Origin of the sequence: Allobosea sp. AAP35 (assembly GCF_001295925.1) — a bacterium.
GTDB lineage: Bacteria > Pseudomonadota > Alphaproteobacteria > Rhizobiales > Beijerinckiaceae > Allobosea.
The window spans coordinates 1-109,325 of the sequence record NZ_LJHQ01000011.1 but is presented as its reverse complement, the minus strand read 5'-3'; the positions used below and the strand labels follow the sequence as shown (position 1 = coordinate 109,325).

Below are 109,325 nucleotides of genomic sequence, written 5' to 3'. Positions count from 1 at the left end.
CGTGCCTTTCTGGAGGAAGCCCGCGCCCGGCCGCGCCGGCCGCGCCTGATCGTGCGCATCAATGCACTGACGACGGGTCTGATCGAAGCCGATCTCGACGCGATCATGCCCGGCGCGCCCGACGCGATCATGCTGCCCAAGGCCGAAGGCGGCATCGATGTCAGCCATCTCGCCGCCAAGATCGCCGTTCGCGAAGCCGAATGTGACCTGCCCGATGGCACCACCATCATCCCGATCGCGACCGAGACCGGCAAGGGCATCTTCGGCCTGGGGACCTATGCCGGTGCGACGCATCGGCTCTCCGCCCTGACCTGGGGCGCGGAAGACCTCTCCACCGATCTCGGCGCCGAGACCAACCGGCTGGAAACCGGTGCCTATACCGATCCCTACCGCCTCGCCCGTTCGCTCGCCTTGTTTGCCGCCGCAGCCGCCCAGGTCGATGCGATCGACACGGTCTTCACGGCATTTCGCGATGCCGAAGGCTTCCGCGCGGAGTGCCTCGCGGCCCGGCGCGATGGCTTCGCCGGCAAGATGGCGATCCACCCCGACCAGGTCGCGCCCATCAACGAGATCTTCTCGCCCTCGCCGCAAGCGTTGGCGCGGGCCGAGGCGATCATCGCGCTCTTCGACGCCAATCCAGGGGTCGGCGTCATCGGGCTGGATGGCGAAATGCTCGATCGTCCCCATCTGATCAGGGCGCTGCGCCTCAAGGCGCGCGCTGTGAAGTTGGCTGAATGAACCGCTGGAGACGCTTCCAATGACTCAGATTTTCGAGGTTTCGGGCATGCATTGCGGCGGCTGCCTGTCGCGCGTGCAGCAAGCCGCCGAGAAGCTCGCACCGGGCACGACCGTGACGCTGGAGCCGCCGCGCCTGACCCTGCCCGCAGGCGCAACGATGGACGCGGCCGCGATCAACGCCGCGCTGACCCCGCTCGGCGACTACCGCGTGAAGGCCGTAAGCGTCTGACGAAACGCGACCGTCATCCTGGACAAGCCGCGCAGCGGCGCAGGCCGGGATCCATCATAAGGCGACGGCGTGCCCGATAATGGATCCCGGCCGACCTGCGGTCGTCCAGGATGACGGTTGAGCTTACAGTGGAAAGCGAAACGCTCCCAGGGGCAGCTTTCCTCACCCGCCAGCCGGACGCTCGATCGCAAACAGGTGGTCGACCTCGGCATAGTCGGCATAGCCGCAACGCGCGATCGGATGGGCGGCAGCGGTGTCGAAGCGGCCGTCGCGGATGAAGGCATCGTCCATGAAGATGCCGACGACCTGGCCCAGCACCATCCAGCGTTCAACCGCCTGTCCGTCGAGATCGACCAGCTGCTGCACCGAGATAAGCTTGCATTCGAGTGCAGCCGGGCTTGCCGCCACGCGCGGCGGCTTGACGAAGTGCGAGGGCGCCATCTCGAGCCCGGCATGGCCATATTCGCTCGTGCCGCGCGCCAGCGGTGCCGAGGTCAGGTTCATCGGATGGGCCAGCGCCTTGGTCACCATCGAGCAGGTGAACTCGCCCGTCTCCTCGACGAAGGCAACCGCATCCTTCTTGCCCTCGGAGGAGAACATCACGATGTGGGGCCGGGTCGAGACCGCGTTGAAATAGCTGTAGGGCGAGAGATTGATCTCGCCCTGGGCGCTCATCGCCGTGATCCAGCCGATCGGGCGCGGCGTCACGATCGCCTTGAATGGGTCGTGGCCGAGGCCGTGATCCTGCAGGGCGGGCGAATAGATCATGACGCAGAGGCTCCGTAATGGCTGACGATGGCGGCGAGCACCGGCCGCTCGCGATCGGCGGGAACCGCTGTCGCGGTGCCGAGATGGATGAAGCCGGCGATCCGTTCCTCAGCTGCAAGCCCGAACGAGGCCAACACGCTGCGGTCGAAAGAGAACCAGTTGGTCAGCCAGCAGCCGGAAAAACCCATCGCCTGCGCGGCGACCAGCATCGTCATGCAGACCGCACCGGCAGAGAGCTCCTGCTCCCATTGCGGAATCTTCACATGCGGAGCCGCGCGCGACACGACGGCCACGATCACCGGCGCCTGCAGCAGGCGGTTGCGCTCGAATTCGATCTGCTCGGGCTTGGCGTCGGGTTTGCTGTTCCGGAAGGCCTGCGCCACCACATCGGCGGCCTTCGCCCGCCCCTCGCCGGCAAACACGATGAAGCGCCAGGGCACCAGCTTGCCATGGTCGGGAACGCGGGAGGCGATCGTCAGCAACTCCTCAAGCTGCCCGGCATCGGGGCCGGGCGCAGCCAGGGATTGGGGCGGGACGGAGCGGCGCTGCTTGAGCAGGGAGAGCGTATCGGTCATGAAGCATCCGGATGCGAGGAACAGGTCCAGACCTAGTGTCTTGCCATGATCAGGACAAGCGAGCCTGCTGTGACGGAGCAGCAGGGCGACCAGGGGCTGTGAGCATGTTTGAATTCGATGGTTTCGCGGGACGGCGCCGGCAGGCGATCGCGGTGCTGGTCTGCGCTCTGTCCCTGACGTCCGGCCTCGCCACCGCGCAGGCTCCGGCCACCCCGGCGCCTGCCGCCGTCCCCGACGAGCCCCGCCCGGACACCAATGCCGTCCTCGCGCCGCTGACGCTGTCGGCGCAGTTCGCCAGCGATCGCAAGCCGATCCGCTCGGGGCTGGCCTGGCGCATTCTCAGCGAAACCGCCGATGGCTCGCCCCCGCGGATCGTGGCACGCTCGGGTGACGCCGAACCGGTTTTCTCGCTGGAGCCCGGGACCTATCTGCTCCATGCCGCCTATGGTTTCGCCAGCGGCACCAAGCGCGTCACGCTCGGCTCGCAAGGCCTGCGCGACCAGATCGCCATCAGCGCCGGCGGGCTGTCGCTGGCCGGTTCGATCGGCGATGCGCCGATCGCCCCCGCCCAGCTGAGCTTCCAGGTCTTCGTGCCGCTGCAGGGGAATTCCGAAGGCCGCCTGGTCACCAGCGCACGCGGGAGCGAACTGATCCGCCTGCCGGAGGGAACCTACCATGTCGTCTCGACCTATGGCGATTCCAACGCGATCCAGCGCGCCGATGTGAAGGTCGAATCGGGCAAGGTGACCGATGCCACGCTGCACCACCGAGCCGCCCGCGTGACGCTCAAGCTGGTCGCCGCGCCCGGCGGCGAGGCTTTTGCGGGCACCGCCTTCAGCGTGTTGACACCGGGCGGCGACGTCATTCGCGAGGCCATCGGCGCCTTCCCGCAGGTCATCCTGGCCGAGGGCGACTATGTCCTGATCGCCCGGCAAGAGGGGCAGGTCCATTCGCGCGACTTCAAGGTCGAATCCGGCCTCGATCGCGACATCGAGGTGCTGGCGCGGTAAAGCCTCAGCGCGACGCGGCGGGTTCCGCGCGCGGTGCCGAGACGGCAGCCGCGACCCCGTCGGCAATGCGGATGGCAAGGCAGCGATAGCCGGCCTCGACCAATTCCGTTCCGTTCATGCCGATCAGTTCCTCCGGCGTGAAGCGCTGCGAGCGCGCCCACTCCTTCATCATCCCATAGCGCGGAAAGACAGGCACGTTGGAGGCTGCAGCGGCGCGCTGGAGCACAGCCCGGTAGTCCTCGTAATGCGGATAGCGGTCTTCGCGCTGGAGCCAGGGCAGATCCATCATCACGAGATCGATGCCCGCGGCCTGAATCTTCCCGATCCCCTTCTTGAGAATCTTGGCAAGCTTCTCCTCGCCGACATGATTGACGACATCGGCAGCCACCGTCTGCCAGATCACCAGGGCCGGTTCCTGCTCGATGACGTCGGTCTCCATGCGCGTCAGCATGTCATAGGCCGATTGCCCGCCCACGCCGCGATTGACGACGCGGATCTCGGACTGAGGCAAACGGCGCCGCAATTCGTCCTGCAGCACGGTGGGATAGCTTTTGTCCTCGCCGCTCGCGCCGGCGCCTGCCGTCGTCGACGAGCCGATCGCGACGATGGTCAGCTTGCCTGTGTCGCGCAGGGTCTGCGTCGTGACCGGCAGGGTCGGCCGGAAGCCATGGACGGCCGCACCAGCCCGGCAGCGCAGATCCGCTGAATCGGCAAGCGTCATCGGCCCGGCCCATGCCGGCAAAGTCGCCGCGCAAAGGATTACTGCGGCTGAGACGAAGCCGGCTGCGAAGGCGCGGCGGAGCGGCCGCCGGAAAGCGTGAGCGACTGGTACCACGTCAGGAACATCCCCAACCCGATCAGGATGCTAACCCCCACCAGGCAAACGAGCAACTGCGGCCCCAGCGCGAAGCCGGTTTCGGCCATGACGATCTGGCCGACGATCGACAACACCGTTCCCGCACAGAAGACGTCGAGCGAATGCTTGCCGACGACTGCGAGCGTGCGCCCGACCGCATGCGTCAGGAGGCCCGCCCCAGCCGGCAGCCACCGCATGGCCAGCCAAGCGAGCGCAACCACATGCAGCAGCCGGCTCCAGGCCAGATTCGTCTTGTCCGAGCCGAGTTGCACCGAGTCGAACCAGTCGTTGAACAGCGCGATGCCGGTTGGATTGCCCGACGCGGTCTTGGCGAGATAGGCGCCAACGACGACCGCAAGCGCGACCGCGTCGAGCCAGCGGGCCCGGGGCGCGGAGATTCCGCGCTGCATCGCCAGCCCGACGACGATGCCGAGCGTGAACACAACCTGCCAGGCGAAGGGATTGAAAAACCAGCCTGCCGCATGGACATTTGGAAAATTAAGGCCCAGCGCCACAGCCCCCTGCCAGATTCCGAGCGAAACCAGCACCGTCGCGAGCGGGCTGCGGCGGACACCGAGATAGAGCAGCGGAAAAAGGCCCAGCAGCACGATGTAGAGCGGCAAGATGTCGAGATAGGATGGCTGATAGCGCAGCAGCAGCACATCGACCAGCGCCGCCAGCGTGTCGCTGAAGAAGGGCTGGATGTTGATCGCTTCGATGTAGAGCGGGTTTTGCGTCCGCGTCACCGCCGCCGCGACGACGCCGCAGACCAGGATGAACATCGCCAGATGCGCGATGTAGAGCGTCCAGAGTCGCGCCCCGATCTTCAGGCCGCTGACGACGAGCCCGCGACGCTCGATCAGGCTACCATAGGCGAGCGTCGCCGAGACGCCGGCCAGCAGCACGAAGGCATCCGCGCCGTCGGAGAACCCGAAATTATGGGGCATATAGGCCGCGACAATGTTGCCGGGCATGTGATTGATGAAGATGATCAGCAGAGCCAAGCCGCGGATCACATCGATCCGCGCATCGCGCGCCACGGCTGCGGCACCCTCTGCAGGGCCCTGGCCCAGGAGCACGAAGCGCGACAAGGTGAGGGCCTGCGTCACGGGCGACATCCGGCTGGCGAAAACACGAGATCGCTGAAACCTCGGGTCGGCGCGTCAGGTTCCCGATCTGAACGCCAGCACCCGCTTGTTCATGTGGCGTTCATAATGCCGAGGCGGTTAACGGTCACTGAACTTCGCTTCACAACCCTGTGTGGCGTCCGTGACAAGGGCCAGTCTGTCCAAGGCAACTGGTGACGCTGCAGCCGGTCGCGCCGTTCCCTCAATAGGGCGGTTCGGCATAGACGAGCTTGCCGTCGATCAGCAGGCGCTTGATCGCGGCCTCACCGGTGGCAGAGACGGCCGCCACCACATCGAGGGCCGCCTTCGGTGTCGTCTCGATCCGGCGACCCTGGCCTTGCGGCACGAAATAGCTCTCCAGCCCATAGGCAACGCGCAGGCGCCGACGGCCCGTGGCACAATCCGCCTCGCCGGCCGCGTTCAGCCCGCAGGCCCCGGTCGACTGGACACGGCCAGCGATGACGAGATCGCCCCCGCTCGTAACGGGCCGCGTCCGAGACGCCCCCGTCGCCTGGGCAAAGCCTTCCGCATCGCGCGTCAGCGTGACGAACACGGCATCGCCCCGGCGAAAGGCGCCCTCGCCCGCCGCCGGCTCCACCGTGCTGATCGGATAGGCCAGCACAACATAGTCGCCGCGAAACAGGTTGCGCGGATCGACCGGCACCGTCTTCAGGCGGATTTCTGTGCCATTGCGCAGGATGCCGGCGCGGCTCTCGACCAGCGCGAGCAGGCCCCCGCACAGGATCAGCATCGCCGCGAGCACGCGCCCGAGCAGCGGCACGCGCCCCAGCAGCGCGTCGGCGCTCGGCACTCGCAAGGCTGGCATCGCCATCAGGCCGCCTCCCCCGCCGGGCGAGACAGACGCGCCAGGAGCCGCCGCGTCGCGCCGGCCAGCCCGAGCAGGGCGGCCCCTGCCACGAGAAAGAACAGCGACTGGTCGAGCAGCGTGCCGATCGTCTGCCAGAGCAGGATCAGGATCGCGAGCCCGAACATGCCCGACCCGGCGAGCGTCAGACGCCGCACCCCGCCCGTGACGCCGGCGACGACGAGTGCGATCGCGACCGCCAGGATCAGGCTGGCGACGACGGCCTTGCCGAGCAGGCCGACGGCAAGGCCGCTCCAGAACACCGCTGGCACCAGCAACCCCAGGATCAGCGCCGCCGCCAGCGGCCAGGCGAACCGCGTCTCGCGCGCCGAAGTGGCAAAACCGGCGATGGTCGCGAGCGCAACCGCATAGGCGATGTAGTTCAGTCCCGCCGCCATGCCGCCGCGCGACTGGCGTGTGTCGAGGATGCGGATCAGCTCGACATCGAGAATGAGGACGAAGCCGACAAGTCCCCAGGGCAGGCAGCAGGTCAGCAGGGCCGGCCCGCCCCGATCGAGCGCCCAGCCGCCGAGCGCGACAAAAGTCGCCGACACCGCAAGCCCATAGGCGAGCAGACCGTAATCGAAGCGCCCGCCGATCCAGTCGCCCGGCAACAGCACGAGCCACAGCGCCAGCGCCAGCACCGCCAGATGATGCACCAGACGGTTGTCGCGCGAGAACGCCAGCCACAGCGCCGGCAGATAGACCAGGAAGAACGCGGCCTGGAGCGCCCCCTGGCTCTCCTGCCAGCGCCCGCCGCTCCAGGCGCAGAGCGCCACGAAGGCGATCGCCAGCGCGCCATTGGAGCGCAGCAGCGCCGCCACGACGAGCCCGCCCAGCGCCACCAGCAGAGCGCCCGCCGGCCAATCCGCCGGCAGATGATACATCTGGCCAATCAGCGCGATGCCGACTCCAAAGATCAGGACCCCGCAGGTCGCCGCCCCATCCGCCGCCGCGCGCGAGCCCCGGCTGTCGAGACGCGCGGCCATACCAAGCGAAGCGATGAGCGCCACCAGGATCGTCGCCAGCTTCATGAGGCGCGGGATCACCTCCCAATTTGCCGCCACGAAGGCCGCCAGGCTCGAGGCGATCAAGAGCCCGCCAAACAGCCCGAGCAGCCCCGGAAGTCTGAATCCACCCTCAGCCGCGACCGAACGCCGGATCGCGCCGGCGGCCTCAGCCGTGACCAGCCCCTGCCCGACCCAGCGAATGAGATCGGCATCGAGCCGCTTGCGATAGGACCCCGTCAGCATAGGCGGCAATCTGGCATGTGGGTGTGGCGGTTGGCGAGGGGTGTCAGATACACGTCATGCTCGGGCTCGACCCGAGCATCTCGCTCAAGGTTTGCTCACCGGCAGAAGGGCTCATTGGCAAGAGATTCTCGGGTCTGCGCTTCGCTTCGCCCGAGAATGACGCACCATCAGCCTGCCGCCTTCGCCGCCCTTGCCGCCTTGACCCGCTTCAGATCCGGCGGCATCGCCTCGTCGGTCATTGCCGCGACCATCTCGTCGAGCGACATCACCGTCTGCGCCTGGCTGCCGAGACGGCGCACGGTCACCGTGCGCTCCTCCGCCTCGCGCTTGCCCACCGCCAGGATCACCGGGACCTTAGCCAGCGAATGCTCGCGCACCTTGTAGGAGATCTTCTCGTTGCGCAGATCCGCTCGCGCCCGCAGGCCGGCATTCATGCAGGCGATCGTGACGTCCTCGGCATAGGAATCCGCCTCCGACGTGATCGGGCAGACCAGGATCTGCTCGGGCGCGAGCCAAAGCGGGAAATGCCCGGCGAAGTTCTCGATCAGGATGCCGGTGAAGCGCTCCAGCGAACCGCAGATCGCGCGGTGCACCATGCTCGGCGTCTTCTTCTCGCCATCAGAGCCGATATAGAACGCCCCGAAGCGCTCGGGCAGGTTGAAATCGACCTGCGTCGTGCCGCACTGCCAGTCGCGGCCGATGGCGTCGCGCAGCACATATTCGAACTTCGGCCCGTAGAAGGCGCCCTCGCCCGGGTTGATCTCGGTCTTGATCCTGTTGCCCGACTGCGCCGCGATCTCGATCAGGACGCGGTTCATCACATCCTCGGCATGGTCCCACATCGCATCCGTGCCGACGCGCTTGTCGGGCCGTGTCGAGAGCTTGATGACGAGATCCTCGGTGAAGCCGAAATCGGCGTAGACCGAGAGGATCAGCTCGTTGATCTTCAGGCACTCGGCCGCCAGATCGTCCTCGGCGCAGAAGATATGCGCGTCGTCCTGGGTGAAGCCGCGCACGCGCATCAGCCCATGCAGCGCGCCCGAGGGCTCATAGCGATGCACCGCGCCGAACTCGGCAAGCCGGATCGGCAGGTCGCGATAGCTTTTCAGCCCATGCTTGAAGATCTGGACATGGCCGGGGCAGTTCATCGGCTTGAGCGCGAAGACCTTCTGGTCGCGCGTCGGGTCGTTGGGGTTCTCGAACGCGCTCGCCGACTTCACCGCGAACATATTGTCCTGGTACCAGCCCCAGTGGCCCGAGGTCTCCCAGAGCGACTTGTCGAGGATCTGCGGCGCGTTGACCTCTTCATAATCGGCGGCCAGCCGCCGGCGCATATAGGTCAGGATCTCCTGGAACAGCCGCCAGCCCTTGGAGTGCCAGAACACGACGCCCGGCCCCTCCTCCTGGAAGTGGAACAGGTTCATCTCGCGGCCGATCTTGCGGTGGTCGCGCTTCTCGGCCTCCTCGATCTGGTGAAGATGCGCGTCGAGATCCTCCTGCTTGGCGAAGGCCGTGCCATAGATGCGCGTCAGCATGGCGTTGTTGCTGTCGCCGCGCCAATAGGCGCCGGCCACCTTCATCAGCTTGAAGGCGGTGCCGACCTTGCCGACCGAGGTCATATGCGGGCCGCGGCAGAGATCGATCCACTCACCCTGCGCATACATCTTCAGCGTCTGGTCTTCCGGAATCGCATCGACGAGCTCGACCTTGTAGGCCTCGCCCTTCTCGGCGAAGAAGGCCTTGGCCTTGTCGCGGCTCCACTCGTCCTTGGTGAAGGGCGCGTCCCTGGCGATGATCTCGCGCATCTTCTTCTCGATGACCGGCAGGTCCTCGGGCGTGAAAGGCTCGTTGCGGGCGAAATCATAGAAGAACCCGCCCTCGATCACCGGGCCGATCGTCACCTGCGTGCCGGGCCAGAGCGCCTGCACAGCCTCGGCGAGGACATGGGCGCAATCGTGCCGGATGAGTTCGAGCGCGCGCGGATCGTCCCGCGTCAGGAACTCGATCTTGGAATCCTTCGCGATCTCATCGGCGAGATCGACGACCACGCCGTCGATCGCCATCGCGACGGTACGCTTCAGAAGGGAGGGCGAGATGCCGCCAGCGATCGCCTTTCCGGTGATGCCGGAGGGGAATTCGCGCGTCGCGCCATCGGGAAATGTCAGGGAGATCGTCATCGATCGTCGCTCCTGCTCACTCGGGGATACGAACCCCGTAAGTCAAGGCCGGATACTGGAGGGGCTGAGACCGAGGCCTCGCGCGGCGATGTCCGTATCCGGTTGAGGACACAGCCGAGACGCCCGCCTATACGAGCCGCATCCGACAGGCAATCGCCGGGCGACCGCGCGGAACCGAACCTGTCGGTTTGGTCAGGTTTTCCTCATCATCCGGCAAGCTCTCGTCTGCAGAATGCGTCGTGCCATCACGACATCCGCCTTGGGAGCGCTCCGCATGAACCGCCTGTTTGCCGCCAACTGCGCTGCCGCGCTCCTGTTCGCTGCCTCCCAGCCGGCCTTGGCCCAGGATAACGCTGCGGCGCTGCGCAACGCCTGCGCCAAGGACATCGCCACCCATTGCCCCGGCGTCCAGCCCGGCGGCGGCCGCATCGCAGCCTGCTTCAAGCAAAACGTGGCCAAGCTTTCCGAGGGCTGCCGCACCGCGCTGAAGGCGAACGCGGCAAACTAGCGTCAGATACGGTAGGCGTTGCGACGCAGTCGAGACGAGGGTGGAGCGCCGAAATGCTCCCCATATGCGCGAGAAAATGCCGCCTGGCTGGTGTACCCGCATGCGGCGGCGGTTTCGGCAACTGATCGCCGGCCGTCCTCGAGTTGCTGGCTTGCCCATTCGAGCCTGACCCGACGCGAGAAACTAGCCGGCGTTTCGCGGAAACGCTCGCGAAAGCCGTCCGTCAACGAGGTGCGGTTCAGTCCGACACGGCGTGCCAGAGCGTCGATAGAGGGCGGCGCCGAAATGTTCCGCCGATAGATCAGGGCGGCCATCTCCAGCGCCTCCGACAAGCGATCGCCGCCACGCGAGCCAAACAGCGTATGAGGCTGAAACCGGTCGTTGAGCCTCGACACGGCCAGACAGATCAGTTCCATGGCCTTGGCGTTGAGATAGGCAGTTCGCAAGGGACCAACGAAACGACAGGCCGCCATATCCTCGACCGCCATGCGCGACGCGGCGCACATCGGCAGTTCGAGGGTCTGGCGCGTGTGCACCGTGGGCAGGAACATCGGCCTTATGTGCTCCGGTATCAAATCGATCTGAAGGCCGAACTTGTCTGTCAGGAGCGCCTTGTCGACGAACATGCCCAGTCCCACGAGCCGGTCGCCGGTCGGCTTAACATCGGTTGACGACAGCGGATCGGCTGTGATGCGCAGCGAGCCATGGCCGGATGCGAACCGGTGGCCGCCTATGAGGTATTGCAGGCGGCCTCTGAGGCGGAACTGAAACGTCAGATAGTTCCGCCTCGCAAGGCGATACTGGTATCGGTGCGTGACGGCGAAATCCTGCGTATGAATGTAGAAGCCGGTCTCCACGATCCGGTACTCATGGTGACTGCTCCCGAGCATGTCCTCGCCGTTGCCGAGGACATCAAGGCCGCTGAGGACGCCGCTGCCGACAGCCGCGCTTTCCAGATCGCGAATATCGAGTTCGAGGCGCGGAACCATGATGTCCACTCCGGCGCGGTCGGGTTGCCATGGCTGCCGTCGGACGCGGTCGCAAACCACGCATCGGGTCGCCGAGGGGCTCCAGAACGGAGCCGCTTTCATCCCATATTGCAGTTCTTCAGCATGACGATGCAATCCTTCAGGCCCTGACGGGCGGGGCTGGCGTTGGCTTAACCAGCGCGATTAATGACGGCGACACAGCGCGATCATCGGTCTGGCGTCGTGGGCGGCCGATTTTCAGAAAGCGGGATCCATGGCTCGTTGCGTTTATTCCAGGCCGGACGTCGAGGCGAGGCTCGCGACCGCGAGGGTCAGCAGCCTTTACCGGGGGCATCCTCGGAGAGCCGGACTTGCGATGACCGTCATCGCGGCCCTCTGGCTGACCGGCTGCGTCTCACGCAAGGAACAGCGCGCAGCCGATGAAAGGCAATGTGCCAGCTATGGGTTCGCGGCCGGAACCGATGCCTTCGCAAACTGCATGATGACGGCAGAAAACCAGCGCGAAGCCCAGCGCATTGCGGATCGCGAGGCCGATGCGCGGCGGGCGGCTCAGGCCAGCGCAGCCGCGCCGATTGTTTCGCCTCCCACTGCGACAACTCCTGACACCAGTAACATGAAATGCCGCACGATCGAAAACACCGTCAATTTACCTGACGGATCGACCCAGACGAGTTCGAGCGAGAAATGCTCGTCCAGTTCGTTTTCGTTCTGATCGGACCATCCAGCGCCCCTCTTGGAGAGGACCGTTAGCAATGCTTCGATGTGCCCTTTGCATAATGCTGGTCCTGCCGCTGGCCGCTTGCATCTCACCTGAAGAGCAGCGCGCAGCCGATACGCAGGCGTGTTCGGGCTATGGCTTCGCTCAGGGCACGGATGCCTTCGCCAACTGCATGATGACGGCAAGCAACCAGCGCAACGATGCGGAGGCGGCCGATCGGCGTATACAGGCAGATCAGGACGCTGCGGCGCGGGCAGCCCGTGAGGCGAAGGATGCGCGCGATCGGGATGCATGGGATCGCCGTACGGGCCAGGGCATCTATGCCTCGCCGCCGGGCCCGACACAGGCGCAGTCAGGCCCGATGCCGGCGCTGTTCGACCGCAACGGCAACCGGAACTACGACTCCAGCGGCACTTACATCGGCGGCCATGGCATCGGCACCCTGGTCGACAGCCCCGACAAGCCGAGCCCGATAGGCATGACACCGACAGACACCGTGCGGCAGGACATGAATTCCATCGACGATTCGATCTGCCGCTCCCGCAAGGCAATGGACCCGACGGCAATCTGCTGACGGCCAGCTAATTGTCCGGCGGCCCGTTCACCCCGCGCCAGCGCCCGTATCGCCATGGCTTGTACCAGCGCGCCTCCGCAGGAAGTTCCTCGCAGACGAGGTCGATGCCGCTCGTGCCCAGCGGGGTGCAGCGGCAGATTCGCGCCACGCCGACCCAGCCGCCGCGCCACAACCCAAAACGCTGGATTGCCTCGTCGGTATAGGCCGAACAGCTTGGCCAGTGCCGGCAGTGGCGCCCAACCAGCAGCGACAGGCTGAGCTGGTAGCCGCGGATCGCGATATGGGCGCTGCGCCGCGGCACCTGCTTTATGAGCGCCGCCTGCGCGAAAAGACGTGACAAGCCACGCTGGGATGCCATTTCATCGCGCTCGTCACCCGAATCGAGATTTGCCATGTCGCGCCCTGTTCGCCAGCCGTTCCCGTTTCGCCATGCGGCCCTCGCGCTTTGCCTGGCAGGCGGCCTGATCGTGGCCGGCGCCCCGTCAAGCGCCCAGCAGCGTGCCAACCTGCTCTGGCTCGAACCCGGCCGAATCGACATCGCCACGCTGATCGGCCTGCCTCCGGCCATGAACTCGCCCGAACAGAAGCGCGAATTCGACGAGGTGCTGCAGATCACCCTCAACCGCACTCCCGAACGCGAGAAGGCCGCCATCGCCGACCAGTACCAGACCCTCGCCCGTTTCCTGGAAGGGGCCGACATTCCCTTCGCCGGCAACGAGCATCGCGAGGTCCGGCTGTTGTTTCGCGAGGCACAGGTCGAACTCAGCATCGTCCTGCTCGGCGTACGCCGTCTCACCAGCCGTCAGCGCCCCTTCACCATCTGGAACCGGGTTCGCGTCAAGCCCTGCCCGGGCGGACGCCCGGAAGGCACATCCTTCCCGGCCGGCCATGCCGCGACGGCGGCACTCTATGCCGAACTTCTCGCCCAGGCCGCGCCCGAACTCGCAGCCAAACTGGAGACACGGGTCGCCGACTATGGCGAAAGCCGGCTGATCTGCGGCTTCCATTATCGCAGCGATCTTGCCGCCGGCGATAAGGCCGGCCGGGCCGTCGCCAAGGCCCTGCTCGCCGATCGCGCCTTCAAGGCCCGCTTCGACGAAACCAGGGCGGAAACCCGCTTGGCGCTCGGCCTCAAATAAGGCGAGCCGCCACGTCTCACGCCACGGCCTGCCCGCGCTGCTGCTCGATCTGGCCGATCGCATCCACAACCGCATCGAAGGTCAGAAGCGTCGAGGCGTGCCGCGCCTTGTAGTCGCGCACCGGCACCAGCACGCAGAGGTCGGCCCATTTGCCCTGCGGCGGCTCGGCATTGTCCTTGAGGATGGCGCGCGCCTGCTCGCGCACATCACGAAGCTCGTCGGCGGTCGAGCCGACGACATGGCGCGCCATGATCGAGGCGGAAGCCTGACCGAGCGCGCAGGCTTTCACGTCATGGCCGAAGCCGGTGACGACGTCGCCCTCCATCGTCAGGTCCACCGTCACCGTCGAGCCGCACAGCCGCGAATGGGCTTTCGCCGTGGCGCCGGGTGCCGGCAGCCGCTCCAGCAGCGGGATATTGGCCGCGAGTTCGAGAATGCGCTTGTTGTAGACATCGCTCAGCATGTTGGTCTCTCCGGCCGGCCTTGGCGTGACCGGCGCTCGCCACCCATATAGGATGACAGGCCCCGCTGCGGGAGAGCAACCGCGCTCCCGGCATGCGCGAGAACAAACTGTCGCAGTGTCGACGCCGCATGGTCCAACCGGGCTTGGGCTGCGTATCACGCGCTACCGTAACGGGAGGCACCACATGAACCCTGTGGTTAAGTCCTTGTCGGTCGAGCGGACCCTGGGTCCCTCCGCAGACAAGTTTCTGATCAAGCAGCCGACGCAGGAAGCGGCCGAGGAGGCCGTTCGCACCCTGATCCTGTGGGCCGGCGACGACCCTTCGCGAGAGGGGCTGCTGGAAACGCCTCGCCGCGTCGCCAAGGCTTATCGCGAGTTCTACAAGGGCTATGACGAGGATCCCGATGTCATCCTCGATCGCGTCTTCGAGGAGGTCGAGGGTTATCAGGACATGGTCCTGGTCCGCGACATCCCGTTCTATTCGCATTGCGAGCACCACATGGTGCCCTTCGTTGGCCGCGCGCATATCGGCTATTATCCCGCGAAGGGCGTGGTCGGGCTCTCCAAGCTCGCGCGTATCGTCGATGTCTATGCCCGCCGCCTGCAGACGCAGGAAACGATGACCGCCCAGATCGCCAAGGTCATCGAACGGGCGCTAAAGCCGCGCGGCGTCGCCGTGCTGATCGAGGCCGAGCATATGTGCATGTCGATGCGCGGCGTGCAGAAACAGGGTGCCTCGACCATGACCACGCAATATACCGGCATCTTCCGGGAGCCGGCTGAGCAGGTCCGGTTCTTCACGATGGTCAAGTCGCCGGGGCTGTAACCTCAACGGCCGCACGGTCGGCCCGGCGCGATTGGCGGTTGGCCGGGTCGGCTCGCGGTCCTACAAAGGGCCGGTGTCCTCGACCGTTCCGGAGCCCCTGATGTCGCCCTTCCCGATCGCCGCGGACAAGCAGACCCTCGAGGAAGGCATGACGCTCAGCCCGCGCTTCGACGCGCACGGCCTCGTCACCGCTGTCGCGACCGATGCGCAGAGCGGCGAACTGCTCATGGTCGCGCACATGAACGCCGAGAGCCTCAAGCTTAGCATCGAGACCGGGGAGGCCTGGTACTGGTCGCGCTCACGCGGCGAACTCTGGCACAAGGGCGCCACCTCCGGTCAGATCCAGACCATCGTCGAGATGCGGGTCGACTGCGATCAGGATGCGCTCTGGCTGAAGGTGAATGTCGCGGGCGATCGCGGCTGCTGCCACACCGGGCGGCGCTCCTGCTTCTACCGGGTCAAGCCGTTGCGCGAGGCTGCAGCCGAGCCGCTCACGCTCGCTTGACCGGCGCGCGATCGTTGCCGTCATGAGAGCGTCGTCAGGCGCTTTCATCGTCGGCGGGAATGTCGAGACGGTTTGCGGCGAATCGAGCGGTTGACGGTTTGCTCATGCTTGTCTGCGACGCTCCGGAATCGCAGGATCCCTTTCGATGAGGCGAAGCGGTAGCGGCAACCAAAACCGGCCTGCCTGGCTGCGCTCTTGCGTCGAAGGCCAGTCCTGCAATCCACAGAGGTGATGCACCGATGAACGACGCCAGCCCGGTGGGGCCCCTGCCGAACGGTCGGCCCAAGCTCGGCCTGGCGCTCGGCGGCGGCGCGGCCCGGGGCTGGGCTCATATCGGCGTGCTCGAGGTGCTGACGCAGGCGGGCTACATCCCCGATGTGATCGCCGGCACCTCGATCGGCGCCGTCGTCGGCGGCTGCTACACAGCCGGCAAGCTGCCGCAACTCGCTGAATTCGCCACCAGCCTCACCAAGCGCCGCGTCGTCGGCCTGATGGATTTCCATATCGGCGGTGCCGGGCTGATCGGCGGCGGGCGCCTGAAGCGGCTCCTCGAGCGCGATCTCGCCGGTGAGCGCATCGAGGCGCTGCCCAAGCGTTTCGTGGCCATCGCCACCGAACTCGGCACCGGTCACGAAATCTGGCTGACCCACGGCCCGCTGGTCGATGCGCTGAGCGCCTCCTACGCGTTGCCTGGCGTATTCGACCCGGTCAAGCTCGGCGGCCGCTGGCTGATGGACGGAGCGCTGGTCAATCCCGTCCCGGTCACGGCGGCTCGCGCGCTCGGCGCCGATGTCGTGATCTGCGTCAATCTGAACAGCGATCTCGCCGGCCGCGGCACGACGATCCAGCATCACGCCTCCGATCCCGACCCGGAAATCGTTCCCGAACTCGATGTGCGTCCGACCTCGCGCTGGCTCGGTGGCATCACCGGCGCGGCGCGGCGCATGCGGGGGCTGGTCGGCCGGCCAAGCGAGGACCGGCCCGGCCTCGCCGGCGTCATGATCGACGCCTTCAATATCACACAGGACCGGATTTCGCGCTCGCGCCTCGCCGGCGATCCCCCCGATGTCATGATTGGCCCCAAGCTCGGGCGGATGGGGCTGTTTGATTTCCACCGCGCCGAGGAGACGATCGAACTCGGCCGCCAGGCGACGCGCCGCTGCCTCGACGATATCGAGGCTGCCATTGCCGGCAGCCGCATCTGCGCCTGAGGTAACCGCGCCTCAGGCCATGCGCCTCAGGCCATGGCGATGTAATCGCGCATCGCGCGGCTCTCGGCCTCGATCGCCGCCACGCGATGCTTCACCACGTCGCCGATCGAGATGATGCCGATGACGAGGCCGCCCTCGACCACGGGCACGTGCCGGAACCGGCCCGAGGTCATGGTTTCCATCAGGGCGTCGATGCTGGTCTGGGACTGGCAGGTCACGACCCTGGCCGTCATCACCTCCCCAACCGGGGTTTCGAGCGCGGCTGCACCGCTCTCGCCCAGGGCCCGGATGATGTCGCGTTCGGACAGGATGCCGACCAGCGCGCCATCCGTTCCCAGCACGACCACGGCGCCGATCCGCTTTTCGCTGAGCGTGCGCACGGCCTCGCCGAGCGTGCGATGCGGCTGGACAGAGAACACCTCGCGGCCCTTGTCTCCCAGCAACCGTTCGACATTCATGGCTTTTCCTCCTTGGCGAGTGGCGCCGTTGCCCGGCGCGCGGATCGCCTGCGTCCCTGACGCCCCCGGCAAGATGACGGGCTGGGGCGTGGAGAACGCAGCGAATGGCGCGAGTGTGGGCGAAGACACCAGCGCAGGCAAGGAGAGCGGCCAGATGCCTGCCGGCTCGCGGGCCAACCCCGTCAGCGCCGAACGGGGCCCCGGTCGATCAGCGGAAACAGCAACAGCCCGACCATGAAGCCGCCGATATGCGCCTCCCAGGCGATGCTGGTCTCATCGCCCAGGATCGGCACCAACCCGGCGCCGAAAATGATGTTGGTCGCAAACCAGATCCCGATGAACATCAGCGAGCGCGAATTGCGCCAGAGCTGGCCCATCGGCTCGGCGGGGATCGCGCGCACGACGGCGTCGTCTGCCAGCGAGCCGAAGCGCAGGCCCGGCGCGAAGACGAAGCGGATCGCCGCCGCCGTCGCGCCCGAAACCGCAGCGGAAGCCCCCACCAGCGGCAGCACGTCAAGCTCGCGCGAGAACCAGTGCAGCAAGGCCCCGCCGATCGTCGACAGACCCAGCAAGGTCAGAAAACGCCCGGGGCCGAGACGGCGCGCTACCGGGCTGCCGAAGGCGGCGAGCCAGACGACGTTTGTCACCAGATGCAGCCAGGAGCCGTGCAGCAGCCCATAGGTCAGCAGGGTCCAAAGTCGGGGCCCGCCATCGGCCAGAAGGATTCGCACCAGTTGCAGCCGGTCGGCAAGATCCTGCCCCGCTGCTGAATTTGCCAGGGCGCCGACCATCTCCTCCAGCCGCTCGGGCGCGAGCCACAGGCTCAGACGCGCCGGCACGAAGGCGAACCACGACATCAAGACATAGTCGTCATAGGCCGACAGAAGCGCGCGCCCGCCCTGGATCGCCGCCAGAGCCACCGTCAGCCAGACGATCACGGTGGGCAGGTTGAGGATCGGCTCGCGAGGCGGCGCCGCAGGGTGGCTGTGAGGGGGATACGACATGCTGCGACAACCCTTGCCGAAGCCACAGCCTGTGGCAAGCGACGCGATCTGAGGATCGATGACCTGCAAGCCCCTCTTTGCCGCCCCCGGCGGAAGGTCCCGAAGGCCGCCTCGATGGCGCAACGACGGCACCCGACGGGACCCATGGGAAGGCCCCGGACCTTCCGTAATTTAAAATTTTACAACCATTATAATGGGTTATCCACAATCTGAAGGTCTTATTAACCTTACCACACCGTTCACCCGGCCAGAGAGCGCGCGCCATGGCAAGACGGCATGGCAGCTGCTTCGTTCGCAGATCATGAGGTCCATCCGTGCCGCCCGCTGACGTTTCTGCGTCATCATGGGACTCGACGATGGACCGGCACGACGGCCGGCAGAACTGGATACCGGAATGAAGAATACTAGCACGCGCCTCGTCTTCGAGTACTGGGACGCGCTCCGTGGCGAGCGCGCGGCACCCGAGCGTGGCGAGATCGAGCCGGGCGCCCTGCGGCACGCTCTGGCCGACACCTTCGTTCTGGAGAACGAGCTCATCGGACCTGTCTTCAGACTGGCGGGTACGCGGCTTTGTGCGCTGCTCGGCCAGGAACTGCGCGGGCGGGCCTTCACGGCGCTCTGGCCCGATATCGAATCGCAAGGAGAGATTCGCCGGCTGACGCAAACCGTGATGGACGAAACGGCCGGGGCGGTCGCGGGCTTGTCGGCCGAGACCACCGGCGGCGCCACCGTCTACCTCGAGCTGCTGCTGCTTCCGCTGCGCTATCGCGGCCGCACCCATGCCCGCATGCTCGGCGCGATGTCGGCCGCCATCACGCCGGAATGGCTCGGGCTGGATAAGCTCGAATCCATGCGGATGATTTCGCTGCGCATGCTCTGGCCCGGAGCCGGAGTTCGGCCGCAATCGCAGCCGCAAATCCGATCGCAGCCGCCAAAATTCATGGTTTTACCGGGCGGGCGGGCCTGAGGATTGAACCAAGCGTTAACCAGATCGCTTATAGGGTCAGGCTGAAATCAGGCTGACCCTCGATGTTGAGCGCGCTGCACACGCCCCGGACGGCCCCACGCACTGCCGAGCGCAGGCGCCATCATCGCATGAAGGTTGTGCTGCTGGGCCGCTACATGCTGCCCAACCGCATGGAATATCCCTGCCAGACCATCGACATTTCACCAGGCGGGGTTCACCTCGCCGCTCCGGCCCGCGCCAATCCCGGTGATCGCGTCATCGTCTATCTCGAGCATCTCGGCCGCATCGAAGGCACCTGCGCGCGCACGACGATGGAGGGGTTTGCGATGACGATCACCGCGACCAGCCGCAAGCGCGAGAAATTCACAGCCCAGCTGACCTGGCTTGCCAACCGCGACGAGCTCGGCCTGCCCGAGGATCGCCGTCACGAGCGGGTGGTCCCGCGCAATCCCCGGGCCATCGTCTCGCTGGACGACGGCACCGACCACATCGTGCGGCTGGTCGATATCTCATTGTCGGGCACCGCCTTCACCACTGATCTCGACCTGCCGATGAACACGCCGCTCAAGGTCGGCTCGACGCCGGGCAAGATCGTGCGCCGTTTCGACGGTGGCTACGCCGTCGAGTTTCGCTTCCCGCTTTCGGCCGATCTTCTCGACGAAAATCTGGAACTTTAGGCGCCGTCGTACTGCTTCCCCGTGCATGCCGGACACCGGCAAGGCTTGCGCCGGCTAACCGCACCGGCCATAGCCTGCAGGGTCTTCTTAACGCTGCACCCCGCCGGGCATGCCATACAAACTGATCATCTTCGATTTCGACGGGACTTTGGCTGACACCTTCCCATGGTTCACCGCCGTCCTGAACGATGTTGCCGCGCGCTATCGCTTCCGCCGGATCGAGGCCCAAGAGGTCGAGGCCCTGCGCGGATATAGTGCACGCCAGTTGATCGCCCATCTCGGCATCCAGCCCTGGAAGCTGCCCTTCATCGCCCGCCATATGCGACGCCTGGCGACCGATGACGGCGATCCGGTCCCCCTGTTTCCCGGTACCGACGCCATGCTCGCTCAACTGCGCGAGGCTGACCTGACGCTTGCCCTGGTAAGCTCTAACACCGAAAGCAACATCCGCCGGGCGCTCGGTCCGGAGCTGACGGCGCTGTTCAGCGCCTTCGCCTGTGGCGCCGGTCTGTTCGGCAAGGCGACGAAATTCCGGCAGATCGCCAGACGCGCGGGCGTCGAGCACACGCAATGCCTGTGCATCGGCGACGAGATCCGGGATTTTGAAGCAGCCCGCGACGCCGGCATGGCCTTTGGCGCGGTCAGCTGGGGTTTCACCCGCGCCACAGCGCTGCAGGCGCTTCAGCCCGATCTGATGTTCGCCCATCCGCAGGATATTGCCCCGCAGCTGATGGCGGCGCAGGCACGAACGACGGAAGCACCGGCAGCGAACGCCGGCGCACGGACGGTCGAAGCGCCGCAGCAGGGTTCATCAATCCCTTTCGAGGCTGCCCTGACGATTAACACACCCTGAATTCTACAACGCATTTTGCCAAAGACCTGTTTTCGCGGAGTTTAGACTAACGGTTTTTGCCAGCGACAACTGGTGAATTGCCTACAATTGTTCGGTTTCATTTCAAGCCAAATCCATGAGCCGGCAGCATCGTCCACCCCAGGGACAGAAAGGGGACGACATGCTTTCAATCAACCGCCATCTCATGGGAACTGCGCTCGCTCTTCTCTTGCTCGCCGGCGGCCACTCCGTCGCTCAGGCCCAGCAGGGCGCGGTCGGCATCCCGGTGGCCAGCGCTCCGGCCAACGCGTCGGGCGACGCAAGAGCGCCTTACGCCTGGAGCGATCTGTGCCGGCGCAGCCCGGCCGAGTGCCGCGTCGATGTGCGAGAGCCCGATACCGTCGAACTCACGCCCAAGCTCTGGAAGTCGATCGTCGCCATCAACAACCGCGTCAACCGCGAGATCGAGGCGATCACCGACGAGGATCACTGGGGCGTGGTCGATCGCTGGGACCTGCCCGAGGACGGCAAGGGCGATTGCGAGGATTTCGCGCTGCTGAAGCGCAAGCGCCTGGCCGAAGCCGGCGTACCGCGTCGCGCCATGGTGATGACGGTCGTGATCGACGAGGAGAATGCCGGGCACGCGGTGATGATGATCCGCACCGATCGCGGCGACTTCATCCTCGACAACAAGCGCAACGCGGTCCTGCCCTGGAACCAGACCGGCTATGTCTACGTCAAGCGCGAGTCGCAAGTCCGGACCGGCTGGACCTCGCTCGGCGGCGCCCAGACATCCACCGTCGCCTCCGTTCGCTGAGCGACACAGACACAAAGGCCGCCGCCACGCGACGGCTGCCTGACGAGACCGGAAGGGGCAGCCTCCCTTCCGCATGGACGGCGAGGCTTGGTCACGTCCCCCACCCGTCCCCCGGCCGGGTTTCGCCAAAATGGCCGGCCCCCTCCCCCAGGGGGCCGGCCTGCTTTTTGTCCGCGATCAGTCCAGCCTGACGAGCCCCGCTGAAAACTGCTTCCAGCGCGCGACATAGCCCCGCGCCGAGGCGGTGATACCGTCAGCCGCCGCCGCGTCGAGCGTTCGGACCGCACGGGCCGGCGCACCGACGATCAGCGAATTGTCGGGAAATTCCTTGCCCTCCGTCACCAGCGCATTGGCACCGACCAGGCTGTTGGCGCCGATCTTCGCGCCGTTGAGCACGGTGGCCCCCATTCCGATCAGGCTGTTCTGGCCGATGAGGCAGCCATGCAGGATGGCGCGATGCCCCACCGTGCAGCCTTCGCCGACGACGAGGGGGAAGCCCATGTCGGTGTGCAGCACGCAGCCTTCCTGGATGTTGCTGCCGGCGCCGATCTCGATCCACTCATTGTCGCCGCGAAGAACTGCGCCAAACCAGATCCCGACCTCGGCGCCGATACGGACCTTGCCGATCAGATGTGCATCGGGAGCCAGCCACCATTGGCCCGGCGGCGGCGTCTGCGGCCTTAGTGCATCGAGAGCGTAGAGCGGCATCGTGGGCTTCCTTGCAGCGCGCTGGCAGCATTCAGGAGTGCCTGCCTCGCGGCTGCGGCGTCAAGAGCCGAGGACGTGCAGCAGATCGAGCACGACCCGGCCGCTGAAGATGCTCCAGACCGAGGCGATCATGCTGGCGAGCATCACGAAGACGAAGGGCCGCCCCTCGATCCGCCGGCCGCGCACCGTGTTGCGCAGGATCAGGAAGGGCGCGCTGAACACCACGACCGGCACGCTCGCCACCGCCACCAGCCCACCTGCCTGCAGCAACCGGAAATCGGCGCGCTGCGCGGTGAACAGTTCGAAGGCACTGGCGAGCAGCCCGGCGAAGGCAAAGCCGATGAACAGCGAATGGAGCGTCTCCAGCGCGGCGGGTTCGATCGTCACGGCATGCGGGCTCCCACGGGCGATACCCTGCGACGCTGCATCATGGTTTACGAAGTGTGAACACAAGCCTGAAGCGATGGTTAACGCCAGCCCACGCGCACCCCACCCACGCCGTCATGGTTTACGGCCCGTTAACGCGCCGATGCTTCAATCGCGGCAGCTTCCCCGAAGGCGAGAGCCCGTGACCGCATATCATCCCCAGGACCTGGCCGTGCAGCCCTCCCCGCACCCGCTCCAGGGGCTTCCCGGCCATCCGGCGAGCGGACTGGCGGGTGCCGTGCGCGCACGGTTGAAGCGCCCGCCCCCGCCCTTGCCGCGCGCCGATCAAGCCGTTCTGAAGGCGGCTGCGGCGATCATGCTGGTCGGCGGGCTTGCCACCGGCATGGCCCTGTATGCGACCCATCCGGGCGAGGAACGGGAGACCGTCGTACAGCCGGCGCGCATCGGCGCGATCGCGTTGATGGTTCCGCAGGACCTGACCGGGGCGGAACCAGACGATTCGAGCCGGCTCGTCGGCATGGTCCGCTTGCGGCTCGACTGGCCGAGCCTCGGCCCCGCTGCGATCGGCCCGACCGCGCTCCAGAGCCGCCAGCGCCTGCTGGTGACGCTGAGCCCGCAGGACAAGGTCAACGAGCCGCAGACGCAGCTATCGGTCTATGCCCGCTTCCTGACGCCGACCGTCTGGTCCAATCCCGGCGGTCTCGTGGTGCGCGGCTTCAGGAAAGGCTCGCCCTATGAGGGCGACGAACTTTACGTTTCTGTGCCCGACGGGCGCGGCTTTGCCGCCCGCTGCCCGCTCGACGCCGCGAAAGCGGAGCCGGGCCGCCCGGATCTGGACGAGCCCTGCCGTGTGACCTTCCGGCATCGCGGCATGGATGTGAATATCCGCTTCCCGCGCGCGATCATTGCCGATTGGGAACTGATGCTCGGCGGCGTCCGCCGCACCATCGACGGCATGATGCGTTGACCATCGACCATCGCATGACCGCCGCTTCCGGAATGCGCTCCGGTGAGTCGGCCGGCGTGGCGTTCGAGAACCGGAGCGCAGCGGACATCTGTCCGTGAGCACTGGAAGCGCAGAAGGCCGCGTCAGACGGCCTCCGGAGTAGCATTCCCGGCGCGGCGGGCTCAGTCTTCGAGATCGACGTCCAGGATCGCCATGGTGAAATTGAACGAGCGGTCGCCGTCCTCGTCGTCGACATGGATGATGCCGATGAACTCGTCGGCGAGGTAGACCTCGGCGGAATCGTTCTTCTTCATCCGCGCGCGCACGCTGATGCCGTGATTGTTGAAGGTGCGCCGCAGATAGCCCTCGAGCTTGGCGAGTTCGGTCTTGTCCATGGTGTCGGTCCTCATCGGTTGGCGGGAGCGATGCCATGACCGGGCCGGGAGGGCAACCTCTTCCGACAACCCACGGAGACGAGCGCACGGACGAAGCCGCGCTGGATTCGTAAAGGGGACAACACGGAAAGGGCCGCCATGCGCCTCAGATATAGGCGCCGCAGCCGCCTTCCAGGATCTGGTCCATCGAACGCGAAGGCTCGGCGCAGCCAGCCTCGCCGACGACCTTGGCGGGGACGCCGGCCACCGTCTTATTGCGCGGCACCGCCGTCAGCACAACCGAGCCCGCCGCGACGCGCGAGCACTGCCCGACCTCGATGTTGCCAAGGATTTTGGCACCGGCGCCGATCAGCACGCCCTGGCGGATCTTGGGGTGCCGGTCGCCGCCCTGCTTGCCGGTGCCGCCCAGCGTCACGCCATGCAGCAGCGAGACGTCGTCCTCGATGACGGCCGTCTCGCCGACGACGAGCCCCGTGGCATGGTCGAGGAAGATGCCCTTGCCGATGATGGCGGCCGGGTTGATGTCGGTCTGGAAGACTTCGGAGGCGCGGCTTTGCAGGTACAGCGCGAAATCGCGCCGGTCGCGCCGCCACAGCCAATGCGCCAGCCGGTGGCATTGCAGGGCGTGGAAGCCCTTGAAGAACAACAGCGGCTCGAGCACGCGGTAGCAGGCGGGGTCGCGGTCGAGCACGGCGGCGACGTCGGCGCGCATGCCCGCCCCCATCATCGCATCCGCAGCCAGTGCCTCGGCGAAGGCCTGCTCGATCAGATCGGCTGTCACAGCGGGATGGCCGAGCCGAGCCGCGACTCGGTGGCCGACGGCGGCTTCGAAGCTCGGCTGGTTGAGCACGGAGGCGACGATCAGGCTGCCCAGCGCCGGCTCGGCGGCGACCGCGGCCTCGGCCTCGCGCCGCAGCCTGAACCAGACGGGGTCGATCCGGTCGAGACCGGTCGCATGATCGCGCGCTTCCGCGCCCATACGCCCTGACGACATGGTTTTTCTCCGCAAAAGCGCGTTGACGACGCAAACACTAGCACCCGACGACCGATCGCCGCCAATTGCTTTTCGGCGCCATGGCTACCGGGCATGTGGTGCGCCGGATTCGGTTTGTCAAAAGGATCCGACAACCCCTTGGCCGGACTCGGATTCCGGCGTGACGCGGCGCGTCTTCACAAGCCCGACAGAAAAGCGAGCACCGCCTGCTTGTGTGTCTTGTCGCCAACGGCGAGGTTGTGGTCGCGCCCCATGATGTCGAAGGCTTCAGCCCCCGGAATCAGCCGCGCCAGCGCCGGGCCCGAGCCCGCGACGTCGTCCGTCGTGCCGACGCTGACGAGCGTGGGGACCGCGATGCGCCCGACCTCGGCTTCGCTCAGGGTTTGCCGCGAGCCCCTGATGCAGGCGGCGAGCGCCTTGAGGTCGCTCTTCGTCGCCTCGGCGAAGGCCCGGAACATCCGCTGCATCGGGTCGGTGAGGCCGTCGAGCGAGGGCGCCTCCATGGCATCCGCGATGCCCAGCGGCAGGCCGACGCCCTCGACCAGATGGATGCCGAGCCCGCCAAGCAGCAGTGCATTCAGCCGCTGCGGATGCGCCAGCGCCAGATGCGCGGCAATCCGCGCCCCCATCGAATAGCCCATCACGGCGGCGCGCGGGATGGCGAGATGGTCCATCAAACGCCGCACATCCTCCGCCATGATCTGCGAGGAATAGGCTTCCGGCTCATAGAGCTTCTGGCTCTGGCCATGGCCGCGATTGTCGAGCGCGACGACGCGATAGCCGGCATGCGTCAACGTCTTCGTCCATTGCGTGTTGACCCAGTTGACCATGTGGCTGGAGCCGAAACCATGCACGAGCATGACCGTCTCGTGCTGGTCCACATCCACCGTCGGAGCGAGATCGATGAAGGCGAGTGTCACGCCGTCGGAAGAGAAGGTCTGCATGGCGGTCCGTTATCGTCGCGGGAATTGCGCTCTCCCTTGCCACCAACGCTCCGCCTTGGGTAGCGGTTGCGCTGCAGCCTGCCTATGAAGGCCGCCATGAGCGCCGTCCCGTCCCCCGCTGCCACCCCCTTGCCGCGCCTGCGGCTGGAGGTCGTCGATCTCGCCCGTGGTCTCGCGCTGCTGGCGATGTTCGTCTTCCATTTTGCCTATGATCTCTCCTATTTCGGGCTGATCGAGACCGATGTGCCCTCCGAGCCCGGCTGGCGCGCGTTCGCGCGGCTGATCGCCGGCTCCTTCCTGACGCTCGTCGGAATCAGCCTCGTGCTGGCCACCCGGAACGGCCTGAACCGCCCCGCCTTCCTGAAGCGCCTCGCCATGGTCGCAGCCGCTGCCGCGCTGGTCACGCTCGCCACGTTCTTTGCGATGCCGCGCAGCTTCATCTTCTTCGGCATCCTGCATCATGTCGCGCTGGGCAGCGTGCTCGCCTTGCCCTTCCTGCGCCTGCCGATCGTCGCGGTCGCCGGCGCGGCCGTTGTCGCCTTCGCGCTTCCGTTCGTCGTCTCTCATCCGCTGCTCGACGAACGCGCCCTCGCCTGGCTCGGCTTCTCCCACGCCCCGATCGCCACCGCCGATTTCGTGCCGGTCTTCCCCTGGTTCGGCTGCGTCCTCAGCGGCCTCGTGCTGGCGCGGCTGGCGGGGCCCCGGCTGGCAGGCATGCGGCTCGCGAGCTGGCGCGCCTCGGGCTGGCCAGCGCGGATCCTGGTCTGGGGCGGCCGGCACAGCCTCCTGGTCTATCTCGTCCACCAGCCGGTCTTCATCGGCACTCTGATGCTGGCGCTGCAGATGATGCCGGCAGCGCCCGTTTCGGAAGAGCGGCCCTTCATGCTCTCCTGCCAGCGCAGCTGCGCGGAGGGACCGCTCGGCGCCGATGCCTGTGAGCGGCTCTGCGCCTGCACAGTCGATTCGCTGAAAGCCGAGAGCCTCTGGCGGCAGACGCTCACCGACACGCTCGACCAGGCGCAGCGTGACCGGGTCGCTGCCCTTGCCCAGGCCTGCCTGCGTCCGGCGGCACCGCGCTGAGACAATCGTGCACTGGCGCCGTGCGGCCCGGCGCGGTAGCTTGCGGCCACATCACGCAACAAGAGCGACGATCATGGCCGATCACGGCATTCCGCATTTCCACAACGAGCCCGGCGTCGCCGTCATCCATGTCGGCGCGCGCGAGTTCATGTGCATCGGCGCCAAGCCGCCCTTCGATCATCCCCATATTTATCTCGACATGGGCGCCGATCACGAGATCGTCTGCTCCTATTGCTCGACGCTCTACAAATTCGACGCAGCGCTGAAGGCGGGCGCCTGCTCTCCCCCGGAATGCGCGCATCACGAGACGGCCCAGGCCGCGGCCTGAGAACACTCCTCCTGTCGGCACAGACCAGCTCCCCGGAACGGGCCGGCGCGCCCCTCCCGATTTGGTTGTGAAAGCCTCGACTTGGTCTCTGTTCCGCATTTCCTGATCGCCGGTGCCGGTATCGGCGGGCTGACCATGGCGCTGTCGCTGGCGCGGCGCGGCATCGCTGCCACCGTCATCGAGAAGCGCACCGGTTTCGGCGAGCTCGGCGCCGGGCTGCAGATCGGCCCCAATGCGGGGCGCGTGCTCGATGGGCTCGATCTGACGCTGCCGCTCAAGCGCGTCGGCGTCAGTTCGCAGGGGTTGACGATCCGGCGCTGGGCGGACGGCCGCGAACTCCTCGCCATGCCCACCGACCCGGCGGCACTGGCGATCCCCTACCGCCTGCTGAAGCGCAGCGACCTCCATATGGTGCTGCTCGATGCCGCCCGCGCCATGCCCAATATCCGCCTCGTCGTTGGCCGTGGCGTCGAGACGATGGCGCAGGATGGCGAGGGCGTCTCGACCACGCTGACCGGGCAGAACGGCCAGGGTGAAAGCCTTCACGGCCTCGGCCTGATCGGCGCGGACGGCTTGTGGTCGCGGGTTCGGGATCTCTGCGGCGACACCGCGCCCCCGGTCTTCACAGGCTACGAGGCCTGGCGCGCGCTCGCACCCGGCACGAAGGCGGGTTCCACGGGCGAAAGACCCGGCGTCACGCTGCATCTCGGGCCCGGTCGCCACGCCGTGCATTACCCGGTCGCGGGTGGGCGCGAGACCAATCTCGTCATCGTTCGCCGGGCACGGGAGGCCCGCGAAGGCTGGTCGCGCGACGGTGAGGCCAACATGCTCGCCTCGCATATCGCTGGCGCCTCAAAACCCTTGCGCGAATTGGCCGAGGCCGCGAGCGGCTGGCAGGTCTGGTCGCTGTTCGATCGCAAGCCCGCCGCCATGGCCAGGGGCCGGGTCGCGCTGCTTGGCGATGCCGCCCATCCGGTCCTGCCCTTCCTGGCGCAGGGCGCATCGCTGGCGATCGAGGATGCCGCCGTGCTGGCGCGCCTGCTGGCCCAGGCGCTGGAGGCGGACGGGGCCGGCGGCGTGCCCTCCGCCCTGGCCGCCTATGCAGCGGCGCGCGCGGCCCGTGTCGCGCGGGTCCAGGATGCCAGCCGCGGCAATGGCCGGGTCTTCCATCTCGGCTGGCCTTTGAGCCTGGGGCGCGACATCGCCCTGGCGCGCCTGGGCGCGCGGGGGATGCGCGACCGCTATGACTGGCTCTATGAATGGCGCGACGGCTGACCCGCAGGCATAAAGCAGGCCCGCAAGGCAATCTCGCCTTCGCCGCAATTCGTTCCTAAATTCACGGCTTCCGCAACAGGACGAAAGCGACATGGTCCGCGTCAACTTCCAAGAACAGCTGAACGGTCGCGCCGCCCGCATGCCGCGCTGGGCCGCCTGGCTGGCGATGGCGGCAAGCCTCGCCGTCGGCGTGGTGCTGTTCCTGGTCGCCGCCAGCCTCGCCTTGATCCTCATCCCCGTGGTCGCGATCGTCGGCACGATCGCGGTCTGGCGGCTGCGCGCCCGGATGAAGGCGGCCGGCTTCGGTCAACCCGGCCCGTTTCCGCCGCAGGGCCGCCAGGGTGGACGCGACGAGATCATCGACGCCGAATACCGCATCATCGAGCGCGACGAGGCGCCCCGGCCCTGATTGCAGACGTCAGGGTGCCAGGCGCGTCAGCAGGACACCCGCCACCGCGCAGATGGCGAGCGTCGGGACCATGCCGAGCTTGAAGCGCAGCATCGCGACCATCGCGCCGATCGACAGAAGCGCCGCCCGCCAGTCGAGCGAGGCCAGCACCGGCCAGTCGGGCGACAGGCCGAAGATCTCGACCGGCCGCACCTGCCGAAACACGACGTGCAGGCCGAACCACAAGGCCAGGTTCATGATCACGCCGACGACGGCCGCCGTGATCGCGCTCAGGGCCGCCGACAGGGCCTTGTTGCCGCGCAGCGCCTCGACATAGGGACCGCCCAGGAAGATCCAGAGAAAGCAGGGCGCAAACGTCACCCAGAGCGTCAGCAGCGCCCCCAGCCCCCCCGCCAGCAGCGGCGGCAAGTCCCCTGGCGTTCGGAATCCGGCCAGAAACCCGACGAATTGCAGCACCAGGATCAGCGGGCCCGGCGTCGTCTCGGCCAGGCCCAGCCCGTCGATCATCTCGCCGGCGCGCAGCCAGCCATGGGTCTCGACCGCCGCCTGCGCGACATAGGCCAGCACCGCATAGGCCCCGCCGAAGGTCACGACCGCCATCGTGCTGAAGAAGGCGCCGATCTGCGTCCAGACGCTGCCGCTGCCGGTCCAGAGTCCAAGCAGCAGCACCGGCCCCAGCCAGAGCGGCAACCAGATCGCCAGCGTGCGCAACGCCTTTCCGGTCGAAGGCCGGACATGGCCGAGCTCGCCGCGCGCAAACAGGGCATCGACAATGCCCGTCACCGGCGGTCCCGCCTTGCCATGGCCGTTCCCTGCGCCAAACAGCGCCGGTGACAGCCGATGGCCGATCCAGCCGATGAGGCCCGCCGCCAGGATGATCGCCGGAAACGGCACCTTGAACAGGAAGATCGCGACGAAGGCGGCAACCGCGATCGCGACCATCGCCCGGTTCTTCAGCGCCCGCCGGCTGATACGCAGGCCTGCCTCGATGACGACGGCAAGCACCGCCGCCTTCACCCCGAAGAACACGCCGTCGACAACCGGCACCTCGCGATAGAGCACGTAGAGGATGCTCAGCCCCAGCATCACCAGCGCGCCGGGCAGGATGAAGAGCAGCCCGGCGATCAGCCCGCCAATCGTGCGGTGCATCAGCCAGCCGATATAGACGGCCAATTGCTGTGCCTCGGGGCCCGGCAGCAGCATGCAATAGTTCAGCGCGTGCAGGAACCGCTCCTCGCCAATCCAGCGCCGCTCCTCGACCAGTTCCTTGTGCATCAGGGCGATCTGCCCGGCCGGCCCGCCAAAGGAGAGCAGGCCGATCTTCATCCAGACGCGCGTCGCCTCCGCCAGCGTCGGAAGGCTGGCGGCGGGCAGCACGGGCGTGTCCGTGGTCGCGATGGTCATGGCAGCGGCCTCACGACGTCGCCGGCCCGACGGGCCAGTTATGGGTTTCCTCGCTGGCATCCCGGCACCAGCGGTAGAACGCGTCATAAAGCAGCATGCCGGCGTTCAACTGTTCGAGATCGTCCCTGAACATGCGCGACAGCCCCAGCGAGGCGGCCAGCAGCCCGGCAGCCTGAGGTACGCTGTCGAGTGCGGCGGTATCGGCGGCGCGCACGATTTCCGCCAGTCGGTCGAGCGCCGGGCTTGCAAGCCCGAACGCCTCGATCATGACGTCGAAGGTGCAACGCTCGCCGCGATGGCTCCAGAACGCCCCGTCGATATCGAACGGCGTGGCCCCAAAACGATCCGCTACCGCCGCGACCTCCGACGGCGAAACGAACAGGAATACGGCCTGCCGATCGACGAAGCGCCGGATCAGCCAGGGGCAGGCGATCCGATCGACCTTAGGCCGCGTCCGGGTGACCCAGACGGTCCGGCCGGAGACATCGCGCGGCGGCAGCTTGTCGCTGCGCAGCAGCGGGCTGCCCGCATCGCGCCTGGCCTCGAAACCGCCCGCGAGGTTCTCGGCCGCGACGCCCTGATGGCGCAGCCAGGCGGCAACGCCCTCGCTGAGCTTCTGGCCGCGCTGGCACGACACGACGACGCGCCGGCCGGCATAGGCGCCGGCCCAGGCCGCGAAATCCGTGTGCGAACGCCTCTCCGAGGCCGGCAGCAGGCGCGGATCGGCCGCGACATCGTCGGGTATCCGGACATCGATGATGACAGGCGCATCGGGCAGGCCGACGAGCCGGGATAACTGGGCAACGCTGATCGAGATGTTGGAAGACATGGGCGTCCATCCTGAAGCTGAGGATTATGGACGCGAACCTTGGGCCGGAGCCTCACGGGGTCGTCGCGATGAAACCCCTTGCCGACCTTAGATCATGCCGCACCGGGCTCCGTCAACGGCTCGGCGCTGCTCATCAGTCGATCCGGCTGACCAGGATCTTGTCGATCCGGCGGCCATCGAGATCGACCACCTCGTAGCGCCAGTGGCCCTTTTCGAAGACCTCGCCAACCACGGGCAGATGGTTGAGTTCGGCCAGGATGAAACCGGCCACCGTCTGGAAATCGGCATCGCGCGGGATGTGGATGCCGAGCTCATGCGAGAACTCGTCGACCTGCATCCAGCCGGCCACCAGCCAGGAGCCGTCGGCGCGGGTGACGATCGGCGGTTCGTCCTGCTCTTCTTCCTGGAAGGCGCCGATGATCGCCTCCAGCACGTCGCCCGGCGTGATGATGCCCTCGAAATGGCCGTATTCGTCGAAGACCAGCGCCATGTGAACGCGCGACGACCGGATCTCGCGCAGCACCTGCAGCGCGCCTGTGGTGTCCATCACCACCGGCGCCTCGCTGACCAGGCCGCGCAGCTCATGCGTGCCGCCATCGGATAGAAAATCGATCAGCTCCTTGACGACGACGACACCGACGATCGAATCCGCCTCGCCATCCTGCACCGGTAGGCGCGAGCGTCGGGTGGCGCGCAGCTGGGCGCGGATCTCGTCGGCGCTGTCGGTCAGGTCGATGACCTCGACCTCGCGGCGCGGCGTCATCAGCGCGCGCGCCGAACGGTCGGCGAGCCGCATCACGCCCGTGATCATCTCGCGCTCGTCGCGCTCGAGCACGCCGGCGGTCTCGGCCTCGGCGATGATGGTGCGGACTTCCTCCTCCGTGACCTTGTCTTCCGGCTCGCCCTTCTGGCCGAGCAGGGCGAGCACGCCCCGGCCGGAGATATCGAGCAGGAAGACCAGGGGCGCGCCGACCGTGGCGATCAGCGACATGGCGGGAGCGACGCGCGCCGCCACCCGCTCGGGATCGCGCAGCGCGATCTGCTTGGGCACCAGTTCGCCGATGATCAGCGACAGATAGGTGATGCCCACGACGACGAGGCCGACGCCGAAACCATCCGAAACCACCTGCGAGAAGCCCTGCTCGGCCAGCCAGCCCGACAGGCGTGCGCCGAGCGTGGCACCCGAAAAGGCGCCTGACAGGACGCCGACCAGCGTAATGCCGATCTGCACCGTGGAGAGGAAGCGGCCGGGATTGTCGGCCAGCCGGATGGCGGTGGTCGCGCCCTTGTTGCCTTGGTCGCTGAGAACCTTGAGACGGGCGGGACGGGACGAGACGACGGCCAATTCAGACATGGCGAGGAGACCGTTGATCACGGTCAGGGCCACGACGATCAATATCTCGGTTAACAAAACCAGTCCGTGCCATGCGAAACCACGCTTTTCGGTGGCTCGCTTCGAATTTCCTTATAGCCGATGCTGGCGCCTTGGCGATGGGGTCGCGCAAAAGATTCGGCAGGAGCCCTTTATGAGCGAAACCAGGCCGGCTCCGTGGGAGCCCTCGCAGCAGAAGGCGCAGGACGACCGGCGCCTGCATGCGCCCGCCGTCGCCCGCAACCGCGAGGCGATCCTCGCCATGCTCCGCGCGGAGCTCCCCGTGACCGGGAGCGTGCTCGAACTTGCCAGCGGCTCGGGCGAACACGCCGTGCATTTCGCCCAAGCCCTGCCTCGGTTGATCTTCCAGCCGAGCGACCCGAGCCCCGAGGCGCTGGCCAGCATCGCGGCCTGGACGAGGCAGGCGGGCGTCGCCAACATCCGAGCGCCCCTGCAGATCGACGCCGCCGCGCCGGACTGGGCGGAGAGCCTTGCGCAAGAGCATGCGCCGGACGCAATCCTCTGCATCAACATGATCCACATCGCGCCCTGGGCGGCGGCGCAGGGCCTCGTCCGCGGCGCTGGGACCCTGCTGGCCCCCGGCGCACCGCTGATCCTCTACGGCCCGTTCCGGCGCGCCGGCCGCCCGTTGGAGCCGGGCAACGCCGCCTTCGACGACAGCCTGCGCGAGCGCAACCCCGACTGGGGCCTGCGGGAGCTTGGCGCCGTCGCCGCGCTGGCGGCGGAGGCGGGCTTCGGCGCCCCCAGCGTGATCGAGATGCCGGCCAACAATCTCAGCCTGATCTTCAGACGCTAGGCGTCCCGAGCCGGCTCGCGACCCACCTCTCCCAGATCGCCAGGCTGCTCCAACGCCGGAGACAAGGTCGAAAAACGATACAACCTATGAGAGAATTTTGTAGATCATACTCGTTTTTTATGGAAGGTTCCGCTCGGGCAATATGGGAGCAGGTCATGAGCACGGAACGCCACAGACGCGATTTCTTCTTCCTCGCCGACACCCGCGAAATCGTCGGAGAAACCAACCGGCCGGCCACGCTGAGCGAACGCCAGAGTGCCTTCCGCTTCTCGCGGATCGTGCCGCGGGAGGCACCGCCGCCAAGCGACGAACTGCTGGGTGCGCTGGCCCAGGCCATGGTCAGCCAGCCGCCTGAAATGGACGGCGATATTCCCGCCGGCTTCACCTATCTCGGTCAGTTCGTCGATCACGACCTGACGCGCGACCGCACCAAGGTGCCGTTCAACACCAGTGTCACGGTCGACCAGCTCGACCAGGGGCGCAGCCCTGCGCTCGACCTCGATTCCGTCTACGGTCTGGGACCGACCGACCCGATCGATGGCCGGCTCTACCAGTCCGACGGCGCCCAATTGAAGCTCGGGACAACCGTCGGCGCGGGCCCGCCGCCGGCCAATCGCCCGCTGGACGGCTTCGACCTGCCCCGCCTCGGCACACGCGCGACGATCAACAACGAACGGCGCATGGCCGACATCCCAGACCCGCGCAACGACGAAAATCTCGCAATTGCGCAGACGCATCTCGCTTTCATGCGCTTTCACAACGCCATCGTCCGCGATCTGGCAGGTCACGGCACCCCGAGCGCGCTGCTGTTCGAGAAGGCCCGCGACAGCGTCGTCAAGCATTACCAGTGGGTACTGGTCCACGATTTCCTGCCACGCATCGCCGACCCCGCGATCGTGACCGACGTCTTCACGGAAGGCCGCAAGGTGTTTGAAACCACGGCAGTGGGGATGCCGACCATGCCGGTCGAGTTCTCCGTCGCGGCCTATCGCTTCGGCCATACGATGATCCGCGACGACTATGACTGGAACCGGTTCTTCAACAGCAGGACAGGAGCCCTCGAGCCGGGCTCGCTGGAAAATCTGTTCAGGTTTAGCGGCACCAGCGGCAACCTCTCCCCCGAAACGGAGATCGATGATCCGCTCGCCGGCCCCTTCGAGCAGCTGCCCTCGCTCTGGATCACGGACTGGACACGTCTTTACGACTTCGACAAAGACGCCGGCGACGGCGAACTCGCGCCGCTCGACCCCGCCGACTTGAATCACGCCCGACGGATCGATACGCGGCTGACCGATCCGCTGGCCAAACTGCCGCTCGGCTCCTTCAACGGGCGCGGTGACGTCGTTCCCAGCACCCAGCGCAACCTTGCCTTCCGCAATCTAGTCCGCAGCCGCATGATCGGCCTCGCCAGCGGGCAGGAGGTCGCGCGCCATATGCTGGCGCAGGGTGTCACTGTCACGCCGCTGACCGAGGCGGAGCTGGTGGCAGGCGATGGCGGCGTCGATCTGACAGGGCTCGCGCCGGCGCAGCGCCAGGAGCTGATCGAGGCGACGCCGCTGTGGTTCTACGTGCTGCGCGAAGCGGAGGTGCGCGGCGGCCGGCTCGGCGATGTCGGCGCACGCCTCGTCTCCGAGACCTTCCACCGCGCCATCGAAGGCAGCCGGATCTCGCTGCTGCGCGACCCGGCTTGGCGGCCCGCTTCGACGCGCCCCGACGGCAGCTTCCGCATGGTCGACATCCTGCTCAAGGGCTACGACGCCAGCCGGGGCGAGCTGCGCCCGCTCGACCCGAGCGCCCCCACGCCGGCGCTGATCGCCTAGGCTAAGAGCGCGTCGGCGCCCCGTCAGGGACCCTTGCGCGGGGCAACCGGGCCTCGCGCCACGGTGAGGCAAGCAGGAGGGCGGCGCCAGCAGCCGTCCATATCGATCAGCGTCGTCAGTCTTCAGGGAAGAGGATGGACTCATAGTCCTGGGCGCCGTGCAGGACATGAAGAACCTCCACCGCATCGTCTGCGATCCGGTAGAAGATCAAATAACGGCCGTAGACGCGCCGGCGGATACCCGTTGCTTCCCAGGCCGGAAGCAGTGGAAAGGCGCGGGGCATATTGCCGAGCCGCTTGCAGCGGTCATACAACTCCGAGACGAAGCTTTCGGCACGCGCCGGACTATCCTGGCGGATGACCCGGCCGATACGGATGAGATCGGCGAGCGCCGCCTCGGTGACGACGACCCGCACTAGCGGGCGCCTTCCTCGGGGAGCTTCAATTCGTCTCGTAGGCGTTGGAAGGCCTCATCGAGCGGCATGCTGTGACCGGCCTGCGCATCGGCGAGGCCGCGAGCAAGTGCTGCGTCGAGCGCCTTCAGCCTGGCGGCACGCTCGCTCTCCTTGAGAAAGCGCTCATGCACGAGGTCGCGGACATAATCGCTGCCGGATGCGAACGCCCCGCGCTGGGCCTCGTCGCGAACGAACTGTTCGAGTTCCGGGGTCAGCGTCAACGTCATCTGGCCTTCTGCCTTCACGACGGTTCCTCCTTCCGGCCCGAATATCCTGCACATGAAGTCCAGTATAGACCATTTCCGGGTTCAAGAAACCTGACGGATTGATCCTCGCACCCCTGCGGGCTCTGGTGCGGACGGCGGGGATCGAACCCGCATAGCCTTGCGGCTGAGAGATTTTAAGTCTCTTGCGTCTACCAGTTTCGCCACGTCCGCTTCAGCCGAAGCGGTAGCGGCGCAGGGGCCGTCGCGCAAGCGCCGCGGCGGCTGACAAGCGCCGCAAGGGCTGCAGCCTCAGTTGCGCCGGGCGGGCTTGTACCATTCGACGCCGTCGGGATCGACATAGAGCCCTGGCGCCACGTCCGAGCCGATCGCCCTCTTCTGCATCGGCACGGGCACGGTGTCGTCGCGATCGCCGCGCTTGACGTAAGGCGCCCCGCCTTGCTGCACGCCCTGTCCGCGTCCGCCGCGAGCAGCCGCCAGCCCGACCGTGGCCTGGCGACCGGCAATACGGTCCTGCAACTCGCTCACCGGGCGCCCCGCAAAGGCGATGCGCCCGGCGCCCTCGACGACGGGAAAGGCGCGCGCCGCGCCGCCCTCCCCGGTCACGCGCACGCCGGTGAAGCGCGGCACATAGGTCGCGCCGCCCTTGCCGAACCCCTGCCAACCGCCGGACGACACCATCTGCGCACCGCAGCGCTTGTGGCTGCGCTCGCACAAAGCGCGCGAGGCGAAACGCGGCGCCATCTGCTCGAATTCGGCGCGGGCATTGCGATAGGCGAACTCGCACTGCTCCGGCGTCAGCCGCCCGGCCTGGACGCATTCATCGCGCCGCTCATAGACCGCGCCGCGCTCCTGCGTCGCGCCACGGGGCTGAGCCGCAAGATCGGCCGGGGCAGCGAAGAAGAGGGCCGGCGCCAGCGCGGCGGCACGCAGGCCAGCGGCCAGCGAAAGAGCGGGGATCAGGATCATGCGCCGCACCATCACCAGGATTGTGGCTTTAGAAGAGCGAACGCCGCGACTTGGCCAGTTCCAGCGTCGCGGCATAGTCGATTTTGCCATTGCCGAGCACCGGAATCGAGTTCGTCACCAGGATGGCGCGCGGCACCCACAGCTCCGGATACCCTTGCGCCTTCGCCGTTTCGTGCAGCGCACCGCGCTCGGCATTGGGCTTTTCGGTGACGAGCACGAGCTGCTCGCCCTTGCGCGCATCGGGCAGCGCCACGACGACATGATTCTGGTCGGGCCAGAGGCCGGAGATCATCGATTCGACCGCCGCCAGCGAGACCATCTCGCCGCCGAGCTTGGCGAAGCGCTTGGCCCGGCCCTTGATCACGACGAAGCCGTCATCGAGCGTGACGATGTCGCCGGTGTCGTGCCAGCCGTCTTCGGGCGGCACGATCACGCCCGGCCGCTCGACGCTGAGATAGCCGGCCATGATGTTGGGCCCGCGCACGCAGAGCTTGCCGCCCTCATGGATGCCCTCGACGGCTTCCAGCCGCGCCTCGATACCGGGCAGAAGCCGGCCGACGCTGCCCTCGCGCGTCGCCACCGGCGTGTTGCAGGCGAGCACCGGCGAGCATTCCGTGCAGCCATAGCCTTCAAGGATCGTCGTGCCATAGGGCTCCCACATCCGCCGCGTCTCAGGCTTCACCCGCTCCGCGCCGGCCACGACATAGCGCACGCTCTTGAGGTCGTCGGGATCGGCGGCGCGCGCATAGCCCTGCAGGAAGGTGTCGGTCGCGAACAGGAAGGTGCAGCCGGTCTCGCCGATCAGCTTGGGCACCTGCTTGTAATGCAGCGGGCTGGGATAGAGCACGACCTTCATGCCCGACAGCAGCGGCATCAGCATGCCCGCCGTCAGCCCGAAGGAATGGAAGGCCGGGAGCGGGTTCATCACGATGTCGCGCTCGGACAGGAAGCCGGCGGCGAGCGCGAAGATCTGCCGCGCATTCGAGACCAAATTGGCATGGCTCAGCACCACACCCTTGGGCTTGCCTTCGGTGCCGGAGGTGAAGAGCACGACGGCAGGGTCGTCGGGCCCGGCCGCATGGCGGCGATGGGCAAGACCGGGCGCCAGGCTGGACAGCGCGCCGACAGCCTTGTCGAGACTGGTGATCTGCTTGCGGACATCTTCGAGATAGACGATCCGCCGGCCCTCACCGAGCGCCTCGATCTCGTCGTCGAGCTTGGCCTGCTCGACGAAGCGCCGCGAGGTGACGATGGTCTTGAGCTCGGCCAGTTCGCCGGCCGCGCGCAGATTCTTGACGCCGGCGGTGAAGTTCAGCAGCGCCGGCACCCGCCCGAACGCCGCGAGGCCGAAGAAGGTGACGGCCATCGCCTGCACATTCGGCAGGAACACGCCCACATGCTCCTTGGGCTGCGTCAGGCCGGCGAGCTTGCGGCCGAGCACCAGCGCGCCGAGCACGAGATTGCCATAGCTCAGCGGCTTGCGCTCGGGGTCCTCCAGCGCGATCCGCGCCTTGCCGTGGCGCGAAACCGCCTGCAGCAGGGCCTTGAACAAAGTGATGCGCGCGCCCGCTGCATCGAAGACGGGCAAATGTCGATCGGCGTCGGCCATGCTTGGCTCGGCTCCCGGCTGGCGTTTCCTCTTGTGCCAACCTAAGCCCCAAACCGCGCATTACAACATTGGCGATCCAGCCGCAGCCGGCACTTCACCTCACGCAATGACCAAGAGGGAGGAGAGAAATCTACGCAGTAAAGGTGTATCCACCAAATATTTTTTGGTCGGGATTCAACCGCTGTCTATCGGCTTGTCGTACAACTGGTCTATGCTCGTCCGTGCTTTCAAAAAGGATCGTCAGGGAGGCGATGGTGAGCGACGATTTCGTAGGCAGCGCAGAAACGCGGGCATTACAGAATTCCAAGGCGGCGCGAGAATCGAATTATGCGTGGATGCTCAAATGGGGCGCCTATAACCTTTTGAAGGTGAAGGCGCGAGCCGAGGTCACGCCAAAAGTTTCGGGCTACATTACGCTGCTAACGCATATCAGCGGCATGACGCCAAGGGACATGGAGTTGGCGCTCGGGCTCAGGACCGGGCAGCTCGCGGGCGGCGCCGACATTTACCGGCTCAATAATCTGCCCTCCGAGGACGGCTTCAATGTCAGAGGCTATACCACGCTTGTCGACGGGCTGAGGCTAAAAAGTGACCGCAAGAGCGACGCCTTCGGCTACAGACCGGGCCAGGGGGCATGGCAGGTGGAACTGACGACCGCCGTCGACGCCACACGGATCGCGACGCTGGGTCCCCACGACCCCTTCGAACCCGGCTTGCATCCACGCGTCAGAGCCATGTACGGCCACTGAGAAGAGACCACTTCTGGCCTTACCCGAACGCCCCGATCTCGTGCTGGATCGCACCGGATATCTCGCGCATCAGCTCGAACAGGGCCTGCATCGGCGCGATCACGTCGCGGTGCAGCGCTTCATAGGTGCCGGCCTCGCGCGGGCCAGGCGGCTCGCCAAAATCAAGTCCGATCGTCGGATCGGGCTTGAGCGGGAAGATTTCGCCGAGCAGGGCAAGGCAGGCGGGCACGTCGAGTTGCAGCAGCCGCTCCATCAGCGCCTCTCGCGTCAGCCCGGCATTGGGCCGGAAATCCGGGATATGGCGGGCAAGCAGCCAGATGCCGTGCATCGCCGCCAGCCGCAGCGCATGCAGCGCCACCAGCCGCACCGGCATCTCCGGGGTGACGCCGGCCGCGACCTTCAGTTTCAGCGCATCCGATGACAACCGCCAGAACAGGCGCCGCAGCGCCGGAGCCAGTTCCAGTCGCGAAAGTGCTTCCCCGACCGCGAGCAACTCGTCGCGGCGGCCTTCCTTGGCTGTGCGCCGCGCCCGGTCGAACCAGCTTCCGGGGTCGAGCGTGTCGAGATAGGCCCGCAGCACGTCGAGATCGCTGGCAGCCATGGCATGCTCGGCGAGACGGTAGGCCCGGTCAAAACGGTCGGAGCGCTCGCGCATCGCGTTGAACAGGTCCGGCGCGCGCGACGCCGCTTGGCCGATGCCGTGCACGCTGTTGGCCAGCCAGCCGAGCTGCTGCAGGATCGCGTTGTTGGGGATGGCGCGCAATTCGCGCGGGTGCCGGATACGCGTCGGCCCGCCCGCATCGCTTTGACGGGCGGCGGGGCGCGAGCCCGTCTTGTCGAGCAGCGAGGGGCCAAAGGTGCCGATCAGCGCGGCATAGCCGGGATCGTCGACCAGCGCCGTCATCTCCTCGCGCACGGTCTGGAAGAACTCGGTCGCGAAATCCGGCTCGTCATAAATCGGGTCGGCAACCGGCTGGTCGGCGGGGGCAAGCACGGCCGCCGCGATCCGCCCGATCGTTGCGGCGGCGAGCTTCGGCGTGCCGAACAGCATATAGCCGTCGCTGCCCTGGAAGCTGGTCTCGCGCACCGTCTTGACGCCGGCCTTGGCGAAGGCCGCCCGCGCCCAGGCCGGTTCGAGATAGGCCAGGCGGTCGGCAAGACTGCCGGGATGAGCGCCCCGACCGGCGGATTCGCCATGGGTGTCGAAGATGACGAGCTCGACATCGGCGAGGTCGTAGCGGACCAGCAGCTCGCAGATGCGGATGCGCAGCCGCTCGATCCAGAAGGTCGCGGCGACCTGCCCGATATAGCGCCCGGAATCGGAATAGCCGAACTGGATGCAGAAGCGGCCATGGCGCTTGAGATAGGCGCGGAAATGCGGGCTGCGCAGCGCCTCGTCGATGATGCGCGGCCCCTGCTCCAGCGCGTCTTCCGTCTCGAACAAAGGCGAGATCTCGACCCGGTCGGCGATGCCGAAGCGGCTGGCGAGCCAGAGCGCGCAGAGCAGGGTGTAGCCGGTCTCGGTTTCGGCCACCAGAAAGCGCACGGCCTTTGTGCCGTCGACATGCTTCACGATCTGCGCGATCGTCATCAGCATGCGCGTCGCCGAGGCGCGCTCGGCCGCCAGCGCCCCGAAATCGATCGCGATCGGCGCGACCTTGGCGAGGGCGGCATTGACCGCGCTCAGGAAGGCCCGCCGCTGCGCCGGCTGGGTCGGCTCCTCGTCAAGCGGAATGACGGCGCGCATCGCATTGTGGAGCTGCGAGGCGTTGAGCCGGAAATGCGGCAGCGCGATCGAGACGCCATGCGCGACGCAGCCCGCCTTGACCAGGCACAGCGCCATCGTCGTCGCATCGTCGTCGGAGATCGACAGCGCCTGATCCAGCGCCGCGATCAGCCGCGAGGCCTCGGGCAGTGCCGCCTCGCGCTCTTTGACCAGCGAAAGCGCGAAGGCCTGCAGGGCCTGCAGCGTCGGCTGCGAGGTGATCGGCGGTGCCAGCGCAAGCTGCCGGTCAACGGCGGACAGCGCGCCGCCCACCAGATCACGTACACCGGTCGTCGCCGCCGTTTCGGGCAGCTTTTCCAGGATGCGGGAAAACTGGCCCTGCTTCGATTCCAGCCGGTAGCGCAGCGTGTCCCACCAGCCGATATCGGTGCGCCCATCCGTGTCGCAGCCGACCCAGGAGCCCAGGATCACCGGACGCGGCGCAAGCTGCGCCCAGCGCTCCGGCCAGCGTTCGCGGGCGGCGCCCAGCATGGCGGCGTTCAGCGCGTCGATCGCATCGCGCGCCTGGCGCACCGCGTAGCGCGCCTGTTCGAACTCGTCCTGCAGGGTGATCTTGCCGTCTGGCCGGAAGGACAGTGCCGGGTCGTCGATCACGCTGTTGCCGGAACGGCCACCTGAAGCAAGGTCGGCCAGCGCATGCGCCAGTTTGCGGCTCATGCCGAAGGTCGGATGGGCCGTGAAGACGGCGGCAAAGCGCACGCGCTCGACATTGGCCTTGAAGCTTTCGAAGGGGTCGGCCTGCGCCGCAGCCGCATCCGCCTGCGCCTCGGCAAGGGTCGCAAAAGCCTGCTCGCCATCGCCCTCCAGGCCGACATAGGCCGCGACACGCCCCGCCCGCTGCCGCAGCGCCTCGCGCCCGAGCAGCCGCACCAGTTCCCCGGCGGCCGCGACGTCGAGCTCGCCGCGATCCATCCGCCGCGTCAGCCAGAGCGTCACCCGCAGCACCGGATTGCCAAAGGGGTCGTCGCGGGCATCGCTGCGGGCTTGCAGAATCTCGCTGCGCAGAGCGGCAGCCAGTGCCGGGGTCGCGCCGCCGGCCATTGGAGCCTCAATCCAGTCGTTCATGGCGCACGCCTCCCGTTTCGGATCAGGCAAGTTTTAGACCGGAAAGGAAAGTGCGGTGCGCGGTGCAACGGCATATCTCTTGCTGGACCGCCAAGGGGCGCGGCAGCGCAGCGAGGTCCCAACGGGACCCGAAAGCGATGCCCTTGCCCCAATCCCTTGCGCCGATACCGTGCCGGAGAACGACCATGCCTGGCCTGCCCTCACCACTTGCCGACGCGACCGGCAACCACACTGCGCCGGCATCGGTGGTGCTACCGGCCCGCCCCGAGCCGCTTCGGCTGGACACCGCGCGGACCGCCCTGATCGTCGTCGACATGCAGAACGCCTACGCGTCGCCCGGCGGCTATCTGGATCTCGCCGGGTTCGACGTTGCCGGCGCCGCGCCGGTGATCCGCAATGTCGCGGTCGCGGTGGCGGCGGCCCGGCAGGCGGGCATCCCGGTGATCTTCCTGCAGAACGGCTGGGACGACGGCTACCACGAAGCGGGAGGGCCGGGTTCGCCGAACTGGCACAAATCCAACGCGCTCAAGACCATGCGCCGCAAGCCCGAACTGCAGGGGCAGCTTCTCGCCAAGGGCGGCTGGGACTACGCCATCGTCGATGCGCTCACCCCGCAGCCGGGCGATATCGTCATCCCCAAGCCGCGCTACAGCGTCTTCTTCAACACCAATATCGACAGCGTCCTGCGGGCGCGCGGCATTCGCACCCTCGTCTTTACCGGCATCGCCACCAATGTCTGCGTCGAATCCTCGCTTCGCGACGCCTTCCATCTCGAATATTTCAGCGTCGTGCTGGAGGATGCCACCCACGCAGCCGGGCCCGACTTCGCCCAGAGGGCGGCCATCTACAACATCGAGACCTTCTTCGGCTGGGTCTCGACCGTCGCCGACTTCGCCGGCGCCGTCGGTCAGCAGCCACCCGCCTGAGCACTTGCCCCTCGCCTCCCCGCCTGTCCTGAAAGCGAGCCAGCCATGCCGACCGTCGATACCGACGCCTTCCTGCGGGATCTCTATGAACTGCGCGCGATCGGCACCTTCAAGACCGGCGTCCACCGCCCGACCTATTCACCCCACGACATGGAGGCCCGCCGCTGGCTGATCGCGAAGCTGACGCAATGCGGGCTCGACGCCGAAATCGACGGCATCGGCAATGTCTTCGGGCGTCATCGCGGCGAAGGCCCCCATCTCCTGGTCGGCAGCCATATCGAATCGCAGAACGAAGCCGGCTGGCTCGACGGCGCGCTCGGCGTCGTAGCCGGCGTCGCGCTGGCGCGGGCGGGTCTCCCGGTCGATGTCTGCGCCTTCGCCGATGAGGAGGGCCATTTCAGCCTCAGCCTGCCCGGCAGCCGCTCGGCGATCGGCGATTTGAGCGAGGCGGCGATCGACGGCGCCCGCAACCGCACCGACGGCACGCCTTTGCGCGACGCCCTGCGCGCGGCCGGGCTCGAAGGCCTCCCGCGCCGGCCGCTCGAGATCGAACGCTACAAGGGCTATTACGAGATGCATATCGAGCAGGGCACGCAGCTCGAGGCTGCGGGCCTGAGGCTCGGCGTCGTCACCGGCATCGTCGCGATCTGGCAATGGCGGATCGTGGTCGAGGGCCAGCAGGACCATGCCGGCGGCACCAGCATGGCCGAACGCCGCGACGCAGGCCTGAGCGCCGTGCGCCTACTCGCCGCGATCGATGCCGAGTTCCCGCGCATCGTCGGCGAACGCACGACCTGGACCACGGGGCGTTTTCGCCTTGAGCCGGACGCGCCCAACATCATCCCCGGGCGCGCCGAGATCCTGTTCCAGTTCCGCGACGTTTCGGTGCCGGTGCTGGAGCGGCTCGAAGCCGGGCTGAAGATGCTGGTCCAGGAGGCCAACCGCCGCGAGCGCTGCAAGATCACGCTATCATCCGTCTCCAAGGCAGTGCCGGCGCTGTGCGATCCGCAGATGATGCGGTGCCTCTCGGACGCGGCGCAGGACATCGCGCCGGGCGCCTGGCAGATCATGCCCTCGGGCGCCGGCCATGACGCGCAGGTCATCGCCCGCAAGATGCCGGCCTCGATGCTCTTCGTCCCCTCGATCGGCGGCATCTCGCATCACTGGAGCGAGGACACGAAGGACGAGGATCTGGCGCTCGGCGTCCAGGTGCTGCACAGCGCCGCAGAGCGCTTCCTCGCCGGCTGAGCGCGGGACGCAAGGGCCGCATCGGCGTCGGCGCCCCTTGCCCGGCGGCGCCCCGGCTCGCATAGCAGCGGGCGCCACCCGTCGGGTCGGTCCGTGCTCCCCGTCTCGCGAAAGCCCCTCGTGTCAGACTTTACCTCTTCCGCCGCCCCGCTGGCGCGCCGCCGGCTCTGGCTCGGCCTCGGCTGCGGCCTGCTGACCAGCCTGATCTGGGGCGTGCAGGCCGTCGTCTCGCGCCAGTCCGTCGCCGATGGCCTGAGCGCGGCCGACGTCACGATTCTTCGCTTCGCCGTCGCCTCGCTGTTGCTGCTGCCGCTGGCACTGCGGCGGATGCGGCCCTTCCCCGTGGGTGCGCTCGGCTGGCGGCGCGCGCTGATTCTGACCGCGCTGGCCGGCGCGCCCTATGCGCTGGTCCTGGTCGGCGGCGCCACCTTTGCCCCGGCCCTGCACGCCTCGGTGATCGTGCCCGGCCTGATCCCGGTGATGACGGTGGCGCTGGCCTTCGCGGTGATGGGCGAGCGCCCCGGCCTCTGGCGCATGCTGGGGCTTTCGCTTGTGCTCGCCGGAATTGCCGCCTTCGGCTGGGAGACCTTTGGGTCCAGCAGGCCGCAGGAGAGCGCCTGGATCGGCGATCTGCTTTTCGTTGCCAATGCCGTGATGTGGTCGGTCTTCGGCCTGCTGGCGCGGCGCTGGGGCTGCGACGCCATCGACGTCACGATCGCGACCTGCCTGCTCTCGCTTTTGATCCTGCCGGTTTTCGCGCTGACCATGCCGATGCGGCTCGGCGACTCAGCCTGGCCGGCGATCGCGCTGCAGGCGCTCTATCAGGGCGCGCTCGTCGGTGTCGGGGCGCTGTTTCTCTACACAAAATCAGTGGAACTGCTGGGTGCGGCACGCGCGACACTGTTCCTGCCGCTCAACCCCGTCGTGACTGCGCTAGCAGGCGTGGCGTTGCTCGGCGAGTACCCCTCCGGCATAGAGATCGCAGGCATGCTGCTGGTGATCGCGGGCATGAGCGTGGCGTTGCGGGCGCGCTAAGAACCGGCAGGAGCGGGCCGGCCGCCGAATATCTCAGGGTTCCCCGGTCGCGATCTCCTCTCGTTCAAGATATTTCCCGACGTAGAGATCGTTGATGAGCTGCAATGAGAGCGCGGTGATAGGCGTGGCGAGCGCAAGGCCGATCAGCCCAAACAGCGTGCCGAAGGCCAGCTGCGTGCAGATCACCAGCACAGGGGGCAGCGAGACCTTCTCTTTCTGAACGATCGGCGTGACCACGTAACTCTCGATCGCCTGAACCGCGAGATAGACGCCCAGGACCATCAGAACCGTGTTCATGCCTTGAGGCACGGCAAGCAGAAGGCCGGGGGCCGCCGCCAGGACCGGCCCGATATTGGGAATGAAGGCGAGCAGACCGGCGATCAGCCCCAGCACCAGGGCCAGCGGGATGCCGATCAGCCACAGGCCGAGCCCGGTCAGCACGCCCACGACGGCCATCGCGATCGACTGCGCGACGAGCCAGTTCTGCAAGGTATCGACACTGCGGGCGAGCACGACTTCGGCTTGCGCCCGCCGCGACGGCGCAAACAGCTTCAGGAAACCCTTTCGATAGGTCTCGGGATCGAATGCACCGTAAAGCGCAATGAACAGCAACAGGACGCCGTTACCCAGCGAGCCGAAGGCCGAACCGACGGCCTGCGTGGCCGCTCCCCCCGCCTCGGACGACCAAAGATTGCCGGGGCTGAGCCGTTCGAGCGCGTTGCGAGCCCAGTCATATGTGTCGATCCGCTTCCGCACACTGTCGACCGCCTCAGGCACTTGCCGCCAGAGTTGATCGACCTGCTCCAGGACGGCGGGCGCGACGGCCATACCTCCCCCGCCAAGCAGTAGCAGAACACACAGGAGGAAGATCGCGACGCCCCAGCCGGGGCCAACGGAGAGCCGATTGCCGACCCAGACACCGCAGGACCTGAACAGGATCGCAAGCAGCAGGCCCGCGAAGATCATCAGGAGCGTCGCCGGCAAGAGCACCAGGAACAGCGCCAAGGCAGCGAAGACGACAACGATCGAAACCGGGCCGCGCCGCCAGGTGATCAAGGGGGCGGGAACCCGGGAAACCCCGTCGCGCTCGGTCATCGGTTTGCTTGATCCCTGGCTCTGAGGCTGACGAGGCGAGACCGCCTGGCCGGAAGAATCGGACGATGGCAGCGCGCCTCGTCGCTTCCATGACGGTCAACGCTCTAAGGACCGCTTTGTGCCTCGCCGCCGCATCAAGCGGGCGTGAGGCCTTTGACCGAGAACCGAGGAGAGTTTTCAAAAGACCGCGGAGCTGCTTTCAGTGCCGCCCGATCCAGCGTCGAACCCGAGCGCGATAGGCGATCCATGCCGGCCCGAACAGCGCCTCCAGATGCCGCTCTTCCCGCTCGATGGCGAGCTTCAGCACGAGGACGGCTGCGATCAGGCCGGTCACGATCAGCCAGAGATTGCCGAAGGCCAGCCCCGCACCGACCATCATCGTCGTGTTGCCGAAATAGATCGGGTTGCGGCTGATCGCGAAGGGGCCGCTCTCGACCAGCGCGGTCGCGGCCCGATGCGGCAGGATGTTGGCGCGCGCTCGCGCCATCGTCACCATGGCGAAAATGTCGAAGCCGGCGCCGACCAAGAAGAAAGCCCACCCGGCAAGGTGCAGCGCTCCCCCGAGCCCGGACCCATCCACGGGGTAGGACAGCGGAACGACCTGCTGAAGCGCCATCGCGATCAGAATAGCCACGCCGTAGAGAACCGGCGGCCAGGGAAAGCTGTTCGGCCGGTCCGTCGTGTCGATCATCGTGACCTCCTCCAGACGATCCCGGCTGATGACACGTGTCCTCAGCCCTTGTGATCCTTGGCGATCGGCTCGACATAAGCCAGCCCCATATCCCAGGGGAAATAGATCCAGGTGTCCTGGCTGACCTCGGTGATGAAGGTATCGACCGTCGGCACGCCGGCCGGTTTGGCATAGACCGTGGCGAAATGGGCATTGGGCAGCATTTCGCGCACGACGCGCGCCGTCTTGCCGGTGTCGGTCAGGTCATCGACGACAAGAACGCCCTGGCCCTTGCCGTCGCCGATCGCCTTGATCGAGGGCGCGACATCCTTGAGCACCTTCAGCTCGGTCTGGTTCTTGTAGTCGTGATAGCTCGCGACGCAGACCGTCTCGATCAGCCGCAGACCGAGCTCCCGGCAGATGATCGCCGCCGGCACCAGCCCGCCGCGCGTGATGCAGACGATCGCCTCGAACGGCCCCTTCTCGGCCAGCCGCCAGGCGAGCGCGCGCGCATCGCGGTGGAACTGGTCCCAGGAGACGGGAAAGGCCTTGTTGGCGGTCGGTTCGGCCATGGTGCGGGGGCTCCGGGTGAAGGGTAAAGCCGCTCATTCCAAGTTTGTGGCGCTCAATCAAGCTTAAACGGTGAAGGGTCTGTCGCCTTTTGGATCTGTCTCCAGCATAGCAGGCGCTCGACGCTGTTCGAATCGATCTTCAATGCGTTTTGGCGCGCAGGGCCTCGCTGGCAAGGTGGGTATTGCATGGTCGCGACGACCCGCCATTCGATCCAGCTCGAAGATGGTGATGCGGACTATCGTGTCGCCGCCTGGCGGGAGGTGATGAGCCCCTCCGGCGAGATCCGGATGACTCCGGAAGAAGCCGACCGCTTCACGACCTTAGGCCAATGGCGCCAGATCGGCCCGTTGCTGATCGGACATGTCACTGCGGGCGACTTCAGGCTCGTGCGTACGAAGGCGATGGCCAAGCGTATCGGGCTCGACCATGTCTTCATCAACGTCTTCCTGGCGGGGCGAGGCGAAGGCGTTTGCGGACGCCGGCGCATGCGCTTCGCACCGGGCGCGATGTCGATCACCAAGCTGTCGAGCCCGGCCGATTATCGGCTCGAAGGGATCACATTGACCGCGATCGTCGTGGCGCGCCGGCTGCTGGAAGCCGCCATCGGCCCCGTCGCTGCCCTCGACGGGCGCGTCTATCCGGCCGAATCCGTCGAGGCGCGGCTCGTGGATGCCCACATCACCGCGCTCCTGGCGCTGCCCGATCCGCTGGGGCCGGCTCAAGCGTCTATCGCGAGCCGCAGCACCCTCATGATGCTCGCCGCCTGTCTGAATGGCGGGCCTGTTCACGAGGGCGCCAAGCTTGCGACACCGGCCGACTTGGAGGTCGAGCTGGCGAAAGCCATCCGCCGTTTCATCAAACAGCGGCTGGCCGATCCCGGACTCGGGTCGGAACTGATCTGCAGTCAGTTCGCCCTTTCGCGCGCACGTCTCTACCGCCTGATGCGCGACGGCGGGACCATCGCCACGACCATCCGGCGGCTGCGCCTGACGCGCGCCTACGCAGAGATCGCGATGGGGCGCTATGCCGGGTTCACCGCGGCCGAGGTCGCGAACCAGTCCGGGTTCCGGCAGGAGCGCAGCTTTCGTCGCGCCTTCATCCAACAGTTCGCCATCACGCCCGCCGCACTCCAGGCGCGGGCCCGAGCGGCCCCGATGACACCGCTTCCCGCAACCGGTCCGGTGATCGCCGACTGGTTCAACGAGCTCTGACATCAGCCCGCCGGCAGACCGAACCATCAACAGATCCCCCAGCCGTCCACGGGCTGCGGACATTTCGTATCAATCTTGCGGCCCGAGGCACCAATTTGTCCGCAGCCGGACTGGCTGCGTTGACGTTCCGCAAGGCCCCGAACATGGCTCGTCTGCGGACACGATTTCGGTACGACCAGCCACGGATGCGGGCCGGTCCTCGAGCCGATCCTGGCGGCGGCAAATCGAGAGCATGGTTTGTCGGCAGTCGTTGCCTTTCATCGCTCGGGGACAGGATAAAATGCGACCGACGATAACCCTTGCGGCGCTTGCCTTGCTGGCTGGCCCGGTTCTCGCCGCGGGCGAGACCCCGTTCGAGAAGGCCGGCGGCTGGGAGATCGAGCGCGGCGCGCGCGGCACGTCCTGCCTGATGAGCAAGTCATACAAGGACGCCAACGACGACGATGCCGTGAACGCGCTCGTCTTCGCCGTCGCGGCCGACAAGGCGATCATGACCTTCATCTACGAGCACTGGACCTGGGACAAGGATGAGAAGATCCGTGTTCCCTTCGTCCTCGACAAGCTGGTCGCGATCCCCCAATCAGCCTGGGTCGGAGACGGCACGTCGCTCACGGCGGAGCTGCCCAACAGCATCGTGCCGCGCATGCTCGCGGCCAAGACGATGGTTCTGAAACTCGATGGCGCCGACGCGGATTTCGATCTGGCTGGCTTTCCGCAAGCCTACGAATCCCTGATCCGCTGCGAAAACACGCCGAAGGCGGCGGCCACCGCAACCGAGTCGACCCACATCGTCAAGGCGATGACCTTCCCGGGCGATGGCGACGTCCCGCCTCAATCGGCCTTCGCCACCGACACGGCCAAGATCGTGCTGGCCCTGCAGATTCGCAATCTCAAACCCGACGACAAGCTCACAGCCACCTGGGTCGCCGAGAAGACGGACCGCTCGCCTCCGAATTTCGAGATCGTGTCGAGCACGATACCGCTTGGGGCCAGTCAGCTCGTCTCGGCCAGCCTGAGCAAACCCAATGCAGGCTGGCCTCCGGGTCGGTACCGCATCGACATGCGCATCAATGGTGGGCCGGTCGAATTCCGTCAGTATTTCGAGATCGAGGGATCCAAATGAACGCATTCGCATCCAATTTGACGGCTGCTGCCATGGTGCTGCTGGGCACGGCCGGCGCCGCGCCGGCCGCCGATTACCAGCGCCTGTCGACACAGTGGAAGGGGCCGGGGATGTCGCTCGACATCGTCAACGGCGGTCCGCGCAACAATTTCGCCCAGCTTGCCAAGACCGAGGACGTCACCGGCCAGCAGTGGAAGATGACCCCCGCCGAGGGCTGGCTCAATCTCACAACCGAATTCCGGGGCGACAAGATGTGCCTCGATGTCGAAAACGGCGGCAACATGAACAACTTCGTCAAACTCGGCCCTTGCGAGAACAATTCGGGCCAATCCTGGAAGATGACGAAGTCGAGCGAGGCCGGCTTCGTGAAATTCACGACCGAGTTTCGCGGGGCCAACATGTGCCTCGACGTCGTCAATGGCGGCCCGCGCAACGGGATGGCGCAGCTGACCAAATGCGAGGATGTCTCCGGGCAGCTCTGGAAGGTCAACTGATCGAACCGAATTGCCTGGATGACGCTCGATGCCGCCATCCAGGCATCTTCATCCCAGCATCGTCACCCAAGCCGCGCGCGTTCGGTGTCGATCATCGCGGTGACGGCCGCCATCGCGGCCGCCAGCTTGTCGGCGTCGCGCGAGCGCACCACGACATTGGTGTCGGGCCCCGTCTCCGAATAGAACGGGTAGGAGCCGATCGAGACATCGGGATGGGCCTTGGCAACTTCGGCCAGAGCCGTGCCGATATCGCCCTCGCGCAGGCCGGCGCGCACCGTGTCGGAGAGAATTTTGACCCCGGTCGTCAGCGTCGGCGCCACCACGTCGAGCATCGCCTGCATGATCGAGGGCACGCCCGCCATCACATAGACATTGCCGATGTTGAAGCCCGGCGCCTTCGAGACCGAATTGGCGATGAGGTCGGCCCCGGCGGGAATGCGCGCCATGCGCAGCCGCGCCTCGTTGAGCTGGTCAGGCGGGAAGCGTTCGGCGAGCATCGCGATCGCGCGCGGATCATGATCGATCGAAACCCCGAAGGCAGCCGCCACCGAATCGGCGGTGATGTCGTCATGGGTCGGGCCGATGCCGCCGGTCGTGAAGACATAGGTGTAACGGCTGCGCAGCGCGTTGAGGGCCGCCACGATCTCGGCCTCGACATCGGGCACGATGCGGACCTCGCGCAGTTCGATGCCAATATTGGTCATGTATTCGGCAATATAGCCGATATTCTTGTCCTTGGTCCGCCCCGACAGGATCTCGTCGCCGATGACGAGGATCGCGGCCGTGATGCTCGCCGGGGTGGATGTCGTGTCGCTGGCGGTCATTCCCGGCTCCTGGCTGCGGCGGCACCGGAGGTTCGAGCCGCCGATCGCATCCTAGCTAGGGGTTTGCCGGCCAGGGCTCAAGCGCCGTGAACGCCGCGCCCCCCAGCCGCCATGATCGGCATGCTCTCGGCGTCTCAAGAAAGACGATAGCCTGCGCTTACGCCGATGCCTTGCGCTCGTAGACCAGGTTCAGGCGCGTCTGCGCGAGCAGCGTGTAACCGCTCTGTGCGAGCAGCGCGGCAAGATCGCTCTGCCAGCGCTGGCGCGAATCCTCGATGATGATGAAGCCCGGCCAAAGGCTTTGGGGTGCATCGCGCAGGAACGGCTCCAGGATCAGGTCCTCGGCGCCTTCGACATCGAGCTTGATCGCGTCCAGCCGCTCGTAGCCCTCATTGTGGACGAGCGCGAGCAGGGTCATCGCCGGCACGCGGATCGAGGTGGCGGCACTGGTGCGCAGGATACGGACGCTCGATTCGCCGCGATTGGTCGGGTCGAGGAACAGCGTGAGCTCGCCGGGCTTGTCGGCCAGCGCGCAGGCGACCGCCTTGACGGTGCCGAACGGGTTCTGCGCGATGTTGAAGGCCAGACGCGCGAACACCTCGGGCTGCGGCTCGACAGCGAGGACGCGCGCGCCTGGGCCAGCATGTGCCGCCACGAACAGCGAATAGGCCCCGATATTGGCGCCGATGTCGATGAAGCAGAACCCGTCATGCAGACGCTCCGCCAGCAGCGACCGCTCCAGCGGGTCGAAATATTGCGGCGTGAAGAGGACGCGCTTTTCGCAGACATTTCCGTCGGGATAAAGCCGCATCCGGGCGCCCAGCGCCTCGATATCGACCGGCCGGCCGGCCAGCGAGCGCAGGCCGAGCCGGCGCAGCGCATAGGCCAGCTTCCGGCCAAGGAAACTGTCGGACGCACTGCGCGTCCAGGCGATGATGCGCTTAAGACCGCGCTGCGGCGCGAAGGCGCCGAAGGGCTCGTCCTCCGCCTGTGACTGCTCGATGATGGCCATAGCGCCAGCCTGATACACGCCGCCGCCGCCCGGCGCCAGCCGGTCGATCGCGCCGCGTCGACTGGTTTTCTCGCATGGGCGGGCGCCCTGCGGCGGCGCGATGCCTTGCGCCCGGGATCAAACCCAATAGATATGGGCGCGAGGGAGTTGCCGAGCGAACATGACTTTTGACGAAACGATCGGGCGCTCGCGCCATCGCGAGCCCGCCATCAAGATCCATGATGCGGACGCCTTCGCGGCCATGCACAAGGCCGGCCGCCTGACGGCTGAGGGCCTCGATATGCTCGGCGACTATGTCAAGCCCGGCGTCACCACCCAGCGTCTGGACGACCTCGCCTTCCAGTTCGCCATGGACAATGGCGCCTATCCGGCGACGCTGTTTTATCGCGGCTACACCAAGTCGATCTGCACCTCGATCAACCATGTCGTCTGCCATGGCATCCCCGACGACAAGCCGCTCCGCGAGGGCGACATCATGAACATCGACTACACGCTGATCGTCGATGGCTGGCATGGCGATTCGAGCCGGATGTATGGTGTCGGCGACATTCCGCGCAAGGCCGAGCGCCTGATCGAGATCACCTATGAAAGCCTGGTGCGCGGCATCAAGGCGGTGCGCCCGGGCGGCACGACGGGCGATATCGGTTTCGCCATCCAGCGCTATGCCGAGGCCGAACGCTGCTCGGTGGTGCGCGATTTCTGCGGCCATGGTGTCGGCCGCAACTTCCACGACGCGCCCAACATCCTGCATTATGGCTCGCCCGGCGAAGGGCCAGAGCTCAAGCCGGGCATGATCTTCACCATCGAGCCGATGATCAATCTCGGCAAGGCGGGGGTGAAGGTGCTCTCCGACGGCTGGACGGCCGTAACGCGGGACCGCTCGCTCTCGGCCCAGTTCGAGCACACGATCGGCGTCACCGATACCGGCTGCGAGATCTTCACCCTCTCGCCCGCCGGACGCGACAACCCCCTCGCGCGTCAATGACAGCCGATGCGGGCAAGGGTTCGGGCCGCACTGCGCGACCTGCCCTGCCCGTGGCTCCGCCCGGCCTCGCCGACGCGGCCCCGCATTATCACGGCCATCGCGAGCGCCTGCGCAGTCGCTTCAGCGAGGCCGGCGCCGACGCCCTGCCCGATTACGAACTCCTCGAACTGCTGCTGTTCCGCTCGATTCCCCAGCGCGACGTCAAGCCGCTCGCCAAGGAGCTGATCGCACGTTTCGGCTCCTTCGCCGAGGTGCTGGGCGCGCCCGCCGCGCGCCTGACCGAAGTCAAGGGTGTTGGCGAAGGCGTGGCGCTCGATCTCAAGATCGTCGAGGCGGCGCTGCAGCGCATGGCCCGCGGCGCGGTCTCCAAACGCACCGTGCTGTCCTCCTGGTCGTCGGTGCTGGACTATTGCCGCACCGCGATGGCCTTCGCCGAGCGCGAGCAGTTCCGCATCCTCTTCCTCGACAAGAAGAATGCCGTAATTGCCGACGAGGTGCAGCAGACCGGCACCGTCGATCACACCCCCGTCTACCCCCGCGAGGTGATGCGACGCGCACTCGAGCTCTCTGCCAGCGCCGTCATCCTCGTTCACAACCACCCGTCGGGCGATCCCACGCCTTCGGCCGCCGACGTCAGGATGACCCGCGAGCTCGTCGATACCGCCAAGCCGCTCGGCATCGTCATCCACGACCACGTCATCGTCGGTCGCGACGGGCATGCCAGTTTTCGCGGGCTCGGCCTGATCTGAAAGACAGCGGCTGCGCTTCCGCCGAGCCAACGGAACGGGCGAAACGCTAGGCGTTGCCGATCTTGTCGAAGATCGTGATGATCCGCTTCACGGCGGCCTGCCGCGGCTGCGGTATGTCCTCTACCCGCATCTCCCGACAGTTCTTGTTATAGCGTTGCTCGATCGGATTGTAGTCGCAGGCAATCACGACGCCCTGGATTGCCGTCGGAAAATACCATGGCGAAGGGGGCGTCATCGCGGTTGCCTTTGCCGTCCTGGGTTTGGAAGCCATGGCTGTCTCCATCGTTGTCAGCTGTGCGGCGAAGGATCGCTAATCCCGGCGGCTCAGGATGGCGTTCAACTGGTTGGCGAAGAACACCTGCGACGCCGGCCCGAGCAATTCGCGCGCGGCGGGATCGGCCGGCCCCAATGTCAGCGTCAGGTCATGCGTGCGATTGCGGCTCGTCGAGAACAGTGTCGAGTTGGGATTGGTCGTCGCATGCGTCAGCCGCCAGGACGGACTGACGCTGCCGCTGGTCAGCACCTCGAACTTGACACGGTGAGCGATGGCGTTTTGGGCAGAAGGCGCGCTGCGTGAGCCGGGCACAAGCAGCGCGCCCGTGCCGGATGCCAGCACATGGGCAGCAAGCGTTTCGGCCAGCTTGAGATCGCTCTGCAGCAGGAGCGATCCGGCGAGACGGCTCGCGGTTGGCCGGCTGCCACAGGCGGGCGCTGCGACCAATTCCTTGACGGTATAATAGAAGTTCAGCGTCGTCACGCGCGTCGCCGTGGCGGCCGCGACGGCTCCGAAGGCGAAGGTCACCGGCGGGCTCTGCAGGCCTGTCGGGTTGTACAGGGCGGCCGGGTTCAGGGCGGTCCTTTCCTCGACCGTCAGGACGAGCCCGGCCTGCACGCCCCAATCATCGAACCAAGGCGCCGACCTGACCGGGTTCACCCTGCTTGCGACGAGCGCCTTGTCCTGAAGAATGATCGACTTGACCGCATCCTGAACCTCGCAGCGGACCGTCTCGACGATCGCATTAACCAGCAACTGGCCATCGGCTGGACTGCCGGGAAATTCCTGAAGATTGGGAACGAAGGTTCCGCAGCCGCTCACGGACAGAGACACGAGGCCGATGGACAGCAACCGCAGCAACGACGACATGACAATGAGCCCCGATGGCAAGATTTGAACCTCGCGCGAGGTCAATAAAATTTAATGTAACCTTTAAAATTGTGATCGGACCTGCTGCCATTCGCTTGAAGTGCGTCGGGCAGAGCCGCGCTGTCGCGGCAAAGCCGCTTTGCGTTGCTTCCCTCAGCGCCCGGCACGACCTCCGGGGCGACTGTTCGCGCGCCTCTCAAACTCTATGATTGTATAAAGCTAAATTTACAACCTTAGATATTTCTGCCCTCATTTCACCTCAATTGCAACGGGCTTTTTTGCTCAATAATTCGGCATCGCGGCGCAAAGCGGCATCGGCCGCCCCCTTTCCGATTCAACGCGAATGCGCTTAGGCTGCTGCAACCAAGGGGAAAGAAGCCTGCATGGTCGCGTTCGACGAGATGACCGGCTCCGGAGCCGAATTGAGACCGGCCTACCAGGCGCTTGATCGCTGGCTGAAGGAAGCCCCGCCTGAGATGCTGGCGCTCCGGCGCAGCCAGGCGGAACTGTTCTTCCGGCGCATCGGCATCACCTTCGCCGTCTATGGCGACGAGGAATCGACCGAGCGGCTGATCCCCTTCGACATCATCCCGCGTGTCCTGACTAAGCCGGAATGGACCAAGCTCGAAGCCGGCCTGCGCCAGCGCGTCACCGCGATCAACATGTTCCTGGCCGATGTCTACGGCCCGAAGGAATGCATCAAAGCCGGCATCATCCCGGCTGATCTGGTCTATCGCAACGCCTGCTACCAGCTCGAAATGGTCGATTTCCAGGTGCCGCACGGCATCTACTGCCACATCGCCGGCATCGACATCGTGCGCGTCGATGCCGACACCTTCTATGTGCTCGAGGACAATGCCCGCACACCGTCGGGCGTCTCCTACATGATGGAGAACCGGGAGGTCATGCTGCGGCTTTTCCCGGAGCTCTTCGCCACGCACCGGGTCGCACCCGTGGACAACTATCCCGACCAGCTGCTGGCGACCCTGCGCTCGGTGGCGCCCCGCAGTTCGCCGTCCGATCCCAATATCTGCCTGCTGACGCCCGGCCAGTTCAATTCCGCCTTCTACGAACACTCGTTCCTGGCCGACAAGCTCGGCGTCGAACTGGTCGAAGGCTCGGATCTGCTGGTCAAGGACGACATCGTCTACATGCGTACGACGCAAGGCCCCAAGCGGGTCGACGTGATCTACCGGCGCATCGACGACGACTTCATCGACCCGCTCGTCTTCCGCAGCGACTCGGTGCTGGGCGTGCCCGGGCTGATCGGCGCCTACAAGGCCGGCAACGTCACGCTGGCCAACGCGGTCGGCACCGGCGTCGCCGACGACAAGGCGGTCTACAGCTACATGCCCGAGATCGTGAAGTTCTTCACCGGCGAGGAGCCGATCCTGAAGAACGTACCGACCTATCGCTGCCGCGAGCCGGAGGCCAACGCCTATGTGCTCGACAATCTGGAGAAGCTCGTCGTCAAGGAGGTCAACGGCTCGGGCGGCTACGGCATGCTGGTCGGACCCCACGCCAACAAGGCGCAGATCGAGACCTTCCGCCGCAAGCTCAAGGCGAGCCCGGAGGGTTTCATCGCCCAGCCGACGCTGGCGCTGTCGACATGCCCGACCTTCGTGGCTTCCGGCGTGGCGCCGCGCCATGTCGATCTGCGGCCTTACGTGCTGTCGGGCGCCAACGGCATTTCCTGCGTGCCGGGCGGCCTCACCCGCGTCGCGCTGAAGGAAGGCTCTCTCGTCGTCAATTCCAGCCAGGGCGGCGGCACCAAGGATACCTGGGTTCTCGATGCCTGATCTCAGCCATGGCACCCAGCTGCAACGTTCACCGGATACCTCCCGCCTCGTCGCGAAAAGGCCCGATCTGACTATGCTCTCGCGCACCGCCGACAGCCTCTACTGGGTCTCCCGCTATGTCGAGCGGGCGGAGTATCTGGCCCGGATTCTCGATGCCACCATGCGGCTCTCCAACCTGCCCTCCTCCTATGGCGGCGCCGGCAGCGAATGGCAGAGCGCGGTCGCCACGGCCGGCTGCGACGAGACCTTCGCCAAGGCCTATGGCGAGGCCAATGAGCGCAATGTCTGCGACTTCCTGACCTTCAACCCCGACAATCCGTCCTCCATCCGCAACTGCCTCGCGCTCGCCCGCTCCAATGCGCGCGGCGTGCGCACCGCGCTGACCTCCGAGATGTGGGATGCGATCAACGGGGCCTGGCTCGAACTTCAGCGCTTCGAGAAAAAGCGCATGGACCGCGAGGAATTCGCCCGCTTCCTCGACTGGGTGAAGAACGTTTCGCTGGTCTTCGACGGCTCGGCCTATCGCACCATGCTGCGCGACGACGGCTACTGGTTCTCCAGGCTTGGCGTCTATGTCGAGCGCGCCGACAACACCGCCCGTATCCTGGACGTGAAGTACCACGTGTTGCTCCCGGCCAACGAGCAGGTCGGCGGCTCGCTGGATTACTTCCAGTGGACGACGGTGCTGCGCGAGGTCTCGGCGCTGACAGCCTATCACTGGGTCTATCGCGAGGCGGTGAAGCCGTTGCTGATCGCCGATCTCCTGATCCTCAACCGGCGCATGCCGCGCTCGCTCGCCGCTTGCTACGAGAACATCTCGCGTTTTCTCGATCTGCTCGGCGATTCCTACGGCCGCCAGGGGCCGGCGCAGCGCCAGGCGCGCAAGACCCTCGCCAACCTGTCCAGCACGAGTATCGAGGACATCTTCCAGCACGGGCTGCACGAGTTCATCGAGGACTTCATCACCGAGAACAACCGGCTCGGCGGAACCATCATCGAGCAGTATCTGCAGTGATCGGCGGCGGCGGCCTCGCATCCGGCCGCAGCCCCCGCTAGAACGTCGAAACGAACGAACCCGGCCCCAACAGCGATTGCCATGCGGATCAGGATCTCCCACTCGATCGCTTACGTCTATGCCGAGCCCGCCCGGCATATCACGCAGATCCTGCGGCTGACGCCGCGCGACCATGACGGGCAGCACGTCATGTCCTGGCGCATCGAGCCCACCATCGACGGCCGCCTGCGCGCGACGCAGGATCCCTATGGCAATATCGTCCATACCTTTTCCGCCGACGGCCCGATCGCGGAAATGGCGATCCAGATCGATGGGTTGATCGAGACCGCAGACCTCGCGGGCATCGTGCGCGGCATGATCGAGCGCGTGCCCGTCGAGGTCTTTCGCCGCGACACGCTGCTGACGACGCCCGACGCGGCACTGCGCGCCTTCGCCGAGGCTGTGACGAAGGGCGCCGATTCACCCCTGTCCAAGATGCATGCGCTGATGGACGCGCTGCACGAGCAGACCGCTTGCGTGGAAACCGGTCAGCGCACCGGGATCGGTGCGGCCGCTGCCTTTGCGGCCGGCGAGGGCATCCCGCAGGACATCGCCCACATCTTCATGACCTGCGCGCGCCTCCTGGGGCTGCCGGCGCGCTATGTCTCGGGCTATGTCGCCCAGTCCGACGCATCGACGCGGGTTGCCCTGCCCCATGCCAGCGGCGCTCATGCCTGGGCCGAGGTGCATCTGTCCGATTTTGGCTGGATCGGTTTTGATCCCGCCAATGGACTATGCCCGATCGACACCCATGTCAGGATCGCCGCCGGGCTCGACTTTGCCGATGCCGCTCCGGTGCGTGGTGCCCGCAAGGGCGGCGACGGCGAGGCGCTGGCCGTGCGCGTCAGCGCCCGCGATGCAGGCGGGCGCGCCTCCAACCAGTGAGATCGACTGGGCGGTCGCGGCAAAGAACCGGGCAGGTCCGGCCCATGGCTGGCTTGCGACCCGGCGATGTGCGACGACATCACCAGCAACAACCAGCCCCGTATTCGACAGAGCAGGATCAGTCCCTTGACCTATTGCGCCGGAATCCTCGTGCAGGACGGCCTCGTCATGATCGCCGATACCCGCACCAATGCCGGGCTCGACGATATTTCGACCTTCCGCAAGCTGCATGTCTTCTCCTGGCCGGGCGACCGCACCTTCGGTCTGATGACCGCCGGCAATCTCTCGGTCACGCAATCGGTCGTCAGCCTGCTGCATGAAGGGCTGCCCGGCTCCGAGGCGGGAGAGCGCGATACGCTCCATAACGCCGGCTCGATGTTTCGCGCCGCGCAACTCGTGGGGCGGGCGATCCGCCATGTCCGGGCCGAAGATGGCCCCGCTTTGAAGGAAGCCGGCGTCAAATTCGATGTCTCGATGCTGTTTGGCGGTCAGATCAAGGGCCAGCCGATGCGGCTGTTCATGATCTATGGCGCCGGCAACTTCATCGAATGCGGCATGGATGCGCCGTTCCTCCAGATCGGCGAGCACAAATACGGCAAGCCGATCCTCGACCGCGCGATCACCTACAAGACTCATCTCTACGATGCGCTCAAGGTCGGGCTGATCTCGATGGATTCGACGATGCGCTCCAATCTGGGCGTCGGCCTGCCGATCGACCTGATCGTCATGCGCCGTGACGCCGACGAACCCGAGTTGAGCCGTCGCATCGAGGCAGGCGAGCCCTATTTCCATGATTTGCGCGAGCGCTGGTCGGCGGCGCTGCGGGCGGCTCACACCGCCATCCCAAGGCCGCCCTACGAGCCGACATAAAGCTCCGACGCGTCGATGCTGCTCCGGTCTGGCAACGGGATATCAAGATTCGCCTGCGATGGTCGCCGCTACTCTGGCTGCCAGGACCGTTGATGCTGTCGCCCATCGTCACGAAGTCGACCAACGCGGATGCATCGGCCCGAATGCTGAAAAGCTCGGTTGCCACATTGGGCTGCGCATTCGTCATGGTCATGGCCGCCGCCGTGGCCGTTGTTCTCGGCATTACCAGCGATGCGAACCGGCTCGAGGCCGAGCGGCAGCGCGACCGCGTCGAAGCCGCCATCGAAAGCCAGATTCGCCTGCGCGAATTGCGCTTCCAGAGCCTTGCGGCCTCTGGCGAACTGCAGGGCTCTCTCGCCGGCCCCGATCCGCTGGAGACACTTCAGACGGGGCTGGCACAGCTTGCCGGCCGCTTCCTCGAATTCGAGGGCGCCTATATCGTCTCCGCATCGGGCGTCGTGTTCGCCGGGATCGAGGGCAACAGCCCGGCCGGACAGGCCGGGTATGAGGCGCTGAAGCATTTCAGCCCCACCCTTCCCGGATCGCCCGATCTCGGCGATCCGCCGATGCGCCGGCTGCTTGATCTGCGCGGCGATCCCGGCTCGGCCTCATGGTCCCTGACTCATGACGGCATCGAAACCGTCAGCGTCATGATGATCGACATGGAGCCGCGCCGCGGCTCGCTGCTCTCCCAGCTGGCGGGCCCGATCAAGGTTGTCGGCTATCGGCGCGTGGACGATTCGATCCTGAGTGAACTTTCCCACCGCTATCGCATCTCGGAAGTCCGCATCATGCGGAACATGCCACGCGATCCCCTGGCCCGACGCGCGATCCCCTCCGCGGATGGGACGGTCAAGGCCTGGCTCAGCTGGGTTCCCGATCGGCCGGGCGACGCCATGTTGCGCCAGTTCGCCTGGGCGCTCGCCGGCGTCGGCCTGACATTTGCCGGCATCTTCGCTTTCGTGGTTCACCGTCTGCGCGGCGCGGCTCATCAGATCGCCATCCGCGAGAGCCAGATTCAGCGGCTGGCCGGCCAGGACGAGCTGTCGCTGCTGCCCAACCGCCGCACCTTCGACGTCAGGCTGGATCAGGAGCTTGCGCATCTCGACCGTTCCAAATCCGGCCTTGCCGTGATGCTGATCGATCTCGACCGCTTCAAGGCCGTCAACGACACCTATGGCCATACCGCCGGCGATGAATTGATCCGGCAGGTTGCCCAGAGACTGTCGAAGCTGGTCCGCGGCGGCGACACAGTGGCGCGCATCGGCGGCGATGAATTCGGGATCATCCAGGCCCATGGCCAGTTTCCGGCCGGCTGTGCCGCGCTGGGCGAGCGCATCCTGGCGAGCCTGACCGAACCCTTTACCATCATGGGTGTCGCGACCACGATCGGCTGCTCGATCGGCATCGCGCTCGCACCGCAGGATGCCACTGATCGCGAAACGCTGCTGAGACTGGCGGATACGGCGCTCTATCAGTCGAAAAACGGCGGCCGAAACCGGTTTTCGTTCTTCGAGACGCAGATGAACCGCGCACTCGCGCTCAAGCGCATGGTCGAGGAGGATCTTCGCCGCGCCATCGCCAACGACGAATTGATACTGCACTATCAGCCGCAGGTATCCGTCGACGGGGCTACGATCGTGGGGGTCGAGGCGCTGGTGCGCTGGAACCACCCGGTCCACGGGATGGTGCCGCCGGCGGAGTTCATCGGCATCGCCGAGGAACGGGGGCTCATCGTCCCCTTGAGCGAATGGGTGCTGCGCCGGGCTTGCGAGGAAGCCAAGCGCTGGGACGGCATCCGGCTCGCCGTCAACGTCTCCCCGATCCAGTTCCGCCACAAGGATTTCGTCAGCAACGTCATCAATGTGCTCGCCGAGACCGGCTTCGATCCGACGCGGCTCGAGCTCGAGCTGACCGAGGGGGTCGTCGTCGATGATGCCGATGCCGCCGAAGCCGCGATGATGGATCTGCGCGCTCATGGAGTTGGACTGGCGCTCGACGATTTCGGCACCGGCTATTCCAGCCTGATCTATTTGCGGCGCTTCGCCTTCGACAAGATCAAGATCGACCGCTCCTTCCTGGAATACATGGAGACCACCGGCGAATCCGCGATTCTGGTCCACTCGATCGCGCATCTCGGGCGGGCGCTGGGCCTGCGCGTCTGTGCCGAAGGGGTCGAGACGGCCGAGCAGCACCGCTTCCTGCAGGCGATCGGCTGCCATGAGCTGCAGGGCTTCCTGTTCTCGCCGGGCGTCAGTGCCGACGAGATCGACCAACTGCTGGCGCAGGACAAGCCTTTTGCAAAGATCCTAGCCGCGGCCTGAAATCTGGCGCCGACCACGACGGCCGCTCGCCACGGCCGGATCTCAGAAGAACAGCTCGTGGATGCCGCTGAAGATCGCATAGGCGAAGCCGGCGCTGAGGGCGAGGCCGACCACGCCGAAGACCGTACCGGCGATGATGAACAGGCCGTCCCGCTCCACCAGCCCCAGTCCGACGAGGCAGACCGCCAGCCCCAGGGGAATCTGGCCGATGAAGGGAGCGGCCACGATGAGACCCAGCGCCAGAACCAGGATCAACAGGCCGAGCACCGGGATGGCATAAGCGCCGCCCAGCACCGTCAAGCGGGGGCGCGAAATGCGTTCCAGCCGGATCAGCAGCGGCACGGCACGATCGATCGCGCGTGTCAGGACGGACTTGCCGATGCTGCGCGACAGCAAAGCAGGCGGCAGCCAGGGCATGACGCGGCCGGTCAGCATCTGCGCCGCGACGAAAGCCAGGACCAGGCCGCAGACAAGCGGGATGGGCGGCGGCATCGGCAGGCAGTTCGGCAAACCGAGCAGGACGACGAGCAGCGCATAGGCACGGTCCTTCAGCGCAGCCACGATCGAGCCGACCGCGATGCGCTCCCCCGGCAAGGCAGCAAGCGCCATCAGGAGTCCGGATGTGCGCAGGGGTGATGACAAGGGATATCGGGCCAGGCCGTGACAGGATGAGCGGCCTAGCACGCGCGGCGCCCTTGCAACAAGCAGTGCCAGCGACGGGCAGCCCGGCGCGGCGCTCAATGCAGGGTCAGCACACCGTTGACGGCCACGATCTCGGCCGGCCGGATCAGCCTGGAATGCGCGACCGTGACCGAATGCAGGGGGCCGTCGAGCTCGCGTGTCCAGAAGTCGAGGAAATCATGAAGCACCGGAAAGCGCGGCGCGAGATCGTAGTTCTGCCAGATATAGCTCTGCAGCACGCTGCGGTGATCGGGCAGCCGGTAGAGGATCGTTGCAGTCGTCAATCCGTATCCCGCCAACTGGCGCATGAAATCCGTGGTCTTCATCTGCCGTCTCCCTGCGTCGGTGCACAATGAAAGCTTAGCCAGATTGAAGCCTCAGGCTGCGCCCGCTTGGTTAACAAAAGCTTGCAAGCCTCCTGCCAGCCTGCTGAAATTGCTTGGGGCCCGTCCGCGAGGACCCGGCGTCGGGGGGTGCGTGCGTGGCGTATGGGTGGGCGAGCGCGGGAGGCGCGACGCTGGCTGCCGTCCTGGGGATGGGGCCAGGGCCTCCGACCATGGCGCAAGAGTCCGAAACAGGCTCCCAGACAGAAAGCGAGACGGAAGAGCGCTCGCCGCTCTCGACCGTCCTGTTCGGCTCGCTCGAAGCCGGACCCAGCAAGACCTTCGGGGCGCTGGGCCTGAAGAAGGCACTGACCGGCGGCCTCGCCAGCAGCGGCTTTCGCACCATGTTGAAAGTCGGCGGCGCCCAGGAGCAGGGCCGGCGCCAGCGTCCCCGCAGCATTGCCTACAAGAGCGAAGCCCAGGCGTTGATCGGCTATGAATGGCGCGTCAGCGATACTTTTCTGTCGCTTTACGCCGGCTCCGATTACGAGGGCGAACAGCGCGAAGAGCCGCGCGGCACCCTTGTTACCCGTCGCTACGGCGTGCGCCTTCAAGGCGATCTTTGGATGACACCGACACAGACGACGCTTCTCCAGGCGTCCGCCTATGCCTCGACGCTCGACCGCCGTCTCTGGGGCCGCATCGCCCCGGGCTGGTTGGTTCCGCGCGGCGTGCCGCTCGAAGGCAGCTATCTCGGGCCGGAGCTGGAGGCCTATCGCGCTGGCGACTACACCAAGATCAGGTTGGGGCTGCACCTGACGGGCCTGCGCCTCTTCGGCGTCGTCTGGCGACTATCGGGCGGCTGGCAGCGCAGCAGCGACCGGCCGGCCGAGGCTTATGCGACGCTCGGCCTGCACTGGCTGCGCTGAAGCGCCCCTGCCCTACCCCTTCGTTCGCAGCGACGAGCGGCCGCCATCGACGCCGATGATCTGCCCGGTGATCCAGGAGGAATCGTCGCAGGCCAGCAGCGCCGCCAGCGGCGCGATATCCTCGGGCTCGCCCAAGCGCTGTAGCGGATGCAGATCGGCGATCGCCTTCGCCATCGCCTCGTTGCTCGTCAGCGCCGCCGCCAGCGGCGTTCGCGTCAGCGACGGCGCGATGCAGTTGACCCGGATGCGCGGCGCGAGTTCCGCCGCCAGCGACAGCGTCAGCCCCTCGATCGCACCCTTCGCCATCGCCACCGAGGCATGCGCGGCAAAGCCCTGCGCGACAGCGACCGTCGAGAACAGCACGACACCCGCCGTACCCTCCGCCTGCTTAAGATGCGGCAGAGCCGCTTGAATCGCTTTCACAGCGCCCAGGGCGTTAATGCTGAAATCCTTCAGGAAATCACTTTCGCTCAAACGGGCAACCGGCTTCAGGTTGATGGTGCCGACCGCATAGACCAGCCCCTTCAGCGCTCCACCCTGGGAGGCCGCCTGTGTCGCCGCAGCGAAGACGTCATCCTCGGTCACGTCGCCGACGCTGAAGCCCGCCCCGATCTCGCTTGCCAAGGCCTGCAACCTGTCAGCCTCGCGACCCACCAGATGCACCGCCAGGCCGCGCGCCTTGACGGCACGGGCAACCGCAGCCCCTATGCCGCCGCTGCCGCCATAGATCAGGATGGTGTCGCTCATGTCGCCGCTCCAATTCAGTCCCGCTGGCGTATACGTTGGCGCGGGTCACTCTGGACCAGCGACCGGACCAGCGTGAGCGGACATGGCCAAGCGCATCGAGAAAGCCAACCTGCCCCAGAAGCCCTGTCGGACCTGCGGCCGCCCCTTCACCTGGCGCAAGAAATGGGCGCGCGTCTGGGACGAGGTGAAATTCTGCTCGGAGCGCTGCCGACGGGAAGGAAAGGCGTGAGCGTCAGAGCGGGACGGTCGATGCGATATCGGTCTGGCCGAAATCGTTGCCGACGAACAGCAGTGGACAGTCATGGCGCCGAGCGACGGCAGAGGCAAAGCAGTCGCCAAAGTTCAGATTGGCGGCGTGGCGGTCCCGCCCCCATCGCGCATAGGCCTGGGCGACGCGTTTGGCCTCGGCCTCGTCGACAGGGATGATTTCGACATCGAGGCCGGTCAGCAAATGGTCCATGGCCTCCCCGACGCCGCGATGCTGAGCAACGAGCAGGGCTTCCGCCAGCGTCCCAGCAGACATCAGAACCTGATCGCTCGATTCAAGCAGCGCTTGGCAGCGTTCCGCTACAGGTTCACGCAACAGAATCGCGAGAAGCGCCGAGGTATCGAGAACGATCAACGGGGCAACCCATCGTCGTCATAGAGAAAGTCCTGGCTGCGGGCCGCGTCGGCTCCCGGCAAAGCCGTCCGGCTCGCCATCACCTGCGCTTCCGCGATGATCCGCCTTCGCTGCGACGGCGCCAAGGTCTGGCGGATGGGAACGAGCTTGACCGCCGCTGGGCCGTGGCGGGTCAGCACCACGTCCTCACCGGCCTCAGCCCGTCTGACCAGTTCTGTCAGTTGCCCCTTGGCTTCGCTCACCGCAACCTTCGCAGACATGGCTACACTCCAAAGCTTGCAAGAAAAATAGACCATTACCTGGTCCAACTTAAGTCCGTCCTGGCGCGAACGCCGCGAGCGCCTCAGGCGTGTCGATGTCGAGCGCGATGGACGGGTCGTCGAGCGGCACCTCGACCAGCGCCTCGCCCGCCGCATCGAGCAGGCGCCGGGCACCCTGGTCGCCCTCGAGTTTCGCGACCTCGGCAAACAGAGCCCGCGCCAGCAGCACCGGGTTGCCGCGCTGGCCGAGCAGCGTTGGTACCACCGCCAGCGCCTCGCCGTTTTCCGCGAAGACCTGGGCCAGCCGGTCGATTACGCTCGCCGTGACATTGGGCATGTCCCCGAGCGAGACGACGGCCCCGGCGACCGTCTCCGGCAGGGCAGCCAACCCCGCCTTGACCGAGCCGGCGAGACCGTCGGCATAATCAGGGTTGTGGACGAGCGTAACGTCGAGTCCGGCGAGCACGGCAGCGACCTGCTCCTGCTGATGTCCGGTCACGACGATCACCGGCCTGGCCTGCGAGGCGAGCTGCGCCTCCACCGCATGGCGCAGCATCGGTTGACCGCGCACATTCTGGAGCAGCTTGTTGTCGGGCCCCATTCGCGTCGAGCGCCCCGCAGCGAGCACGATCCCCGCCACCGGCGCGGCTTCGAGATGCGTCGGTGCGCGCGGCTGCGGCCGCGAGACGATCTCCATCAGGAGCCCGCCGACGCCCATCGCCTGGATATCGGCCCGCGTCACCGCAATGCCGGCAAGGCAGCGCTGCAGCACCCAGTCGAAGCCGTTTTCCTTGGGCGAGCGGGCGCAGCCGGGCGCCCCGATCACCGGCTTGCCGGCGAGTTCGCCGATCAACAGCAGATTGCCGGGATCGACCGGCATGCCGAGATGCTCGATTCGTCCGCCCGCCTCCAGCAGCGCCTGCGGAATGACGTCGCGCCGGTCGGTGATCGCCGAAGCGCCGAAGACGATGACGAGATCGGCCAGCTCAGCCTGCTCGGCCAGCGCCTGCGCCAGGGGCTCAGCTTCATGTGGCACCCGCCGGTCCGCCGCGATCTTCGCCTCGGCCGGCCCGAGCCGCTCGGCCATCACCCGCAGCGTTTTGTCGACGACTGAGGGCTTCAGGCCCGGCAGCAGCGTCGAGATCACCGCCACGCGCAGCGGCTTGTAGGGGGCAATGGCGATGGGCTTTGCCCCTTCAAGCCCGGCGAGCGCCTGCTCGACGAGCGTTGCCGGTAGGCCATAGGGAATGATCTTCACCGTGCCGACCATCTCGCCGGCGACCACCGGCTTCATCAGCGGCAACGTCGCCACCGTGATCGCCTCGTCGATCTGGTTGAGCATGTCGATCGCAGCCCTGTCGATCGTCAGCACGCCCACCGCTGCGGCAAACAGGTTGACCCGGCCGGTGAAGGCAGCCTCCGTCACCACGCCGCGCCCGGCCAGGGCGGTGGCAAGCCGCGTCGCAGCCTCGTTTTCGTCGATGTCACCGGGCTCGAGCCGCACCGCCACGACGTCGGTGACGCCGGCGGCCGCGAGTTTCTCGGCAGCCTCGGCTGTGATCGCAGCGCCTTTCTTGACGATGGTCTCGCCGGCCCGGATCGTATGCGCGGCGATGGTGCCGGCCGCTTCCGCGACAGGGACGGGGCCGAATTTCATGCCGATGCCCGGCGCGGACCGCGCAGCGTCGCGACGATCTCGCCCAGGATCGCCAGCGCGATCTCGGCCGGCGAGACAGCGCCGATGTCGAGCCCGATCGGCGCGTGGATGCGCGCGACAGCGGCCTCGTCGAAGCCGGCCGCGGTGAGCCGCTCGACGCGCCGACCATGCGTCTTCCGGCTCCCCAGCGCGCCGATATAGAAGCACTCCGAACGCAGCGCCGCCTCCAGTCCGGGATCGTCGATCTTGGGATCATGCGTCAGCGCCACGAAAGCCGTATAGGCGTCGAGCCCCAGCGTCGCGATCGCCTCATCCGGCCACTCCGCCAGCAACGTCACATCCGGAAAGCGTTCCGGCGTGGCAAAAGCACTACGGGGGTCGATGATGACGAGGTCGAGGTCGAGCAGCTTCGCCATCGGCGCCATCGCCTGCGAGATATGCACCGCGCCGGTGACGACCACGCGCGGCGGCGGCGCCTGCACGGTCAGGAAGACCTGGCTCCCGTCCACCTCCACCGTCGCGCTCTTGGCCATGCGCAACTGCCTGTCCAGAACACCGGCCAGCGGATCGTCCGCGATATCGGCGGCCTTCACCAGTCTTTGCGCACCACTGGTGACATCGGTCACCAGAACGGTGGCGCGCCGCGCCGCACGCTCGGCATTGAGCATCGCCAATGTGGCCAGATCCATCGTTTCAGCCCTTGTCCGTTGCCAGCTTGAGGCCCAGCCCGATCATCAGCGAACCGCCGAGCCAGCGCCCGAAGGCAAAACCGGCCTGTGTCTTCTTCATCATCCTGGTCACGACCGAGGCCCCGAGCACCGTGATGAGATCAGCCGAGGAAAAGGCGAAGTTCACGATCTTGCCGAGGATCAGGAACTGCGCCCAGACCGGCAGCGAAGCGGCCGGATCGACGAATTGCGGCAGCATGGCGATGAAGAACAGCGCCACCTTCGGGTTCAGCACCTCGACGATGAAGGAATCGACCAATGCGCGCCTGACCGTCTTGGGCGGCGCGATGGGGGCGTCTGCGGCTGCCAGCCGCGAGCGGATCATGCCGATGCCGAGCCAGACCAGATAGACAGCGCCAGCCAGCTTCACCACGAGATAGAGTTCCGGCACATGCTTGAACACGGCCGAGAGGCCGAAGGCGGCAGCAAAGACATGGATGTAGCAGCCAAGATGGATGCCCAGCATCGCCATGAAGCCGGCCTTGCGGCCATGGGCGATGGTCTGCGCGGCGGTGTAGAGCAGTGCCGGCCCGGGAAAATAGGCGACGACCAGGGTTAGCGTCGCAAAGGCGAGAAGGGTCTCCCAGGAGGCCATCAGGTCACCTTCTCGACATACACCCGGATCCGCCCGCCGCAGGAGAGCCCGACCTTCCAGGCGGTCTCGTCGGCCACGCCGAATTCGAGCGTGCGGCCCTGGCCGTCCGCGATCACATCGACGGCTTCCTCGACCACCGCACCCTCGACGCAGCCGCCCGAGACCGAGCCCTGGAAGTTGCCCTCCCCGTCGATGACGAGATGCGAGCCGACCGGGCGCGGCGCCGAGCCCCAGGTCTCGATCACGGTCGCGAGCGCCACCGAACGGCCGGCCCTGGCCCAGGCTTCGGCGGTGGCGAGGATGTCGGTGTCGGTGGAGATCATGATGCGGACTTTCGCTGCTGCGATGCGCTTGAGATCATGCTTCATCCGGCCTTCTTCAACCACTGGCGCGGATCGCTCTGCCGCCCTGCATGGGGCGACAGCGCCGCGCAAAGATCGGCCATCGCCGCGAGGTTGTGGATCGGGCGGAACGAATCGACATGGGGTAGCATCGTCCGGATGCCGCTGGCGCGCGCCTCGAACTGCTCGAAGCGCAGCAGCGGGTTGAGCCAGACCAGTTGCCGGCAGGAGCGGTGCAGCCGGTCCATCTCGAAGGCGAGTTCGCCATCAAGATGCCGCTCCAGCCCGTCGGTGAAGAGCAGCACGATCGCCCCGCCACCGAGCACGCGCCGCGACCAGACCCGGTTGAAGGTATGCAGCGCCGTCGAGATGCGCGTGCCGCCCTCCCAGTCGGGCGCGGCCCTCCCCGCCAGCGCCAGCGCCTCGTCGGGGTCGCGCGCCCGCAGGGACCGCGTGATGTTGGTCAGCCTGGTGCCGAAGACGAAGGAATGCACCCGCCGCCGCTGTTCGGTGACGGCATGCAGGAAATGCAGGAAGATGCGCGAGTATTCGGCCATCGAGCCGGAAATATCCACCAGCGCCACGATCGGCGGATGAACCTCCGCGCGCTCGCGGAAGGCAAGATCGATCATGCCGCCCCCGCCCCGCAGCGAGCGGCGAAAGGTCCGGCGCGGATCGATCCGCGCGCCGCGATGCGCGGGCTGAAAGCGCCGTGTCGCGACAAGATCGTCCGGCAGCTTCAGCCCGGCGACAAGCTGCTTGGCTCGCGCGATCTCGGCCGCGCTCATCTGGGCGAAGTCGCGCGATTTCAGCATCTCGCGGTCGGAGACGGTCAGTTGCGCCGTCAGTTCGGTGAACTCGACCGGCGCATCCTCGCGCCTTGGCGGCGCGAAGGCCTCGGCCACGCGCGACGCACCGGCCTCCTCCTTCTGAGGGGCAGTGTCGGCACCGGGCGAGGCCGGCGACATCTGCGCCATGATCTTCTCGATCAGATTGCGCCGGCGCCAGAACAGCGCAAAGGCCTGGTCGTAGACGACGCTGTCCTCATGCCGCTTCACGAAGATCGCATGCAGCGCCCAGTAGACATCCTCGCGCTCGCCGAGCGCCCCATCTGTCAGCGCCTCGACCGCCTCGACCACCGCGCCGGGCCCGACGCGCAAGCCGGCGATCCGCAGCGCGCGAGCGAAATAGGCAATGTTTTCCGGGAGCTTGCCGGTCATGGGGGCGAGACCGTGGCGGCGGCCGCACCGCCTCTATCCTTCTCCCAGATGGGAGAAGGTGGCCCGGAGGGCCGGATGAGGGCCTGCCGTCGCAGCAGAAAGTCGCGACGGTTCCGTCTCGCTTCAGCGATCAACGGCCGGCCCTCATCCCTGCCCTTCTCCCACCCGGGAGAAGGGTTCCTCGCGCCTCGCTGGAGAAAGCTTCGCTCACGTCCCCATCTCGGTCATGAACACCTTCTGCACGATCTGCCATTTGCTCTCGACCTTCAGGAAGGAGAGCAGATCGGTGAAATAGCGCGGCGGCATCTGGCATTTCACCTTCACCAGCGCCAGCGTCGGCCCGACCATGTCGATCGTCAGGATGTGGTCGCCGCGCGTCATCCCGGCGGCCTTCGGCGATGGGCGCTCGCGCACGGCCTTGAGCCATTCGTCGCGCGGCACGATCTTGATGGTGCCGTCCTCCTGCGCGGTCGTCAGCGCCGAGGTCGGGTGGAACGCATGCGCCAGCTTGGCGACATCGCCCTCGTAGAGCCCGTTCAGATAAGTCCAGGTCACGGCCTCGATGGCCCTGAGATCGTTGTTCATGGTCGCTCCTCCGGGTGCCTTGTGGGACAATCGTTGTCTAGCCGCACCACCTTACGCGATCCTTGATCTGCCGCAGGCGGCTCAGCCGCGCGCCTCGCTCTTCGCCTGATCCAGCAGCTCCTTCACCTTAGAGCCCTGCATCGCCTGGATGTCGTCCTGATATTTCAGGAGCGCTCCCAGCGTATCCGAGACCAGGGCCGGATCGAGCGCCACCGCGTCGAGCTCGACCAGCGCGGTCGCCCAGTCCAGCGTCTCGGCGACGCCGGGCGCCTTGAACAACTCCTCCTTGCGGATCGCCTGGACGAAACTCACCACCTGTTTCGCCAGCTTCGCCGGGGCGTGCGGCGCTCGCGCCTTAAGGATAGCGAGTTCGCGCGCAGCGTCGGGATAGCCGACCCAGTGGTAGAGGCAGCGCCGCTTCAGCGCGTCATGGATCTCGCGGGTGCGGTTGGAGGTCAGGATCACGATCGGCGGCTGCGCCGCCCTGATCGTGCCGAGCTCGGGGATCGTCACCTGCGAATCCGCCAGGATCTCGAGCAGGAAGGCCTCGAAGGCCTCGTCGGTGCGGTCGAGTTCGTCGATCAGCAGGATCGGCGCCCCGCCCTCCTGCGGCTCCAGCGCCTGCAGCAAGGGCCGCTTGATCAGGTATTTCTCCGAGAAGATGTCGCCTTCCAGTCTCTCACGGTCCAGATTTGCGCGGTCGCCGCTCGCGCCGCCGGCCTCGGCCAGCCGGATCGCCATCATCTGCCCGGCATAGTTCCATTCATAGACGGCCGAGGCGAGGTCGAGCCCTTCATAGCATTGCAGCCGGATCAGCTTTCGCCCCAGCGCAGCCGAGAGAACCTTGGCGATCTCGGTCTTGCCGGTGCCGGCCTCGCCCTCCAGCAGCAGCGGCCGCTTCATCCGCAGCGCCAGGAAGAGCACTGTGGCGAGCGCACGGTCGGCGACATAGCCCTGGCTCTGCAGCAGCGTGAGCGTGGCGTCGATGGAGATTGGCAGGGAAATGTTCCGGCTTTCGCTCATGTCAGATCCTGGCGCGGGCATATGTCATGGCCATGCAATGGCAGCGATATCTCATCGCGCGCCCGAACCCGCACTGACAAGAGGAGACGACCGATGACCGACGCAGAAGCCATTGCCGCCTTTGCCGACATGCTCAAACGCGGCGAACACCAGGAAGCCGCCGAACGCTTCAATGCCACCGACATCGTCAGCATCGAGGCCATGGATGGCCCGATGGCACGGGTCGAAGGCCGCGCCGCCGTCAAGGCCAAGAGCGACTGGTGGTATTCCGCTCACGAAGTCCATGCGGCCGAGGCCTTCGGTCCCTATCGAAACGGCAACCAGTTCGTCATGCGCTTCGCGATCGACGTCACGGTCAAGGAGACCGGCGAGCGCATCCAGATGGACGAAGCCGGTCTCTATACGGTGCGCGACGGGATGATCGTCGAGGAACGGTTCTTCTACTGAACCGCCCTTTCGGCCCTCATTTCCCCGTCGCCTGCGCCACGGCCTGCTTGGTCATCACGCCGATCAGATGGGCGCGATAATCGGCGTCGGCATGCATGTCGGCGTTGATACCCTCAGCGGAGGCTTTCAATCCGTCGAGCGATTTCGGTGCGAAGCGGGCCTTGAGGGCCGCTTCCGCCTCAGGCCAGCGGAAGACGCCGCCCTCGCCTGCGCCGGTCACCGCGACGCGGATGTCGCTGCCGCGCTTTGCGACGAAGACGCCGACCAGCGCATAACGCGAGGCCGGGTTGCGGAACTTGGCGTAGCCCGCCTTCGAGACGACCGGAAACACCACCCTGGTGATAATCTCGCCCTCCTCCAGCGCCGTCTCGTAGAGGCCGGTGAAGAAGGCGTCGGCCTCGATCTTGCGCTGGTTGGTGACGATCGTCGCCCCCAGGGCCAGGCAGGCCGCCGGATAATCGGCCGCCGGGTCGTTGTTGGCGACGGAGCCGCCGATCGTGCCGCGATGGCGCACATGCGGATCGCCGATATGCGAGGCGAGATAGGCCAGCCCCGGAATCGCCTCCTGCACGATCGCCGATTCGGCGACCTCGGCATGGGTCGACATCGCGCCGATGACGACGGTGCGGCCCTTGCGGACGATGCCCTTGAGGTCGCCGCAGGCTCCGAGATCGATCAGCGCGGTGGGCGAGGCCAGGCGCTGCTTCATCGTCGGCAGCAGCGTGTGCCCGCCAGCGAGGATCTTGGCGTCCTCCTTCTTGGCGAGCAGGCCGGCGGCCTGCCGGGCCGAGCCGGGGCGGTGATAGGTGAAGGCGTACATGGGTGTGATCCCTGGTTGAAATCGGTGGATGTCATCCCGGCCGGAGCGAAGCGGAGAGCCGGGATCCATTCCGGAACGGGTCAGGAATGGATCCAGGATCGGCGCGGCTTCGCCGCTTGTCCGGGATGACGCAGGAAACTACTCGGCTGCCATTCTCGTGATGCTCTTCTGCGCCGCGCGCCAGACCGCCTGGGGCGTCGCCGGCATGGCGATGTCCTCATGGCCGAGCGCGTCGGTGATGGCGTTGATGACCGCGGGCGGCGCGGCGATCGCGCCGGCCTCGCCGCAACCCTTGATCCCGAGCGGGTTGGAGGGGCAGGCCGTCACCGTCATGCCGACCTGAAAGGACGGCAGATCGTCGGCGCGCGGCATGCAGTAATCCATGAAGCTCGCGGTCACGAGTTGCCCGTCGCTGTTGTATTTCGCGCCTTCGAGCAGCGCCTGGCCGACGCCTTGCGCGATGCCGCCATGGACCTGGCCCTCGACGATCATCGGGTTGATGACGTTGCCGAAATCATCCACCGCCGCCCAGCGCTCGATCTTGGTCACGCCCGTCTGCGGGTCGATCTCGACCTCGCAGATATGGACGCCGGCTGGGAAGGTGAAGTTGGTCGGGTCGTAGAACGCCCCCTCCTTCAGCCCGGGCTCGAGATCCTGCCCGTTGAACTTGTGGGCGATATAGGCCTGCAGCGCGCAGGACCCGAAATCGAGCTTCCGGTCCGTACCTTTGACGCTGAAATGCCCGTCGGCAAAGTCGATATCGGCTTCATCCGCCTCCAGCACATAGGCCGCGACCTTCTTGCCCTTGGCGATGACCTTGTCGACAGCCCTGAAGATGGCGGACATGCCGACGGCACCCGAGCGGGAGCCATAGGTGCCCATGCCCATCTGCACCTTGTCGGTGTCGCCATGGATGATCGAGACGTTCTCGATCGGGATGCCGAGCTTGTCGGAGACCAACTGAGCGAATGTCGTTTCATGGCCCTGGCCGTGGCTGTGCGAGCCGGTCAAAACCTCGACGGTGCCGACCGGATTGACCCGCACCTCGGCTGATTCCCACAAGCCCACGCCGGCGCCCAGCGATCCGACCGCCGCCGAGGGCGCGATGCCGCAGGCTTCGATATAGGAGGAGAAGCCGATGCCGCGCATCTTGCCGTTGCGGGCGGAGTCGCGCTTGCGCTTGCCGATGCCCTTGTAGTCGATGATCTCCAGCGCCTTCTTCAGCGAGGCGCCGTAATTGCCGGCATCGTACATCATGATCACCGGCGTCTGGTGCGGGAAGCTCTTGATGTAGTTCTGCATCCGGAACTTCGCGGGGTCGCGGCCCAGTTCGCGCGCCGCGACCTCGATCAGCCGCTCGACCACAAAGGTCGCCTCGGGCCGCCCGGCCCCACGATAGGCATCGACGGGTGCGGTGTTGGTGTAGACCGCGTCGACCTCCGCATAGATCGCCGGGATGTTGTAGGAGCCCGACAAAAGCGGCGCGTAGAGATAGGTCGGCACCGAGGAGGAGAAGGTCGAGAGATAGGCGCCGAGATTGGCGGTGGTCTTGACCCGCAAGCCGGTGATCTTGCCGTCTGCGTCGGTGGCGAGTTCGGCGTGGGTGACGTGATCGCGCCCATGCGCGTCGGACAGGAAGGCCTCGGTCCGGTCGGAATTCCACTTCACCGGCCGGCCGACCTTCCTAGCCGCCCAGACGCAGACCGTCTCCTCGGCATAGATGAAGATCTTCGAGCCGAAACCGCCGCCGACATCCGGTGCCACCACCCGGAGCTTGTTCTCCGGGGCGATGCCGATGAAGGCCGAGAGCACGAGCCGGGCCACATGCGGGTTCTGGCTCGTGGTGTAGAGCGTGAAGATGCCCTCGCCGTCATCATAGTCGCCCACCGCCGCCCGCGGCTCCATCGGGTTGGGCACGAGGCGGTTATTGACGATGTCGAGCTTCGTGACGTGCTTGGCGGCCTTGAAGGCGGCCTCCGTCTCATCCTTGTTGCCGAGATGCCAGTTGAACACGGTGTTGTCGGGCGCTTCCGAATGGACGACCGTCCTGGCTCCCGCCGCGCTGGCCGTATCGACCACCGCCGGCAGCACGCCGTAATCTACGATGATCGCCTCCGACGCATCGCGCGCCTGCGCCAGCGTCTCGGCAACGATCACGCAGACATGGTCCCCGACATAGCGGACCTTGCCCTGCGCCAGCGCCGGATGGGGCCCTGCCCGCATCGGCGAGCCGTCCTTGTTGTGGATCATCCAGCCGCAGATCAGCCCACCGACCTTGTCGGCGGCGAGATCGTCGCCCGTGAAAATGCCGAGCACGCCGGGCATGCCCGCGGCCGCCTCGAAATCGATTGCGTTGATCGTGGCGTGCGCGTGCGGGGAACGCAGGAAATAGGCATGGGCCTGGCCGGGCCGGTTGATGTCGTCGGTGTAACGGCCCTGGCCGGTGATGAAGCGGTGATCTTCCTTGCGCCGCACCGAGGCGCCGATTCCGGTTGCCGACATGGTGTTTCCCTCCTCAGCGCGCCTCTGACGGGCACGTCATGATCTCAAGGCAAAGGCCCGCGCGGGATAGCGCGGGCTGCGATATCTCACTCGGCGGCCTGGCGCGGCGGCTCCTTCTGATCCATCGATTGCCCGCCCATCGCCTCGGCGCCTGCGGCCACCGCCTTGACGATGTTGTGGTAGCCCGTGCAGCGGCAGATATTGCCGTCGAGGTCCTCGCGGATCACCTTCTCATCGAGGTCATTGCCGCGGCGGTTCACGATATCGACGGCGGACATGATCATGCCGGGCGTGCAGAAGCCGCATTGCAGCCCGTGATGCTCGCGGAAGGCCTCCTGCATCGGGTGCAGCATGCCGTTCACGGCCAGCCCCTCGATCGTCGTCACGGAGGCACCCTCGAGCGAGACGGCCAGCACCGTGCAGGCCTTGACCGCCTTGCCGTCGACATGGACGACGCAGGCCCCGCACTGGCTGGTGTCGCAACCGACATGGGTTCCGGTGAGCCGCAGATCATCGCGCAGGAACTGCACCAGCAGCGTGCGCGGATCGATCGACCCGGTGACGGCCTTGCCATTCACCGACATGGATACGGTCGCCATCGTCGTCCTCCTTGATCCGGGTCTCGAGCCCGGTTCGTGACATGATCTTGTCGCCGCGGCGGACGGTGCCCGCCCCCAGACGCAGCGTGCCTCTCCTTGGAAAAGCTTTAAACCGAATGTGGACCCGCGTTTTTGCCCGGTCAAGCCGGAGGTGGTCTTGGACGAGTGAGGCTTTGATGCCGAATTTTGATGGTTTTCCGAACGCTGCCTGCGAGAAGCCGGCCTTCGCACACCGCACGGTCGCAGACCGTCCGCATTACGCGTTTTTTAACGGTGCCCGCGCTAGGGTTGTAGCCCCGAACTGAGGAAATTCACGGTGCGCCCCGCCCCCTCCCTCTCCACCTCCGACGAGATGCACCGGCGCCTGCGCTCAATCGGATATGGACAGCGCGAGCGCGCCCGCCTGGCCGGGTATGCAAAAGCTGTAAACGGTCTGATCGATGCCATCGTCGAGGCGGATTTCGCGCGCGCGGTGGCGATCCAGCCGGACCTTGCGGAGACCATCAGCGCCCTTGGCAAGGAGCTTTGCGATCTCGAAAAGCGCCATTTTCGTCTGCTGTTTGAAGGAGCGTTCGACGACGGCTATGTCGCATCGGCCGAAGCCTTGTGTCGCCTCGAGCTTCAGGCGGGCATCGGCCCCAAGCCGCGCATCTCGATCGCCCTCGCGCTGATGCAGCAACTGGGACAACGGTTCTGGTTGCGCCGACTGCTCCATCCGAGGCACTTCGCCGCCGAAATCTTCCTCGTGGAGCGTGTGCTGGCTTTCGATGCCACGACGGCCGTCACCATCGGTTACCAGATCCGCGCGGCGGAGGCTCAGCGCCGTGCGGCCGCGCTGGATGAAACCGCCGAAACGCTGAAGTCGCGCATCGGCGGTCTCGACCACAGCATCAGCGCCGCGGTCGAGCAGTTCGTGGCGACCGCGGAGGAGACCGGCAAAGCCACCGGCTTCATCAAGGACGTGCTCCGCGAGGTGGCCAGCGCGTCGAGACTGGTGCGTGAGAAATCGGTCCAGACAGCCGCCGCCACCGAGGAAATGTCGGCCAACATCGCGGAAATCGGCCAGCGCGCCCATACCAGCCTTGTCATTGCGAACCGGGCCGTCGGAGATGCCGGACAGATGAATCAGGCTGTCTCGCGGCTGCGCGATGTGACGGCCAGCATCGGCGCCGTCGTCGGCATGATCGCCGACATCGCCGCGCAGACCAATCTGCTGGCGCTGAACGCCACCATCGAAGCTGCGCGCGCCGGCGAAGCCGGGCGCGGCTTCGCCGTGGTCGCCTCCGAGGTGAAGTCCCTTGCGACGCAGACCGCCAGCGCCACGAGCGACATCGCCAGCCAGATCGCCGAACTGACCCTCAGCGCCGAGGCCTGCACCGCGCATGCGGGCTCGATTGCGGCGACAATCGGTGAGATCCGGCTCGATTCGCAGGCGATTTCCGAATCGGTCTCGCAGCAGAGCGCCGTGACGGCGGCGATCGCCCAGGATGCCGCAGCCGTGGCGCAAAGCTCCGATACCGCGATCGAGCGGGCCAATGCCGTCAGCCGCAGCCTCGATGCCACGGCGTCTGCCCTCGAACGCGCCAACGCCGCAGCCGCCGATATCGCAAAGCAGGTGGGGGCCGCCGAGGCGACGGTGGGCACGGCGCTGGAAGCCCTGCGAAAAGCCTCCTAACGAAAGCCACAACCGCTCAGGCAGCCGGGGCCACCTCGCCTTCGCTGACCGCCTTGGCGAAATTGGCGAAGAACTCGTCGGCGAGCTTCTTCGAGACCGAGTCGATCAATCGCGAGCCGAGCTGCATCAGCTTGCCACCGACCTGCGCCTCGACATCGTAGCGCAGCACGGTCTGGCCGTCCTTGGCGTCGCTCAGCGCGACCTTCGCGCCGCCCTTGGCAAAGCCGGCGATGCCGCCCTCGCCTTCGCCCTGGATGCGATAGCCGTTGGGCGGATCAAGATCGACGAGCTCGACCTTGCCCTTGAAGCTCGCCTTCACCGGCCCGAGCTTGACCTTCACCACGGCCGAGAAATGCGTGTCGTCATCCTTGTTGAGCTGCTCGCAGCCGGGAATGCAGGCCTTCAGCACCTCGGGATCGTTGAGCTTGGCCCAGACCACGTCTTTCGTTGCGGGCAACGTGACCTCGCCATTCATCGTCATCGCCATGGCGTTCTCCTGATATCCGTACCGCGACCCTCCGGCTCCAGTTGCAGCCGGCCCCGCCCCGGGTCTATCCAAGGCTGTCGCGCCTATCCATGAGCGGAAAGCGCCGATCGGCACAAGAGGATCAAGCGTGACGACCTATCCCAGCCGCTGCATGGCGCACGCCTCCCGATGACAGCCAGCGCTTCAGGCCTGTTCGGCGAGCTCTTCGTCGATCGCGAGATGGCTTCGGCGATGGGCGACAGCACGCTCCTTCACGGCATGCTCGGTTTCGAGGCGATGCTGGCGAGCGCGCTGGAAGCCGAGGGCGTCGCGCCGAAGGGCATGGCTGATGTCGTCGCCCGGCAATGTGACCCCGATCTCTACGACATCGCCGAGATAGGGCGGGCCACGACGCTGGCCGGCAATCCCGCGATCCCGCTGGTGAAGGCGCTGACCGCGCGCGTCGCGGCGGTATCCCCCGAGCAGGCCAAATGGGTTCATTACGGCGCCACCAGCCAGGACGTGATCGATTCCGGCCATGTCCATGTCCTCGGCTGCGGGCTGAAGCTGATCGATCTCCGCCTCGGCCGGTTGGCCGACGCCATGCGCTCGCTGGTCGATACGCACCGCGCGACGCCGATGATCGGCCGGACCTTCCTGCAGCAGGCGGTCCCGATCACCTTCGGCGTCAAGGCAGCGCTATGGCTCGACCCGTTGCTGGAGAGCCGGCACGTCCTGCACGACATCCTGGCTGCGTCAGTCGTCCAGTTTGCTGGAGCCGCCGGCACCCTGGCCGCACTCGGCGACGAGGGCGATCGCGTTCAGGCGCGGTTCGTGGAACTGACGCAAGGAGCAAAGCCCTCCGCCATCCCCTGGCATGCGCAACGTCATCGGATCGTGCGCCTCGCAGCCGAACTAGGCATCCTCACCGGCAATCTCGGCAAGATCGCCCGCGACGTCGGCTTGATGGCCCAGACCGAGATCGGCGAAGTCGCCGAGCCGGAGGCGCCCGGCAAGGGCGGGTCCTCCGCCATGCCGCACAAGCGCAATCCGGTGCTCTGCACGCTGATCCTCGCGGGCGCCCAGCGCGCCCCCGGCCTCGTCGCCACCATGTTGTCTGCGCTGCCCCATGAACATGAGCGCGCGCTCGGCGGCTGGCATGCGGAATGGCCGACGCTGCCCGAGTTGTTTTGCATCGCCGGGTCGGCGCTGGCGCAGACGATCACCCTGATCGAGGGCTTGCAGGTCTTCCCCGAGCGCATGCGCGCCAATATCGATCTGACCCATGGGCTCGTCATGTCGGAACGCATCTCGCTCGCGCTGGCGACGGCGCTGGGCAAGACAGAGGCGCATCACTTCCTGGAAGAGGCGAGCCGGGCCTGCGTCGCGCAGCAGCGGCATCTGCGCGAGGTGCTGGCCGAGATGCCCGCCGTGACCGCGCATCTCGATGCGGATGCACTGGCGGACCTGTTCGATCCCACCACCTATCGCGGCGCGTCCGACGCCATCATCGACCGTGTTCTGGCGCGATACGAGCAAGCCTACGGGTCCCGCCAGGCGGCACCGGCAGGCGAAGACAGGACTGCCGATGCTTGAGCTGACCCCGGAGCAGCGCATCATCGCCGCAGGCACGGACGGTGCCGCAATGGCGCTGCGCATCGTCGCCGAGGCGGCCCGTCTGATGGGCGCGCTGCGGCTCATCCCCGTCGCCTCGGCCCATATCGACGGGGCGCTCTATCACGGCGATTCCGGCACGCTCTTCGCCGAAAAACTGGTCGCGGGCGGCGCCCGCGTCGCCATCCGGTCGACGCTGAATGTCGGCGCGCTCAGCCCCGCCGGCTGCGCCGCGATCCGCTTAGCCGCGCATGAGCGCGACATGGCAGCCCGGATGATGCGCGCCTATGAGGCGATGGGCTGCGAGCCCTCCTGGACCTGCGCGCCCTATCAGGCCGGGCATCGGCCGGCGCAGGGCACGGATGTCGCCTGGGGCGAATCCAATGCGGTTGTGTTCTGCAATTCGGTGCTGGGCGCCCGCACCAACCGCTATGGCGATTTCCTCGACATCGCCTGCGCGGTCAGTGGCCTCGCCCCCGATTACGGCCTTCACCGCCCCGAAAACCGCATCGCGACGCTGCTGATCGACGCGCGCGGCCTGAGCCACGCCTTGCGCGCCTCGGATGTGTTCTACCCTGTGCTGGGCACGCTGCTGGGCCGCGCGGCCGGCTCCGCTATCGCCGTCATCGAAGGCCTCGAAGGCTGCACCACGGAAGACCGGTTGAAGGCGCTGGGCGCCGCGTCCGCCTCGGCGGGCGGCGTCGGCCTGTTCCATGTCGCGGGCGTGACGCCGGAAGCGCCTGATGCGGCGACCGCGCTCGGCGGCATCCCTCCGCGCGAAACGCTAGTCCTGACGCCTGAGATCATGCGGCAGGCGCTCGCCGGACTCTCGACGGCTGGCGACACCGACCGGATCGACGCGGTCGCGATCGGCTCGCCGCATCTTTCGCTCGCCGAGATCGACGAGGTCGAACGGCGGCTGGCCGGGCGCAAGCTGACGATCCCACTTTACGCCAACACCGGCCGCCATGTGCTGCGCCCGCTGGAAGCGCAGGGGCGACGCGCCGCGCTCGAGCAGGCCGGGGTGATCTTCGTCGTCGACACCTGTGTCGTGGTCACGCCGATCCTGCCCGAGATCGACGGCGCCGTGCTGATGACCAATTCCGGCAAATTCGCGCATTACGCCCCGGGAACCACCGGCTACGCCGTGACCTATGGGTCGCTCTCGGAATGCGTCGAGAGCGCAGTCGCCGGCCGGCTCTTCAGGGAGGACCAGTCATGGTCGTGAACCCAGGGACGGCCCTCAAGACCGAGGTCCTGATCCCGGGCTCGACAGCCGCCGGCCATTGCCTGGCGCTGACCGCCCCGATCAGCTTCTGGGGCGGGGTCGATCCGCGCACCGGCCTGATCATCGATGCGCGCCATCCGCAGCTCGGCGAGAACATCGCCGGCACCGTGCTGGCGTTGCCGGGCACGATCGGCTCGTCATCCGCCTCCGCCGTGCTGCTCGAACTGGTCCATGCCGGCAGGGCGCCCGCCGCCCTGCTGATGGACGCCCCCGATGCCATCCTGCTGCTCGGGCTGGTCGTGGCGCGCGAGATGGGCTGGCCGACGCCCCCGGCCTTCCGCCTCGCCGCGGCCGACCAGGCTCAGCTTGCCGGCCATCGGCTCGCTGTGGCCGACGACGGCACCATCACGGTTCAATAGACGCCGCTCACCAAACCAGGGACACCACCGCCGATGCCGATCGAAACCATTGCCGGCGAGCCGTTCAACATCCGCTTCGACGGGCCCACCGAGGCGCCCGTGCTGATGCTGTCGAACTCGCTCGGCACCAATCTCTCGATGTGGGACCCGCAGATCCCCGAATGGTCGCGGCATTTCCGCGTCCTGCGCTATGATTCGCGCGGCCACGGCCTCTCGGTCGCCACCGACAAGGCCTTTGCGATCGACACGCTCGGCCGCGACGCCCTCGCCATCCTCGACCATTTCGGGATCGAGAACGCGCATTGGTGCGGCGTCTCCAAGGGCGGCATGGTCGGGCAATGGCTTGCGACCCATGCACGCGAGCGGATGGGCCGCCTCGTGCTCGCCAACACCGCCGCCCATATGGGCCCGGCCTCGCTCTGGGACGGGCGGATCGAAACCGCGCGCAGCCAGGGCATGGACGCCCTGGTCAAAGGCGTGCTCGAACGCTGGTTCAGCCCGCGCTTCCGCGAGGCCGAGCCCACAACCGTCGCACGTGTCGGCTCGATGCTGACCACCACCCCCGCGATCGGCTACGCCACCTGCTGCGCCGCCATTCGCGACATGGACCAGCGCGAGGCGATCCGCAGCGTGACCAATCCGGTTCTGGTGATCATCGGCACGGTGGATCCCGCGACGCCACCGGCTGCTGGCCATCTGATCGCGCAGGCCATCCCCGGCTCCCGCACGGTCGAACTCGAAGCCGCGCATCTGTCCAATCTCGAACAGCCGGAGGCGTTCACGAACGCCGTGCAGGATTTCCTCGCGGGCTGACGCCCTTTCGCGAACCCAGCCTGAAGGAGAGCCCACCATGGACGACACGACACGCTATGCCGATGGCATGACCACCCGCCGCGCTGTGCTCGGCGGGGCTTACGTCGACAAGGCCAGTTCCGGCCTGACCGATTTCAACACCGAATGGCAGGAATTCATCACCTGCACCGCCTGGAACGACATCTGGAACCGGCCGGGGCTGGTGCGCCGCGAACGCTCGATCATCGTGCTGTCGGTCGCAGCCTCGCTCGGCGCCTGGGGCGAATTCCGCATCCATGTTCGGGGTGCGGTGAATAACGGCCTGAGCCGCGACGAGATCAAGGAGGTGCTGATGCAGGTCGCAGTCTATGCCGGCGTGCCCGCCGCCAACCACGCCTTCAAGGAAGCCGCCAGCGTCTTCGCCGAGATCGAGGCGGAGGCCGCCAAGGGCTGAGCGGCGCGAAGCTATCCAGGAAGCGCCGGCCACCCCGTCATTGCGACCGCAGCCTACACTGCCTCGAAGCGCCTTTGCCGGTAGATCAGCCCCGTCGGCTGCGCCGCGCCCGGCGCGCCGCCGAGCCCGACGACCTCGCCGATCAGGATGCGGTGGGTCGCGACGTCATGGGCGGCCACCAGCCGGCAGTCGAAGGCCGCGATCGCGGAAGACAGCACCGGCGCCCCAGTCGAGAGGCTGGACCAGTAGCATGTCGCGAAACGCGCCTCGCCCTCGATGCCGCGACGGCTGGCGAAGATTTCGGCCAGATCGAGGTCGTCGCCCGCAAGCGTGTTGATGCAGAATATGCCGCTCGCCTCGATCACCGCCAGCGTGCGGCTCTGCCTGGCGACGCAGACCAGCACGGTTGGAGGCGTATCGGACACGGAAGCGACGGCATTCGCCGTCAAGCCCGCCCGCCCCTGCGGTCCCAGCGTGGTGACGACATGCACCGCGCTGGCGACACGCGACATAGCATCGCGAAACGGCGCAGCCTCGGGCACGGCCCGAGCGACGGGAAAAACGGGTTCTGTCATCGAAATCCGGCTGGCCGACACGGGCGGGTTCTGGCGTTCATGTAGGGGCGTTTGCCCCGAAAAGCCAGTTCGTCCGTGCTGCGACCTCGCGGCGCGGCCTCCATCACGGCTGGTCTGATCGACGACCGACGCATCGCGCTGACATTCGCCTCATTACGCTCACTCGCGCTCCAGCGTCGCCAGCAACCCGCTGCGCAGATGCGCCATCAGGGCGTCGCTTGCCGCCATCGCAGCCGCCGGATCGGTCGTTGCGACCGCCTGCGCAAAAGCGACGTGATGGCTGGCCGCCGGCAGCAGATCGTCCTGCCGCTCGAAATGGTACCAGGCACGCCGGATCAGGGCCTGCAACGGTTCGACCGCCCGGGTCGCGTAGGGACTGCGGGCGGCCGCCGCCACCACGGCATCGAGTTCCTTATCGAGCCGCATATAGGCGTTGGCATCGCCACCCTGTGCGGCCGCACGCATCGCGCGGGCCGTCTCGACGATCGCAATCCGCTCGCCCGGGCTGGCCCGCCTGGCCGCATCGCCGGCGATCAGGCGCTCCAGCACCTCGCGCGCGTCGAGCGCCGCCATGATGTCGATGGCGTTGATGCCGGCCACCGCCACGCCCTTGCGCGGCAGGACTTCGACCAGCCCCTGCTGTGCCAGCCGAATCAGCGCCTCGCGCACGGGGGTGCGGCCGACGCCGACCATGTCGATCATCTGCGCTTCGGTCAGCACCGCGCCGGGTCGCAGCGACAGCGTCACGATCGCCTCTTCCAGCCGACGATAGGCGATCTCGGTCAGGCTCAGTGCGCCCTGTGACGGAGACGGGCCGTTGTCGTCAAAGGCCTCGACGGCGATGGCGGCGCGCATGGTCATGCGTCAGCGGCCGACCCGCCCGAACCGGCTGGTACAGAGGCTTGGATTGACGTCGCAAAAGCCATTGATATATCAATCCTGTCCTGTCGCGCGCAGGCTCGGTCTATCAATCTGCAAGCCTGGTCAATCTGCAAGCCAAACGGGTCCGCGCGCAAGACGCATTCCACCATGGCGGCACCTGCGGGACCGGCAGCGCGTGCGGCCTCGACCTCATGGCCCCGCTGTTGCAGAGATGACGGGCTGGAAGGTGCCGGCCTGGCCCCTTTGGCCGAAGCCGAAGCGGAGAGAGTGGCATGGCGTTCACCTGTACGATCCCTGCCGTCGCGACCGTCCAGCAGGACGACGCGGCCATCCGCATCACCCGCTGGGATTTCGAGCCCGGCGCTGTGACCGGCTGGCACAGCCATGGCTGGCCCTATTTCGTCGTCATGCTGGTCGCCGGCACGCTGCGCATCCATGACGGGACCAAGACGACCGACGTGCCGCTCGCGCAGGGCCAGGCCTATATGCGCCCAGCCGGCATCGAGCATGACGTCATGAACGGCTCCGAGCACCCGATCGCGTTTGTCGAGATCGAGGTCAAGCAGCCGGGTGCCCTCAAGGAACTTTCGTTGTGAAGATCGCCATCGTCGGGGCCGGCATCGTCGGCTGCGCCATCGCCCATGCCCTGCTCGACGAGGGCCACGAGGTCCTGATCCTCGACAAGGAGGGGCCGGGCTTCGGCCCCTCGCGCGGCAATGCCGGCTGGATCGCGCACACCGACATCCTGCCGATCGCGAGCCCCAAGATCCTGCGGCAGGTGCCGAAATTTCTGCTCGATCCGCTCGGCCCGCTGGCGATCCGCCCGGCCTATTTCCCGAAACTGCTGCCCTGGCTGCTGCGCTTCGTGCTGGCGGCGCGGCCGGATGCCTTCGAGCGCTCGATCCAGGGCATCGGCGCGCTCCAGCAACTGGCGCTTCCGGCCTGGCTGGCGCGCGCCAATCGCGCCGGCCTGGGGAGCCATATCCACCGCAAGGGCGGGCTCTACGCCTTCACCGATCGCGGCGCCTTAGAGGAAGCGAGGGGGATCGCCAAGCGCCAGGCGGAGTTCGGCATCACGGTCGAGATGGTAGGCCCCGAAGAGCTGCGCCAGTTCGAGCCGGCGCTGAAGGACAAGTTCGTCGGCGCGGCCTTCCACCCCGACACCGCCCATATCAGCGACCCGCTGCAGCTGACGCTCGCTTTGTTCGAATCGGCCCTGGCCCGCGGCGCCATCTTCGAGAAAGCCGGGATCACCAACATCTCGACGGCTGAGCGCCCTGCCCTCATCGGCCCTGACGGCTTCCAGCGCGTGGTCGATCGCGCCGTCATCGCTGCCGGAGCCTGGTCGAAGCCGCTGGCGGCGGCACTCGGCGACAAGGTCCCGCTCGACACCGAGCGCGGCTACAATGTCAGCTTCCCCGGCGTGACCGGGCTGACAACGCGGCCTATCGGCTTCGAGGGCCATGGCTTCGTCATGACCCCCCTGGAGAGCGGCCTGCGCATCGGCGGCGCCGTCGAGTTCGGCGGGCTGGAGGCAGCCGCCAACCATGCCCGCACCAGGATTCTCTACGACAAGGCCAGCCAGTTCGTGGACGGGCTGCCGGCCTTCGAGACCGGCACGCTCTGGATGGGGTTCCGCCCCTCCCTGCCCGACTCATTGCCGGTGATCGGCTCGGCCAGCCGCAACCCGCATGTCGTTCACGCCTTCGGCCACGGCCATTATGGCATGACGCAATCGACCGCGACCGCCGATCTGGTGGCGGCGCTGATTGCTGGCCGCGAACCCGCGATCGATCTTGCGCCGTTCAGCCCGCGCCGCTTTTGATGAGCGCCCCGTTCCCCTCAGGGCCACCCATTCTGCGTCGTTTTGCTTGAATCACCCCGCTAACGAACCGAGCCAAACCCATGACCACCCACACCTTTTTCTGCGTCGATGGCCACACCTGCGGCAACCCGGTGCGCATGGTCGCGGGCGGCGCCCCGCCGCTCAAGGGCGCCAACATGGTCGAGAAGCGCGCGCATTTTCTGGCCGAGTACGACTGGATCCGCACCGGGCTGATGTTCGAGCCGCGCGGCCATGACGTCATGTCGGGCTCGATCCTCTACCCGCCGACGCGCGAGGATGCCGATATCGCCTTCCTCTTCATCGAGACCTCGGGCTGCCTGCCGATGTGCGGCCACGGCACCATCGGCACGGTGACGATGGCGCTTGAGCGCGGTCTCGTGACGCCGCGCGAAGAGGGCGTGCTGCGCATCGACACGCCGGCCGGGCTGGTGACGGCGCGCTACACCCGCAACGGCGATTACGTCGACACTGTCCGCATCACCAACATCGCCTCCTATCTCCATGCGACAGGGCTGACGGCGGAAATCGAGGAACTCGGCGAGGTCACGGTCGATGTCGCCTATGGCGGCAATTTCTATGCGATCGTCGATCCGCAGGACGCTTTCAGCGACATCGCCGACATCAACCCCTCCGACATCCAGCGCTGGAGCCCGAAGCTGCGCGCTGCGCTCAATGCCAAATATGAGTTCATCCACCCGCAGAACCCGGCGATCAACGGGCTCTCCCACATCCTCTGGACCGGCGCACCGACCAAGCCCGAGGCCCATGCCCGCAACGCCGTGTTCTATGGCGACAAGGCGATCGACCGCTCGCCCTGCGGCACCGGCACCTCCTCGCGCATGGCGCAATGGGCGGCGCAGGGGAAGCTCCAGGTCGGCGACGACTTCGTCCATGAGAGCATCATCGGCACGATGTTCCGCGGCCGGGTCGAGGCGACCGCTCAGGTCGGCCCTTTTGAGGGCATCATCCCCTCGATCGAGGGCTGGGCCCGGATGACCGGCTACAACACGATCTTCATCGACGATCGCGACCCGCTGGCGCATGGCTTTCTGGTGACGGACAAGCCCTGACGGCGCCGCTATGCGGGCGCACCCACGACCCCGATCGGACGCGGCCAGCCCTCTGCGGGGACCTGCCCCAAACACAATCATCTTGCGCGAAATCGGCGCGTCACCGCAAAGCTTGCTGCCCATTTGCGAGGCAATTCACCGCAGATTGCTTTTGACAGTTTTGTGGCCCGGCGCGATTGTCGAAATCGCGCAGCGTTGGTAGGCCTGCGTGGCAATCGCATCCCGCATGCGTCGGCGTCATGCCGACTCAAGAGAACGGGAGCGGGTTCGAGGGGTCTGCGTCGGCGATGGAAGTGTTTCTGCAGCAGCTCATCAACGGGCTGACCCTGGGGTCGATCTACGGCCTCATCGCCATCGGCTACACGATGGTGTTCGGCATCATCGGCATGGTCAACTTCGCCCATGGCGACGTGTTCATGCTGTCGGCCTTCATCGCGCTGATCTTCTTCATGCTGATCGCCTCCTGGTTCGGCGCCGCCCTGATCGTGGTCGCGCTGATCGTGGTGCTGGCGCTGGCGATGTTCTTCACCGCCCTGTGGAGCTGGGCGATCGAGCGCGTCGCCTACCGGCCGCTGCGCGGCTCGTTTCGCCTCGCGCCACTGATCTCGGCGATCGGCATGTCGATCTTCCTGATGAATTTCGTCCAGGTCGTGCAGGGCCCGCGCAACAAATCCACCGCGCCGATGCTGAACAAGTCGATCACGCTGATCGAGAGCGCGACCTATTCCGTGCAGATCTCCTACAAGCAGATCGTCATCATCGTCACGACCGCCGTGCTGCTCGCCGCGTTCTGGTACATCGTCCAGAAGACGCCGCTCGGCCGGGCCCAGCGCGCCTGCGAGCAGGACCGCAAGATGGCCGCCCTGCTGGGCATCGACGTCGACCGCACGATCTCGATCACCTTCATCATGGGCGCCGCGCTCGCTGCGGTGGCGGGCGTGATGTATCTCGTCCTCTACGGCGTGGTCTCCTTCCATGACGGCTTCATCCCAGGCGTGAAGGCCTTCACGGCAGCGGTTCTCGGCGGCATTGGCTCGCTGCCCGGCGCCGTCATCGGAGGGCTTTTGATCGGTCTGATCGAGGTGATGTGGTCGGCCTATTTCACCATCGACTACAAGGATGTCGCCGCCTTCTGCATCCTGGCGATCGTGCTGGTCTTCATGCCTTCGGGCCTGCTCGGCCGTCCCGAAGTCGAGAAGGTCTGAACCCATGGCCGCGCCAGCAACAAAGACCGTGGAAGTGTCGCCGGTCGCCGGTCAGCGCGACTACAAGGCGGCGGTGAAGGAAGCCGGCTTCGCCGCGCTCATCACCTTCGGCCTGTGCATCCCCATCATCGCCTGGGGCACGCGCCAGAACATGGAAAACGTCCTGGTGCTCGATCCGCGCTGGGATGCTGTCGCCTGGGCCGTGCTGATCGTCTTCGTCGGCCGCCTGCTGATCGTCCTGCGCAAGCAGGGCGCGGCGGGGCGGAAGTCCATGGCGCGCTTCCTGCCGCACGGCACCTTCGCGTTCTTCCAGCGCCATTCGCGCAAGTTCTCGCTGTTCGGATTGGGTTTCCTCGTCACCTTCCCGATCATCGCGATCAATCTGGCGGGCTGGGGCGGCGCGCTGAAATGGATCGACAATTTCGGCATCCAGATCCTGATCTACGTCATGCTCGGCTGGGGTCTGAACATCGTCGTCGGCCTCGCCGGCCTGCTCGATCTCGGTTACGTCGCCTTCTATGCGGTGGGCGCCTATTCCTATGCGCTGCTGGCCAAGAATTTCGGCCTCTCCTTCTGGATCCTGCTGCCGCTCTCAGGGATTCTCGCCGCCTTTTGGGGCATGCTGCTCGGCTTCCCGGTGCTGCGCCTGCGCGGCGACTATCTCGCCATCGTGACGCTCGCCTTCGGCGAGATCATCCGCCTCGTCCTGATCAACTGGGTCGATTTTTCCGGCGGCTATGCCGGCATCTCCGGCATCCCGCGCCCGACCTTCTTCGGCATCCCGTTCAATGCCAATGACGACGGCTTCGCGGCGCGCTTCGGGCTCGAATTCTCGCCGCTCTACCGAACGATCTTTCTGTATTACCTGATCCTGGCGCTGGCGCTGCTGACCGCCTTCGTCTCGCTGCGCCTCCGCCGCCTGCCGGTCGGCCGAGCCTGGGAAGCCCTGCGCGAGGACGAGATCGCCTGCCGCTCGCTCGGCATCAACACCACCTCGACCAAGCTCACCGCCTTCTCGATCGGCGCCATGTTCGGCGGCTTCGCGGGCGCCTTCTTCTCGGCGCGGCAGGGCTTCATCTCGCCTGAATCCTTCGTCTTCATGGAATCGGCGATTATCCTGGCGATTGTCGTGCTCGGTGGCATGGGCTCGCTCTGGGGCTGCGCCATCGCCGCCATCGTGATGATCGGCGGCACCGAACTGCTGCGCGAGCTCGAATGGCTCAAGGCGATCTTCGGCAACGACTTCGACCCAACCAAGTACCGCATGCTGATCTTCGGCCTCGCCATGGTCCTGATCATGATCTGGAAGCCGCGCGGCCTGATCTCGACACGCGAACCGACCGCCTTCCTGAAGGAGAAGAAGACGATCTCGGCCGACATGGTCCAGGAGGGTCACGGCTGATGGCGACGTCTCTCCCGCCGGTCTCTGCCCCCCACGGCAAGCCTCTGCTTCAGGTTGAGCATCTGACGATGCGCTTCGGCGGTCTCACCGCCGTCAACGACCTCTCCTTCGAGGCCCGCAAGGGCGACATCACCGCATTGATCGGCCCCAACGGCGCCGGCAAGACCACGGTGTTCAACTGCATCACCGGCTTCTACAAGCCGAGCGAAGGCATGATCACGCTGACGCAGGACAGCGGAACCAGCTACCTGCTCGAGCGCCTGCCGGACTTCCAGATCTCGTGGAAGGCCAAGGTCGCCCGCACTTTCCAGAACATCCGGCTCTTCGGCGGCATGACTGTTCTGGAAAACCTGCTGGTCGCGCAGCACAATCCGCTCATGATCGCCTCGGGCTATACGTTTCTTGGGGTGCTCGGCATCGGCGGCTACAAGGCGCGCGAGAACGAGGCGATCGAGAAGGCCAAATTCTGGCTGGAGAAGATCAACCTGATCGACCGCGCCGACGATCCCGCCGCCGACCTGCCCTATGGCGACCAGCGCCGGCTGGAGATCGCGCGTGCCATGTGCACCGATCCCGTGTTGCTCTGCCTCGACGAGCCGGCCGCCGGCCTCAACCCGCGCGAGAGCCACGACCTCAACGAATTGCTGCTGTCGATCCGCCAGGACATCGGCACGGCGCTGCTCCTGATCGAGCACGACATGTCGGTGGTGATGGAAATCTCCGACCATGTCGTGGTGCTGGACTACGGCACCAAGATCGCCGACGGCACGCCGGCGCAGGTCCAGGCCGATCCGAAGGTGATCGCAGCCTATCTCGGGGTCGACGACGACGAAGTCGCGGCCGTCGAAGCGGAGGTCGGAATCGCGTGACCGAGGCTCAAACTCTGGCTCAACCCGTGTCTCAACCGCAGCCCCTGCCCCAAACCCAGGCGCAGCCGCTTCTCGCCGTTCGCGGCGTCAAGACCTATTACGGCAAGATCATCGCGCTGAAAGGCGTCGATCTCGACGTCCGCGAAGGCGAGATCGTCACCATGATCGGCGCCAATGGCGCCGGCAAATCCACCCTGATGATGACGATCTTCGGCAATCCTCAGGCACGCGAGGGCACCATCACCTATGAGGGGCGCGACATCACGAAGATGCCGAGCCATCTGATCGCGCGCCTGGGGATTGCCCAGTCGCCTGAAGGTCGCCGCATCTTCCCGCGCATGACCGTGTTCGAGAATCTGCAGATGGGCGCCGCCGTGCGCAACCTCGCTCATTTCGACGAGGACCTCGACAAGATCTGCACCCTCTTCCCGCGCATCAAGGAGCGGCTGCAGCAGCGCGGCGGCACGCTGTCGGGCGGCGAGCAGCAGATGGTGGCGATCGCCCGCGCGCTGATGGCGCGGCCCAAGCTCTTGCTGCTCGACGAGCCGTCGCTCGGCCTAGCCCCGCTGATCGTCAAGCAGATCTTTGAGGCGATCCGCGAACTCAACAAGACGCAAGGGCTGACCGTCTTCCTGGTCGAGCAGAACGCCTTCCACGCGCTCAAGCTCGCCCATCGCGGCTATGTCATGGTCAACGGCGTCATCACCATGAACGGCACCGGGCAGGAACTCCTGTCCAATCCGCAGGTGCAGGCGGCCTATCTCGAAGGCGGGAAGCACTGACATGCAGGGCATCCTCTATGAAGAATCCACGGTCTGGCTCTTCCTGCTGGTGAGCGTGGTGATGGGCGGCTGGCTCGCCTGGATGACCGGCCGCGCCATGGCCCTGACCTGGAAGCCGACCATCCAACTCGTCGCCTACATCCTCGTTCTCGGCCTCGTCGTCCGCTTCATCCATTTCGCTCTGTTCGAGGCGACTCTGCTGACGCTGCACTACTACGTCGTCGATACCGTCATCCTGATGGGCTTCGGCTTCGCCGGCTGGCGCTACAACCGCGCCCGGCAGATGACGACACAGTATCGCTGGCTTTACGAGCGTACCGGCGCCTTCTCCTGGAAGGCTCGGGAAGATGCCGGAAAGCCCGTCTAAAGAACCAGAATCATCGAGAGCTTGTCACGTGACAGACACCGGAAAACGCGCAAGACTGCGTATCACGGTGGCACCACGCGCCGAGACGGGCGGACCATCCAGCCCGTTCATGGATATAATGCAGGGGAGTCTCATCACATGAAGAAACTGCTGTTGAGCAGCATCGCGCTCGGCGCGGTCATCGTCTTTTCCGGCGTGGCCAACGCTCAGATCAAGCTCGGCGTCGCCGGTCCGATCACAGGCGCCAACGCTGCCTTCGGTGCCCAGTTGAAGAACGGCACCGAGCAGGCTGTCGAAGACATCAACGCGGCTGGCGGCATCCTCGGCCAGAAGCTGGTGCTCTCGGTCGGCGACGATGTCGGCGATCCGAAACAGGGCGTGTCCGTCGCCAACAAGTTCGTCGGCGACGGCATCAAATGGGTCGTCGGCCACTTCAACTCCGGCGTCGTGATGCCGGCTTCGGAAGTCTATGCCGAAAACGGCATCCTGATGATCTCGCCTTCGGCCACCAACCCCAAGATCACCGAGCGCGGCCTCTGGAACACCTTCCGCGTCTGCGGCCGCGACGACCAGCAGGGCGAAGTCGCGGCGGCCTATATCGCCAAGAACTTCAAGGACAAGAAGATCGCGGTCATCCACGACAAGACCACCTATGGCCAGGGCCTCGCCGACGAGACCCGCAAGGGCCTGGTCAAGGCCGGTATCAAGGACGTGCTCTATGAGGGCGTCAACGCTGGCGAGAAGGACTTCTCGGCCCTGATCTCGAAGATCAAGTCGGTCGGCGCCGATTACGTCTACTGGGGCGGCCTGCACACCGAAGGCGGGCTGATCGTGCGCCAGATGCGCGACCAGGGCGTCAAGGCCGTGCTGATCTCCGGCGACGGCATCACCACCGACGAATTCGCCACGATCGGCGGCCCCGGCGTCGAGGGCACGCTGATGACCTTCCCGCCGGACCCGCAGAAGCGTCCTGAGGCCGCCGCCATCGTCAAGAAATTCGAGGCCAAGAAGTTCAAGCCCGAGGCTTACACCCTGTACAGCTACGCCGCTGTTCAGGTCATGGCCGAAGGCGCCAAGCGCGCCAATTCGGTCGATCCCAAGAAGGTCGCGGCGGCTCTCGCCGGTGGCGCCCCGGTCAAGACCGTCATCGGCGATCTCGCCTTCGACAAGAAGGGCGACATCACGCGCCCCGACTACACCATGTACACTTGGAAGAAGGGCGCCGACGGCAAGATCACCTATGTCGAGAATTGATCTCGAAGGCTGATCGCCCGACGGGCTGAAATGAGACCGCCCCGGTGAAAGCCGGGGCGGTTTTGTTTTTGGGGGGAACCTCGAGGGCAATCTATACCTGAAACGCGCCGTCATCCCGGGCGCAGCGCAGCGAAGACCCGGGATCTATTCCGGAACGGTTCAGGCATGGATCCCGGCTCTGCGCTTCGCTCCGGCCGGGATGACTCCGCGGGTCGGACCAGTGCTCAGCCCTGAATCGGCTTCTGCGGAACCGCCGTCAAGCTCCTGAGAAAGCCGGCAAAACGCAGCAGCCCGTCGGGCCAGGGCCCGTGCCCGGATTCGGTGTTGATGTGCCCGCTCTCGCCCGCATCGACGAACTCCGCGCCCCAGGCTTCAGCCAGTTCCTTCGCCTCTTCGGGCGTGCAGTAGGGATCGTCGGTGCTGGCGATCAGCACGCTGCGGAAGGGCAGCAGCGCGCGCCGGTGCGCGGCGAAGGCCGGCGTCATGCCCGGCAGCTCGCGCTTGGCGCGCTCGGCTGCGGGCGCCACCAAAAAGGCACCGGTCACCTCGCCGAAGTGCAGATGCTCGGCCGCATGCGCGATCGCGCTGACGCCGCAGGAATGCCCGACCAGCACGACCGGCCGCGTCGCCGCCCGCACCGCCGCGACGATGCGCTCCGCCCAGAGCCGCGACGGCGTGTGCCAGTCCTCCTGCTCGACCACCCGCGCGGTCGAGAGCTTGGCGACCCAGCGGCTCTGCCAGTGATCGGGCCCCGAGCCGGACCAGCCGGGAACGATGAGAATGTCGGTGTCGGAGGTTTTCATGCGTTCAGAATTCTGATGGGCGGACTGAATAGTGAGCCTGCGGATCCCGCTCGTACATACCAGGAACGAATATCAGAACTTTCTTTTCAACAAGTCGTTCCAGATCCTTCTTGCTAGTTTTCCAAGTCCGACCAGTTATTCTTTGTGCATCACTTACATTGATATTCGTATTCCTTAGTGCGAACGAAGCAATTTTTCGCTCATGCTCGGGCAGTTCAAGCCACAGATCACCCCCAAAAAAATTGACGAAATCACGATCTGTCTCTCGTTTCCGCAGTTCGATATTGTTTTGTAAAAGCACCCTCACCACCACCCCGTGTATTGACTGTTGGCGGAATGCGGGTTCAGGAAGCGCCCATCTTCGCATGCTTTCGCGCATACGTCGGGTTCCTTCGCGAGCCATACGTACATATCCGAGGCTACGAAGTGCATCCATCAGGTGGTGGTTTCGAGCCGCCCGCACTTCGTAAATGTTTTTCTCTGTTACTGGCGGATAAAAACCACCGGGGCTCTCTACCTCCAAACGATCCTCGAATAGTTTGATTGTAACTTCAGCACCACTAAAACTGTAAGACCGATGAACGCATGCATTCACAAGCGCTTCAAACCACGCGTCGACAGGGTATTCCTTTGTTGTAATAAATTTCCCCTCGTCGTTCATCCATGTTATGTCATGAACCAGAGTATTAATTATAGAGCGCGACTCTTCAATAATTTCGACGATATTACCTTCGATAAATCGATCAAACAGGGGCCTGTATGTTTCACCTTCACCTTCTGCACGTCCAGAAAATCTCTGAACTCGAACCCTGCAACCTGGTATCAGAGAGCGAGGATTGTTTCCGGCCAATATGGCCAAAGCCTTGTTAGGTATAAACCGGCCCTCGTCACGACGGCCAAGATTTCTCAATTCCAAGATTTCCTCATCGCTAAGGTGATCAAGGCCTTCGTCATCCCGATAATTCTGGCAAAATTTTCTAACGATCGCCATATTGAATCCAAGCGGATACGATATATGCGCCTCTTCTAGTTCGAATGGAGGCTCGCGGGTCGCGTTACGAAAATCTCGCCTCTCCTCATCGGACATTTCGTGAATCGAATCTCCATATCTGATAAATGCTTGATTTTTGTTTGTCTCCACTAGACGCCCCGCATAAGGAACGTATATCGCCAATATATAATCTGACGGCAAATCACCAATACATTCTATTCTACGATACTCGTGCTTGGCGAGAGGACAATAAACGAGGTGGAGCCTCTCGATTTCATTCATCTTGCGTTGGCCAACGCTACTGCAACCAACCGGCGAGCCGTCGCTTTTGCATCCAATGATCAGAATTCCGCCTTCAGGCGTGTTGGACCACATGCTAAAATATGGAGCTAAGTCTTTTAGCTCTATCTGCGGTCGTTTAAATTCGACGCGACGGTCTTCTACAAGGTCAGATATCATTCGCGCATCTAGTCGCAGCCATATTTCGCGGGGGCTGAGAAGCGCGACATTGACCCGAACCTCGGGGATAACGAGATCGAGTTCAAGCTGCGACGAATTCAATATGTTGGGTATCGACACAGGCTCGACACACCCTATGTTGTAGCGTTGAATCGAATTGACCCACTTTCTGAAGGCCTAGTCAACTCTCCCCGAACACCCGGGCGAAGATCGTGTCGACATGCTTGAAGTGGTAGCCCTCGTCGAACATCGCCTCGAGCTCGGCGGCCGTCAGCCGGGCCGTGACCTCGGCGTCCTTCTTGAGATTGGTGAGGAAATCCTCGCCATGCTCCCAGGTCCGCATCGCGTTGCGCTGGACCAGGGAATAGCTCTCCTCGCGGCTCGCGCCCGCCTGCGTCAGAGCCAGCAGGACACGCTGGGAGTTGTGCAGGCCTCCGAGCTTGTCGAGATTCTTGCGCATGTTGTCGGGGTAGATCAGCAGCTTGTCGATGACGCCGGTCAGCCGCGCCAGGGCGAAGTCGAGCGTCACGGTGGCATCGGGGCCGATCATGCGCTCGACCGAGGAGTGCGAGATGTCGCGCTCATGCCAGAGCGCGACATTCTCCAGCGCCGGCACGACCATGCCGCGCACGAGGCGAGCAAGGCCGGTCAGGTTCTCGGTCAGGACGGGATTGCGCTTGTGCGGCATCGCCGAGGAGCCCTTCTGGCCGGCTGAGAAGAACTCTTCCGCCTCATAGACCTCGGTGCGCTGCAGGTGCCGGATCTCGGTCGCCAGCCGCTCGACGCAGGAGGCGACGACGCCCAGCGTCGCGAAATACATCGCATGCCGGTCGCGCGGGATCACCTGCGTCGAAACCGGCTCGACACTCAGGCCCATCTGCTCCGCGACATAGGCCTCCACGCTGGGGTCGATATTGGCAAAGGTGCCGACCGCGCCCGAAATCGCGCAGGTGGCGATCTCCGCCCGGGCCGCGATCAGGCGCGCCCGGCAGCGATCGAACTCGGCATAGGCCTGGGCGAGCTTGAGCCCGAAGGTCACCGGCTCGGCATGGATGCCGTGCGAGCGGCCGATCGTCGGGGTGAATTTGTGCTCGAAGGCGCGGCGCTTGATGGCGGCGAGCAGCGCATCGACATCGGCGATGAGGATGTCGGTGGCGCGAGCGAGCTGCACCGAGAGCGTCGTGTCGAGGATGTCCGAGGAGGTCATGCCCTGATGGACGAAGCGCGCCTCGGGGCCGACGATCTCGGCCAGATGCGTCAGGAAGGCGATCACGTCATGCTTGGTGACGCGCTCGATCTCGTCGATGCGGGCGACATCGAAGGTCGCGTCCTTCGCCTTGGCCCAGATCGTCGCGGCGGCCTCCTTCGGCACCACGCCGAGCTCGGCGAGCTTGTCGGTGGCATGCGCCTCGATCTCGAACCAGATCTTGAACCGGGTCTGCGGCTCCCAGATGGCGACCATCTCGGGGCGGGAATAGCGCGGGATCATTTGACATCTTTCACACGATGGGCGCCGTCATCCCGGACAAGCCGCGCAGCGGCGCCGATCCGGGATCCATGCCTGAGCCTTGATAAGTGATGCTCCGGCATGGATTCCGGGTCTCCGCTTCGCTGCGCCCGGAATGACGGCGCAGTTTAAATTCTCAAACCCACTCCCCGCGCGCCGCTTCGGCCGCCCCACGGATCGCGGCGATATTGCCGGCATAAGCGGCCGGGCCGCCATTGAACACGGCAGAACCGGCGACGAAGACATCCGCCCCCGCCTTGGCCGCCAGCGGCGCGGTCTCGACCGTGGCGCCGCCATCGATCTCGAGCGCAATCGGCCGCTCGCCGATCAGCGCCCTGACCTGCGCGATCTTGGGCAGCACGGAATGGATGAAGCTCTGCCCGCCGAAGCCGGGATTGACGGTCATCAGCAGGACGAGGTCGAGATCGTCGAGCAGCGGCTCGACCATGCCGGCCGGCGTGCCGGGGTTCAGCACGATGCCGGCTTGTTTGCCCTGCGCCTTGATCGCCTGCAGCGTCCGGTGCGGATGCGGGCCCGCCTCGACATGGAAGGAGATCAGATCGGCGCCGGCCTTGGCGAAGGGCTCGATATACGCATCGACCGGCGCGATCATCAGATGCACGTCGAAGAACTTGGTCGTGTGGGGGCGGATCGCCTTCAGCACATCGGGCCCGAAGGTGATGTTGGGCACGAAATGCCCGTCCATCACATCGCAGTGGATCCAGTCGGCGCCGGCCTCGTCGATGGCGCGCACCTCCTCGCCGAGCTTCGAGAAGTCGGCCGAGAGAATGGACGGGGCGATGCGGATGGGAGCGCTCATGCCGCGCGGTTTAGAGCATCGGCTCGCAAAGGGAAATGCGGTTTTGCCGTAAGCCCCACGCGATCTCAGGGCAGCGCGACCGGCACCGACAGCCGCCGGTCGGCTTCCGCGATCTCGGCCGCGACCTGTGCGAAGGCGGGCCGCTCGGTGAGTCTTGAAAACCAGCCGGACAGGCCAGGATGGCCTACGAAGGACGGCCCACCCAGCCGCCGGCCGAAGAGCAGCCCCATGAACAGCGCGATATCGGCCGCGCAGAGCATCGGCCCGAAGAACTCCCGCCCCGCCAGCCTCTCCTCAAGCCGGGCGTGATGGCCGGCCAGTGCCTGCTCCGCGATCAGCGCGTCGGCACCTCGCGCCGCCCGCCGGACCGGATCGGCCGCGACCGGCCCGGTGCGATGCATCAGCGGCTTCAGCGCCTGCAGCAGGATCTCGTCGGCGAAGAGTTCGTCGAGCCGGCAGCGCGCACGCTCGGCCGGGGTCTGCGGGTAGAGCGGCGGCTGCGGATAGGCCTCGTCGAGATACTCGACGATCACGGTCGAGTCGTAGAGCACCAGCCCGTCATCGGTCAGGACCGGCACCTGCCCCTTCGGATTGAGAGCCAGCACCTCGGGGTGTTGGGGCTCGTAGCCGGCGGCCTGGTCGAACGGCACCATGATCCGCTCGAAGGCCAGGCCCTTCTCCCGCAGCGCGATCTCGACCTTGCGGGAAAACAGGCTCAGCGGGCCGGAATACAGGGTGATCATGACGCCAGGCTCCCACAACAACGGAGCCTTCTTCGCAAAACCCGCCGTCAGGCGCCGTCAGCAGCCGCTTCTTCACGACGGATGCGCCCCGCGATACCGCTGAGCAGCCAGGGCATCAGATAGATCGGAAACTGCGCCAGCGCGAAGAACAAAAAGGTCGAGGGCGGCACGCCCGCTCCCAGCGCCGCGACGATCATGCCCATGTTGCGCTGTCCGGCGCCGTAGCCGACCATGAAACGCTCGGAACGGCGCAGAAAGCGCAAGGCGAGGTAACTCACGACGAGCCCGATGATCGACACCGCGAAGGCGCAGGCGAGGAAGAAGCTGACACGCGCCGGCGTGTCGAAGGCGGCCTGCGTGACGCCGTCCATCGCCGCGATGGCGAAGGTGAAATACATCAGCACGCCGAAGCCATCGAGATTGGCCTTCATCGCCTTGATGCGGACCATGCCGAGCGAGAAGCGCAGAACGGCCGCCGCCGCCATGCCACCACCGACGAAGAACAGCAGCCGCAACGTCAGCGCCCAACGGTCGAGCGGCACGGCCGACCCCGCCAGCAGATCGACCAGCATCGGCGCGATGATCGGGCTCGCCACCGTGGTGATGATGACGCCTGCGATGATCAGAGACGGCTCGAACCCGTAGATGATCGCGACCGCCGGCGAGGACATGATCGGCGGCGCGGCAGCCAGGATCGCCAGGCCCAGCAGCAGCCCGGGATCGATGGCGTCGCGCCCCACGAGCAGGAAGGCGCCGCCTAGGACGACGACCGGTGCCGCGACCATCCACAGGCAGGTCAGGATCAGCTTGCCGGGCCGGCGCAGCAGGCCGGCGATGATGCCGATATCGGCCCGCATGAAGACGATGGTGGTGAAGCAGAAGATCGTCACCGGCAGCAGCGGCCGCGCCGCAGCCGAAAACTGCGGCAGCGCCAGCCCGAGAAAGATCGACAGCGCAAAGCCTTGCGTGCCGTAGCGCCCAAGCCAGGCGAGGCCGGCGGCCAGTGAAGCGGCGATGCGCATGAGCATGAAAAGCGTGAGACTCGTCTGCGAAAGGACGCCGACACTGGCCGATCCCCGCAGGCCCGTCACCCGCCATCACGACAGCCCCGCCCTGCGTCGGCAGGAAATTGCGTCACGACCGTGCATTGCAGGCTGATGCGAGAGCTGACGCCCCCGCTGGCGCAAATCTTGCGAAACTTGTGCCGCAACCGCGCAAAAACCGACCGCGACGCTGACAAGGCCGCGCAAACAGCTCATTTTACGTCGGTGGGGACTGGCAGGAGCAGATCATGGCGACGGATACGATCGTTCTCGGCGCGGGCATCGTCGGCATTTCGGTGGCGCTGCATCTGCAAAAGGCCGGGCGCTCGGTCCTGCTCGTCGACAGGCGCGGGCCGGGCGAGGAGACCAGCTACGGCAATGCCGGCCTGATCCAGCGCGAGGGCGTCTACCCTTACGGCTTCCCGCATGATTTCGGCGCGCTGCTGCGATACGCGATGAACAACACCATCGACGCGCATTATCATTGGCGCGCTATCCCCAAGCTCGCCCCCTTCCTGTTCTCCTACTGGATGCATTCGCGCGCCTCGCAGCACGAGGCGATCGCCCGGAAATACGCCACCCTGATCGAGCATTGCGTCAGCGAGCATGACGCGCTGGCCGCCGAGTCCGGCGCCACCGGGCTGCTGCGCCGCAAGGGCTGGATGAAGGTGTTCCGCACCACGGCCGAGCAGGATGCGCGCCTGGCCGAGGCCGCGCGCTGGAAGCGCGATTTCGGCCTGAACTTCAGGCCGCTCGACATGCCGACCCTGAAGTCCGAGGAGCCCCATCTCGACCATGACAGCCTCATCGGCGGCCTGCACTGGACCGACCCGGTCACGGTGATCGACCCGCTCGGGCTCTCCAAGGCCTATGTCGCGCGCTTCGAGGAACTCGGCGGCAAGCTCGCGCTGGGCGATGCCGCCACGCTGACCCAGCAGGGCGCGGAATGGAGCGTCACGCTGGCCGACGGCAGCACCGCCAAGGCCCGCGACGTGGTCGTCGCGCTCGGCCCCTGGGCCGACGTGCTCTCACGCAAGCTTGGCTACAACCTGCCCCTGGCGGTCAAGCGCGGCTATCACATGCACTACAAGGCGCAGGGCAATGCGGTGCTCAATCATCCTGTCCTCGACCATGAGCGCGGCTATTTCCTGGCGCCGATGCAGCAGGGCATCCGCCTCACCACGGGCGCCGAATTTGCCGATCGCGACGCCGCGCCGAGCCCGGTGCAACTCGCCCGCGCCGAGCCGATCGCCCGCACGCTATTCCCGCTGGGTGATCGGATCGACCCCGAACCCTGGCTCGGCCGCCGCCCGGCGACTCCGGACATGATGCCGATCATCGGCCCGGCGCCCAAGCACAAGAACCTCTGGTTCTCCTTCGGCCACGCCCATCACGGGCTGACGCTGGCCGCCGTCACCGGCCGCATGATCGCCGAGATGGTCACCGGCCAGAAGGTCTTCGTCGACCCGACACCGTTCGCGCCGGCGCGGTTCGGCTGACGAAGCACGTCATTCTCGGGCGAAGCGCAGCGGAGACCCTAGAATCTCTTGCCGGAGATGCTGGGGTCTGCGCTGCGCCCGAGCATGACGCGAAGACCAGCCCTGCACCGCGCCCCTCGCCTCTTCACCCGCGAACTGCCACGGTGGCGGCCGCCCTCGATTCCAAACCCAAGGCTTGCCCCATGGCCCTCGCCAAACCACCCGTCCAGGACAATGCCTATGCCGCGGCCCTGGCGCTGCTCGACCGCGCCCCGCTGATCGACGGACATAACGACCTGCCCTACGTCATCCGGATCGACCGCACGGCTAAGGGCGATGTCGGCCTCTACGACCTGACGACGATCCACGAGAGGGGCGACACCGACATCCCCCGCATGCAGGCGGGCAAGATGGCCGGCCAGTTCTTCGCGGCCTATGTCCCGCCCAAGCACCCCAAGCCCGCCGGTTTCGCGCTCGCCCAGATCGCGCTGATGCGCGACATTCTCAAGCGCCACGCCGATGTCTTCAGCCCCGGCCTCTCCGCCGCCGATGTCATGGCCGCGAAGGCGGAAGGGCGCATCGCGCTGTTCATGACGATCGAGAACGGCACGGCGCTCGACAACGAGATCGACGCGCTCGACGCCTATTTCGATCTCGGCATCCGGCTGATGACGCTGTGCCACAATGACAGCCATGACTGGTGCGATTCCGCCACCGATGCCCCGCGCCACAATGGTCTGACCGGGTTCGGCAAGGCGGTGATCGGCCGGATGAACACGCTCGGCATGGTCGTCGACCTCGCCCATGTCTCGCCCAAGGTGATGCACGACACGCTCGACGTCACCCGCGCGCCGGTGGTCTGGTCGCATTCCAACGCCTTTTCGCTCTGCGACCATCCGCGCAACGTGCCCGACGACGTGCTCGACCGCGTCGCGGCCAATGGCGGCGTGGTGATGGCGACCTTCGTGCCCGATTTCATCAGCCAGGCCTCGCGCGACTGGCACAAGCCGGCCAAGGACCAGTTCGGCAAGACCCCCGAGGGGCTCGACCACGACAAGGCCGAGGCCGAGCTCGCCGCCAAGGCCGGGCCGAAGCCGAAGGCGACGTTGGCGCAGTATTGCGACCATCTCGAATACCTGGCCAAGCGCATCGGCCATGACCATGTCGGCATCGGCTCGGACTTTTTCGGCTGGATCAACCCCGAAGGGCTTGAGGATACGAGCGTCTTCCCCGCCCTGATCGCCGAGCTGATCCGGCGCGGCTGGTCTGAGGACAACCTCGAAAAGCTCGCCGGCGGCAACACGCTGCGGGTGCTGGCGGCGGTGGAAGCAGCTGCGGGCTGAGCCTCCGACATCGCCGGGCTTGACCCGGCGATGTCTTTGGGAGACGTCGCCGGTCGCCGGTTCCGTTTCGCCGGGAATGACGAGACACACCCATGCCCGGCTCCGGCACAGACCATACCCGCGCGCCCGTCGCGACCCCGGCCCCCGTGATCATCCTGGTCGAGCCGCAGATGGCCGAGAACATCGGCATGTGCGCGCGCGCCATGGCGAATTTCGGCCTGTCCGAGATGCGGCTGGTCGCGCCGCGCGACGGTTGGCCGGGCGGCGGCGGGCTGAAGAAGGGCGCCATGGCGGCGGCTTCGGGCGCGACGCATATCCTGGAAACGGCACGGCTTTATCCGACTGCCGCCGAGGCCATCGCCGATCTCAACTATGTTTTGGCGACGACCGCGCGCGAGCGCGGCCAGATGAAGCGCGTGGTGACGCCAGCCGAAGCCATGCCGCCGGTTGCGGCGCGCATCGGCGAGGGCGAACGCGTCGGCATCCTCTTCGGGCGCGAGCGCATCGGCCTGACCAATGAGGAGATCTCCTTTGCCGACGCGATCCTGACCTTTCCGGTCAACCCCGCCTTCGCCTCGCTGAACCTCGCCCAGGCCGTGCTGCTGGCCGGCTATGAATGGTTCAAGGCGACCGACGGCCAGCCGACCTTCCGCGAGCACACCGACTCGCCGCCGGCGACGCGGGCGACGGTTCTGTCGATGTTCGACTATCTCGAGGCCGAGCTCGATGTTTGCGGCTTCTTCCCTCCCGGCAAGAAGCAGATCATGACCGCCAATCTGCGCGACATCCTGCATCGCCTCGCCATGACCGAGCAGGAGGCCCGCACGCTGCGCGGCGTCTTCAAATCTCTGACCGAAGGGCCCAGGCGGCTGCGCGTGCCAAAGCCGGCCGAGGGAAAGTGACCGCCGATGGTCCATGCGACCCCGTCATTCCGGCCGCAGCGCAGCGGAGCGCCGGAATCCATCATAGAGCTCCGGAGCCTTACGATGGATCCCGGGGCAAGCCCGGGATGACGGCAAGGCGAACCTTGGCTCTACAGACCCCGAGACAAAAAAGGCCGACCCCGAAGGGCCGGCCGGTGACGATCCCGGGTCTCGAAAACGCGAGGTTCGTCAGAACTGGACCTTCATCGTCGCCTTCACGGTCCGGCCGGGCTCGCTGTAGTAGTCGCGGGCCTGGGCCAGCACGCCGGTCGGCACATTGACCGCGTCCCAGTATGTGCGGTCGAAGATGTTGTAGACGCCGATCTGGAGTTCGAGATCGGCGATCTGCGGCAGCGGCTTCCACCAGGCGGTCGCGTTGAAGATCGCATAGCCCGGCGCCTTGAAGCCCTGCGTCGCGCCGGTCGTTGCGGCGACGTCGTCGCGGGCCGCCGCAAGCTTGGTCGAGACTTCCGCCCCCCAGCGCTCGGTGCCATAGGCAATGGCGATGATGCCCTGCATCGGCGAGATCGAATTCAGGAAGGTGTCGTCGTCCTTGTTCTTGCCGCGGGTGTAGGCAAACGAGCCGCGCGCCAGCCAGTTCTCGGCGAAGGCGTATTGCAGATTGGCCTCGAAGCCCTGGATCTCGGCCCGCGCCACATTGCGGAAGCTGGTGATGCCGCCCTGGCAGTAGAGCCCGCCGACGCAAGGGGCCTGAGACTGGTAGGTGTCGATGAAGTTGCGGTAATCGGTGTGGAAATAGGTCAGCGAGCCGCCAAAGGCCTTGTCGCCGAAGCGCAGGCCGACATCGATGCCATTGCCGGTTTCGGGGCGCAGATCCGGATTACCGCTGCGCAGATAGGTCGTCGGCGAGCCGAAGCGGCCATAAAGCTCGTTGGCGGTCGGCGGGCGGAAGGTCTTGGCCCATTGCGCGAAGACGGTGACGTCCTTGAACCAGGGCGCGTTCTTCAGCACGTCGTATTCGAGCCGAATGCGCGGCGACCAGGCCGAATCGCTTGAAGACGCCGGCAGACCGACCGGGCGCGAAGCCCCATTGGTATAGGCCGGGGTGGCCTGCGGCTTCTCCTCATACCAGTCGTAGCGCAGGCCCGGCGTCACGCGCAGCCGGTTCTCCAGCAGGCCGATCTCGTCCTGAATGTAGAACCCCGCCAGCCGGCCATCGACCTTGGGCTGCTCGGCCTGGTTGGTGGGGATGTTGTTGCAGGTCGTGAACGCTCCCGTATAGACCCCTGAAGCCGGCCGTGTGGGGCAGGCATCGGAGCCGGCGCTGTACTGCTCCAGGCTCGACATCCGCAGCTCGGTGCCGGCCAGGATGCGGTGCGAGAACATGCCGGTGTTGAAGCTCTTGATGACGTGGCCGTTGAACCCGTAGGCCTCTTCCTCGTTCTCGTTGTTGCGCGCATAGTTGCCGACGATGCTGGTGTAGCGATAGCCGTTGGTCAGGTCGTTGCGCTTCAACCGCTGCCAATAGGCCAGCGCATGCGCCTCGTCGAAGAACGAGCCCGGCATCTTGTAGTCGTAGCTCAGCGAGACGCGGTCGCGCTCGACGTCCTCCCCCGAGCGATAGGAGCCGGGACGGTAATTCCCGGTCAGCGAGACGGAGTTGTCGCGATTGTAGACGCGGTCAGAGCGCTTGAAGGTCTCCGCCGTCAGCCCGAAGCGATGCGCCTGGTCATTGGAATACTGGTGGAGCTTGGCCAGGAAGCTGTACTGGTCGAAATCACGCGGATTGGGCTCGGTTCGCGCCGCGCCGATCGTCTTGACGTTGCCGCCATTGCCGGTCTCGTGCCCGCTGCGGAAGCCGCCCTGGATCAGGGCCCAGCTGTTGTTCCAGCGCGCGGCACCCGCCGCGCTGCCGAACACGGCCCTGTCGGTGCTGTCGAAGCCCGTCTTGGCCAGCGCGCCGTAGCTGCGGCCATTGCGGATGATGTCCTCGGGATCGAGCGTGCGCACGGCCAGCACGCCGCCGAGCCCGCCGCTGCCGAGCGTGCTGCCGCCGCTGGGGCCGCGCAACAGGTCGAGCGTCGACAGCGAGTCGAAATCGAAGGCGGAGGTGCCGCCGCGGGTAACGCGGCTGTCGATCAGGAAGGGCTGGCGGATGCCATCGACCGTCGTCAGCACGCGCGCGCCGTCGAGACCGCGGATGTTGAGTGAGTTGTTCTGCCGATTGAAGCTGATGCCGGCCTCGACCCGGTTGGCGAGGTCGCTGAGGCTCTGGACCTGCTGGCGGTCGAGCTGCTCGCGCGTGGTGCGGGTCGTGGTCGGCCCCGCCACGAGCGCCTGGCCCGGCGCTGCGCCCTCGACCGTGATCTGGTCGAGCACCACGGGCGCTTCAGTGGCCTGCGCCACCGGGGCTGCCCGGCTGCGGCCTGACTGTTGCGCCAGTGCCGGCGCGGCCAGCATCACCATCAAGGTTCCAAGCGCGACGCCTTCGCGCAGCCTGCCAGAGTGCATCCCCATCGCCTCAGCCCATCCTTGCCGGCGCGGACGGACAGGCCGCCGCGCTACAGAAGTTTTAAAATCAGTATAAACAAGGCCCTATACTGTCGTTAGGGCTACCATCGATTATTCATCGAATCGAAGACTGTCAATTGTCGCCGCGACAAGAACAAACTCAGATGCAAAAGCGATACATCAATCGATTTTATCTAATGAAGACTGTGTTTTTGATTGCTCCAATCCGAATGCCTGCGGGCCGCAGCCAGAATCCGCGCCTCCCGATCTCGTGATCGCGTCAGGGCCCCACGCCCGACACGTTCCTGTTGCAACGCAGCGATACGGGCCCAACATGAGCGGGCAGAACGGGACCTTTCCACCCCATGCTCGACCGCCGAACCATGTTGACGGGATCAGTTGCGATGTCGGCATCGCTGGCACTGCCCATGCGCGGCGCAAGCGCGGCCGAGGCGGACGTCATCATCATCGGCGCGGGCGCGGCGGGACTCGCCGCCGCCCATGATCTGAAGGCCGCCGGCCGCAGGGCAATCGTGCTGGAAGCGCGCGACCGCGTCGGCGGACGCGCCTTCACCGACACCTCGCTGGGGCCGGCCTATGATGCGGGTGCGATGTTCATCCACTGGGCCGAGCGCAACCCCTGGGTCCAGATCGCGCGCGATCTCGGCATCGCGACGCCCGGCGAATCGTGGGGCGGCGGCTTCCGCGTCTTCGCCGACGGCAGGCCGATGGCGGATGCCGACCGGCAGAAGCGCCGCGGCGCCTTCGGCCAGATCGACCGGCGCCTGGAAACGGTCGATCTGACCAAGCGCGATCTCTCGGTGAAGGACCTGCTCGGCGATCTCGGCCCGGACTTGGCGCCGATCGCCTCGTCCGGCCTGCTGCTCTCGATCGGCGAGGAATCGGACAGGATCTCGGCGCGGGACTACCAGCGTCTCTGGTCCGGCGACGATCTCCTCGTGCCCTCCGGCTATGGCCACCTCGTCGCGCGGCATGGCGCGGGCCTCGACATCCGCCTGAACCAGCCGGCCAGCGAAATCCGTTGGGATGGGCCCGGCGTCGCGGTCACGACCCCCTCGGGCACCCTGCGCGCCAATGCCTGCATCGTCACGGTGCCCGTCGGCGTGCTCAAGGCCGGCGCGATCCGCTTCACGCCGGAGCTGCCGGCGCGCAACCGCGATGCGCTCGACGGCATCGGCATGGGCGCGCTGACCAAGATCGCGCTCAAGGTCGAGGGCGACCGCTTCGGCATCACGCCGGGCACGAGCTTCCTCGAAGCCGGCTCGCCGAGCCGCCTGATGAATTTCGACCTCTTCCCCGAGGACAAGGACCTGATCGTCGCCTATTGCGGCGGCGACCATGCCCGCGAACTCTCGGCGGCCGGCCCCGACGCCGCGCGCGACCATCTGACCGAGTTGCTCACGAAGATGATCGGCGCCGACATCGGCAAGGCGATCACCGGCATCTCCTTCCCCGCCTGGTGGACCGACCCGTTCTCGCGCGGCTCCTATTCCGTCTGCCTGCCCGGCCGCGAGGCGGCGCGCGAGCAACTGGCCGAGCCGATCGGCGGACGCCTCTTCATCGCAGGCGAGGCCACGGCCGGCGGCGGCGCGATGACGGTCGGCGGCGCGACGCTCGCGGGCCGTGCGGCGGCCGCGGCGGTTGCGCGGATCAAGGCCTGAGGGATCGCGACCCGAGAGATCGCAATGAAACCGCGCCGTCATCCCGGGCGCAGCGAAGCGAAGACCCGGGATCCATGCCGGAACGCTGGTCCTGAAAGGTTCAGGCATGGATCCCGGATCGGCGCCGCTGGCGCGGCTTGTCCGGGATGACAGCCCGGGTATGACCGACCGTTCACCACACCGATTCACTCAAATCCGCACGGTCTTCTTTCCGCCCTCTTGACGGTCCCTTAACCCGGCTCTGGCGGAATCCCCGCCTTCGTCACCCGGGCAGGCTCACAGGCGCATGCAGCTCGATCTTCTGGCCGGAACGGCCTCGCGCGCGGCGGTGCTGCTGCGTCATACGCCGACCATCCTCGTCTTCGATTCCGGGCTCGGCGGCCTCACCGTGCTGTCGAAAACGATGCAGGCCCACCCCAACGCCCATGTCGTCTATGCCGCCGACGATGCCGGCTTTCCCTATGGCCGGCTGGCCGAAAGCGACCTCGTCGCGCGCGTGCTGGCCGTGATGGAGCGGCTGGTCGCGCGCTTCCACCCCGATCTCGTCGTCATCGCCTGCAATACCGCATCCACACTGGTTCTGCCGGCCCTGCGCGCCCGCTTCGCCATTCCGTTCGTGGGCACGGTGCCCGCCATCAAGCCGGCCGCCGCCCTGACCCGGTCGCGGCTGATCTCGGTGCTGGCGACGCCGGGCACGGTGGCGCGCGATTACACGCGCGGCCTGATCGCCAGCTATGCCGGCGGCTGCGAGGTCACGCTGGTCGGCTCGACGAAGCTCGCGGGCCTCGCCGAAGCCGTGCTGAAGGGCGAGCCGGCGGATGACGCCGCCATCGCCGCCGAGATCGCGCCCTGCTTCGTCGAGCGCGATGGTGCCCGCACCGATGTCGTCACCCTCTCTTGCACGCATTATCCGCTGCTGCTGGAGCGCATGCGGCGCCTGGCTCCCTGGCCGGTCGAATGGATCGACCCCGCACCCGCCATCGCGCGCCGCGTCGTGCAGTTGCTGGGGCAGGACGATGCACTCTCCACGGTCGCCATCGAGGCCGTCGCAGTCTTCACCAACGGCACCGGCATCACCGGACCCTTGCGCATCGCGCTCGCCGGCTACGGCCTCGCCGAGGTCGTCATCGAGCCGATGCCACTGGGCAATTGAGGCCCCACGTCATGCTCGGGTTTGACCCGAGCATCTCGAAAAACCAGCGCCTTCTGGTCTCAGAGATTCTCGGGTCAAGCCCGAGAATGACGCTTTGAAGTTTGACAAACGCCGTCACAAATGGTTCTAGGCACACGTCGCGCGGGCCCAAAAGGCCCGCGTGGCTTTTTTCCGCACCCGTGATCTGCTTTCTTCGGAAGCCGGATCTGTCGCTCCCGCCCCATGCGGGAGAGCAGGAGGGCGCGGTCCTCAACTTCGCGAACTTCAAGAGGACACGCGATATGTCGAAGCGCCATGAGGCGAAATACAAGATTGACCGTCGTCTCGGTCAGAACATCTGGGGCCGTCCCAAGTCCCCGGTCAACCGTCGTGAATACGGCCCCGGCCAGCACGGCCAGCGCCGCAAGGGCAAGCCGTCCGACTTCGGCACGCAGCTTCGCGCCAAGCAGAAGCTGAAGGGCTATTACGGCTCGATCTCCGAGAAGCAGTTCCGCCGATACTACGCCGAGGCGATCCGCCTCAAGGGCGATTCGGGCGAGAACCTGATTGGCCTGCTCGAGCGTCGCCTGGACGCGGTGATCTACCGCGCCAAGTTCGTCGCCACCGTCTTCGCGGCCCGCCAGTTCGTCAACCACGGCCACATCACGGTCAACGGCAAGCGCGTCAACATCGCCTCCTACCAGGTGAAGCCGGGCGACGTGATCGCGATCAAGGAGAGCTCCCGCCAGCTCGCCATCGTGATCGAGGCCGCCCAGCTCGCCGAGCGCGACGTGCCCGACTACATCGACGCCGACCACACCAAATCGACCGCCACCTACACCCGCACGCCCACCCTGACGGACGTGCCCTATGCGGTGCAGATGGAACCCAACCTGGTCATCGAGTTCTACTCGCGCTGATCGGAAGCGATGGGCCGCAAGGCCCGTCTGCCGGAGCATTCTGGGGGATGGCGAGAAATCGCCGTCCCCTTTTTTGGTGTCTGGCCTCATCAATCGCCCTGCGGGATCGCCCGCCGCCGTCGCCCACCTCCCCGTCATTCCGGACAAGCCGCGAAGCGG

116 protein-coding genes, 1 tRNA gene and 1 pseudogene (1 of these 118 running past the window's edge) are annotated in these 109,325 nt (G+C 66.3%); 59 read left to right on the top strand and 59 right to left on the bottom strand.

All coding sequences use genetic code 11. The features are described from left to right. Both IP69_RS05890 and IP69_RS05885 read left to right on the top strand, forming a co-directional pair. A protein-coding gene (locus IP69_RS05890; RefSeq protein WP_054141886.1) for a CoA ester lyase crosses the window boundary here: on the top strand, positions 1–738 show its 3' portion. 138 nt of this gene lie to the left of the window's left edge; the window shows 738 of its 876 coding nt (coding positions 139–876); the start codon falls outside the window, past its left edge; the stop codon is at positions 736–738. 19 nt (positions 739–757) lie between these two features. Further along, positions 758–967, top strand: a complete 210-nt coding sequence (locus IP69_RS05885; protein WP_054141885.1) for a hypothetical protein — start codon at positions 758–760, stop codon at positions 965–967. Positions 968–1,129: 162 nt separating this feature from the next. Here IP69_RS05885 and IP69_RS05880 read toward each other — a convergent pair whose 3' ends face one another. Further along, on the bottom strand, positions 1,130–1,735 hold the full coding sequence (locus tag IP69_RS05880; RefSeq protein WP_054141884.1) for a flavin reductase family protein: 606 nt from the start codon (positions 1,733–1,735) through the stop codon (positions 1,130–1,132). Then, entirely contained in the window at positions 1,732–2,310 is a 579-nt protein-coding gene (locus IP69_RS05875) for a nitroreductase (RefSeq protein ID WP_054141883.1), read from the bottom strand. The genes IP69_RS05880 and IP69_RS05875 overlap by 4 nt, the downstream gene beginning before the upstream one ends. A 104-nt stretch (positions 2,311–2,414) precedes the next feature. Between IP69_RS05875 and IP69_RS05870 the strand changes: the two genes are divergently transcribed. Continuing rightward, positions 2,415–3,320 (top strand): hypothetical protein, encoded by a 906-nt coding sequence (locus IP69_RS05870; RefSeq protein WP_054141882.1) that lies wholly within the window; start codon positions 2,415–2,417, stop codon positions 3,318–3,320. Positions 3,321–3,324: 4 nt separating this feature from the next. On the opposite strand, the gene IP69_RS05865 is transcribed toward IP69_RS05870, so the two are convergent. The 5 genes from IP69_RS05865 to thrS form a co-directional block, all read right to left on the bottom strand. Beyond that, positions 3,325–4,041, bottom strand: coding sequence for an SGNH/GDSL hydrolase family protein (locus IP69_RS05865; RefSeq protein WP_054141881.1), 717 nt, complete (start codon positions 4,039–4,041; stop codon positions 3,325–3,327). Positions 4,042–4,079: 38 nt separating this feature from the next. Next, positions 4,080–5,285 carry an OpgC domain-containing protein gene (locus IP69_RS05860; RefSeq protein WP_197279694.1) on the bottom strand — a complete coding sequence of 402 codons (1,206 nt, stop codon included), beginning with the start codon at positions 5,283–5,285 and terminating at the stop codon, positions 4,080–4,082. Positions 5,286–5,505: 220 nt separating this feature from the next. Beyond that, positions 5,506–6,135, bottom strand: a complete 630-nt coding sequence (locus IP69_RS05855; RefSeq protein WP_082359005.1) for a GDYXXLXY domain-containing protein — start codon at positions 6,133–6,135, stop codon at positions 5,506–5,508. Then, positions 6,135–7,421 carry a DUF2157 domain-containing protein gene (locus IP69_RS05850; protein ID WP_054141878.1) on the bottom strand — a complete coding sequence of 429 codons (1,287 nt, stop codon included), beginning with the start codon at positions 7,419–7,421 and terminating at the stop codon, positions 6,135–6,137. Before IP69_RS05850 ends, IP69_RS05855 begins: the two co-directional genes overlap by 1 nt. A 167-nt stretch (positions 7,422–7,588) precedes the next feature. Then, positions 7,589–9,598, bottom strand: a complete 2,010-nt coding sequence (gene thrS / locus IP69_RS05845) for a threonine--tRNA ligase (RefSeq protein ID WP_054141877.1) — start codon at positions 9,596–9,598, stop codon at positions 7,589–7,591. A 274-nt stretch (positions 9,599–9,872) separates the two neighbouring features. Between thrS and IP69_RS05840 the strand changes: the two genes are divergently transcribed. Next, positions 9,873–10,106, top strand: a complete 234-nt coding sequence (locus tag IP69_RS05840; RefSeq protein WP_054141876.1) for a cysteine rich repeat-containing protein — start codon at positions 9,873–9,875, stop codon at positions 10,104–10,106. Between the two features lie 2 nt (positions 10,107–10,108). Here IP69_RS05840 and IP69_RS05835 read toward each other — a convergent pair whose 3' ends face one another. Continuing rightward, entirely contained in the window at positions 10,109–11,095 is a 987-nt protein-coding gene (locus IP69_RS05835; protein WP_197279692.1) for a helix-turn-helix domain-containing protein, read from the bottom strand. Positions 11,096–11,450: 355 nt separating this feature from the next. Between IP69_RS05835 and IP69_RS05830 the strand changes: the two genes are divergently transcribed. Then, a complete protein-coding gene (locus IP69_RS05830) occupies positions 11,451–11,807 on the top strand; it encodes a hypothetical protein (protein ID WP_054141874.1) in 357 nt (118 codons plus the stop codon). A 64-nt stretch (positions 11,808–11,871) separates the two neighbouring features. Further along, entirely contained in the window at positions 11,872–12,387 is a 516-nt protein-coding gene (locus IP69_RS22085) for a hypothetical protein (RefSeq protein ID WP_054141873.1), read from the top strand. A 7-nt stretch (positions 12,388–12,394) separates the two neighbouring features. Here the strand turns inward: IP69_RS22085 and yidD are convergent, their stop codons facing one another. Further along, positions 12,395–12,745 (bottom strand): membrane protein insertion efficiency factor YidD, encoded by a 351-nt coding sequence (gene yidD, locus IP69_RS05820; protein WP_054141927.1) that lies wholly within the window; start codon positions 12,743–12,745, stop codon positions 12,395–12,397. 34 nt (positions 12,746–12,779) lie between these two features. Here yidD and IP69_RS05815 point away from each other — a divergent pair, with 34 nt between their 5' ends. After that, on the top strand, positions 12,780–13,526 hold the full coding sequence (locus IP69_RS05815; protein ID WP_054141872.1) for a phosphatase PAP2 family protein: 747 nt from the start codon (positions 12,780–12,782) through the stop codon (positions 13,524–13,526). Between the two features lie 16 nt (positions 13,527–13,542). Here IP69_RS05815 and IP69_RS05810 read toward each other — a convergent pair whose 3' ends face one another. Next, positions 13,543–13,989, bottom strand: coding sequence for an iron-sulfur cluster assembly scaffold protein (locus IP69_RS05810; protein ID WP_054141871.1), 447 nt, complete (start codon positions 13,987–13,989; stop codon positions 13,543–13,545). Positions 13,990–14,173: 184 nt separating this feature from the next. Between IP69_RS05810 and folE the strand changes: the two genes are divergently transcribed. From folE to IP69_RS05795, 3 genes are all read left to right on the top strand, one after another. Next, positions 14,174–14,815: a GTP cyclohydrolase I FolE gene (folE, locus tag IP69_RS05805; protein ID WP_054141870.1), complete on the top strand. Its 642-nt coding sequence runs from the start codon at positions 14,174–14,176 to the stop codon at positions 14,813–14,815. A 100-nt stretch (positions 14,816–14,915) separates the two neighbouring features. Beyond that, positions 14,916–15,320, top strand: coding sequence for a phosphoribosyl-AMP cyclohydrolase (gene hisI, locus IP69_RS05800; RefSeq protein ID WP_054141869.1), 405 nt, complete (start codon positions 14,916–14,918; stop codon positions 15,318–15,320). A 239-nt stretch (positions 15,321–15,559) separates the two neighbouring features. Continuing rightward, complete coding sequence (locus tag IP69_RS05795; RefSeq protein ID WP_054141868.1) at positions 15,560–16,531, top strand: patatin-like phospholipase family protein; 972 nt, start codon at positions 15,560–15,562, stop codon at positions 16,529–16,531. A gap of 26 nt (positions 16,532–16,557) precedes the next feature. Here the strand turns inward: IP69_RS05795 and IP69_RS05790 are convergent, their stop codons facing one another. After that, positions 16,558–16,989 carry a CBS domain-containing protein gene (locus tag IP69_RS05790; protein WP_054141926.1) on the bottom strand — a complete coding sequence of 144 codons (432 nt, stop codon included), beginning with the start codon at positions 16,987–16,989 and terminating at the stop codon, positions 16,558–16,560. Between the two features lie 182 nt (positions 16,990–17,171). Next, positions 17,172–17,993 carry a rhomboid family intramembrane serine protease gene (locus tag IP69_RS05785; RefSeq protein ID WP_156323308.1) on the bottom strand — a complete coding sequence of 274 codons (822 nt, stop codon included), beginning with the start codon at positions 17,991–17,993 and terminating at the stop codon, positions 17,172–17,174. A 394-nt stretch (positions 17,994–18,387) separates the two neighbouring features. Here IP69_RS05785 and IP69_RS05780 point away from each other — a divergent pair, with 394 nt between their 5' ends. The 4 genes from IP69_RS05780 (at position 18,388) to IP69_RS05765 (ending at position 21,286) form a co-directional block, all read left to right on the top strand. Further along, complete coding sequence (locus IP69_RS05780) at positions 18,388–18,960, top strand: PAS domain-containing protein (RefSeq protein ID WP_054141866.1); 573 nt, start codon at positions 18,388–18,390, stop codon at positions 18,958–18,960. A 62-nt stretch (positions 18,961–19,022) separates the two neighbouring features. Further along, positions 19,023–19,637 carry a PilZ domain-containing protein gene (locus tag IP69_RS05775; RefSeq protein WP_054141865.1) on the top strand — a complete coding sequence of 205 codons (615 nt, stop codon included), beginning with the start codon at positions 19,023–19,025 and terminating at the stop codon, positions 19,635–19,637. 109 nt (positions 19,638–19,746) lie between these two features. Then, the gene (locus IP69_RS05770) at positions 19,747–20,490 is read left to right on the top strand and encodes an HAD hydrolase-like protein (RefSeq protein WP_082359002.1); all 744 of its coding nucleotides are present in this window, start codon (positions 19,747–19,749) and stop codon (positions 20,488–20,490) included. 160 nt (positions 20,491–20,650) lie between these two features. After that, on the top strand, positions 20,651–21,286 hold the full coding sequence (locus IP69_RS05765; RefSeq protein WP_054141864.1) for a transglutaminase-like cysteine peptidase: 636 nt from the start codon (positions 20,651–20,653) through the stop codon (positions 21,284–21,286). Positions 21,287–21,463: 177 nt separating this feature from the next. Here IP69_RS05765 and IP69_RS05760 read toward each other — a convergent pair whose 3' ends face one another. Beyond that, positions 21,464–21,994, bottom strand: a complete 531-nt coding sequence (locus IP69_RS05760) for a gamma carbonic anhydrase family protein (protein ID WP_054141863.1) — start codon at positions 21,992–21,994, stop codon at positions 21,464–21,466. Between the two features lie 60 nt (positions 21,995–22,054). Beyond that, positions 22,055–22,381 carry a hypothetical protein gene (locus IP69_RS05755; protein ID WP_054141862.1) on the bottom strand — a complete coding sequence of 109 codons (327 nt, stop codon included), beginning with the start codon at positions 22,379–22,381 and terminating at the stop codon, positions 22,055–22,057. A gap of 181 nt (positions 22,382–22,562) precedes the next feature. On the opposite strand from IP69_RS05755, the gene IP69_RS05750 reads away from it, so the two are divergent. Further along, positions 22,563–23,348, top strand: coding sequence for a hypothetical protein (locus tag IP69_RS05750; RefSeq protein WP_156323307.1), 786 nt, complete (start codon positions 22,563–22,565; stop codon positions 23,346–23,348). A gap of 161 nt (positions 23,349–23,509) precedes the next feature. On the opposite strand, the gene IP69_RS05745 is transcribed toward IP69_RS05750, so the two are convergent. From IP69_RS05745 to IP69_RS05735, 3 genes are all read right to left on the bottom strand, one after another. Next, complete coding sequence (locus tag IP69_RS05745) at positions 23,510–23,722, bottom strand: DUF3126 family protein (protein ID WP_054141925.1); 213 nt, start codon at positions 23,720–23,722, stop codon at positions 23,510–23,512. 145 nt (positions 23,723–23,867) lie between these two features. Next, complete coding sequence (gene cysE / locus IP69_RS05740) at positions 23,868–24,716, bottom strand: serine O-acetyltransferase (protein ID WP_054141860.1); 849 nt, start codon at positions 24,714–24,716, stop codon at positions 23,868–23,870. A 176-nt stretch (positions 24,717–24,892) separates the two neighbouring features. After that, the gene (locus IP69_RS05735) at positions 24,893–25,660 is read right to left on the bottom strand and encodes an alpha/beta hydrolase (RefSeq protein ID WP_054141859.1); all 768 of its coding nucleotides are present in this window, start codon (positions 25,658–25,660) and stop codon (positions 24,893–24,895) included. A 96-nt stretch (positions 25,661–25,756) separates the two neighbouring features. Between IP69_RS05735 and IP69_RS05730 the strand changes: the two genes are divergently transcribed. The 4 genes from IP69_RS05730 (at position 25,757) to IP69_RS05715 (ending at position 28,752) form a co-directional block, all read left to right on the top strand. Further along, positions 25,757–26,740, top strand: coding sequence for a heparan-alpha-glucosaminide N-acetyltransferase (locus IP69_RS05730; RefSeq protein ID WP_197279690.1), 984 nt, complete (start codon positions 25,757–25,759; stop codon positions 26,738–26,740). A gap of 73 nt (positions 26,741–26,813) precedes the next feature. After that, the gene (locus IP69_RS05725; protein ID WP_054141857.1) at positions 26,814–27,068 is read left to right on the top strand and encodes a zinc-finger domain-containing protein; all 255 of its coding nucleotides are present in this window, start codon (positions 26,814–26,816) and stop codon (positions 27,066–27,068) included. An 81-nt stretch (positions 27,069–27,149) separates the two neighbouring features. Further along, the gene (locus IP69_RS05720) at positions 27,150–28,343 is read left to right on the top strand and encodes an FAD-dependent monooxygenase (protein ID WP_248306729.1); all 1,194 of its coding nucleotides are present in this window, start codon (positions 27,150–27,152) and stop codon (positions 28,341–28,343) included. 91 nt (positions 28,344–28,434) lie between these two features. After that, a complete protein-coding gene (locus tag IP69_RS05715) occupies positions 28,435–28,752 on the top strand; it encodes a hypothetical protein (RefSeq protein ID WP_054141856.1) in 318 nt (105 codons plus the stop codon). Positions 28,753–28,761: 9 nt separating this feature from the next. On the opposite strand, the gene chrA is transcribed toward IP69_RS05715, so the two are convergent. From chrA to IP69_RS05700, 3 genes are all read right to left on the bottom strand, one after another. Further along, positions 28,762–30,156: a chromate efflux transporter gene (gene chrA / locus IP69_RS05710; protein WP_054141855.1), complete on the bottom strand. Its 1,395-nt coding sequence runs from the start codon at positions 30,154–30,156 to the stop codon at positions 28,762–28,764. 10 nt (positions 30,157–30,166) lie between these two features. Further along, a complete protein-coding gene (locus tag IP69_RS05705; protein ID WP_054141854.1) occupies positions 30,167–30,985 on the bottom strand; it encodes a sulfurtransferase/chromate resistance protein in 819 nt (272 codons plus the stop codon). A 133-nt stretch (positions 30,986–31,118) separates the two neighbouring features. Then, a complete protein-coding gene (locus IP69_RS05700; protein WP_054141853.1) occupies positions 31,119–32,381 on the bottom strand; it encodes a hemolysin family protein in 1,263 nt (420 codons plus the stop codon). A 130-nt stretch (positions 32,382–32,511) separates the two neighbouring features. On the opposite strand from IP69_RS05700, the gene IP69_RS05695 reads away from it, so the two are divergent. Both IP69_RS05695 and IP69_RS05690 read left to right on the top strand, forming a co-directional pair. Beyond that, positions 32,512–33,174, top strand: a complete 663-nt coding sequence (locus tag IP69_RS05695; protein ID WP_054141852.1) for a DUF938 domain-containing protein — start codon at positions 32,512–32,514, stop codon at positions 33,172–33,174. A gap of 155 nt (positions 33,175–33,329) precedes the next feature. Then, positions 33,330–34,994, top strand: coding sequence for a heme peroxidase family protein (locus tag IP69_RS05690; RefSeq protein ID WP_054141851.1), 1,665 nt, complete (start codon positions 33,330–33,332; stop codon positions 34,992–34,994). 115 nt (positions 34,995–35,109) lie between these two features. On the opposite strand, the gene IP69_RS05685 is transcribed toward IP69_RS05690, so the two are convergent. The 5 genes from IP69_RS05685 to IP69_RS05665 form a co-directional block, all read right to left on the bottom strand. Then, positions 35,110–35,409, bottom strand: coding sequence for a type II toxin-antitoxin system RelE/ParE family toxin (locus tag IP69_RS05685; protein WP_054141850.1), 300 nt, complete (start codon positions 35,407–35,409; stop codon positions 35,110–35,112). Then, positions 35,409–35,693, bottom strand: coding sequence for a transcriptional regulator (locus IP69_RS05680; RefSeq protein ID WP_082359001.1), 285 nt, complete (start codon positions 35,691–35,693; stop codon positions 35,409–35,411). Before IP69_RS05680 ends, IP69_RS05685 begins: the two co-directional genes overlap by 1 nt. Before the next feature lie 105 nt (positions 35,694–35,798). Continuing rightward, positions 35,799–35,885, bottom strand: a tRNA-Leu gene (locus tag IP69_RS05675). Between the two features lie 78 nt (positions 35,886–35,963). After that, positions 35,964–36,641: a DUF1190 domain-containing protein gene (locus IP69_RS05670; protein ID WP_197279688.1), complete on the bottom strand. Its 678-nt coding sequence runs from the start codon at positions 36,639–36,641 to the stop codon at positions 35,964–35,966. A gap of 28 nt (positions 36,642–36,669) precedes the next feature. After that, on the bottom strand, positions 36,670–38,250 hold the full coding sequence (locus IP69_RS05665) for an AMP-binding protein (RefSeq protein WP_054141848.1): 1,581 nt from the start codon (positions 38,248–38,250) through the stop codon (positions 36,670–36,672). 254 nt (positions 38,251–38,504) lie between these two features. Between IP69_RS05665 and IP69_RS05660 the strand changes: the two genes are divergently transcribed. Then, complete coding sequence (locus tag IP69_RS05660) at positions 38,505–38,999, top strand: hypothetical protein (protein ID WP_156323304.1); 495 nt, start codon at positions 38,505–38,507, stop codon at positions 38,997–38,999. Positions 39,000–39,018: 19 nt separating this feature from the next. Here IP69_RS05660 and IP69_RS05655 read toward each other — a convergent pair whose 3' ends face one another. Next, positions 39,019–41,850, bottom strand: a complete 2,832-nt coding sequence (locus tag IP69_RS05655) for a phosphoenolpyruvate carboxylase (RefSeq protein ID WP_054141846.1) — start codon at positions 41,848–41,850, stop codon at positions 39,019–39,021. 185 nt (positions 41,851–42,035) lie between these two features. Between IP69_RS05655 and rutB the strand changes: the two genes are divergently transcribed. From rutB to IP69_RS05640, 3 genes are all read left to right on the top strand, one after another. After that, entirely contained in the window at positions 42,036–42,776 is a 741-nt protein-coding gene (gene rutB, locus IP69_RS05650; protein ID WP_054141845.1) for a pyrimidine utilization protein B, read from the top strand. Between the two features lie 45 nt (positions 42,777–42,821). Next, on the top strand, positions 42,822–44,024 hold the full coding sequence (locus IP69_RS05645) for a Zn-dependent hydrolase (RefSeq protein ID WP_054141844.1): 1,203 nt from the start codon (positions 42,822–42,824) through the stop codon (positions 44,022–44,024). Between the two features lie 120 nt (positions 44,025–44,144). Further along, a complete protein-coding gene (locus tag IP69_RS05640; protein WP_054141843.1) occupies positions 44,145–45,059 on the top strand; it encodes a DMT family transporter in 915 nt (304 codons plus the stop codon). Positions 45,060–45,092: 33 nt separating this feature from the next. Here the strand turns inward: IP69_RS05640 and IP69_RS05635 are convergent, their stop codons facing one another. The 3 genes from IP69_RS05635 to gpt all read right to left on the bottom strand — a co-directional run bounded on the left by IP69_RS05635 (position 45,093) and on the right by gpt (position 47,396). Beyond that, on the bottom strand, positions 45,093–46,154 hold the full coding sequence (locus tag IP69_RS05635) for an AI-2E family transporter (protein ID WP_082358997.1): 1,062 nt from the start codon (positions 46,152–46,154) through the stop codon (positions 45,093–45,095). Positions 46,155–46,353: 199 nt separating this feature from the next. Continuing rightward, positions 46,354–46,845: an isoprenylcysteine carboxylmethyltransferase family protein gene (locus IP69_RS05630; protein WP_054141842.1), complete on the bottom strand. Its 492-nt coding sequence runs from the start codon at positions 46,843–46,845 to the stop codon at positions 46,354–46,356. 41 nt (positions 46,846–46,886) lie between these two features. Then, a complete protein-coding gene (gene gpt / locus IP69_RS05625) occupies positions 46,887–47,396 on the bottom strand; it encodes a xanthine phosphoribosyltransferase (RefSeq protein WP_054141841.1) in 510 nt (169 codons plus the stop codon). Between the two features lie 186 nt (positions 47,397–47,582). Here gpt and IP69_RS05620 point away from each other — a divergent pair, with 186 nt between their 5' ends. The 3 genes from IP69_RS05620 (at position 47,583) to IP69_RS05610 (ending at position 50,225) form a co-directional block, all read left to right on the top strand. After that, positions 47,583–48,608: a helix-turn-helix domain-containing protein gene (locus IP69_RS05620; RefSeq protein WP_054141840.1), complete on the top strand. Its 1,026-nt coding sequence runs from the start codon at positions 47,583–47,585 to the stop codon at positions 48,606–48,608. Positions 48,609–48,888: 280 nt separating this feature from the next. Beyond that, complete coding sequence (locus IP69_RS05615; RefSeq protein ID WP_054141839.1) at positions 48,889–49,731, top strand: hypothetical protein; 843 nt, start codon at positions 48,889–48,891, stop codon at positions 49,729–49,731. Next, positions 49,728–50,225 (top strand): ricin-type beta-trefoil lectin domain protein, encoded by a 498-nt coding sequence (locus IP69_RS05610; protein ID WP_054141838.1) that lies wholly within the window; start codon positions 49,728–49,730, stop codon positions 50,223–50,225. Before IP69_RS05615 ends, IP69_RS05610 begins: the two co-directional genes overlap by 4 nt. Positions 50,226–50,287: 62 nt before the next feature. Here the strand turns inward: IP69_RS05610 and IP69_RS05605 are convergent, their stop codons facing one another. Beyond that, positions 50,288–51,049: a molybdopterin-binding protein gene (locus tag IP69_RS05605; RefSeq protein ID WP_054141837.1), complete on the bottom strand. Its 762-nt coding sequence runs from the start codon at positions 51,047–51,049 to the stop codon at positions 50,288–50,290. A 157-nt stretch (positions 51,050–51,206) separates the two neighbouring features. Continuing rightward, positions 51,207–52,061 carry an FkbM family methyltransferase gene (locus tag IP69_RS05600; RefSeq protein WP_054141836.1) on the bottom strand — a complete coding sequence of 285 codons (855 nt, stop codon included), beginning with the start codon at positions 52,059–52,061 and terminating at the stop codon, positions 51,207–51,209. A 160-nt stretch (positions 52,062–52,221) separates the two neighbouring features. Here IP69_RS05600 and map point away from each other — a divergent pair, with 160 nt between their 5' ends. Further along, the gene (map, locus tag IP69_RS05595) at positions 52,222–53,046 is read left to right on the top strand and encodes a type I methionyl aminopeptidase (protein ID WP_054141835.1); all 825 of its coding nucleotides are present in this window, start codon (positions 52,222–52,224) and stop codon (positions 53,044–53,046) included. After that, positions 53,043–53,795: a DNA repair protein RadC gene (gene radC, locus IP69_RS05590; RefSeq protein WP_054141834.1), complete on the top strand. Its 753-nt coding sequence runs from the start codon at positions 53,043–53,045 to the stop codon at positions 53,793–53,795. Before map ends, radC begins: the two co-directional genes overlap by 4 nt. Before the next feature lie 46 nt (positions 53,796–53,841). On the opposite strand, the gene IP69_RS05585 is transcribed toward radC, so the two are convergent. Next, positions 53,842–54,066 (bottom strand): hypothetical protein, encoded by a 225-nt coding sequence (locus IP69_RS05585; protein WP_156323303.1) that lies wholly within the window; start codon positions 54,064–54,066, stop codon positions 53,842–53,844. Between the two features lie 39 nt (positions 54,067–54,105). Continuing rightward, positions 54,106–54,939 (bottom strand): hypothetical protein, encoded by an 834-nt coding sequence (locus IP69_RS05580; protein ID WP_054141832.1) that lies wholly within the window; start codon positions 54,937–54,939, stop codon positions 54,106–54,108. 383 nt (positions 54,940–55,322) lie between these two features. On the opposite strand from IP69_RS05580, the gene IP69_RS05575 reads away from it, so the two are divergent. From IP69_RS05575 to IP69_RS05555, 5 genes are all read left to right on the top strand, one after another. Next, positions 55,323–56,738, top strand: a complete 1,416-nt coding sequence (locus IP69_RS05575) for a circularly permuted type 2 ATP-grasp protein (RefSeq protein ID WP_054141831.1) — start codon at positions 55,323–55,325, stop codon at positions 56,736–56,738. Positions 56,739–56,811: 73 nt separating this feature from the next. After that, entirely contained in the window at positions 56,812–57,753 is a 942-nt protein-coding gene (locus IP69_RS05570; RefSeq protein ID WP_054141921.1) for an alpha-E domain-containing protein, read from the top strand. 81 nt (positions 57,754–57,834) lie between these two features. Further along, positions 57,835–58,677: a transglutaminase family protein gene (locus tag IP69_RS05565; RefSeq protein WP_054141830.1), complete on the top strand. Its 843-nt coding sequence runs from the start codon at positions 57,835–57,837 to the stop codon at positions 58,675–58,677. A 126-nt stretch (positions 58,678–58,803) separates the two neighbouring features. Further along, positions 58,804–59,547, top strand: coding sequence for a proteasome-type protease (locus tag IP69_RS05560; RefSeq protein ID WP_054141920.1), 744 nt, complete (start codon positions 58,804–58,806; stop codon positions 59,545–59,547). Between the two features lie 92 nt (positions 59,548–59,639). Beyond that, positions 59,640–61,871, top strand: a complete 2,232-nt coding sequence (locus tag IP69_RS05555) for an EAL domain-containing protein (RefSeq protein ID WP_054141829.1) — start codon at positions 59,640–59,642, stop codon at positions 61,869–61,871. Positions 61,872–61,913: 42 nt separating this feature from the next. Here IP69_RS05555 and IP69_RS05550 read toward each other — a convergent pair whose 3' ends face one another. Together IP69_RS05550 and IP69_RS05545 are read right to left on the bottom strand one after the other, a co-directional pair. Further along, on the bottom strand, positions 61,914–62,480 hold the full coding sequence (locus IP69_RS05550; protein ID WP_054141828.1) for an exopolysaccharide biosynthesis protein: 567 nt from the start codon (positions 62,478–62,480) through the stop codon (positions 61,914–61,916). A gap of 128 nt (positions 62,481–62,608) precedes the next feature. Beyond that, positions 62,609–62,878, bottom strand: a complete 270-nt coding sequence (locus IP69_RS05545; protein WP_054141827.1) for an usg protein — start codon at positions 62,876–62,878, stop codon at positions 62,609–62,611. 230 nt (positions 62,879–63,108) lie between these two features. Here IP69_RS05545 and bcsS point away from each other — a divergent pair, with 230 nt between their 5' ends. Beyond that, positions 63,109–63,804: a cellulose biosynthesis protein BcsS gene (bcsS, locus tag IP69_RS05540; RefSeq protein ID WP_054141826.1), complete on the top strand. Its 696-nt coding sequence runs from the start codon at positions 63,109–63,111 to the stop codon at positions 63,802–63,804. Positions 63,805–63,816: 12 nt separating this feature from the next. Here the strand turns inward: bcsS and IP69_RS05535 are convergent, their stop codons facing one another. Then, positions 63,817–64,551 (bottom strand): SDR family oxidoreductase, encoded by a 735-nt coding sequence (locus IP69_RS05535; RefSeq protein ID WP_054141825.1) that lies wholly within the window; start codon positions 64,549–64,551, stop codon positions 63,817–63,819. Positions 64,552–64,633: 82 nt separating this feature from the next. Between IP69_RS05535 and IP69_RS21300 the strand changes: the two genes are divergently transcribed. Further along, positions 64,634–64,780 carry a DUF2256 domain-containing protein gene (locus IP69_RS21300; protein ID WP_082358995.1) on the top strand — a complete coding sequence of 49 codons (147 nt, stop codon included), beginning with the start codon at positions 64,634–64,636 and terminating at the stop codon, positions 64,778–64,780. A 3-nt stretch (positions 64,781–64,783) separates the two neighbouring features. Here IP69_RS21300 and IP69_RS05530 read toward each other — a convergent pair whose 3' ends face one another. The 9 genes from IP69_RS05530 to IP69_RS05490 all read right to left on the bottom strand — a co-directional run bounded on the left by IP69_RS05530 (position 64,784) and on the right by IP69_RS05490 (position 71,582). Beyond that, the gene (locus IP69_RS05530) at positions 64,784–65,173 is read right to left on the bottom strand and encodes a type II toxin-antitoxin system VapC family toxin (RefSeq protein WP_054141824.1); all 390 of its coding nucleotides are present in this window, start codon (positions 65,171–65,173) and stop codon (positions 64,784–64,786) included. Then, positions 65,170–65,433: a type II toxin-antitoxin system prevent-host-death family antitoxin gene (locus IP69_RS05525; protein ID WP_054141919.1), complete on the bottom strand. Its 264-nt coding sequence runs from the start codon at positions 65,431–65,433 to the stop codon at positions 65,170–65,172. Before IP69_RS05525 ends, IP69_RS05530 begins: the two co-directional genes overlap by 4 nt. A gap of 49 nt (positions 65,434–65,482) precedes the next feature. Further along, positions 65,483–67,090 (bottom strand): molybdopterin-binding/glycosyltransferase family 2 protein, encoded by a 1,608-nt coding sequence (locus IP69_RS05520; protein ID WP_054141823.1) that lies wholly within the window; start codon positions 67,088–67,090, stop codon positions 65,483–65,485. Beyond that, positions 67,087–67,779: an XdhC family protein gene (locus IP69_RS05515; protein WP_054141822.1), complete on the bottom strand. Its 693-nt coding sequence runs from the start codon at positions 67,777–67,779 to the stop codon at positions 67,087–67,089. The genes IP69_RS05520 and IP69_RS05515 overlap by 4 nt, the downstream gene beginning before the upstream one ends. Positions 67,780–67,783: 4 nt before the next feature. Then, complete coding sequence (locus IP69_RS05510) at positions 67,784–68,413, bottom strand: LysE family translocator (RefSeq protein WP_054141821.1); 630 nt, start codon at positions 68,411–68,413, stop codon at positions 67,784–67,786. Beyond that, entirely contained in the window at positions 68,413–68,736 is a 324-nt protein-coding gene (locus IP69_RS05505; RefSeq protein ID WP_054141918.1) for an XdhC family protein, read from the bottom strand. Before IP69_RS05505 ends, IP69_RS05510 begins: the two co-directional genes overlap by 1 nt. 41 nt (positions 68,737–68,777) lie before the next feature. Continuing rightward, on the bottom strand, positions 68,778–69,974 hold the full coding sequence (locus IP69_RS05500) for a VWA domain-containing protein (protein ID WP_054141820.1): 1,197 nt from the start codon (positions 69,972–69,974) through the stop codon (positions 68,778–68,780). 207 nt (positions 69,975–70,181) lie between these two features. Further along, entirely contained in the window at positions 70,182–70,559 is a 378-nt protein-coding gene (locus IP69_RS05495; RefSeq protein ID WP_054141819.1) for a nuclear transport factor 2 family protein, read from the bottom strand. Positions 70,560–70,640: 81 nt separating this feature from the next. Beyond that, the gene (locus tag IP69_RS05490; protein ID WP_197279687.1) at positions 70,641–71,582 is read right to left on the bottom strand and encodes a MoxR family ATPase; all 942 of its coding nucleotides are present in this window, start codon (positions 71,580–71,582) and stop codon (positions 70,641–70,643) included. A 93-nt stretch (positions 71,583–71,675) separates the two neighbouring features. On the opposite strand from IP69_RS05490, the gene IP69_RS05485 reads away from it, so the two are divergent. After that, complete coding sequence (locus tag IP69_RS05485) at positions 71,676–72,029, top strand: nuclear transport factor 2 family protein (protein ID WP_054141818.1); 354 nt, start codon at positions 71,676–71,678, stop codon at positions 72,027–72,029. A gap of 16 nt (positions 72,030–72,045) precedes the next feature. On the opposite strand, the gene IP69_RS05480 is transcribed toward IP69_RS05485, so the two are convergent. The 4 genes from IP69_RS05480 to IP69_RS22300 form a co-directional block, all read right to left on the bottom strand. Further along, on the bottom strand, positions 72,046–72,849 hold the full coding sequence (locus IP69_RS05480) for a xanthine dehydrogenase family protein subunit M (protein WP_054141817.1): 804 nt from the start codon (positions 72,847–72,849) through the stop codon (positions 72,046–72,048). Between the two features lie 138 nt (positions 72,850–72,987). Beyond that, positions 72,988–75,351, bottom strand: a complete 2,364-nt coding sequence (locus IP69_RS05475; protein WP_054141816.1) for a xanthine dehydrogenase family protein molybdopterin-binding subunit — start codon at positions 75,349–75,351, stop codon at positions 72,988–72,990. A gap of 86 nt (positions 75,352–75,437) precedes the next feature. Then, positions 75,438–75,950, bottom strand: coding sequence for a (2Fe-2S)-binding protein (locus IP69_RS05470; protein ID WP_054141815.1), 513 nt, complete (start codon positions 75,948–75,950; stop codon positions 75,438–75,440). Positions 75,951–76,320: 370 nt separating this feature from the next. Beyond that, complete coding sequence (locus IP69_RS22300; protein ID WP_248306728.1) at positions 76,321–77,025, bottom strand: hypothetical protein; 705 nt, start codon at positions 77,023–77,025, stop codon at positions 76,321–76,323. 45 nt (positions 77,026–77,070) lie between these two features. On the opposite strand from IP69_RS22300, the gene IP69_RS22295 reads away from it, so the two are divergent. After that, entirely contained in the window at positions 77,071–77,625 is a 555-nt protein-coding gene (locus IP69_RS22295; protein WP_248306727.1) for a methyl-accepting chemotaxis protein, read from the top strand. 16 nt (positions 77,626–77,641) lie between these two features. On the opposite strand, the gene IP69_RS05460 is transcribed toward IP69_RS22295, so the two are convergent. Further along, positions 77,642–78,112, bottom strand: coding sequence for a carbon monoxide dehydrogenase subunit G (locus tag IP69_RS05460; protein ID WP_054141813.1), 471 nt, complete (start codon positions 78,110–78,112; stop codon positions 77,642–77,644). A gap of 168 nt (positions 78,113–78,280) precedes the next feature. Between IP69_RS05460 and pcaB the strand changes: the two genes are divergently transcribed. Genes pcaB through IP69_RS05435 form a run of 5 tightly spaced genes read left to right on the top strand, consistent with a single transcriptional unit; the run spans position 78,281 to position 82,598 of the window. Then, complete coding sequence (gene pcaB / locus IP69_RS05455; RefSeq protein ID WP_054141812.1) at positions 78,281–79,687, top strand: 3-carboxy-cis,cis-muconate cycloisomerase; 1,407 nt, start codon at positions 78,281–78,283, stop codon at positions 79,685–79,687. Then, positions 79,680–80,933 carry an aconitase X catalytic domain-containing protein gene (locus tag IP69_RS05450; RefSeq protein ID WP_082358994.1) on the top strand — a complete coding sequence of 418 codons (1,254 nt, stop codon included), beginning with the start codon at positions 79,680–79,682 and terminating at the stop codon, positions 80,931–80,933. Before pcaB ends, IP69_RS05450 begins: the two co-directional genes overlap by 8 nt. Continuing rightward, positions 80,924–81,352 carry a DUF126 domain-containing protein gene (locus IP69_RS05445; protein WP_054141811.1) on the top strand — a complete coding sequence of 143 codons (429 nt, stop codon included), beginning with the start codon at positions 80,924–80,926 and terminating at the stop codon, positions 81,350–81,352. Before IP69_RS05450 ends, IP69_RS05445 begins: the two co-directional genes overlap by 10 nt. Before the next feature lie 33 nt (positions 81,353–81,385). Then, positions 81,386–82,165 carry a 3-oxoadipate enol-lactonase gene (pcaD, locus tag IP69_RS05440; RefSeq protein ID WP_054141810.1) on the top strand — a complete coding sequence of 260 codons (780 nt, stop codon included), beginning with the start codon at positions 81,386–81,388 and terminating at the stop codon, positions 82,163–82,165. 37 nt (positions 82,166–82,202) lie between these two features. Further along, on the top strand, positions 82,203–82,598 hold the full coding sequence (locus tag IP69_RS05435) for a carboxymuconolactone decarboxylase family protein (RefSeq protein ID WP_054141809.1): 396 nt from the start codon (positions 82,203–82,205) through the stop codon (positions 82,596–82,598). Between the two features lie 53 nt (positions 82,599–82,651). On the opposite strand, the gene IP69_RS05430 is transcribed toward IP69_RS05435, so the two are convergent. Then, positions 82,652–83,173 carry a flavin reductase family protein gene (locus IP69_RS05430; RefSeq protein ID WP_054141915.1) on the bottom strand — a complete coding sequence of 174 codons (522 nt, stop codon included), beginning with the start codon at positions 83,171–83,173 and terminating at the stop codon, positions 82,652–82,654. Between the two features lie 159 nt (positions 83,174–83,332). Further along, positions 83,333–84,034, bottom strand: a complete 702-nt coding sequence (locus tag IP69_RS05425; protein WP_054141808.1) for a GntR family transcriptional regulator — start codon at positions 84,032–84,034, stop codon at positions 83,333–83,335. A gap of 293 nt (positions 84,035–84,327) precedes the next feature. Between IP69_RS05425 and IP69_RS05420 the strand changes: the two genes are divergently transcribed. The 9 genes and pseudogenes from IP69_RS05420 (at position 84,328) to IP69_RS05380 (ending at position 92,850) form a co-directional block, all read left to right on the top strand. Continuing rightward, positions 84,328–84,651, top strand: a complete 324-nt coding sequence (locus tag IP69_RS05420) for a cupin domain-containing protein (RefSeq protein ID WP_054141807.1) — start codon at positions 84,328–84,330, stop codon at positions 84,649–84,651. Next, entirely contained in the window at positions 84,648–85,880 is a 1,233-nt protein-coding gene (locus IP69_RS05415) for an FAD-binding oxidoreductase (protein ID WP_054141806.1), read from the top strand. The genes IP69_RS05420 and IP69_RS05415 overlap by 4 nt, the downstream gene beginning before the upstream one ends. A gap of 80 nt (positions 85,881–85,960) precedes the next feature. Beyond that, positions 85,961–86,971: a 4-hydroxyproline epimerase gene (locus IP69_RS05410; RefSeq protein ID WP_054141805.1), complete on the top strand. Its 1,011-nt coding sequence runs from the start codon at positions 85,961–85,963 to the stop codon at positions 86,969–86,971. 287 nt (positions 86,972–87,258) lie between these two features. Continuing rightward, on the top strand, positions 87,259–88,176 hold the full coding sequence (locus IP69_RS05405) for a branched-chain amino acid ABC transporter permease (RefSeq protein ID WP_054141804.1): 918 nt from the start codon (positions 87,259–87,261) through the stop codon (positions 88,174–88,176). A 4-nt stretch (positions 88,177–88,180) separates the two neighbouring features. After that, positions 88,181–89,578 carry a high-affinity branched-chain amino acid ABC transporter permease LivM gene (gene livM / locus IP69_RS05400; protein ID WP_082358993.1) on the top strand — a complete coding sequence of 466 codons (1,398 nt, stop codon included), beginning with the start codon at positions 88,181–88,183 and terminating at the stop codon, positions 89,576–89,578. Next, a pseudogene (locus IP69_RS05395) lies at positions 89,578–90,417 on the top strand (ABC transporter ATP-binding protein); the annotation flags it as partial. The gene livM and the pseudogene IP69_RS05395, both read left to right, overlap by 1 nt. A gap of 56 nt (positions 90,418–90,473) precedes the next feature. Next, the gene (locus IP69_RS05390; protein WP_248306726.1) at positions 90,474–91,229 is read left to right on the top strand and encodes an ABC transporter ATP-binding protein; all 756 of its coding nucleotides are present in this window, start codon (positions 90,474–90,476) and stop codon (positions 91,227–91,229) included. A 1-nt stretch (position 91,230) separates the two neighbouring features. Then, on the top strand, positions 91,231–91,596 hold the full coding sequence (locus IP69_RS05385; RefSeq protein WP_054141801.1) for a DUF6867 family protein: 366 nt from the start codon (positions 91,231–91,233) through the stop codon (positions 91,594–91,596). Between the two features lie 138 nt (positions 91,597–91,734). Beyond that, positions 91,735–92,850: a branched-chain amino acid ABC transporter substrate-binding protein gene (locus tag IP69_RS05380; protein ID WP_054141800.1), complete on the top strand. Its 1,116-nt coding sequence runs from the start codon at positions 91,735–91,737 to the stop codon at positions 92,848–92,850. A gap of 224 nt (positions 92,851–93,074) precedes the next feature. Here the strand turns inward: IP69_RS05380 and IP69_RS05375 are convergent, their stop codons facing one another. The 6 genes from IP69_RS05375 to IP69_RS05350 all read right to left on the bottom strand — a co-directional run bounded on the left by IP69_RS05375 (position 93,075) and on the right by IP69_RS05350 (position 99,201). Next, positions 93,075–93,653, bottom strand: a complete 579-nt coding sequence (locus IP69_RS05375; protein WP_054141799.1) for an alpha/beta hydrolase — start codon at positions 93,651–93,653, stop codon at positions 93,075–93,077. A 4-nt stretch (positions 93,654–93,657) separates the two neighbouring features. After that, on the bottom strand, positions 93,658–95,205 hold the full coding sequence (locus IP69_RS21295) for an ATP-binding protein (protein WP_156323301.1): 1,548 nt from the start codon (positions 95,203–95,205) through the stop codon (positions 93,658–93,660). Positions 95,206–95,284: 79 nt separating this feature from the next. Further along, on the bottom strand, positions 95,285–96,592 hold the full coding sequence (gene purB, locus IP69_RS05365; RefSeq protein WP_054141797.1) for an adenylosuccinate lyase: 1,308 nt from the start codon (positions 96,590–96,592) through the stop codon (positions 95,285–95,287). A 154-nt stretch (positions 96,593–96,746) separates the two neighbouring features. Continuing rightward, a complete protein-coding gene (rpe, locus tag IP69_RS05360; protein ID WP_054141796.1) occupies positions 96,747–97,430 on the bottom strand; it encodes a ribulose-phosphate 3-epimerase in 684 nt (227 codons plus the stop codon). A 65-nt stretch (positions 97,431–97,495) separates the two neighbouring features. Next, positions 97,496–98,173, bottom strand: a complete 678-nt coding sequence (locus IP69_RS05355) for a glutathione S-transferase family protein (RefSeq protein WP_248306725.1) — start codon at positions 98,171–98,173, stop codon at positions 97,496–97,498. A 47-nt stretch (positions 98,174–98,220) separates the two neighbouring features. Then, positions 98,221–99,201, bottom strand: a complete 981-nt coding sequence (locus IP69_RS05350; protein ID WP_156323300.1) for a hypothetical protein — start codon at positions 99,199–99,201, stop codon at positions 98,221–98,223. A gap of 263 nt (positions 99,202–99,464) precedes the next feature. Between IP69_RS05350 and IP69_RS05345 the strand changes: the two genes are divergently transcribed. The 3 genes from IP69_RS05345 (at position 99,465) to IP69_RS05335 (ending at position 102,939) form a co-directional block, all read left to right on the top strand. Continuing rightward, positions 99,465–100,715, top strand: coding sequence for an FAD-dependent oxidoreductase (locus IP69_RS05345; RefSeq protein ID WP_054141794.1), 1,251 nt, complete (start codon positions 99,465–99,467; stop codon positions 100,713–100,715). A gap of 182 nt (positions 100,716–100,897) precedes the next feature. After that, on the top strand, positions 100,898–102,037 hold the full coding sequence (locus IP69_RS05340) for a dipeptidase (RefSeq protein ID WP_054141793.1): 1,140 nt from the start codon (positions 100,898–100,900) through the stop codon (positions 102,035–102,037). A 92-nt stretch (positions 102,038–102,129) separates the two neighbouring features. Beyond that, complete coding sequence (locus IP69_RS05335; protein ID WP_054141792.1) at positions 102,130–102,939, top strand: RNA methyltransferase; 810 nt, start codon at positions 102,130–102,132, stop codon at positions 102,937–102,939. Between the two features lie 210 nt (positions 102,940–103,149). On the opposite strand, the gene IP69_RS05330 is transcribed toward IP69_RS05335, so the two are convergent. Continuing rightward, positions 103,150–105,438, bottom strand: coding sequence for a TonB-dependent hemoglobin/transferrin/lactoferrin family receptor (locus IP69_RS05330; protein WP_082358991.1), 2,289 nt, complete (start codon positions 105,436–105,438; stop codon positions 103,150–103,152). 398 nt (positions 105,439–105,836) lie between these two features. Here IP69_RS05330 and IP69_RS05325 point away from each other — a divergent pair, with 398 nt between their 5' ends. The 3 genes from IP69_RS05325 (at position 105,837) to rpsD (ending at position 109,166) form a co-directional block, all read left to right on the top strand. Beyond that, positions 105,837–107,114 carry an NAD(P)/FAD-dependent oxidoreductase gene (locus IP69_RS05325; protein ID WP_248306724.1) on the top strand — a complete coding sequence of 426 codons (1,278 nt, stop codon included), beginning with the start codon at positions 105,837–105,839 and terminating at the stop codon, positions 107,112–107,114. A gap of 286 nt (positions 107,115–107,400) precedes the next feature. Next, a complete protein-coding gene (gene murI, locus IP69_RS05320) occupies positions 107,401–108,267 on the top strand; it encodes a glutamate racemase (protein WP_054141790.1) in 867 nt (288 codons plus the stop codon). Positions 108,268–108,548: 281 nt separating this feature from the next. After that, entirely contained in the window at positions 108,549–109,166 is a 618-nt protein-coding gene (gene rpsD / locus IP69_RS05315; RefSeq protein WP_054141911.1) for a 30S ribosomal protein S4, read from the top strand. Positions 109,167–109,325: the final 159 nt, after the last annotated feature.

Bases quoted from the DNA above. Each gene is read 5' to 3' on its own strand.
- IP69_RS05885 (WP_054141885.1), top strand. From the start codon at position 758: ATGACTCAGATTTTCGAGGTTTCGGGCATGCATTGCGGCGGCTGCCTG.
- IP69_RS05880 (WP_054141884.1), bottom strand. From the start codon at position 1,735: ATGATCTATTCGCCCGCCCTGCAGGATCACGGCCTCGGCCACGACCCA.
- IP69_RS05875 (WP_054141883.1), bottom strand. From the start codon at position 2,310: ATGACCGATACGCTCTCCCTGCTCAAGCAGCGCCGCTCCGTCCCGCCC.
- IP69_RS05870 (WP_054141882.1), top strand. From the start codon at position 2,415: ATGTTTGAATTCGATGGTTTCGCGGGACGGCGCCGGCAGGCGATCGCG.
- IP69_RS05865 (WP_054141881.1), bottom strand. From the start codon at position 4,041: ATGACGCTTGCCGATTCAGCGGATCTGCGCTGCCGGGCTGGTGCGGCC.
- IP69_RS05855 (WP_082359005.1), bottom strand. From the start codon at position 6,135: ATGGCGATGCCAGCCTTGCGAGTGCCGAGCGCCGACGCGCTGCTGGGG.
- IP69_RS05850 (WP_054141878.1), bottom strand. From the start codon at position 7,421: ATGCTGACGGGGTCCTATCGCAAGCGGCTCGATGCCGATCTCATTCGC.
- thrS (WP_054141877.1), bottom strand. From the start codon at position 9,598: ATGACGATCTCCCTGACATTTCCCGATGGCGCGACGCGCGAATTCCCC.
- IP69_RS05840 (WP_054141876.1), top strand. From the start codon at position 9,873: ATGAACCGCCTGTTTGCCGCCAACTGCGCTGCCGCGCTCCTGTTCGCT.
- IP69_RS05835 (WP_197279692.1), bottom strand. From the start codon at position 11,095: ATGGTTCCGCGCCTCGAACTCGATATTCGCGATCTGGAAAGCGCGGCT.
- IP69_RS05830 (WP_054141874.1), top strand. From the start codon at position 11,451: ATGACCGTCATCGCGGCCCTCTGGCTGACCGGCTGCGTCTCACGCAAG.
- IP69_RS22085 (WP_054141873.1), top strand. From the start codon at position 11,872: ATGCTGGTCCTGCCGCTGGCCGCTTGCATCTCACCTGAAGAGCAGCGC.
- yidD (WP_054141927.1), bottom strand. From the start codon at position 12,745: ATGGCATCCCAGCGTGGCTTGTCACGTCTTTTCGCGCAGGCGGCGCTC.
- IP69_RS05815 (WP_054141872.1), top strand. From the start codon at position 12,780: ATGTCGCGCCCTGTTCGCCAGCCGTTCCCGTTTCGCCATGCGGCCCTC.
- IP69_RS05810 (WP_054141871.1), bottom strand. From the start codon at position 13,989: ATGCTGAGCGATGTCTACAACAAGCGCATTCTCGAACTCGCGGCCAAT.
- folE (WP_054141870.1), top strand. From the start codon at position 14,174: ATGAACCCTGTGGTTAAGTCCTTGTCGGTCGAGCGGACCCTGGGTCCC.
- hisI (WP_054141869.1), top strand. From the start codon at position 14,916: ATGTCGCCCTTCCCGATCGCCGCGGACAAGCAGACCCTCGAGGAAGGC.
- IP69_RS05795 (WP_054141868.1), top strand. From the start codon at position 15,560: ATGAACGACGCCAGCCCGGTGGGGCCCCTGCCGAACGGTCGGCCCAAG.
- IP69_RS05790 (WP_054141926.1), bottom strand. From the start codon at position 16,989: ATGAATGTCGAACGGTTGCTGGGAGACAAGGGCCGCGAGGTGTTCTCT.
- IP69_RS05785 (WP_156323308.1), bottom strand. From the start codon at position 17,993: ATGTCGTATCCCCCTCACAGCCACCCTGCGGCGCCGCCTCGCGAGCCG.
- IP69_RS05780 (WP_054141866.1), top strand. From the start codon at position 18,388: ATGAAGAATACTAGCACGCGCCTCGTCTTCGAGTACTGGGACGCGCTC.
- IP69_RS05775 (WP_054141865.1), top strand. From the start codon at position 19,023: ATGTTGAGCGCGCTGCACACGCCCCGGACGGCCCCACGCACTGCCGAG.
- IP69_RS05770 (WP_082359002.1), top strand. From the start codon at position 19,747: ATGCCATACAAACTGATCATCTTCGATTTCGACGGGACTTTGGCTGAC.
- IP69_RS05765 (WP_054141864.1), top strand. From the start codon at position 20,651: ATGCTTTCAATCAACCGCCATCTCATGGGAACTGCGCTCGCTCTTCTC.
- IP69_RS05760 (WP_054141863.1), bottom strand. From the start codon at position 21,994: ATGCCGCTCTACGCTCTCGATGCACTAAGGCCGCAGACGCCGCCGCCG.
- IP69_RS05745 (WP_054141925.1), bottom strand. From the start codon at position 23,722: ATGGACAAGACCGAACTCGCCAAGCTCGAGGGCTATCTGCGGCGCACC.
- cysE (WP_054141860.1), bottom strand. From the start codon at position 24,716: ATGTCGTCAGGGCGTATGGGCGCGGAAGCGCGCGATCATGCGACCGGT.
- IP69_RS05735 (WP_054141859.1), bottom strand. From the start codon at position 25,660: ATGCAGACCTTCTCTTCCGACGGCGTGACACTCGCCTTCATCGATCTC.
- IP69_RS05730 (WP_197279690.1), top strand. From the start codon at position 25,757: ATGAGCGCCGTCCCGTCCCCCGCTGCCACCCCCTTGCCGCGCCTGCGG.
- IP69_RS05725 (WP_054141857.1), top strand. From the start codon at position 26,814: ATGGCCGATCACGGCATTCCGCATTTCCACAACGAGCCCGGCGTCGCC.
- IP69_RS05715 (WP_054141856.1), top strand. From the start codon at position 28,435: ATGGTCCGCGTCAACTTCCAAGAACAGCTGAACGGTCGCGCCGCCCGC.
- chrA (WP_054141855.1), bottom strand. From the start codon at position 30,156: ATGACCATCGCGACCACGGACACGCCCGTGCTGCCCGCCGCCAGCCTT.
- IP69_RS05705 (WP_054141854.1), bottom strand. From the start codon at position 30,985: ATGTCTTCCAACATCTCGATCAGCGTTGCCCAGTTATCCCGGCTCGTC.
- IP69_RS05695 (WP_054141852.1), top strand. From the start codon at position 32,512: ATGAGCGAAACCAGGCCGGCTCCGTGGGAGCCCTCGCAGCAGAAGGCG.
- IP69_RS05690 (WP_054141851.1), top strand. From the start codon at position 33,330: ATGAGCACGGAACGCCACAGACGCGATTTCTTCTTCCTCGCCGACACC.
- IP69_RS05670 (WP_197279688.1), bottom strand. From the start codon at position 36,641: ATGATCCTGATCCCCGCTCTTTCGCTGGCCGCTGGCCTGCGTGCCGCC.
- IP69_RS05665 (WP_054141848.1), bottom strand. From the start codon at position 38,250: ATGGCCGACGCCGATCGACATTTGCCCGTCTTCGATGCAGCGGGCGCG.
- IP69_RS05655 (WP_054141846.1), bottom strand. From the start codon at position 41,850: ATGAACGACTGGATTGAGGCTCCAATGGCCGGCGGCGCGACCCCGGCA.
- rutB (WP_054141845.1), top strand. From the start codon at position 42,036: ATGCCTGGCCTGCCCTCACCACTTGCCGACGCGACCGGCAACCACACT.
- IP69_RS05645 (WP_054141844.1), top strand. From the start codon at position 42,822: ATGCCGACCGTCGATACCGACGCCTTCCTGCGGGATCTCTATGAACTG.
- IP69_RS05635 (WP_082358997.1), bottom strand. From the start codon at position 46,154: ATGACCGAGCGCGACGGGGTTTCCCGGGTTCCCGCCCCCTTGATCACC.
- IP69_RS05630 (WP_054141842.1), bottom strand. From the start codon at position 46,845: ATGATCGACACGACGGACCGGCCGAACAGCTTTCCCTGGCCGCCGGTT.
- gpt (WP_054141841.1), bottom strand. From the start codon at position 47,396: ATGGCCGAACCGACCGCCAACAAGGCCTTTCCCGTCTCCTGGGACCAG.
- IP69_RS05620 (WP_054141840.1), top strand. From the start codon at position 47,583: ATGGTCGCGACGACCCGCCATTCGATCCAGCTCGAAGATGGTGATGCG.
- IP69_RS05615 (WP_054141839.1), top strand. From the start codon at position 48,889: ATGCGACCGACGATAACCCTTGCGGCGCTTGCCTTGCTGGCTGGCCCG.
- IP69_RS05610 (WP_054141838.1), top strand. From the start codon at position 49,728: ATGAACGCATTCGCATCCAATTTGACGGCTGCTGCCATGGTGCTGCTG.
- IP69_RS05605 (WP_054141837.1), bottom strand. From the start codon at position 51,049: ATGACCGCCAGCGACACGACATCCACCCCGGCGAGCATCACGGCCGCG.
- IP69_RS05600 (WP_054141836.1), bottom strand. From the start codon at position 52,061: ATGGCCATCATCGAGCAGTCACAGGCGGAGGACGAGCCCTTCGGCGCC.
- map (WP_054141835.1), top strand. From the start codon at position 52,222: ATGACTTTTGACGAAACGATCGGGCGCTCGCGCCATCGCGAGCCCGCC.
- radC (WP_054141834.1), top strand. From the start codon at position 53,043: ATGACAGCCGATGCGGGCAAGGGTTCGGGCCGCACTGCGCGACCTGCC.
- IP69_RS05585 (WP_156323303.1), bottom strand. From the start codon at position 54,066: ATGGCTTCCAAACCCAGGACGGCAAAGGCAACCGCGATGACGCCCCCT.
- IP69_RS05580 (WP_054141832.1), bottom strand. From the start codon at position 54,939: ATGTCGTCGTTGCTGCGGTTGCTGTCCATCGGCCTCGTGTCTCTGTCC.
- IP69_RS05575 (WP_054141831.1), top strand. From the start codon at position 55,323: ATGGTCGCGTTCGACGAGATGACCGGCTCCGGAGCCGAATTGAGACCG.
- IP69_RS05570 (WP_054141921.1), top strand. From the start codon at position 56,812: ATGCTCTCGCGCACCGCCGACAGCCTCTACTGGGTCTCCCGCTATGTC.
- IP69_RS05565 (WP_054141830.1), top strand. From the start codon at position 57,835: ATGCGGATCAGGATCTCCCACTCGATCGCTTACGTCTATGCCGAGCCC.
- IP69_RS05555 (WP_054141829.1), top strand. From the start codon at position 59,640: ATGCTGTCGCCCATCGTCACGAAGTCGACCAACGCGGATGCATCGGCC.
- IP69_RS05550 (WP_054141828.1), bottom strand. From the start codon at position 62,480: ATGGCGCTTGCTGCCTTGCCGGGGGAGCGCATCGCGGTCGGCTCGATC.
- IP69_RS05545 (WP_054141827.1), bottom strand. From the start codon at position 62,878: ATGAAGACCACGGATTTCATGCGCCAGTTGGCGGGATACGGATTGACG.
- bcsS (WP_054141826.1), top strand. From the start codon at position 63,109: ATGGCGCAAGAGTCCGAAACAGGCTCCCAGACAGAAAGCGAGACGGAA.
- IP69_RS05535 (WP_054141825.1), bottom strand. From the start codon at position 64,551: ATGAGCGACACCATCCTGATCTATGGCGGCAGCGGCGGCATAGGGGCT.
- IP69_RS21300 (WP_082358995.1), top strand. From the start codon at position 64,634: ATGGCCAAGCGCATCGAGAAAGCCAACCTGCCCCAGAAGCCCTGTCGG.
- IP69_RS05525 (WP_054141919.1), bottom strand. From the start codon at position 65,433: ATGTCTGCGAAGGTTGCGGTGAGCGAAGCCAAGGGGCAACTGACAGAA.
- IP69_RS05520 (WP_054141823.1), bottom strand. From the start codon at position 67,090: ATGAAATTCGGCCCCGTCCCTGTCGCGGAAGCGGCCGGCACCATCGCC.
- IP69_RS05515 (WP_054141822.1), bottom strand. From the start codon at position 67,779: ATGGATCTGGCCACATTGGCGATGCTCAATGCCGAGCGTGCGGCGCGG.
- IP69_RS05510 (WP_054141821.1), bottom strand. From the start codon at position 68,413: ATGGCCTCCTGGGAGACCCTTCTCGCCTTTGCGACGCTAACCCTGGTC.
- IP69_RS05505 (WP_054141918.1), bottom strand. From the start codon at position 68,736: ATGATCTCCACCGACACCGACATCCTCGCCACCGCCGAAGCCTGGGCC.
- IP69_RS05500 (WP_054141820.1), bottom strand. From the start codon at position 69,974: ATGACCGGCAAGCTCCCGGAAAACATTGCCTATTTCGCTCGCGCGCTG.
- IP69_RS05495 (WP_054141819.1), bottom strand. From the start codon at position 70,559: ATGAACAACGATCTCAGGGCCATCGAGGCCGTGACCTGGACTTATCTG.
- IP69_RS05490 (WP_197279687.1), bottom strand. From the start codon at position 71,582: ATGAGCGAAAGCCGGAACATTTCCCTGCCAATCTCCATCGACGCCACG.
- IP69_RS05485 (WP_054141818.1), top strand. From the start codon at position 71,676: ATGACCGACGCAGAAGCCATTGCCGCCTTTGCCGACATGCTCAAACGC.
- IP69_RS05480 (WP_054141817.1), bottom strand. From the start codon at position 72,849: ATGTACGCCTTCACCTATCACCGCCCCGGCTCGGCCCGGCAGGCCGCC.
- IP69_RS05475 (WP_054141816.1), bottom strand. From the start codon at position 75,351: ATGTCGGCAACCGGAATCGGCGCCTCGGTGCGGCGCAAGGAAGATCAC.
- IP69_RS05470 (WP_054141815.1), bottom strand. From the start codon at position 75,950: ATGGCGACCGTATCCATGTCGGTGAATGGCAAGGCCGTCACCGGGTCG.
- IP69_RS22300 (WP_248306728.1), bottom strand. From the start codon at position 77,025: ATGGGCGCGCTGGCCGATTTCCGCGATGTTGGCCGACATTTCCTCGGT.
- IP69_RS22295 (WP_248306727.1), top strand. From the start codon at position 77,071: ATGAATCAGGCTGTCTCGCGGCTGCGCGATGTGACGGCCAGCATCGGC.
- IP69_RS05460 (WP_054141813.1), bottom strand. From the start codon at position 78,112: ATGGCGATGACGATGAATGGCGAGGTCACGTTGCCCGCAACGAAAGAC.
- pcaB (WP_054141812.1), top strand. From the start codon at position 78,281: ATGACAGCCAGCGCTTCAGGCCTGTTCGGCGAGCTCTTCGTCGATCGC.
- IP69_RS05450 (WP_082358994.1), top strand. From the start codon at position 79,680: ATGCTTGAGCTGACCCCGGAGCAGCGCATCATCGCCGCAGGCACGGAC.
- IP69_RS05445 (WP_054141811.1), top strand. From the start codon at position 80,924: ATGGTCGTGAACCCAGGGACGGCCCTCAAGACCGAGGTCCTGATCCCG.
- pcaD (WP_054141810.1), top strand. From the start codon at position 81,386: ATGCCGATCGAAACCATTGCCGGCGAGCCGTTCAACATCCGCTTCGAC.
- IP69_RS05435 (WP_054141809.1), top strand. From the start codon at position 82,203: ATGGACGACACGACACGCTATGCCGATGGCATGACCACCCGCCGCGCT.
- IP69_RS05430 (WP_054141915.1), bottom strand. From the start codon at position 83,173: ATGACAGAACCCGTTTTTCCCGTCGCTCGGGCCGTGCCCGAGGCTGCG.
- IP69_RS05425 (WP_054141808.1), bottom strand. From the start codon at position 84,034: ATGACCATGCGCGCCGCCATCGCCGTCGAGGCCTTTGACGACAACGGC.
- IP69_RS05420 (WP_054141807.1), top strand. From the start codon at position 84,328: ATGGCGTTCACCTGTACGATCCCTGCCGTCGCGACCGTCCAGCAGGAC.
- IP69_RS05410 (WP_054141805.1), top strand. From the start codon at position 85,961: ATGACCACCCACACCTTTTTCTGCGTCGATGGCCACACCTGCGGCAAC.
- IP69_RS05405 (WP_054141804.1), top strand. From the start codon at position 87,259: ATGGAAGTGTTTCTGCAGCAGCTCATCAACGGGCTGACCCTGGGGTCG.
- livM (WP_082358993.1), top strand. From the start codon at position 88,181: ATGGCCGCGCCAGCAACAAAGACCGTGGAAGTGTCGCCGGTCGCCGGT.
- IP69_RS05385 (WP_054141801.1), top strand. From the start codon at position 91,231: ATGCAGGGCATCCTCTATGAAGAATCCACGGTCTGGCTCTTCCTGCTG.
- IP69_RS05380 (WP_054141800.1), top strand. From the start codon at position 91,735: ATGAAGAAACTGCTGTTGAGCAGCATCGCGCTCGGCGCGGTCATCGTC.
- IP69_RS05375 (WP_054141799.1), bottom strand. From the start codon at position 93,653: ATGAAAACCTCCGACACCGACATTCTCATCGTTCCCGGCTGGTCCGGC.
- purB (WP_054141797.1), bottom strand. From the start codon at position 96,592: ATGATCCCGCGCTATTCCCGCCCCGAGATGGTCGCCATCTGGGAGCCG.
- rpe (WP_054141796.1), bottom strand. From the start codon at position 97,430: ATGAGCGCTCCCATCCGCATCGCCCCGTCCATTCTCTCGGCCGACTTC.
- IP69_RS05355 (WP_248306725.1), bottom strand. From the start codon at position 98,173: ATGATCACCCTGTATTCCGGCCCGCTGAGCCTGTTTTCCCGCAAGGTC.
- IP69_RS05350 (WP_156323300.1), bottom strand. From the start codon at position 99,201: ATGCTCATGCGCATCGCCGCTTCACTGGCCGCCGGCCTCGCCTGGCTT.
- IP69_RS05345 (WP_054141794.1), top strand. From the start codon at position 99,465: ATGGCGACGGATACGATCGTTCTCGGCGCGGGCATCGTCGGCATTTCG.
- IP69_RS05340 (WP_054141793.1), top strand. From the start codon at position 100,898: ATGGCCCTCGCCAAACCACCCGTCCAGGACAATGCCTATGCCGCGGCC.
- IP69_RS05335 (WP_054141792.1), top strand. From the start codon at position 102,130: ATGCCCGGCTCCGGCACAGACCATACCCGCGCGCCCGTCGCGACCCCG.
- IP69_RS05330 (WP_082358991.1), bottom strand. From the start codon at position 105,438: ATGGGGATGCACTCTGGCAGGCTGCGCGAAGGCGTCGCGCTTGGAACC.
- IP69_RS05325 (WP_248306724.1), top strand. From the start codon at position 105,837: ATGTCGGCATCGCTGGCACTGCCCATGCGCGGCGCAAGCGCGGCCGAG.
- murI (WP_054141790.1), top strand. From the start codon at position 107,401: ATGCAGCTCGATCTTCTGGCCGGAACGGCCTCGCGCGCGGCGGTGCTG.
- rpsD (WP_054141911.1), top strand. From the start codon at position 108,549: ATGTCGAAGCGCCATGAGGCGAAATACAAGATTGACCGTCGTCTCGGT.